This window comes from Cognatishimia activa (genome assembly GCF_001458335.1).
Lineage (GTDB): Bacteria > Pseudomonadota > Alphaproteobacteria > Rhodobacterales > Rhodobacteraceae > Cognatishimia > Cognatishimia activa.
Genome location: NZ_CYTO01000007.1, coordinates 1 through 104,818 on the forward strand (window position 1 = coordinate 1; position 104,818 = coordinate 104,818).

97 protein-coding genes, 3 pseudogenes and 1 riboswitch are annotated in these 104,818 nt (G+C 54.3%); of the genes and pseudogenes, 44 read left to right on the forward strand and 56 right to left on the reverse strand.

Going from position 1 to position 104,818, the window contains the following annotated elements:
- The coding region (locus TA5113_RS17065) for a hypothetical protein (protein WP_058316603.1) at positions 1–182 on the forward strand (182 nt) is incomplete at its 5' end.
- Between the two features lie 32 nt (positions 183–214).
- Here TA5113_RS17065 and TA5113_RS02815 read toward each other — a convergent pair.
- Positions 215–805, reverse strand: a complete 591-nt coding sequence (locus TA5113_RS02815) for a hypothetical protein (protein WP_058316328.1) — start codon at positions 803–805, stop codon at positions 215–217.
- 154 nt (positions 806–959) lie between these two features.
- Here TA5113_RS02815 and TA5113_RS02820 point away from each other — a divergent pair, with 154 nt between their 5' ends.
- On the forward strand, positions 960–2,309 hold the full coding sequence (locus TA5113_RS02820) for a cytochrome P450 (RefSeq protein WP_058316349.1): 1,350 nt from the start codon (positions 960–962) through the stop codon (positions 2,307–2,309).
- Positions 2,310–2,315: 6 nt separating this feature from the next.
- Here the strand turns inward: TA5113_RS02820 and TA5113_RS02825 are convergent, their stop codons facing one another.
- From TA5113_RS02825 to TA5113_RS02835, 3 genes are all read right to left on the reverse strand, one after another.
- Complete coding sequence (locus tag TA5113_RS02825) at positions 2,316–3,455, reverse strand: M48 family metallopeptidase (RefSeq protein WP_058316327.1); 1,140 nt, start codon at positions 3,453–3,455, stop codon at positions 2,316–2,318.
- Positions 3,452–4,762 carry a DUF898 family protein gene (locus TA5113_RS02830; RefSeq protein ID WP_245627197.1) on the reverse strand — a complete coding sequence of 437 codons (1,311 nt, stop codon included), beginning with the start codon at positions 4,760–4,762 and terminating at the stop codon, positions 3,452–3,454. The genes TA5113_RS02825 and TA5113_RS02830 overlap by 4 nt, the downstream gene beginning before the upstream one ends.
- A gap of 80 nt (positions 4,763–4,842) precedes the next feature.
- Positions 4,843–7,152: a DNA topoisomerase IV subunit A gene (locus TA5113_RS02835; protein WP_058316347.1), complete on the reverse strand. Its 2,310-nt coding sequence runs from the start codon at positions 7,150–7,152 to the stop codon at positions 4,843–4,845.
- 152 nt (positions 7,153–7,304) lie between these two features.
- On the opposite strand from TA5113_RS02835, the gene TA5113_RS02840 reads away from it, so the two are divergent.
- The 6 genes from TA5113_RS02840 (at position 7,305) to TA5113_RS02865 (ending at position 11,549) form a co-directional block, all read left to right on the forward strand.
- Complete coding sequence (locus tag TA5113_RS02840) at positions 7,305–7,907, forward strand: SH3 domain-containing protein (RefSeq protein ID WP_058316326.1); 603 nt, start codon at positions 7,305–7,307, stop codon at positions 7,905–7,907.
- 86 nt (positions 7,908–7,993) lie between these two features.
- A complete protein-coding gene (locus TA5113_RS02845) occupies positions 7,994–8,821 on the forward strand; it encodes an SDR family NAD(P)-dependent oxidoreductase (RefSeq protein WP_058316325.1) in 828 nt (275 codons plus the stop codon).
- 91 nt (positions 8,822–8,912) lie between these two features.
- Entirely contained in the window at positions 8,913–9,113 is a 201-nt protein-coding gene (locus TA5113_RS02850; RefSeq protein WP_058316346.1) for a twin transmembrane helix small protein, read from the forward strand.
- Between the two features lie 4 nt (positions 9,114–9,117).
- Complete coding sequence (locus TA5113_RS02855) at positions 9,118–9,690, forward strand: cob(I)yrinic acid a,c-diamide adenosyltransferase (RefSeq protein ID WP_058316345.1); 573 nt, start codon at positions 9,118–9,120, stop codon at positions 9,688–9,690.
- Positions 9,691–9,861: 171 nt separating this feature from the next.
- Positions 9,862–10,620, forward strand: a complete 759-nt coding sequence (locus TA5113_RS02860) for an electron transfer flavoprotein subunit beta/FixA family protein (protein ID WP_058316324.1) — start codon at positions 9,862–9,864, stop codon at positions 10,618–10,620.
- Positions 10,620–11,549 carry an electron transfer flavoprotein subunit alpha/FixB family protein gene (locus TA5113_RS02865; RefSeq protein ID WP_058316323.1) on the forward strand — a complete coding sequence of 310 codons (930 nt, stop codon included), beginning with the start codon at positions 10,620–10,622 and terminating at the stop codon, positions 11,547–11,549. The genes TA5113_RS02860 and TA5113_RS02865 overlap by 1 nt, the downstream gene beginning before the upstream one ends.
- 30 nt (positions 11,550–11,579) lie before the next feature.
- Here TA5113_RS02865 and TA5113_RS02870 read toward each other — a convergent pair whose 3' ends face one another.
- On the reverse strand, positions 11,580–12,434 hold the full coding sequence (locus TA5113_RS02870; RefSeq protein ID WP_058316322.1) for a DUF6473 family protein: 855 nt from the start codon (positions 12,432–12,434) through the stop codon (positions 11,580–11,582).
- A 157-nt stretch (positions 12,435–12,591) separates the two neighbouring features.
- Here TA5113_RS02870 and TA5113_RS02875 point away from each other — a divergent pair, with 157 nt between their 5' ends.
- A complete protein-coding gene (locus TA5113_RS02875) occupies positions 12,592–13,467 on the forward strand; it encodes a 3-hydroxybutyryl-CoA dehydrogenase (protein WP_058316321.1) in 876 nt (291 codons plus the stop codon).
- Positions 13,468–13,477: 10 nt separating this feature from the next.
- On the opposite strand, the gene TA5113_RS02880 is transcribed toward TA5113_RS02875, so the two are convergent.
- Genes TA5113_RS02880 through TA5113_RS02910 form a run of 7 tightly spaced genes read right to left on the reverse strand, consistent with a single transcriptional unit; the run spans position 13,478 to position 18,870 of the window.
- A complete protein-coding gene (locus tag TA5113_RS02880) occupies positions 13,478–14,374 on the reverse strand; it encodes a lysophospholipid acyltransferase family protein (protein ID WP_058316320.1) in 897 nt (298 codons plus the stop codon).
- Between the two features lie 50 nt (positions 14,375–14,424).
- On the reverse strand, positions 14,425–14,703 hold the full coding sequence (locus TA5113_RS02885) for an HPr family phosphocarrier protein (protein ID WP_058316319.1): 279 nt from the start codon (positions 14,701–14,703) through the stop codon (positions 14,425–14,427).
- Positions 14,704–14,710: 7 nt separating this feature from the next.
- Complete coding sequence (locus tag TA5113_RS02890; RefSeq protein ID WP_058316318.1) at positions 14,711–15,103, reverse strand: PTS sugar transporter subunit IIA; 393 nt, start codon at positions 15,101–15,103, stop codon at positions 14,711–14,713.
- A complete protein-coding gene (gene rapZ / locus TA5113_RS02895; RefSeq protein WP_058316317.1) occupies positions 15,100–16,011 on the reverse strand; it encodes an RNase adapter RapZ in 912 nt (303 codons plus the stop codon). The genes TA5113_RS02890 and rapZ overlap by 4 nt, the downstream gene beginning before the upstream one ends.
- Positions 16,012–16,416 (reverse strand): HPr kinase/phosphorylase, encoded by a 405-nt coding sequence (locus TA5113_RS02900; protein ID WP_245627196.1) that lies wholly within the window; start codon positions 16,414–16,416, stop codon positions 16,012–16,014. It lies immediately after the preceding gene.
- Between the two features lie 55 nt (positions 16,417–16,471).
- A complete protein-coding gene (locus tag TA5113_RS02905; RefSeq protein ID WP_058316344.1) occupies positions 16,472–18,133 on the reverse strand; it encodes a sensor histidine kinase in 1,662 nt (553 codons plus the stop codon).
- A 32-nt stretch (positions 18,134–18,165) separates the two neighbouring features.
- Positions 18,166–18,870: a response regulator transcription factor gene (locus TA5113_RS02910; RefSeq protein WP_058316315.1), complete on the reverse strand. Its 705-nt coding sequence runs from the start codon at positions 18,868–18,870 to the stop codon at positions 18,166–18,168.
- A 348-nt stretch (positions 18,871–19,218) separates the two neighbouring features.
- On the opposite strand from TA5113_RS02910, the gene TA5113_RS02915 reads away from it, so the two are divergent.
- Positions 19,219–20,817, forward strand: coding sequence for a phosphoenolpyruvate carboxykinase (locus tag TA5113_RS02915; protein WP_058316314.1), 1,599 nt, complete (start codon positions 19,219–19,221; stop codon positions 20,815–20,817).
- 78 nt (positions 20,818–20,895) lie between these two features.
- On the opposite strand, the gene TA5113_RS02920 is transcribed toward TA5113_RS02915, so the two are convergent.
- The 11 genes and pseudogenes from TA5113_RS02920 to thiD all read right to left on the reverse strand — a co-directional run bounded on the left by TA5113_RS02920 (position 20,896) and on the right by thiD (position 28,964).
- A complete protein-coding gene (locus TA5113_RS02920) occupies positions 20,896–21,636 on the reverse strand; it encodes an ABC transporter permease (RefSeq protein ID WP_058316313.1) in 741 nt (246 codons plus the stop codon).
- Positions 21,633–22,301 (reverse strand): TenA family protein, encoded by a 669-nt coding sequence (locus TA5113_RS02925; RefSeq protein ID WP_058316312.1) that lies wholly within the window; start codon positions 22,299–22,301, stop codon positions 21,633–21,635. The genes TA5113_RS02920 and TA5113_RS02925 overlap by 4 nt, the downstream gene beginning before the upstream one ends.
- Complete coding sequence (locus TA5113_RS02930; protein WP_058316311.1) at positions 22,301–23,023, reverse strand: ABC transporter ATP-binding protein; 723 nt, start codon at positions 23,021–23,023, stop codon at positions 22,301–22,303. The genes TA5113_RS02925 and TA5113_RS02930 overlap by 1 nt, the downstream gene beginning before the upstream one ends.
- Positions 23,020–23,688: a thiaminase II gene (tenA, locus tag TA5113_RS02935; protein WP_058316310.1), complete on the reverse strand. Its 669-nt coding sequence runs from the start codon at positions 23,686–23,688 to the stop codon at positions 23,020–23,022. The genes TA5113_RS02930 and tenA overlap by 4 nt, the downstream gene beginning before the upstream one ends.
- 2 nt (positions 23,689–23,690) lie before the next feature.
- On the reverse strand, positions 23,691–24,626 hold the full coding sequence (locus tag TA5113_RS02940) for an ABC transporter substrate-binding protein (RefSeq protein WP_058316309.1): 936 nt from the start codon (positions 24,624–24,626) through the stop codon (positions 23,691–23,693).
- Positions 24,627–24,648: 22 nt separating this feature from the next.
- Positions 24,649–25,620 carry a HesA/MoeB/ThiF family protein gene (locus tag TA5113_RS02945; RefSeq protein WP_058316308.1) on the reverse strand — a complete coding sequence of 324 codons (972 nt, stop codon included), beginning with the start codon at positions 25,618–25,620 and terminating at the stop codon, positions 24,649–24,651.
- Positions 25,617–26,213, reverse strand: a complete 597-nt coding sequence (locus TA5113_RS02950; RefSeq protein ID WP_058316307.1) for a thiamine phosphate synthase — start codon at positions 26,211–26,213, stop codon at positions 25,617–25,619. The genes TA5113_RS02945 and TA5113_RS02950 overlap by 4 nt, the downstream gene beginning before the upstream one ends.
- An 83-nt stretch (positions 26,214–26,296) precedes the next feature.
- A pseudogene (locus tag TA5113_RS02955) lies at positions 26,297–26,982 on the reverse strand (thiazole synthase); the annotation flags it as partial.
- Between the two features lie 2 nt (positions 26,983–26,984).
- A complete protein-coding gene (thiS, locus tag TA5113_RS02960) occupies positions 26,985–27,182 on the reverse strand; it encodes a sulfur carrier protein ThiS (RefSeq protein ID WP_058316305.1) in 198 nt (65 codons plus the stop codon).
- Position 27,183: 1 nt separating this feature from the next.
- A complete protein-coding gene (locus TA5113_RS02965) occupies positions 27,184–28,158 on the reverse strand; it encodes an FAD-dependent oxidoreductase (RefSeq protein WP_058316304.1) in 975 nt (324 codons plus the stop codon).
- Entirely contained in the window at positions 28,155–28,964 is an 810-nt protein-coding gene (thiD, locus tag TA5113_RS02970; RefSeq protein ID WP_058316303.1) for a bifunctional hydroxymethylpyrimidine kinase/phosphomethylpyrimidine kinase, read from the reverse strand. Before thiD ends, TA5113_RS02965 begins: the two co-directional genes overlap by 4 nt.
- Positions 28,965–29,021: 57 nt before the next feature.
- A riboswitch (TPP riboswitch) is annotated at positions 29,022–29,125 on the reverse strand.
- A 185-nt stretch (positions 29,126–29,310) separates the two neighbouring features.
- Between thiD and TA5113_RS02980 the strand changes: the two genes are divergently transcribed.
- Positions 29,311–30,003: a DUF1045 domain-containing protein gene (locus TA5113_RS02980; RefSeq protein ID WP_058316301.1), complete on the forward strand. Its 693-nt coding sequence runs from the start codon at positions 29,311–29,313 to the stop codon at positions 30,001–30,003.
- A 107-nt stretch (positions 30,004–30,110) separates the two neighbouring features.
- Positions 30,111–31,292 carry an alpha-D-ribose 1-methylphosphonate 5-triphosphate diphosphatase gene (locus TA5113_RS02985; protein ID WP_058316300.1) on the forward strand — a complete coding sequence of 394 codons (1,182 nt, stop codon included), beginning with the start codon at positions 30,111–30,113 and terminating at the stop codon, positions 31,290–31,292.
- 3 nt (positions 31,293–31,295) lie between these two features.
- Here the strand turns inward: TA5113_RS02985 and TA5113_RS02990 are convergent, their stop codons facing one another.
- From TA5113_RS02990 to TA5113_RS03005, 4 genes are all read right to left on the reverse strand, one after another.
- Positions 31,296–32,405 carry a THUMP domain-containing class I SAM-dependent RNA methyltransferase gene (locus TA5113_RS02990; RefSeq protein ID WP_058316299.1) on the reverse strand — a complete coding sequence of 370 codons (1,110 nt, stop codon included), beginning with the start codon at positions 32,403–32,405 and terminating at the stop codon, positions 31,296–31,298.
- Between the two features lie 127 nt (positions 32,406–32,532).
- A complete protein-coding gene (locus TA5113_RS02995; RefSeq protein ID WP_058316298.1) occupies positions 32,533–33,156 on the reverse strand; it encodes a GntR family transcriptional regulator in 624 nt (207 codons plus the stop codon).
- A 42-nt stretch (positions 33,157–33,198) separates the two neighbouring features.
- Positions 33,199–33,945 (reverse strand): polysaccharide deacetylase family protein, encoded by a 747-nt coding sequence (locus TA5113_RS03000; RefSeq protein WP_058316297.1) that lies wholly within the window; start codon positions 33,943–33,945, stop codon positions 33,199–33,201.
- A 97-nt stretch (positions 33,946–34,042) separates the two neighbouring features.
- Entirely contained in the window at positions 34,043–34,984 is a 942-nt protein-coding gene (locus TA5113_RS03005) for a glucokinase (protein ID WP_058316296.1), read from the reverse strand.
- Between the two features lie 272 nt (positions 34,985–35,256).
- On the opposite strand from TA5113_RS03005, the gene hemP reads away from it, so the two are divergent.
- On the forward strand, positions 35,257–35,415 hold the full coding sequence (hemP, locus tag TA5113_RS16600) for a hemin uptake protein HemP (RefSeq protein WP_106387499.1): 159 nt from the start codon (positions 35,257–35,259) through the stop codon (positions 35,413–35,415).
- Between the two features lie 77 nt (positions 35,416–35,492).
- Here hemP and TA5113_RS03010 read toward each other — a convergent pair whose 3' ends face one another.
- Genes TA5113_RS03010 through TA5113_RS03020 form a run of 3 tightly spaced genes read right to left on the reverse strand, consistent with a single transcriptional unit; the run spans position 35,493 to position 38,686 of the window.
- Positions 35,493–36,803, reverse strand: coding sequence for an ABC transporter permease (locus TA5113_RS03010; protein WP_058316294.1), 1,311 nt, complete (start codon positions 36,801–36,803; stop codon positions 35,493–35,495).
- Complete coding sequence (locus TA5113_RS03015; RefSeq protein ID WP_370736428.1) at positions 36,800–37,642, reverse strand: ATP-binding cassette domain-containing protein; 843 nt, start codon at positions 37,640–37,642, stop codon at positions 36,800–36,802. The genes TA5113_RS03010 and TA5113_RS03015 overlap by 4 nt, the downstream gene beginning before the upstream one ends.
- A 51-nt stretch (positions 37,643–37,693) precedes the next feature.
- A complete protein-coding gene (locus TA5113_RS03020) occupies positions 37,694–38,686 on the reverse strand; it encodes a taurine ABC transporter substrate-binding protein (RefSeq protein WP_058316342.1) in 993 nt (330 codons plus the stop codon).
- 416 nt (positions 38,687–39,102) lie between these two features.
- On the opposite strand from TA5113_RS03020, the gene TA5113_RS03025 reads away from it, so the two are divergent.
- From TA5113_RS03025 to TA5113_RS03075, 10 genes are all read left to right on the forward strand, one after another.
- A complete protein-coding gene (locus tag TA5113_RS03025; protein WP_058316293.1) occupies positions 39,103–40,500 on the forward strand; it encodes an aminotransferase family protein in 1,398 nt (465 codons plus the stop codon).
- A 72-nt stretch (positions 40,501–40,572) separates the two neighbouring features.
- Positions 40,573–41,121, forward strand: a complete 549-nt coding sequence (locus tag TA5113_RS03030; protein ID WP_165589374.1) for a GNAT family N-acetyltransferase — start codon at positions 40,573–40,575, stop codon at positions 41,119–41,121.
- A 113-nt stretch (positions 41,122–41,234) separates the two neighbouring features.
- A complete protein-coding gene (gene pdxR, locus TA5113_RS03035; RefSeq protein WP_058316291.1) occupies positions 41,235–42,692 on the forward strand; it encodes a MocR-like pyridoxine biosynthesis transcription factor PdxR in 1,458 nt (485 codons plus the stop codon).
- Between the two features lie 258 nt (positions 42,693–42,950).
- Positions 42,951–44,720, forward strand: coding sequence for a sulfoacetaldehyde acetyltransferase (gene xsc, locus TA5113_RS03040; protein WP_058316290.1), 1,770 nt, complete (start codon positions 42,951–42,953; stop codon positions 44,718–44,720).
- Positions 44,721–44,745: 25 nt separating this feature from the next.
- Positions 44,746–45,753 (forward strand): phosphate acetyltransferase, encoded by a 1,008-nt coding sequence (gene pta / locus TA5113_RS03045; RefSeq protein WP_058316289.1) that lies wholly within the window; start codon positions 44,746–44,748, stop codon positions 45,751–45,753.
- A 323-nt stretch (positions 45,754–46,076) separates the two neighbouring features.
- Positions 46,077–47,108 (forward strand): YeiH family protein, encoded by a 1,032-nt coding sequence (locus TA5113_RS03055; RefSeq protein ID WP_058316287.1) that lies wholly within the window; start codon positions 46,077–46,079, stop codon positions 47,106–47,108.
- Positions 47,109–47,132: 24 nt separating this feature from the next.
- Complete coding sequence (locus TA5113_RS03060) at positions 47,133–49,949, forward strand: molybdopterin oxidoreductase family protein (RefSeq protein WP_058316286.1); 2,817 nt, start codon at positions 47,133–47,135, stop codon at positions 49,947–49,949.
- Between the two features lie 94 nt (positions 49,950–50,043).
- A complete protein-coding gene (locus TA5113_RS03065; protein ID WP_058316285.1) occupies positions 50,044–50,823 on the forward strand; it encodes a 4Fe-4S dicluster domain-containing protein in 780 nt (259 codons plus the stop codon).
- Positions 50,823–51,698 carry a dimethyl sulfoxide reductase anchor subunit family protein gene (locus tag TA5113_RS03070; protein WP_058316284.1) on the forward strand — a complete coding sequence of 292 codons (876 nt, stop codon included), beginning with the start codon at positions 50,823–50,825 and terminating at the stop codon, positions 51,696–51,698. Before TA5113_RS03065 ends, TA5113_RS03070 begins: the two co-directional genes overlap by 1 nt.
- A gap of 76 nt (positions 51,699–51,774) precedes the next feature.
- Positions 51,775–52,080 (forward strand): hypothetical protein, encoded by a 306-nt coding sequence (locus tag TA5113_RS03075; RefSeq protein WP_058316283.1) that lies wholly within the window; start codon positions 51,775–51,777, stop codon positions 52,078–52,080.
- Here the strand turns inward: TA5113_RS03075 and TA5113_RS03080 are convergent, their stop codons facing one another.
- On the reverse strand, positions 52,081–52,725 hold the full coding sequence (locus TA5113_RS03080) for a DUF1523 family protein (RefSeq protein WP_058316341.1): 645 nt from the start codon (positions 52,723–52,725) through the stop codon (positions 52,081–52,083). It abuts the gene before it with no gap.
- Positions 52,726–52,908: 183 nt separating this feature from the next.
- Here TA5113_RS03080 and TA5113_RS03085 point away from each other — a divergent pair, with 183 nt between their 5' ends.
- From TA5113_RS03085 to TA5113_RS03095, 3 genes are all read left to right on the forward strand, one after another.
- On the forward strand, positions 52,909–53,706 hold the full coding sequence (locus tag TA5113_RS03085) for an ion transporter (RefSeq protein WP_058316282.1): 798 nt from the start codon (positions 52,909–52,911) through the stop codon (positions 53,704–53,706).
- Between the two features lie 29 nt (positions 53,707–53,735).
- Entirely contained in the window at positions 53,736–54,728 is a 993-nt protein-coding gene (locus TA5113_RS03090) for a P1 family peptidase (RefSeq protein WP_058316340.1), read from the forward strand.
- Positions 54,729–54,821: 93 nt separating this feature from the next.
- Entirely contained in the window at positions 54,822–57,008 is a 2,187-nt protein-coding gene (locus TA5113_RS03095; RefSeq protein ID WP_058316281.1) for an esterase-like activity of phytase family protein, read from the forward strand.
- 62 nt (positions 57,009–57,070) lie between these two features.
- On the opposite strand, the gene TA5113_RS03100 is transcribed toward TA5113_RS03095, so the two are convergent.
- On the reverse strand, positions 57,071–57,610 hold the full coding sequence (locus tag TA5113_RS03100) for an NUDIX hydrolase (protein WP_058316604.1): 540 nt from the start codon (positions 57,608–57,610) through the stop codon (positions 57,071–57,073).
- 137 nt (positions 57,611–57,747) lie between these two features.
- On the opposite strand from TA5113_RS03100, the gene TA5113_RS03105 reads away from it, so the two are divergent.
- Complete coding sequence (locus TA5113_RS03105) at positions 57,748–58,989, forward strand: Hsp70 family protein (protein WP_058316278.1); 1,242 nt, start codon at positions 57,748–57,750, stop codon at positions 58,987–58,989.
- Between the two features lie 6 nt (positions 58,990–58,995).
- Here TA5113_RS03105 and TA5113_RS03110 read toward each other — a convergent pair whose 3' ends face one another.
- The 3 genes from TA5113_RS03110 to TA5113_RS03120 form a co-directional block, all read right to left on the reverse strand.
- Positions 58,996–59,466 carry an Hsp20 family protein gene (locus TA5113_RS03110; RefSeq protein WP_058316277.1) on the reverse strand — a complete coding sequence of 157 codons (471 nt, stop codon included), beginning with the start codon at positions 59,464–59,466 and terminating at the stop codon, positions 58,996–58,998.
- A 147-nt stretch (positions 59,467–59,613) separates the two neighbouring features.
- The gene (locus tag TA5113_RS03115; RefSeq protein ID WP_245627195.1) at positions 59,614–60,435 is read right to left on the reverse strand and encodes a trypsin-like serine peptidase; all 822 of its coding nucleotides are present in this window, start codon (positions 60,433–60,435) and stop codon (positions 59,614–59,616) included.
- Positions 60,432–61,058, reverse strand: a complete 627-nt coding sequence (locus TA5113_RS03120; protein ID WP_165589375.1) for a trypsin-like serine peptidase — start codon at positions 61,056–61,058, stop codon at positions 60,432–60,434. The genes TA5113_RS03115 and TA5113_RS03120 overlap by 4 nt, the downstream gene beginning before the upstream one ends.
- Positions 61,059–61,310: 252 nt before the next feature.
- Here TA5113_RS03120 and TA5113_RS03125 point away from each other — a divergent pair, with 252 nt between their 5' ends.
- Complete coding sequence (locus TA5113_RS03125; protein WP_058316274.1) at positions 61,311–62,009, forward strand: DUF599 domain-containing protein; 699 nt, start codon at positions 61,311–61,313, stop codon at positions 62,007–62,009.
- Between the two features lie 8 nt (positions 62,010–62,017).
- On the forward strand, positions 62,018–62,386 hold the full coding sequence (locus tag TA5113_RS03130) for a hypothetical protein (protein WP_058316273.1): 369 nt from the start codon (positions 62,018–62,020) through the stop codon (positions 62,384–62,386).
- Here the strand turns inward: TA5113_RS03130 and rlmH are convergent.
- From rlmH to TA5113_RS03145, 3 genes are all read right to left on the reverse strand, one after another.
- Positions 62,374–62,844: a 23S rRNA (pseudouridine(1915)-N(3))-methyltransferase RlmH gene (rlmH, locus tag TA5113_RS03135; RefSeq protein ID WP_058316339.1), complete on the reverse strand. Its 471-nt coding sequence runs from the start codon at positions 62,842–62,844 to the stop codon at positions 62,374–62,376. The genes TA5113_RS03130 and rlmH overlap by 13 nt on opposite strands.
- 49 nt (positions 62,845–62,893) lie before the next feature.
- Positions 62,894–63,247 carry a ribosome silencing factor gene (gene rsfS, locus TA5113_RS03140; RefSeq protein WP_058316338.1) on the reverse strand — a complete coding sequence of 118 codons (354 nt, stop codon included), beginning with the start codon at positions 63,245–63,247 and terminating at the stop codon, positions 62,894–62,896.
- A gap of 189 nt (positions 63,248–63,436) precedes the next feature.
- On the reverse strand, positions 63,437–64,834 hold the full coding sequence (locus tag TA5113_RS03145) for a mechanosensitive ion channel family protein (RefSeq protein WP_082625958.1): 1,398 nt from the start codon (positions 64,832–64,834) through the stop codon (positions 63,437–63,439).
- A gap of 252 nt (positions 64,835–65,086) precedes the next feature.
- Between TA5113_RS03145 and leuC the strand changes: the two genes are divergently transcribed.
- The 7 genes from leuC (at position 65,087) to TA5113_RS03180 (ending at position 73,041) form a co-directional block, all read left to right on the forward strand.
- Positions 65,087–66,490, forward strand: coding sequence for a 3-isopropylmalate dehydratase large subunit (leuC, locus tag TA5113_RS03150; protein WP_058316272.1), 1,404 nt, complete (start codon positions 65,087–65,089; stop codon positions 66,488–66,490).
- 19 nt (positions 66,491–66,509) lie between these two features.
- Complete coding sequence (locus TA5113_RS03155; RefSeq protein ID WP_082625957.1) at positions 66,510–67,886, forward strand: glycosyltransferase family 4 protein; 1,377 nt, start codon at positions 66,510–66,512, stop codon at positions 67,884–67,886.
- Between the two features lie 9 nt (positions 67,887–67,895).
- Entirely contained in the window at positions 67,896–68,501 is a 606-nt protein-coding gene (gene leuD / locus TA5113_RS03160) for a 3-isopropylmalate dehydratase small subunit (protein ID WP_058316271.1), read from the forward strand.
- A gap of 425 nt (positions 68,502–68,926) precedes the next feature.
- Positions 68,927–69,760 carry a hypothetical protein gene (locus TA5113_RS03165; RefSeq protein ID WP_058316270.1) on the forward strand — a complete coding sequence of 278 codons (834 nt, stop codon included), beginning with the start codon at positions 68,927–68,929 and terminating at the stop codon, positions 69,758–69,760.
- A complete protein-coding gene (locus TA5113_RS17130; protein WP_245627200.1) occupies positions 69,646–70,740 on the forward strand; it encodes an endonuclease/exonuclease/phosphatase family protein in 1,095 nt (364 codons plus the stop codon). The genes TA5113_RS03165 and TA5113_RS17130 overlap by 115 nt, the downstream gene beginning before the upstream one ends.
- Positions 70,741–70,840: 100 nt before the next feature.
- Positions 70,841–71,950: a 3-isopropylmalate dehydrogenase gene (leuB, locus tag TA5113_RS03175; RefSeq protein WP_058316335.1), complete on the forward strand. Its 1,110-nt coding sequence runs from the start codon at positions 70,841–70,843 to the stop codon at positions 71,948–71,950.
- Positions 71,951–72,090: 140 nt separating this feature from the next.
- A complete protein-coding gene (locus TA5113_RS03180) occupies positions 72,091–73,041 on the forward strand; it encodes a DMT family transporter (protein ID WP_058316269.1) in 951 nt (316 codons plus the stop codon).
- 80 nt (positions 73,042–73,121) lie between these two features.
- On the opposite strand, the gene TA5113_RS03185 is transcribed toward TA5113_RS03180, so the two are convergent.
- From TA5113_RS03185 to TA5113_RS03200, 4 genes are read right to left on the reverse strand one after another with little or no spacing between them, the layout of a single operon-like run.
- Positions 73,122–74,075: a sugar ABC transporter substrate-binding protein gene (locus tag TA5113_RS03185; RefSeq protein WP_058316268.1), complete on the reverse strand. Its 954-nt coding sequence runs from the start codon at positions 74,073–74,075 to the stop codon at positions 73,122–73,124.
- Between the two features lie 24 nt (positions 74,076–74,099).
- Positions 74,100–75,089 (reverse strand): ABC transporter permease, encoded by a 990-nt coding sequence (locus tag TA5113_RS03190; protein ID WP_082625954.1) that lies wholly within the window; start codon positions 75,087–75,089, stop codon positions 74,100–74,102.
- Positions 75,086–76,600 carry a sugar ABC transporter ATP-binding protein gene (locus TA5113_RS03195; protein ID WP_058316267.1) on the reverse strand — a complete coding sequence of 505 codons (1,515 nt, stop codon included), beginning with the start codon at positions 76,598–76,600 and terminating at the stop codon, positions 75,086–75,088. Before TA5113_RS03195 ends, TA5113_RS03190 begins: the two co-directional genes overlap by 4 nt.
- Entirely contained in the window at positions 76,600–78,063 is a 1,464-nt protein-coding gene (locus TA5113_RS03200; RefSeq protein WP_058316266.1) for an aldehyde dehydrogenase family protein, read from the reverse strand. Before TA5113_RS03200 ends, TA5113_RS03195 begins: the two co-directional genes overlap by 1 nt.
- Positions 78,064–78,281: 218 nt before the next feature.
- On the opposite strand from TA5113_RS03200, the gene TA5113_RS03205 reads away from it, so the two are divergent.
- Positions 78,282–79,049 (forward strand): IclR family transcriptional regulator, encoded by a 768-nt coding sequence (locus TA5113_RS03205; RefSeq protein WP_058316606.1) that lies wholly within the window; start codon positions 78,282–78,284, stop codon positions 79,047–79,049.
- Between the two features lie 15 nt (positions 79,050–79,064).
- On the opposite strand, the gene betI is transcribed toward TA5113_RS03205, so the two are convergent.
- Positions 79,065–79,649, reverse strand: coding sequence for a choline-binding transcriptional repressor BetI (gene betI, locus TA5113_RS03210; protein WP_058316264.1), 585 nt, complete (start codon positions 79,647–79,649; stop codon positions 79,065–79,067).
- 188 nt (positions 79,650–79,837) lie between these two features.
- Here betI and TA5113_RS03215 point away from each other — a divergent pair, with 188 nt between their 5' ends.
- The 4 genes from TA5113_RS03215 (at position 79,838) to betA (ending at position 85,821) form a co-directional block, all read left to right on the forward strand.
- A complete protein-coding gene (locus TA5113_RS03215) occupies positions 79,838–81,046 on the forward strand; it encodes a BCCT family transporter (RefSeq protein WP_058316263.1) in 1,209 nt (402 codons plus the stop codon).
- Between the two features lie 69 nt (positions 81,047–81,115).
- Complete coding sequence (betC, locus tag TA5113_RS03220) at positions 81,116–82,624, forward strand: choline-sulfatase (RefSeq protein ID WP_058316262.1); 1,509 nt, start codon at positions 81,116–81,118, stop codon at positions 82,622–82,624.
- A gap of 50 nt (positions 82,625–82,674) precedes the next feature.
- Positions 82,675–84,132, forward strand: a complete 1,458-nt coding sequence (gene betB, locus TA5113_RS03225; RefSeq protein WP_058316261.1) for a betaine-aldehyde dehydrogenase — start codon at positions 82,675–82,677, stop codon at positions 84,130–84,132.
- A gap of 33 nt (positions 84,133–84,165) precedes the next feature.
- Positions 84,166–85,821 carry a choline dehydrogenase gene (betA, locus tag TA5113_RS03230; protein WP_058316260.1) on the forward strand — a complete coding sequence of 552 codons (1,656 nt, stop codon included), beginning with the start codon at positions 84,166–84,168 and terminating at the stop codon, positions 85,819–85,821.
- Here the strand turns inward: betA and TA5113_RS03235 are convergent.
- From TA5113_RS03235 to cyoA, 5 genes are read right to left on the reverse strand one after another with little or no spacing between them, the layout of a single operon-like run.
- Positions 85,818–86,540 carry an SURF1 family protein gene (locus tag TA5113_RS03235; protein WP_058316259.1) on the reverse strand — a complete coding sequence of 241 codons (723 nt, stop codon included), beginning with the start codon at positions 86,538–86,540 and terminating at the stop codon, positions 85,818–85,820. The genes betA and TA5113_RS03235 overlap by 4 nt on opposite strands.
- Before the next feature lie 19 nt (positions 86,541–86,559).
- The gene (cyoD, locus tag TA5113_RS03240) at positions 86,560–86,916 is read right to left on the reverse strand and encodes a cytochrome o ubiquinol oxidase subunit IV (protein WP_058316258.1); all 357 of its coding nucleotides are present in this window, start codon (positions 86,914–86,916) and stop codon (positions 86,560–86,562) included.
- A complete protein-coding gene (gene cyoC, locus TA5113_RS03245) occupies positions 86,913–87,581 on the reverse strand; it encodes a cytochrome o ubiquinol oxidase subunit III (protein ID WP_058316257.1) in 669 nt (222 codons plus the stop codon). Before cyoC ends, cyoD begins: the two co-directional genes overlap by 4 nt.
- Positions 87,582–87,586: 5 nt before the next feature.
- Entirely contained in the window at positions 87,587–89,626 is a 2,040-nt protein-coding gene (gene cyoB, locus TA5113_RS03250; protein ID WP_058316256.1) for a cytochrome o ubiquinol oxidase subunit I, read from the reverse strand.
- A 2-nt stretch (positions 89,627–89,628) separates the two neighbouring features.
- The gene (cyoA, locus tag TA5113_RS03255) at positions 89,629–90,711 is read right to left on the reverse strand and encodes a ubiquinol oxidase subunit II (RefSeq protein WP_058316255.1); all 1,083 of its coding nucleotides are present in this window, start codon (positions 90,709–90,711) and stop codon (positions 89,629–89,631) included.
- A 211-nt stretch (positions 90,712–90,922) separates the two neighbouring features.
- Here cyoA and TA5113_RS03260 point away from each other — a divergent pair, with 211 nt between their 5' ends.
- Positions 90,923–92,200, forward strand: coding sequence for an MFS transporter (locus tag TA5113_RS03260; protein WP_058316254.1), 1,278 nt, complete (start codon positions 90,923–90,925; stop codon positions 92,198–92,200).
- Between the two features lie 133 nt (positions 92,201–92,333).
- Here TA5113_RS03260 and TA5113_RS03265 read toward each other — a convergent pair whose 3' ends face one another.
- The 4 genes and pseudogenes from TA5113_RS03265 to TA5113_RS03280 all read right to left on the reverse strand — a co-directional run.
- Positions 92,334–94,466: a S8 family serine peptidase gene (locus tag TA5113_RS03265; protein ID WP_058316253.1), complete on the reverse strand. Its 2,133-nt coding sequence runs from the start codon at positions 94,464–94,466 to the stop codon at positions 92,334–92,336.
- Between the two features lie 147 nt (positions 94,467–94,613).
- Complete coding sequence (locus TA5113_RS03270; protein WP_058316252.1) at positions 94,614–95,876, reverse strand: 3-deoxy-D-manno-octulosonic acid transferase; 1,263 nt, start codon at positions 95,874–95,876, stop codon at positions 94,614–94,616.
- 102 nt (positions 95,877–95,978) lie between these two features.
- Positions 95,979–96,881 carry a lysophospholipid acyltransferase family protein gene (locus tag TA5113_RS03275; RefSeq protein ID WP_058316251.1) on the reverse strand — a complete coding sequence of 301 codons (903 nt, stop codon included), beginning with the start codon at positions 96,879–96,881 and terminating at the stop codon, positions 95,979–95,981.
- 130 nt (positions 96,882–97,011) lie between these two features.
- A pseudogene (locus TA5113_RS03280) lies at positions 97,012–97,647 on the reverse strand (UTP--glucose-1-phosphate uridylyltransferase); the annotation flags it as partial.
- A 59-nt stretch (positions 97,648–97,706) separates the two neighbouring features.
- Between TA5113_RS03280 and TA5113_RS03290 the strand changes: the two are divergent.
- Positions 97,707–98,851 (forward strand): IS3 family transposase gene (locus tag TA5113_RS03290; protein WP_106387453.1). Its coding sequence is split into 2 segments (ribosomal slippage): positions 97,707–97,947 and positions 97,947–98,851, totalling 1,146 coding nucleotides; the frame shifts between segments, so codons are not numbered across the junction.
- 18 nt (positions 98,852–98,869) lie between these two features.
- Here TA5113_RS03290 and TA5113_RS03295 read toward each other — a convergent pair.
- The 4 genes and pseudogenes from TA5113_RS03295 to TA5113_RS03310 form a co-directional block, all read right to left on the reverse strand.
- A pseudogene (locus tag TA5113_RS03295) lies at positions 98,870–99,130 on the reverse strand (sugar phosphate nucleotidyltransferase); the annotation flags it as partial.
- 196 nt (positions 99,131–99,326) lie between these two features.
- Positions 99,327–100,232 (reverse strand): glycosyltransferase family 2 protein, encoded by a 906-nt coding sequence (locus TA5113_RS03300; protein WP_058316609.1) that lies wholly within the window; start codon positions 100,230–100,232, stop codon positions 99,327–99,329.
- Positions 100,233–100,257: 25 nt separating this feature from the next.
- Positions 100,258–100,935, reverse strand: coding sequence for a sugar transferase (locus tag TA5113_RS03305; RefSeq protein ID WP_058316333.1), 678 nt, complete (start codon positions 100,933–100,935; stop codon positions 100,258–100,260).
- A 203-nt stretch (positions 100,936–101,138) separates the two neighbouring features.
- Positions 101,139–103,259 carry a GumC family protein gene (locus tag TA5113_RS03310; RefSeq protein WP_058316248.1) on the reverse strand — a complete coding sequence of 707 codons (2,121 nt, stop codon included), beginning with the start codon at positions 103,257–103,259 and terminating at the stop codon, positions 101,139–101,141.
- Between the two features lie 136 nt (positions 103,260–103,395).
- On the opposite strand from TA5113_RS03310, the gene TA5113_RS03315 reads away from it, so the two are divergent.
- The coding region (locus TA5113_RS03315; protein ID WP_058316610.1) for an oligosaccharide flippase family protein at positions 103,396–104,818 on the forward strand (1,423 nt) is incomplete at its 3' end.

The window sequence follows — 104,818 nt, forward strand, 5'->3', positions numbered from 1 at the left end:
CAGTGCGGTTTGGAACGTTCAAACTTTTCCTTAGCCATTACGAGGCGCCTTCTATGTTTAGGGGCCTCACAATGGCCCAATTTGTCTTCCGGGCGGCAAATATTGCTTTGCGGACAAAAAATCAAGCGGGAGTTTTATCACGTATCCCTACAAAACATGAATTTTTAGCAACGTTGCGCTGATGCAAATAAAGGGTGGCCGTAGCGGTAGAAATCTATTCTTCGATCTGCTCCGGTTTTTTGTCTTTCCAGCACTCGCTGAGCGCCTCCTCGGACGGGTTATCCGTCATACATTCAGCATTCTCTGCCAACCATTTCTCGATATTGCGTGCGGCATTGGCCGAGAGCGCTGCGATCTGTTCTTCACGGGTCTTGGTATGACCCGACCCCAGAATCGGAGTGCCGCCAAAGTTTTCAAACGCCAGAATTTGTGCGGGCTTTTCATGGAACTTTCCGCCCGCCCGATCATCCCAAGCTGTCACAGTCACAATCAGCACTGATTTTGGCGTATAAACCAGTGGAACGCCTGGCCGCGCAAGAACATAGGCTCCAATGTTAACGCCCAAATGCACCATGCGCTCACCGTCATAGCGCCCCAGTCGTTTATCAAGTTGCGCTTTGAGCGCTTCTGTCAGCTCTTCTGGCGTCGCATTGCGTGACGTCGGACCTTTTTGCAAATCCGGCGCAATGACGATGTTATGACCGAGTGTGAAATCGCCGAGATCGAGCTTGGTTGGATTTTCGCTGTCTTCGGCGCAAGCCGTCAGGGTTAGAACCAAAGCAAGAAGCGCGAAAATTCTGGTCATAGAGACGTCCTTAAATCGTAAGCCCTCATGGGATAGCCTAAGCGATGGCTTGTGGCAATTCTTGCTTGGATCACGATCAGTTTGTCGCCAGTTTGCAGCCAGAGACTCGATTTTGGCAGAAGGCTTGCTACTGTTTAACAGCGAAGGAGACCTGATGACGCAATTACCCGTTCGAGCGAGCCTAGCGACCAAGCCGCTTGGGCTTTGGGCAAGCCTTAAGGCCGCCCGTCGAAACCTGCTCGAAATTTTGCCGGTTCTTGCGGTCAAACAACCAATGGTGTCCGGCAAAGTCGGTGTGCGCTGGCACATGGTAATGGACCCGGTCGCAATCCGGCACATGTTGCTGGATCGCCTTGACGATTACCCAAAATCAAAAGCCACTAAGAACGTTTTGAAACCTGCAATTGGAAACAGCCTTTTTATTGCTGAGGGCGCTGAATGGCGCTGGCAACGACGGGCGGCGGCGCCCGTCTTCTCTCACCGCAATGTAACGGCCCTTGCGCCAATCATGACCGCCGCAGCCGAGGAATGTTGTCGGCGAATTAATGACCAATCCCCGAAAGCAGTGAACCTTTTAGATGAAATGGTAGGTACCACCTTTGACGTGATCGCAGATGTCACCTTTTCAAGTGAGGGCGGTTTCGACGTGCAAGCGGTCCACAAAGCGATCGATGCTTATATTGATGACGCGGGGAAGGTCTCCATCCTCGACATGATTGGAGCGCCGGATTGGATTCCGCGCCCCGGGAGACTGTTTTATGGATCTGCGATCGGCGACATGAAAGCGGTCGCGGATCGGGCAATTGTGTCACGGCAGAATGCCGGAGCTCGGGCGATTCCGGACCTTTTGGATCTGCTCTTGGCAGGCGAAGACCCAGAGACCAAACGCAGCATGAACATCGCAGAGCTGCGTGATAACCTATTGACCTTCATTGTTGCAGGTCACGAAACCACTGCCTTGAGCCTTGCTTGGGCGTTTTACCTATGCGCGTTCGATCAGGACGTCCAAGATAAGGCGCGCGAAGAAATAAAGTCTGTATGCGGCGAAAACGCGGTAACCGGAGATGATGTTTCAAAGCTGCCATATGTGCGCATGATCATCGATGAAGCGCTTAGACTTTACCCACCTGCCGGCATCGTATCACGCACAGCTCAATCTGATGACATGCTTTGTGGCCGCGAAATCCGTCCCGGCGATACGGTGATGATCCCTATCTATGCATTGCACCGCAATGAAGCGCTGTGGGACGAACCTGATGCCTTCCGTCCTGAACGCTTTGCCGATCGAAAAGCCATTGACCGTTATGCTTATTTGCCCTTTGGCGACGGCCCCCGCATTTGTATAGGTGCCAGCTTTGCAATCCAGGAGGCCGTGATCATCCTCGCGACCTTGCTTGGGACATTCAGGTTCACGCCCATCGAAGGTCGAAAGCCGCAACCTGTCATGATACTCACAACCCGGCCCGAAGGCGGTGTGTGGCTGAACGCAGAACCAGTTACGTGATCGCCCCTACTGACAAATCGCGCGCAGTTGCACCCATTCCTGATTGCTCATAATCGGTTGCGCCGCAAAGCCACGCGCTTCCGCATCCATCTGCCATGCCCGAGAGAGCGCGATGCGTTCCGTCAGTGTTGGGTGGGTCTGGAAATGAGAGTGTACGCCTTCGGATTCCCCATATTGGTCAGCGAGACGGTGGAACATATCCCCCAAAGCGCCAGGCGCGATGGAGGCGGCCTCCATTGTTACCATGGCGAAATTGTCCGCTTCGTGTTCGGCGGCTTGAGAATACTGAGCCTCGATGAGCCGTTCCGTCAGGAACAGAACCAAAGCGCCGCCTGCGAAATCACCAAGCAAAAGGCCCAGAACACCGATTGAGCCTGCAGATCGCATTGCATGGCGCGTAGGGTCGCGACTTTCCACATGACCCATTTCATGGGCAAAGACCGCTGCGACTTCCTCTGGCGTTTCTGCCGCCTTGATCAAACCGTCAAACAAGATGATATGGCCACCGGGCAGCGCAAACGCGTTGACCATCGGATGGTCGAGCACATGCACGGTCATTTCGATCGGTAACTCAGCATGCGCTTCAAGTCGGCCCCGCATCATGTCGAGCGCCGCGAGCCCATCTTGGTTTTCGCAGATCGGGAGTTCGCCAATACCCGTTTCATCCAACACAGTTCGGATTTGGCTCAAGGTCGCCTCACCCAGAGCCTTTTCGCCTTCTGGCGGGATAAATTCTGCTAGCTGATCCGCCAGAATTGGCACCAAGACAAATATAATAAGAGCGACGGACGCAACGGCTCCAAACGCCCAAGCCAACACCTTGGAGCGACGCACATGAGTGTTTCGGCGCGTTAGGTTTGGGCACCGTTTCGCCAAACGCATCTCATCCGTGATCAACCGCGCGACTGGATCATGCGCATTGGCGAGCACCAGTTCTGATCTATCCGCTTGATCGGGCAACCACCGCACATCCTCTAGTGACCACAGCACGTGCCGACCCGCAAATTCGATCACCAAGGCCTGCTGGCCTTCTTCTATACGAATGCGTGCAGGGTGCGCGACTGCGCTTTCGCCATCAAAATATGTGCCCAACGCGCCCAGCGCCGCGGGTCGCTCGCCGACGCGGATCGTGGTTTGATCACTCATATCGCAGCCCCCACATCCAACGCTTCTGCGAACCCTTCTGCCTCGCCAAATTCATCGCGGGGCCTTTGGGATACATTGGCGAGTTCACCCAAATTGATGATCGTTAAGCTCGACGCAAAGTGGCGCATCATCGGGAAGCGAATGAAGGTGTGCATCAGGACAGACCACATCAAAAACAGCAAGAAATAAGACGCGATGGCGATGGCCGTGAGAACCGGTTGCGGCAGAGTTTCGACGGTCCCCGACTCCAATCCCATGGCTGCCATTCCATCAGACTCAAACACCAGAACCATAATCACGATGATCGGCGTCAAAATGAGTGCTCCTACGAGACCTGCAAATGAGTATCCCCAGAAATAAATACCGGTGACTTTCCAGAAGCGTGGCTTGATGTCGAGCGACGCATCGCCCGCTGATTTATGAGACGTGAGGTAGCGCACCCGTTTCACATTATAGTTTACCAAAGCCAAAAGCAGCCAGATCGGAGCAATGAAAGCAACGATTGGTGCTGCTAGAACGAGGGCCTGCCACAAGGCAGATGTCTCAGGCGGCGTCGGGTTATCTTCCAGAACCCAATCAAAGTTTTGCATGGCTTGGTATCCCTCGTATCCCAAAACACCGAAGGCAAATCCCGACGCGAGAACTGGAAGCCACACGCCAACCCACGGGCGCAACAAACCAAACCAACTGCCATTTTGGGTGAGCTTTTGCGCCCCAAAATAGGTGCGGTCGGTGATGTATTTTTCCAAATAAAACGCCTTGCGCGGCCAGAGAACGCCTAGCGTGATAATCGTCAAAAACCAGTGCCACAAGGCGCGCACCGCAAATCCCCATGCACCCGGCTCCAAACCAAAACGCACGCCCCGCCAACGCGTTCGTGCCAAGACGTATCGCCGCGCACGGTAGCGGGCATAGAACCATAAAGGGATGACCCCGAGAAAGCTCAACAAATAGGCCGCGAAATTGCCATTAAACAAAGAGAAGCTCAGGAACATGAGAAGCAGATTCACGATGCCAATGTAGAACGCTAAGAAGACCACGGCGATTAAGAACCCAAGAAGTTTCTCCCAGGGGTCACCGACGTACTCCAAGGGATGGCCGCTCGGCCGCCACGCAGACCAATACCAACGACGCAGACGAGTCTTCATCCAGAACCGATAAAATCCAAGCGTGAGTACGGTCAGCAAACCCATGCGCAGCGCCAACCAAAACAATCGAGCGCGCCGTCCGGCAAACTCGGTCTGCGTTGGCACTTCTGTTTCTGGCTCACCTGAACGTGCTGCCTCCCAAGGAGATATCACCTGCACTCTTCACTCCATCCGATCGCCGGCGGCCGATCGACCCTTAAAGAAAAAAGCCGGCCCAATTCTCTCGGGCCGGCTTGTCATCAATTAAACTTGTTGTCGCGTGGGAAGCCCCGTGGCGCCATACGCCCAGTCCCAGCCCGTTTCCCTGTCCATTCAGCGAGCTCGGTTTCCGAACGCGTGCGCCCTGCTGGATCTTTCCAGCTTAGGCCTTCTTCTTTGTTGAAGGTGGTTGCGTCGCTTAGGCCGCCGTCTTTGTACTTCTGCAGCCGAACGCCTTTGCCGCGCCCCATGACCGGAAGTTCATCGATATCAAAAACCAGCACTTTGCGGTTTTCACCGACACAAGCGACGCTGTCACCTGCAATTGGCTTACAAACCAAAGCTTTCACGTCGCCTTTCACGTTCAGCACCTGCTTCCCTGTCCGGGTTTGCGCAAGCACGTCATTCTCATCAACAACAAAACCGTCGCCCGCGGTCGATGCGACAAGCAGTTTTCGATCCGATTGATGTATGAAAATGTCCACAATTTCTGCTTCATTCGGCAGGTCGACCATAAGACGCAGAGGTTCCCCCATACCACGTCCGCCAGGTAGGTTGCTTGCCGACATAGTATAGAACCGTCCATTCGTGCCAAAGACCAACAAACGATCCGTGGTTTCAGCGTGGAAAATAAACCGCGGACCGTCACCATCCTTGAACTTCAACTCGCGGGTCAGGTCGATATGGCCAGACATCGCTCTGATCCAGCCCATCTGAGAGCAAACGACGGTTATTGGTTCACGGTCGATCATCGCTTCGATCGGCACTTCTTCGAACTCACCGGCCTCGGCAAATTGCGTACGGCGCGCGCCGCCGTCATAGTCTTTACCGAACTTTTTCTTGGTGTCTTTCAACTGGTCGCTAATGCGGGTCCATTGCAGACTTTCGCTTGCAAGCAGGTCCTCAAGATCCGCACGCTCGGCCATCAACTCGTCACGTTCTTTGACCAGTTCCATCTCTTCCAAACGGCGCAAGCTGCGCAGGCGCATGTTGAGGATGGCTTCGGCTTGGACCTCTGATAGTTCGCCTTCACCCTTTGCAGGCAGCGGCGATTTATAGTCGTCCTCGGAAGTGGCACGGACAAACTCACCACCCCACTCTTCTGCCATCAAAGCTTGTTTCGGCGCATCGTCATAGCGAATGATGTCGATCACACGATCAAGGTTGAGGAAGGCGATGATAAAGCCTTCCAAAACCTCTAACCGGTGGTCGATCTTGTCCATACGGTGTTTGGAACGGCGTTTGAGAACATCACGACGGTGATCCAGGAAGGCCTGCAGCACTTCCTTCATCGAACAGACCTTTGGCGTCACGCCGTCGATCAAAACGTTCATGTTCAGGCTGAAGCGTGTTTCCAGATCACTGGATTTGAACATCATGTTCATCAGAATGTCTGGTTCAACATTCTTGGAGCGCGGCTCAAGGATGATACGAATATCATCGGCGGATTCGTCGCGAATATCGCCGAGGATCGGCACCTTTTTGGTCTGGATCAGCTCCGCGACTTTTTCGATCAGCTTAGACTTCTGAACCTGATACGGGATTTCAGTGACAACAATCTGCCATTGACCGCGCCCAAGGTCTTCGACCTCCCATTTCGACCGCAAGCGGAAAGACCCGCGACCTGTCTTGTAGGCGTTCGCGATGTTTTCTTTCGGCTCAACGATAACGCCACCAGTCGGGAAATCAGGCCCAGGCACATAGTTCAGCAGCGTGTCATCGCGCGCATCTGGTGTTTTGATCAGGTGCAGACAGGCGTCGATGAGTTCAACGATATTGTGCGGCGGAATATTGGTCGCCATACCCACGGCGATCCCGGCAGCGCCATTGGCCAACAGTGTTGGAAATTCTGTCGGAAGAACGACAGGTTCCGTCAGGCGCCCATCATAGTTGTCCCGGAAATCAACCGCGTTTTCTTCAAGACCCTGCAGCATGGCCTCTGCCACAAAGGTCATCCGCGCTTCTGTGTAACGCGAGGCCGCTGGGTTATCGCCGTCGATATTGCCGAAATTACCTTGGCCATCGACCAATGGGTACCGGACGTTAAAGTCCTGCGCCAAACGCGCCATGGCATCGTAAATCGCTGCGTCACCGTGAGGGTGGAAGTCCCCCATCGTATCGCCGGAAATCTTCGCAGACTTTAGAAACTTGCCACCTGACGCCAACTTCAGGCGGTTCATTGCATAGAGGATTCGGCGGTGCACCGGCTTCAGACCGTCCCGTGCATCGGGCAGCGCCCGGTGCATAATCGTACTCAGTGCATAGGTCAGATAGCGTTCGCCAATCGCTCGGCGCAGTGGCTCCGCCACTTCCAAGGATGGGCTGTCTTCGTCGTCAATAATATCCGTCATAATGAAGTGATACAGGGACGCTTGAATCGCGACAAGCAAGGTTACGGGGAAATCGTCGCCTTTTTTCCGCCAGAGGCACACCTGCACACCATGCTAGAGTGATTCCCAAGTTGCATAGCGCTGCTGCTAGCGTGCAATGGGGGATATGGTAAATGGTACGTTATATTGCGATTAGTTTTGGTGTGCTCGGTTTAGGCTTTTACGAACTGAGCGGTGGGTCTGACTTTGAACCGGCTCAATGGCGGGAGGTTAAAGCACCTGCAGTCGAGGAAAGTGTTCTGGAAACGCCTGCTGAAGATGTGGCTGCGGTCCAAACTCTAAAGGTCGAAACGAAAATAGATGACAATAAAGGTGCGCTGCTTACGGCATCCGCGAAAGATGAAAATCCACTATTGATCCTCGCGTCTGTGCCGACAACACGGCGTCTTGTCGGAGCCGCTGCGCCGACACCGACTGCGGAACGCGCGATACTCGGCCCTGAAGAGCAGAAGGCGGTCGCGCTCACCTCAAACGAAGATCGCTTTGCGCAAGCAACGGTGATTGAAGAAGCACCCGACTTCCGCCGCGTCAGCGGCAGCCGCGTGAATATGCGCAACGGTCCCGGCACTGAATATTCCGTCATCGGTAAGTTGGTGCGCGGCAATGATGTTCAGGTCCTGCAAGATCCGGGATTTGGCTGGGTTAAACTTCAGGTGGTTGAAACAGGTCGCGTTGGCTGGATGTCCGCATCTCTTCTGAAAAAAGTCGAGTTCTGAGAACCTGATAGCGGGAAATTCCAAACGCCCAATTGTCTTCGCCTAATAGCGACCGTAACCTGCCGCAAATCGCGCGGCAGGAACAAATGCAACAGAAATCAGTGCTTATCACAGGATGCTCTTCAGGCATCGGATTGGACGCAGCTCAGGGCCTGCAGAAACAAGGCTGGCGCGTATTTGCGTCTTGCAGAAAACAAGAAGACTGTGATCGCTTAATCGGCATGGGTTTTGAAAGCCCGCGCATCGATTACCAAGAACAGACCACGATCCGGGCGGGCCTCAAAGAGGTCTTAGATGCCACCGGCGGCACGCTTGATGCCTTGTTCAACAATGGTGCATTCGCCGTTCCCGGAGCGGTGGAGGACCTGCCCACGGATGGCCTGCGGGACATCTTTGAGGCTAATTTCTTTGGCTGGCACGAACTGACGAAACACGTCATCCCGGTCATGCGCTCCCAAGGCTATGGACGTATTGTTCAAAACTCATCCGTTCTGGGCTTTGTACCTGCCCGCTGGCGCGGTGCTTACGTCGCCACCAAATACGCGCTTGAAGGTCTAACGGATGTCCTACGGATTGAGATGCGCGACACGCCAATTAAGATCATCATGATCGAACCGGGGCCTGTGACCTCAAAGATCCGTCAAAACGCGATCCCACATTTCGAACGCTGGATTGATTGGGAAAACTCCGCGCGCGCTGAACAGTATGAAAGGCTCAAACACCGCCTGTATTTCAAAGAAGGCAACGATGCGTTTGAGCTGCCTCCTTCTGCTGTGACGCGGAAACTGATCCACGCTTTGGAAGCCAATCGTCCCAAACCGAGATACTACGTCACAACGCCTACATATTTGATGGGTGCGTTTCGCCGCTTCTTGCCCACACGTGGTCTCGACTGGCTCACCGCCAAAAGCTAATTTCTATACCCTGCGGCAAGCTTTCTTATCGCTTTCCTATCGATTTCAAGGCAAACGCAACTAACTTAAGACGCGAAAGGATCGAGCTATGTTGCTAGAAGACCCGCTGTTTATTGTCGTTGCGATTGCCACACTTTTGGTTCTGGTCATCCTGACCATTGGTATTGGAGGATTTGCCCGAGGCGGCGAATTCAACAAAAAGCATGCCAACAGGCTGATGCGATATCGGATCATTGCGCAAGCCGTCGCGATCATCTTGATCCTCGTCTTCATTGCCCTTCGTGGAGGATAACAACGTGGTCACGCTGAACAAAATTTACACCCGCACCGGCGACAAAGGCACGACAGCTCTGGGCAATGGAAACCGTGTCGCAAAGCACGATGCCCGTGTGAACGCGTATGGGACCAGCGATGAGCTGAACTCTTTTGTGGGTGTCGCCCGTCTGGCTGCGAAGGATGAAATGGATCAACGGCTTTCCTTGATCCAAAATGACCTCTTTGATCTAGGCGCAGATCTCTGCCGACCAGAAATGGCAAAAGACGCAGAGGCCGAGTACCCACCGTTGCGCATGGTTGAATCCCAAGTCAAACGATTGGAAGCGGAAATAGACGAGATGAACAGCGCTTTGGCACCGCTGCGAAGCTTTATCCTTCCCGGCGGCTCCGCGCTCTCCGCTCATCTGCATGTGTGCCGAACTGTGGCGCGTCGCGCGGAACGGCTCGCGACAGAACTCGCCGACCATGAAGATGTGAACCAACATGTGGTCACATACCTCAACCGGCTGTCAGATTGGTTTTTCGTTGCCGCCCGCATTGCAAATGATGACGGCAAAAGCGACGTGCTCTGGGTTCCTGGCGCCAACCGCTGACGCGGCGTCGCTTCGGCCTGCCGTGAGGTAAAACCACAAAAACGCGACGTCCATCGGGGGTTTTGTGACGGTTTTTGTCTATTTTCTGCGTCCGCGAAACGGTATTTACTTTCTCTGAGAGCGTAACGTGCGAGTCGTTTTGACTGGCACATATTAAGGAGAGTGACGCCCATGAAGGTACTCGTACCTGTCAAGCGCGTGATCGACTATAACGTGAAGGTTCGTGTGAAAGCGGATGGCAGCGGTGTTGATCTTGCAAACGTAAAAATGTCCATGAACCCATTCGACGAAATCGCTGTCGAAGAGGCGATCCGTTTGAAAGAAGCGGGCAAAGCCGATGAGGTTGTGGCGGTTTCGATCGGCGTTAAGCAATCTCAGGAAACTCTGCGCACCGCTTTGGCGATGGGCGCGGACCGTGCGATCCTGATCAATGCAGCTGACGACGTACACACCGACATCGAGCCTCTGGCAGTTGCAAAACTGCTGGCGAAAGTTGTGGAAGAAGAGCAGCCAGGTCTGGTGATCACCGGTAAGCAGGCGATCGACAACGACATGAACGCGACAGGCCAAATGCTGTCTGCGATCCTGGGTTGGTCTCAGGCGGCGTTTGCCTCTGAAATCGACATTGAAGGCGACAGCGCCAAGGTCACTCGTGAAGTTGACGGCGGTCTGCAAACCATCTCTGTAAAGATGCCAGCAATCGTCACAGCAGACTTGCGCCTGAACGAACCTCGCTATGCATCCCTGCCAAACATCATGAAGGCCAAGAAAAAGCCTTTGGATGAGAAGACTCCAGCGGATTACGGCGTTGACGTAACGCCTCGTTTGGAAGTCGTGAAGACAGAAGAGCCCGCGGAACGTTCCGCGGGTATCAAAGTAGGCTCTGTAGATGAGCTGATCGAGAAACTTAAAGAAGCGGGAGCTGTATAATGTCTGTACTTCTTCTTGCAGAAATCACCGCCGGTGAATTGTCTCTGGACGCAACTGCAAAAGCTGTGTCTGCGGCGCAATCCTTGGGTGACGTGACTATCCTAGCGGCGGGTGAAACCGCGGCGGCAGCGGGTGACGCGGCGGCTAAAATCGACGGCGTGTCCAAAGTCCTCGTGGCAGAAGACGCATCCCTAGGTCACCGCTTGGCGGAACCAACCGCTGCTCTGATCGCATCCCTTGCGAGCGACTATGAGCACATCGTTGCGCCTGCGACCACAGATGCAAAGAACATCTTGCCGCGCGTTGCTGCGCTTCTGGATGTGATGATCATCTCTGACGCAACAGCGGTTGTAGATGGCGCGACATTTGAGCGTCCGATCTATGCCGGCAACGCGATCCAGACCGTTAAGTCGTCTGACGCGAAAAAGGTTGTCACCTTCCGGACTGCAAACTTTGACGCAGCGGGCGAAGGCGGCACTGCAGCAGTGGAAACGATTTCTGCAGCAGATAACCCAGGTCTTTCTGAATGGGTCGAGGACAAGGTTGCTGAAAGCGACCGTCCAGAGCTGACCTCCGCAGGCATCGTCGTGTCCGGTGGTCGTGGCGTTGGCTCCGAGGAAGACTTCGCGTTGATCGAAAAGCTTGCTGACAAGCTGGGTGCTGCCGTTGGTGCGTCCCGTGCGGCGGTAGACTCTGGCTATGCAGCCAACGACCTGCAGGTTGGTCAAACTGGTAAAGTTGTTGCGCCTGACCTCTATGTTGCGGTTGGTATCTCCGGTGCGATCCAGCACTTGGCGGGTATGAAAGACTCCAAAGTTATTGTTGCAATCAACAAAGACGAAGAAGCACCAATCTTCCAAGTTGCAGACTATGGCTTGGTTGCAGACCTCTTCCAAGCGGTTCCAGAGCTGACTGACAAACTCGGTTAATCTGACCTGGTATTGCATTTAAAGGCCCGCCTAACGGCGGGCCTTTTTCTTTGACCGCATCAATAGCGGGCGCAGTTCATCGTAGAGAGCGTTCGCCGCTTCTTCATGAGCCAACGGTCCCAGCATCTTCGCCGCCGCAGCTTGGTCCAACGACCTAAAACGCATTCCCTCTGTGCCAGAGAGACGTGCTTGCTCGGAGAGCCTCACTTGTACGACCCCGTCCACCAACGGTCGCAGCGTTTCTATCATTGGTCTATCGATAAATAGTGGATCTCTCCCCAAGCGGGTTTGCGGCAGCTTCTTAGGTGGTGGATGATCAGCAAACCAAAGCAACAGCTTTCGACCAGCAATTCGTTCCAACAAAATCTGCATGCGTGCACACCAAGCAGCGCGCAGCTCTTCTCGCACAAATGAAAACCGTTCGGACGCCTGCCTGGACACATCACTCAGCATATGTCGCGTGAAGTTGAATTCAGAAAAGTCCACGTCGTGAAATACGGATCGCATCAATTGTGAGGCCGCTACAAATCGGTCATTGCGGCGAGGGTGCACGCGGTAGAACCGATTAGACATGTTCTGTGCACCGAGTATTTGAATGACCGTCACTTCTGAGCGGGCCGCAAATCCAAGCACCTCTGGTTCGTTTAGGAACACATCAACCCCGGCATTTGTAAGACCAAAATTCACACAGGGAAGGCCAAGTCGTTCCTCCAAAATGTCCGGGAAGGGCCGTGAAATGAACTTGCCGTAAGTTTCAGTTCCACCCAAAAACGCCACATATCGCCCGTTCAACCGTTTTTTTGGTCCACGAAAATCCACACGCGTCGTTCCGTACCTGCATGGACGGTAATTCAGCACACGCCGTTGCGCGCTTTGTACGGTCATTTCAACCACCTCTTCTCTCACCCGGCATAGAGAGTCGGCGATTCCATTTGCGATTTGCTTAAATGAACAAAACGAGACGTATTCTTTGTAAATGCAGCCCTTGTGGACCCACCTGACCCCGCGTAGTGTTTGCGCAACTGCGAAAAGGTTGGGTTCTATGGAAATCAAATCAGTCGGTGTCATTGGCGCGGGTCAAATGGGCAACGGGATTGCACATGTGATGGCGCTGGCAGGCTATGATGTTGTGCTTAATGACATTTCCGAGGACAGCCTGAAAGCCGCGGTCGCGCGGATCGACAAAAACATGGAACGGCAGGTGTCGCGTGAGTTGATCACTCTGGAAGCGAAATCCGATGCGATGGGACGGATCAAGACGACTCTGGCCCAACCCGAAGTCGGGCAAACGGATTTGATCGTTGAAGCGGCGACGGAAAACGAAGAGGTCAAATATAAGATCTTTGAAGGGCTTATCCCTCATATCCAGCCTCACACGATTCTGACGTCAAACACCTCGTCAATTTCCATTACCCGGCTTGCCAGCCGCACGGATCGACCCGAAAAGTTCATGGGTTTTCACTTTATGAACCCAGTTCCGTTGATGAAACTGGTCGAACTGATCCGGGGCATCGCGACCGATGATGAGACCTATCAAGCCTGCCTTGCGATCGTAAATCGCCTGGACAAGACCGCGGCGTCTGCGGAAGACTTCCCAGCCTTCATCGTGAACCGCATTCTCATCCCGATGATCAATGAAGCCTGCTACACCCTTTACGAAGGCGTGGGTAACGTTGCTTCTATTGATGCTGCAATGAAACTTGGCGCGAACCATCCGATGGGTCCGTTGGAACTTGCTGATTTCATCGGCCTAGATACGTGCCTCGCCATCATGAATGTTCTGCACGATGGGTTGGCAGACACAAAATATCGCCCCTGCCCGCTTTTGACCAAATACGTTGAAGCCGGTTGGCTTGGACGAAAATCTAAGCGCGGCTTCTATGATTACCGTGGTGAAAAACCCGTTCCGACCCGCTAGGCGTCAATAATCAAACCGCGTCGGAGTTTTTGCCGAGGTTCAAGGTATATTCCCGCAGCCACGCCATGAACCCGCGCGGATTTTTCTGCAGTTCTTCCATCTGTTCATCTGACAATGGTTTGCCAATGACTGGCTTCTGCGGCTTGTTGCAGGATTTCACAATCTCATGCAGCAGAAGCCCCTGGCGCATGATTGCTGAAATGCGGTTGGCAATTTGGTACCAGCGGGAATTCTGCCCTGGGAAGTAAATCGGCACCACACGCGCACCGGAGCGACGGATCATTTGGGCAGTGAAAACGTTCCATTCACGTTCGATCACCGGACCAAACATCGTGTCAGATGAAGACACCACGCCCGATGGGAAAACAGCAACGACGCCGCCTTTCTTGAGGAAATCCATCGCGTTCGCACGCATCTCAACCATTTTGCGCTGCGCTTCAGGGTCGTGCGGGAAAGGCACTGGGATCATAAAAGAGGTCGCGGCTTCATCCAGACCTGTCAAAACCGACCGCGTCAGGATGCGATAATCTTCGCGGCGGCGACCAATGAGTTCCGCAAAAATCATACCATCCACCATGCCATGAGGATGGTTTGCAACCACCACAACCGGGCCTTCAGATGGGATATTGTCGATTTGTTCTTGCGGTGTCTGAAGGTCGATGCCCATGACGCCCAACGCACCGGCCCAGAATTTCTGGCCCCGGTGGTCTGCATTCATGCGCTCAAACTTATTGACCATTCGCAGGATGGTGATCTTGCCGGTAAACCATTCGATGGTTTTGATCGCCGTTGACGTCCAGCTATCATCAAACGAGTTGGCATAGGTCAGCTGGCGACGGTCGTAGGTTTCCCCACCTTCTAAAGCCGCCGCTGGCGATCCCTGAATTTGCGATGACTTGTCTGACACGTTCTACTTCCTGTTCGGTTCGTTCCAGCTCTGACGGCCCTCAGGACCGCCTAGACGCCTTCTCCGAACTTATTAGCGACCAGCGCTTCTATTGCATCTGCCAGCGCCGCAGCGTCAGGGCCCGAAGTTTGGACATCGATACTTGTACCACGAGACGCGGCCAACATCAGCAAACCCATAATGCTGTCTCCGCCCGCGCTCAGCCCGTCTTTGGAGACTTCCGCATTGGCATTGAAGCCTTCTACGACTTCGACCAACTTGGCGGATGCCCGGGCGTGAAGGCCCTTTTCGTTGACGATCTCAAGGGTCCGGTTGGTCGTTTCGCTCATGAATGGCTCAATTGGTGTTGATGTTCTGACTGTCGATATACTTGCGCCCAGCATCCAATGATACACGGACAGCATCCGGTACCGGAAGATGACGGCTTTTGGCAAGTTTTATCAACATTGGAAGGTTCGCACCATAGACGATCCGGCGGTTTTCTGGCGCACAGGCCCGCAAAGAAAGGTTGCTCGGTGAACCACCGAACATATCAGTCACAACCACAACGCCTTCACCAGTGTCGACTTCGTCAGCTGCCTTGCAGATTTCGTCCTGTTTTAAAGAACGGTCACATTCTGCTTTTATACTGATCGCACGGATTCCTGCCTGTGATCCAACCACATGCTCAACCGCTGCCATATATTCCAACGCCAGGCCCCCATGGGCCACAATGACGATTCCGATCACGCTTTCGCCTTTCCGCTACCAGCAGAACCGGACACGCTCCTCCCTTCGCGCCGGTCTAATTCGCGATGCCTAATTGACACCTGCCAGCCGTCCTGCGCAAGGGCCTCAGACAGTTTTTCCGTTACGAAAACAGACCTGTGTTGCCCACCGGTACAACCAAAACCGATACTAAGGTGTGATTTGCCCTCGTCCCGATATGCCGGAAGGAGAAACCGAATCATGTCTTTCAACTTATCGAAGAAAGGTGCGAATCTTTCGTCATCCTCGATGTAGTCCGCCACCTCGGGGTCGCGCCCATCGAAAGGGCGAAGAATCGGCTCCCAATAAGGGTTTGTTAAGAAACGACAGTCGTAGACCGTATCCAATCCACTCGGCAGCCCGCGTTTGTAACTAAAGCTCACCAGCGTCACAGCCAGAAGGTTCTGATTTTTTCCGGCAAATTGTCTTTGCAGCGCGTCCTTGAGAGTATGGACTGTCAGGTCAGTCGTATCGATCAATGTATCGGCGCGGTCTCGCAGCGGAACCAACAGTTCTTTTTCACGGTCGATCCCTACAATTGCACTTTCTTCAGGTGCCATAGGATGGCGTCGCCGTGTCTCGCTATAGCGGCGTTGAAGTACTTCTCGCTCACAATCTAGATACAGGAGCTCTGGGTCATGCGCTTCCAGCTGAGTCAGCAGATCAATTAATGCATCAGGTGTGAAGTCGCGCCCTCGCGTGTCGAGCCCAAGCGCCAATGGTCGGCTCAGGCGCGGCCCCGAGAAGAGCCGCTCGACCAAACCAATCGGCAAGTTGTCGATTGCTTCAAACCCGATGTCTTCCAAAACATTGATCGCTGTCGATCGACCAGCACCAGATGGACCAGTTACAAGAACCAAACGAGGCTGTGCAGCTATTTCAGAAGCCATTTACGCGTATCGACCATGTTTCAGATATTGCAGGATTGCAGAAGCGAAATGTGGGGAGGATACCGCAAATAGCAAGGGCAGTTTGACCCCAAGGCACTTAATTGTGTGCTGTTGTGGCAAACGATCTCTTTCCGCATGATCTAAATCCACCCAAAGCTGGACCACGACATCTGAAACAGACTCAGCTCTTAGAAGGCCAACAAACCGCGCCTCAATCTTATCGCGCAACGCTTCGGGAGCGCGGGCAAACAATTGATCGTCTTGATCCCTTAGAATGACTTGATCATCCGCCACCAGTTCCGCGCCGCGCGACATCAATTCAAGTGCCAATGCCGACTTGCCACTCCCTGATCGGCCGGCGATGACCACAGCCTTACCCTCGATTGCCACACAGGAGCCATGCAAAAGGCCGCCTCCTTCAGGAGACGGCCTAAGAGCTACCGTTTGGGTGGCTCCCATCTTAGACCGGAAGACCGACGACGAAACGTGCGCCCAGTGGGTCAGACGTAATATCTGCCTCGGTCGGGCGAATGTTCTCGGCCCAGATCACACCGCCATGGGCTTCGACAATCTGCTTCGAAATGGCCAGACCAAGGCCGGAGTTATTGCCAAAGTCTTCGTGTGGACGCTCGGAATAGAACCGGTTGAAGATCTTATTCAATGCCTGATCGGGGATTCCTGGCCCGGTATCTTCGACAACGACCAAGACTCGATTTTGACGTTTACGCACCCAAACCCGGATCGCATCGCCGTCTTCACAGAAGCTGATCGCATTGGTGATGAGGTTGACAAAAACCTGTGCGAGGCGCGCCTCAAGGCCCATGATATCGATCGGCTTACTCGGCAGGTCAGAAATGAAGTCGATGCCCTTACCTTTTGCATCTTCACCCAGATACTGCGTCAGATTGCCAATCATGGACACGAGGTTGAACTGTTCTTCCTCTTCCTTGACCAGCTCTGCATCCAAGCGGGAGGCGTTTGAGATATCGCTCACCAAGCGGTCCAAACGGCGCACATCATGCTCGATCACATTCAGCAGTTTCTCGCGATGGTCATCGCGTTTCACCATACGCAGAGAGCCAACCGCTGAGCGCAGGCTTGCCAGTGGGTTTTTGATCTCATGCGCAACGTCCGCCGCGAACTGCTCGTTGCTGTCGATCCGCTCATAAAGCGCACCCACCATGCCACGAAGCGCGGTGCTCAGGCGGCCGATCTCGTCAGGACGCGCAGTAAGGTCAGGAATACGAACCCGTCCTGGGTTCACCTGACGGTCATCTCGGTCGCGACCAATTTCAGCGGCTGCAGCTAGATCGCTGAGCGGGTTGGAAATGGTAGACGCCAAAACCACTGACAGACCAACGGAAACGATGATAGCGACAAGGAACATCTGCAGCACGCGTTCGCGCTGTGCGAGCACAAGCTGGTCGACCTCGGCTGTCGCTTGCGACAGCACGATCACACCAACATCACGTCCTGCTTGGTCAAGCACCGTACCGCTGACAAAATAGCCGTCGCCGTTTGATGCGGTAATCGTTTCGCTCGAAACTCCTCCCTCAAGGAGGCCGCGCGCAAATGCGTCCAACTGTTCTGAAATATCAGCGGTGCCGGTTACCTCATCAGCGCCTGCAATCAGCCCCCAAACCCAATTCATCGCATTGGTGAGTGGTGTACTACGTCCCTCAGTAGCACTGGTTGCGGCACCTGACGCTTCAGCAATCCGATTTCCGGCCACATCAACAACCAAAGCGCTCACTCCATTTCGGAGTGGAATTCGGTCAAGGGTACCCTGCACATCCACACCATCGCCGGTGATCAAATTCACAGGTGCGCCAGCTGGCATTTGCACTTCCATTGCTGCACCCAAAAGCTCGACCTCAGAGGTCAATGCCGCCTGGCGCTGTTCCACATAGTTTTCGCGGGTGGAGTTCAAATAGAGAATGCCCGCCACCATAAAGCAGAGAGCAATCAGGTTGAATGTGATGATCTTGCGCGTCAGTGGCGAGCGGCGCAGTGGTGTCAAACGGCGGCGCTCACGGCGCCCCCGCATTTCTTTTTCCACTGTGGATTCAGGTGCAACCCAATCGTCCCCGAGGACAACGTCACCTTCCCGTCCTTGCGCCATGCGACCTGCGCCTATGTTTTCGGCCAGAGCCATTACTCTTCGTTATACCTGTAGCCAATTCCATAGAGTGTCTCAATTGCGGAGAATTCTGTATCCGCAGTGCGCATCTTTTTGCGCAGACGTTTAATGTGACTGTCGATGGTCCGGTCATCAACATAGACCTGATCATCGTAGGCAACATCCATCAGCTGGTCGCGGGACTTCACGAAACCCGGACGCTGCGCAAGCGCTTGAAGCAAAAGAAATTCTGTCACGGTCAATGTGACGTCCTTGCCTTTCCAAGTCACTGCGTGACGCAATGGGTCCATGGAAAGCTCCCCGCGCTCCATGACCTTGGTATCTTCAGTGTCGCCAGCGACAATTGCACCGCTTTGCGCTTCTTGGCGGCGCAGTAGCGCACGAATACGCTCGACCAAAAGGCGCTGACTGAATGGTTTCTTGACGTAATCGTCTGCCCCCATGCGTAGGCCCAGAACTTCGTCAATTTCATCATCTTTAGAGGTCAGGAAGATCACTGGCATCGACGTCTTCTGACGTAGGCGCTGCAACAGATCCATTCCATCCATGCGTGGCATCTTGATATCCAGCACGGCCATATCGGGGAGTTTGCGGTTAAACGCGTCCAGTGCCTGCTGGCCATCGTTATAGGTTTCCACCTCGAAACCTTCCGCCTCAAGAGTCATGGATACGGACGTCAGGATATTCCTGTCGTCGTCCACCAAAGCAATCTTGGACATAGGATTATTCCTTTTACTGCTCTTTATATTTGTTTTTTGAGGCCACTATGCGCTGTTTTTCGCCCATCAATCAATCCCCAACCGCGAATCACCTTGTTTGCATGGGTATTTTTTTCGAATTTCTTTAACTGCGTGCTAATACTGCCACCTTAAGAAACATTGTTTCGCGGAGTTTGCGATAACATGACATTGATTGCGCTAACGCAGCGCTATCAGTCTGTTCAAGCCAAAATTCCTCATGTTAAGAGCCAGCATCAACCTACTGAATGGGTTGACTCGTTGCGGGTGAAAGCCCCGCACACGACCTTAAGGACTGCCGCACCCATCGCGGCTACAGGAGTTAAAATAATGACATTTGGACGGGTAAACCCGCAATTCCGCCTCGAAGATCAAGGGATCGAAGGACTGGGAAATGTCTATTATAACTACATGGAGCCAGCGCTGGTTGAGACTGCGCTGAAAAACAGCGAAGGCACCCTAGGCAACGGCGGAGCTTTCCTGACCTCCACTGGCAAATACACAGGCCGGTCCCCAAACGACAAATTCGTGGTCAAATCTGAAAGCGTGAAAGACACCATCTGGTGGGAAAACAACGCGCCGATGGAGTCTGCGGGCTTTGATGCATTGTACGAAGACATGCTGGCCCACATGAAGGGCAAGGATTACCACGTCCAAGATTTGGTTGGCGGCGCCGACCCGCGTCACTCGATCAATGTCCGCATGGTGACAGAGCTCGCGTGGCACGGTCTTTTCATCCGTACGATGCTACGTCGCCCAGATCGCGAAGATTTGGATGACTTCATTGCAGACTACACTGTGATCAACTGCCCAACGTTCCAAGCGGATCCAAAGAAACACGGCTGCCGTACGGAAACCGTGATTGCGCTGAACTTTGATCGTAAGCTGATCTTGATCGGCGGCACCGAATACGCGGGCGAGAACAAGAAATCCGTCTTCACTCTGCTGAACTATCTGCTGCCTGAAAAAGGCATCATGCCGATGCACTGTTCCGCAAACCACGCGAAAAACAACGCAATCGACACAGCCGTATTCTTCGGCCTGTCCGGCACTGGTAAAACCACCCTGTCCGCGGATCCAGATCGTATTCTGATTGGTGATGACGAGCATGGTTGGTCCGATCAAGGTACGTTCAACTTTGAAGGCGGTTGCTACGCAAAGACCATCAATCTGAATGCGGAAGCAGAGCCAGAAATCTACGCGACTACCACCAAGTTCGGTACGATCATTGAAAACATGGTTTTCGATGAAGAGACCAAAGAGCTGGATTTCGAAGATGACAGCCTGACCGCAAACATGCGCTGCGCGTACCCGCTGCATTACATTTCCAATGCGTCCCAGACTGCAATCGGTGGCCACCCAAAGAACATCATCATGCTGACCTGTGATGCATTCGGTGTTCTGCCTCCAATCGCACGCCTGACACCGGCGCAAGCGATGTACCACTTCTTGTCTGGCTTCACTGCTAAAGTGGCCGGAACTGAGCGTGGTGTCACTGAGCCTCAGCCAACTTTCTCCACCTGCTTTGGCGCGCCGTTTATGCCGCGTCGCCCAGAGGTGTACGGCAACCTGCTGCGCGAGAAAATCGCTAAGCACGGCGCGACTTGCTGGCTGGTCAATACCGGCTGGACCGGTGGCGCGTTTGGCACCGGCTCTCGCATGCCGATCCGCGCGACCCGCGCCCTGCTGACCGCGGCGCTGGAAGGCACACTGGCGAATGAGGAATTCCGCAAGGATCCGAATTTCGGCTTTGAAGTACCTGTGGCCGTACCTGGCGTTGCCGAGGTCCTGCTGGACCCACGCCGCACATGGGACGACAAAGCAGCATATGACGCACAAGCTGCGAAACTAGTTCAGATGTTTGCTGACAATTTTGAGCAGTACGTGCCTCACATCGACAACGATGTGAAAGCGGTTGCGATTGGCTAAACTCTGATCAAGCTACCAATTAGAAATCCCCGGCCTGCGAAGGACCGGGGATTTTTCTTTGCCAGATCTGAGTGAAGATTAAGCGTCGGTGCGATCTAGGAAACGTTTGCAAAACTGATCCGTCGCCGCATGCAGGCAAATGGTCATCACAGCGAGAACAATCAGAGCGGCAAACATCAAATCGATCTTTGCACGGCCGTTGGCCAAGAGCATGAGGTACCCCAACCCTTTTGACGCCCCAACCCATTCGCCAATGATTGCGCCAATCGGTGCATAGACCGCAGCCAATCTGAGGCCAGACGCAAACCCCGGCAAGGCTGCTGGAATACGGATGTGCCACATAACGCGCCATTTCCCTGCCCCCATGACACGGCCAAGCCCTAACCAATCCGGGTTCACTCGAATAAGGGCATCAAAGAAGGCGGAGGTCACCGGGAAATAGACAATGATCAACGCCATCACGACTTTCGACGTCAGCCCAAAGCCCAACCAAAGGTTCAAGATCGGCGCGAGGGCAAAGACCGGGATCGCCTGCGTAAACACCAACATGGGACGCACAAGCGCACGTGTCATGGGTGATGACGCGAGCATTATCGCGCTGATCCCGCCGATCAGCGCCCCTAGAACAAGACCAAGCAGGACTTCAGACAGGGTCACCCACGCGTTTTCAATGATGATGACGCGGCTTTTCCAGAGGGTCTCAGCAACCAAAACTGGTCCTGGCAGGATGAACTTCTGCAAGTCCCCAAGCGTGACAATTGTTTGCCAGATGGCAAGACCCAAAAGGGTCGACGCTATGCCCGCCTGCCAGCTTTTCATGATGACGACGCGGCTTTCGCGATTGGGAAGCCCGCCCAGGCGGCGTCAAAGAATGCACGCTCGCGTTTGACGGCTTCTGCAAAATACTCTTCGACCATCGCTTGGCGATGCGGCTCAAGCCCATCCCATGTCTTGTCCAATTGACTGCGCAGATATTCGACGACGCCTTCAAAGCCTTCACCGCAATGAAGCGTGATCCACTCGCCTAACCAGAACGGAAGGTCATCAGCGCGGTCTGCAAAAGGGGTTGCCCATTCCAAGTAGACCCATTCAGCCACCACGAGCACCGACAGCATAATCTCGTAGCGCCCGGACAGGCGCGCTTCTTCCATAAGGTTTTGGAAAGCGACGGTTTCAGGCGTGGGTTCGGCATGAGGTTCGGTTTCAAGCGCTTCAAAGCTGCGCAAAAAATAGGTGTTTTCGGGCCCCGTTATCACGGCCAAAAACTGCGCGGCTGGAACGCTGTCCGCCAGTGTTGGCGCATGGGCGATCGTGGTGGCCAAAAGACGGACGAACTGATCCACAAACAAATAGTCTTGCTGCAGATACCCTCGCATTAAATCCGGATCCAGCGACCCATCGGCGAGTGCGTCCGTGAAAGGGTGTTTGGTGGCAACGTTCCAATCATCGCGCGCCTGTTCTCTTAGAAATTCGGTCACCCGCATCAGGCGTCCTCCCTCAATCTGGCAAGCAATGCTGCCTGCACCTTCAATACATTTTCGTTATCAATTGCTCTCGGCACGGCACCCTGCGGCGGCGTGACCGTTTGCGCACCGCTTTCGGTCATTACCACAATCGCGTGACCAAGCCGTGCGGCTTCTGCTGGGTCGTGCGTCACCAATAAAACGGTGCGCCCTTCAAGAACTTCCGCAGACAGCTCCTGCATCCGCGCGCGGTTCTTGGCATCCAACGCGGAAAACGGCTCATCAAGCAGAACCACTGGGCGGTCTTCCATCAAAGTCCGCGCCAAGGCGACCCGCTGACGTTGGCCACCCGATAGCTCCGAAGGCTTACTCTTGGATTTGTCAGCTAACCCAACGCGATCTAGAACACTTGCGACCTTGCCTGCATCCGATGCCTCGCCACGCAAACGCGCACCGAGCGCCACGTTCTGGGCGACGGTCAACCAAGGAAGCAGAAGATCACTCTGCGCCATCAACGCGATTTTCCCATCGAGGGGGCCGCTTTCCGCACCGAAGGTGCCGGAAAAATCCACATGTTCCGCAAGCCCAGCAAAGAGTTTCAACACGGTGGATTTGCCTACGCCGCTTGAACCCAGCAAGCAGGTCCATTGCCCCGCCGCCACGGTCAAGTCCAGCGCGTCAAAGATCAGCGTATCGCCAATCTTCGCGCTGCCTTTCATATGGAGCGTCGGGGCCTGTGTCATGGGCGCAGACCCATATCCCAGAAACTGACTTCCAGTTTCGTTGCCATATCAAAACGCTTGCACAAATGTGCCCAGCGCGGGCTTTCGGTTGGGTTTGCACCCAAACGGCGTTCAACCGCTGCATCAATAAGGGCCGCAACTTCCGTACACACTTCTTGATACTCAGAGCCACCATAGGCGCCGATCCACTCTGCGTATTCCGGTGCATGGTCTTTGATCAACGTTGCGCCGATCTCGCCATAGCCAAGCACGCAAGGTGCCAGCGCGGCGAGTAGGTCTAGGAAATCCCCAGAGTGTCCCGCATCCAAAACATACCGTGTATACGCAAGGTTTTCTGGGCGTTCTTCAGCCTCAAAAAGCTCTGTCTCAGAAATCCCGGCTTCAGCGCAGGTCTTGATATGAAGAGAAAGCTCTTCATTGATCAAGCCATTCACGGTGCCCGCACACAGACGCATTTCTTCTGGCGTTTCGGCTTTGGTGATCGCCAATGCCCAAGCGCGCGAGAAATGGATCAGAAACACGTAATCCTGCGTCAGGTAATGCAAAAAGGCTTCGCGCGGCAGCGTGCCATCTTTGAGACCCCGCACAAATGCGTGGTCCACGTAAGCGGGCCAATTCTGGCCCGCCGCGTCCCGCCAAAGCGGGAATGTTTTACCGTAAGCCATGCTTACTGAGCACCGAGGTCAACGGCCAGCTCGGACACCGGCCGGGTGCCTTCAACCAGCTTCGCATCCGCTAGGAACTGCTCAAAGCGAACATAGCGGCCTTCGTCCAGCGCTTCCGGGCGCAGCGCGAAACGTGGCAGTGTATCAACCCAAGCTTTTTCGTTCAGCTCGTCTTGCAGTTCTGCAGACGTGCCTGCGAAGATTTCCCAGCTCTCTTGTGGGTGGTTCACGATATACTGCGTCGCCAGTTCCGTCGCGCGAAGGAAGCGGCGCGTTTTGTCGGCATCCATAGTTTCTTTGTGCGCCACATAGATCAGCTCGTCGTAAGTCGGCACGCCTTCTTCTTCGATGTAGAAGCACTTGCCTTCAACGCCTTCGATTTCCATCTGGTTCAGCTCAAAATTGCGATATGCACCCAGAACCGCGTCCACCTGACCGGACATCAGGGATGGGGACAGGGACCAGTTCACATTGACCAGTTCGATGTCATCCATAGACAGACCGTGGGTTTTCAGGATGGTGCCCAGCAGCGCTTCTTCTACGCCCGCAACCGAGTAGCCCACTTTGCCGCCTTTCAGGTCAGCGACTTCTTTGACTGGGCCGTCCGCCAGAACAAGCAGGCAGTTCAGAGGTGTCGCCACGAGGGTACCAACGCGCACCAGCGGCAGACCTTCAGCAACTTGCAAGTGAAGCTGTGGCTGGTAGGAAACCGCCAGATCAGCCTGACCCGCGGCTACCAATTTTGGAGGCGCAGATGGATCCGCTGGTGGGACAATCTCTACTTCCAAACCTTGGTCGGCAAAGAAGCCTTTTTCTTGCGCGACAATGATCGGGCCGTGGTCTGGGTTGATGAACCAGTCCAGAAGGACGGTCATCTTGTCGGCTGCGAATGCCGGGGTTGCGGTCAGCATTGCTGCCGCCATCAGTAGTTTTTTCATGGGGCGTCTCCTAAGTAATCCCTCACCCATCGCCCATCGCGATGAGTGCTATGTCTCCATTCCAATTCTGTGAAAGCCGTTCAGCGGCTTGCCACGCGCGCAGACCCGAACGACACACCATCACGGCGCGTTGGCCTTCCAGAGGGCGCGGCGCTTGGTCAGTCTCGAAATCTGTCACCTCTGCGCGGACTGTGTGTAGAAGTTTTGCGCCGGGTTCATCTTCGGCGCGAAGCTCCACCACAAAATCTGTCTCGCGCAGCGAACCATCTGAAATGAACCGGTGTTGCGCGCGCGGCTCGCGGGCGCTGTCGAACCGGAACCCACCAAAGCGCATCGCTTGCGCGTCGTATGTCACAAGTTGACCCAGCGGGTTTGGCGCTGATCCGGTAATCACAGCCATTGCCATTTGCGCCTGCAAGCTACCAACGACGCCGACGGAGGGTCCAAGAACGCCATCCGCATCGCAACTGCCCAAGCGGTCGGGCAATTCCGGGAAAACAGCGCGCAGGCTCGGAGCAGAGCCACAGAATCCACCGCAATAGCCTTCGGTGCCAACCACCGATGCACTGATCAGTGGCAAGTTCGCCCCTCGACAATGGTCACTCGCGATGTAGCTTGCTGCAAAGCTATCCGCGCAGTCGATCACCAGATCAACACCTGCGCAAAGCTTCGCAGCATTATCAGGATTAAAGCGCACGGACCATTGCTCGATATGGCATTCGGGATTGAGTTGATCCATGTGAAGCGCAGCAGCTTCAGCCTTAGATCGCCCAATATCGCTTTCCCGGAACAGCGTCTGACGATGCAGGTTGCTTTCCTCTACCGTATCCGGATCAACCAACCGAATATAACTGACCCCGGCCCCTACCAGATACTGAAGCACTGGCGCGGCCAGCCCCCCGGCCCCGATCACCAGCACCCGCGCCGTGCGGATGCGCGCCTGACCTTCTGGCCCAACCGATGGCAATTGGATTTGGCGGGCGTAGCGGCTCATGCGCAGACCCCCAACCAAGCGCGCACCCGCGCTTCCGGGTCTTCATTCAATGTAATGTCAGTGACCGCAGCGACGATATCCGCACCCGCCTCAAAGGCACCGGGCGCACGTTCAACGGACATCCCACCGATGGCACAAAGCGGCGTATCGCCCAGCAGGTTTTTCCACTCGGTGACTTTGCCCAAGCCTTGCTGATGCCATTTCATCTTCTTCAGAATGGTCGGGTAGACCGGACCCAAAGCAACATAGTCTGGATTGAACGCCAAAACGCGATCCAGTTCGTCATTGTCATGGGTTGAGACACCCAGTTTCAGCCCTGCCGCGCGGATGGCATCGAGGTCAGCTTCGTCTAGGTCCTCTTGACCTAGGTGCAACCAGTCGCACCCCAACTCAATGGCCAGCTCCCAATAGTCATTCACCACCATGATTGCGCCATGCTCAGCGCAGAGGTCCTTGCCGGCTTGCAACTGTGCTTTGATCTCATCACGCGGCGTATCTTTGATGCGCAGCTGCACGAGCTTCACACCCAAGGGCACCATACGCTCAAGCCAGCGCACATCATCAAAGACCGGATAGAAACGGGGCAAGCTCATCACAAGAACGCCTTTCCGATAACGGGCGTTGAAGGCGCCGCCATATCGCGTGGCTCCATCGGATCTGCTTCTTTGGCCAAGGCACCCGCCTCCACTGCCAAGGCAAAGCCTTCCGCCATGCCGCAGGATCACCGGCTTTGGCAACTGCGGTGTTCAATAGCACCGCGTCATAGCCCATCTCAATCGCCTGAGCGGCTTGGCTTGGCACGCCAAGACCAGCATCCACCACCAAAGGCACATCTGGGAAATGGCCGCGTAGGGTGCGCAGACCATAAATGTTATTGAGCCCCAATCCGGTGCCGATTGGTGCACCCCAAGGCATAAGAACCTCACAGCCCACATCCAGCAGTTTCTCACAGAGCACCAAATCCTCGGTGCAATAGGGGAACACTTGGAACCCATCCTCAGTTAGAATGCGCGCCGCTTCTGCCAGGCCAAAGATATCTGGCTGCAACGTATCAGCGTGTCCAATCACCTCGAGTTTGATCCATTTCGTATCAAACAGCTCCCGCGCCATGTGAGCGGTGGTAACTGCCTCGCGGACCGAATGGCACCCAGCTGTATTTGGCAACAAAGCCACATCGAGTTCTTTGATCAGATCCCAAAACGCCTGCCCGGCCTGCTCGCTGCCTGACTCGCGGCGCACAGACACGGTGGCAATCCCAGCTTTTGAGCGCCGAAATGCATCCGCCAAGATCGCAGGAGAAGGGTATTGCGCGGTGCCCAGCATCAAACGCGATTGGATTTCTGTTCCGTAGAAAACTGGCATACTCAGCCCCCCTGCCGCGGCGCGACGATTTCAAGACGATCGCCCGCTTCAAGCGCTGTATCCGCGCGCATTGTGGCAGGCACAAATTCTTCATTGAGAGCAGTGGCGACTTTCGCCTCGCCGTGGCCCAACTCAATAAGAATTGCGTCCAGTTGTGTTGCGGTCACTTCGACCTTTTCGCCATTCACAACGATCTTCATCTCAGACCTCATGCCAAACTTCTGGGGATTTTCCGTCAACGACCAGCTCGCCAACCATCCGTGCCATGGCGGGGGCAAGCAAATAGCCGTGCCGGAACAATCCGTTAACGTAAATAATGCCGTCTTTGCCGCTAATGCGCGGCAGATTGTCAGGGAAAGCGGGACGTGCATCGACGCCGATTTCCAAAAGCTCTGCTTCACCGAATGCCGGGTGCAGAGCGTAGGCCGCATTGAGCAACTCAACCACCGAGCGCACCGTAGCGCGGTCGCGTTCTTCGCTTTCGATCTGGGTGGCCCCAAGCATGAAGACGCCATCACCACGCGGCACGATATAAAGAGGGAAACGAGGGTGCAGCAGACGTACCGGACGTGCGATTTCCACGTCGGGTGCCCGCAGAATAACCATCTCACCCTTAACGCCGCGCAGTTCAGGCAAGGCGTCCTTTGCGGCAAGCCCTCGGCAGTCAACAACCTGACCAGCTGCCGTGCCTTCGCTTAGGAATGTCACGCCCTCGGCGCTCAGACGATCTCGCAGCCCTGAGATCGTCTTGCGTGGGTTTAGATGCGCTTCCGCATCCATAAAAAGCGCACGATTGAACCGCTCGCTTAGGTGCGGTTCGACACCCGCCAGACCCGCTTGATCCAAAAGCTTGTGATTTTCAGTCCGGCGCGCAAACCGGTCAAGTTCCTGACGATCCCGCCCCAAGGCAACGACCAGTGACCCTTGGTAGGTGAGCTCTGCGCCCATGGACTGCCACCACTCAGCAGCTTCGCGGCCCAGACGCACGATTAGTTCCTCGGCAACCTCACCCTCGCAATCCGGTGCAAGCATACCGCCCGCCCACCATGAACAACCGTGGGGTCCCGGCGCTCCATTTGGGTCGATCACTGTCACATCGCATCTGCGCTGGTGCAGCTCCGCCGCAACGGTCAATCCGACCACGCCGGAGCCAAGTATGGTCACAGATTGGCTCACGTCCAAACCTCGTGGAAATGGTGCACTGGACCGTGACCATGGCCGATATCGATTTGATCAGCGGCTTGGATTGCCCCATGCAGCCAGCCATGGGCGCGGGTTAATGCTGCTTCAAGATCTGCGCCTTTGGCCAGCTCAGCCGCAATTGCCGAAGACAAAGTACAGCCAGTCCCGTGTGTGTTGCGTGTTTCGATACGCGGTGCGTCTAGATGCGTCGCTCCCTCTGGAGTCACCAGCCAATCACGGCAGGTTTCACCTTCCGCGTGACCGCCTTTCATCACAACAGCTTTTGCCCCAAGGTCCAAAATTTTGTGACCTTGCGCCAAGACCGCGTCATCTCCACGCGCTTCGTCTTCACCGAGAATCTTTGCGGCTTCTGGCAGGTTGGGCGTCAGCACAGTCGCACGCGGCACGAGGATCGAAACCAAGGCCTCAACTGCATCGTTTGGCAAAAGCGCCACGCCGGATTTAGACAGCATGACTGGATCCAGCACAACTGGACCGTCAAAGTCTTTGAGGGATTGCGCAACCGTTTCGATCAGAGCAGGCGAGCCCAACATGCCGATCTTCACCGCATGAATTCGAATATCATCCAATACGGCTTTGATCTGCGCGGCGACAACTTCGTTGGAGATCGGTTCGACCGCCGTCACATCCTGAGTGTTCTGCGCTGTGATGGCCGTGATCGCACTCGTGCCAAACACTCCCAAAGCAGAAAAGGTTTTCAGATCAGCCTGAATCCCGGCGCCACCGCCGCTATCAGATCCCGCAATTGTTAAGGCTGCATGAGCCTTGCCTTTTGACATGCCGTTCCCTCCGCCATTTGGTCACAGGGGCGAGGGAAATCCTTTTGCGGGCACGGGCCTTGCTTTGGATCCGTTTCCTCCGCCGGTGTTGACCGGATCAGGTTCGATGGGTTGGTCATTGACCTCTCAGCCTGGCAAAGCAAGCACCCCAACGGATGAGGACGACCTAGCAATTATTATCGCTGGGCACAAGCTAAGGGCGCAACTGGACTCGGGATCAATTCTGACTGGATCGATCAACGGCACGATTTCGCTGTTGCCCTTAACACCTGATTTGTCATTCCTATGTCATGGGTAACGAATAGATGCGTTCAAATCAGCAGACCAAGGCGGAAGCAGGCAGGACATGGAATTTCAGCGATACGCAATTTACTACACCGCACCGAATGGCGCTTTGGCCGACTTTGGTGCGGCTTGGCTGGGCTGGGACATCGCGACCGGCCTTCCCGTGCAGCACCCGATTGTCCACGGCCTTCAAGATGACGTATCAGAGATCACCCAAACACCACGCAAATACGGTTTTCATGGCACCATCAAACCACCCTTTCGCTTGGCGTCAGGAACCACCGCAGCCGCTTTGGCGGAACGGGTCAAGACGTTGTGTAGCGTGGAACAGCCCTTCGCTTTGGACGGGCTCAAGCTCAGCAGACTGGGCCGTTTTCTTGCACTGACGATTGAAGGGGATGCGACCCCTTTGGCAAACCTCGCCAGCACAATGGTCAAGGAACTCGACGTGTTTCGTGCTCCGCCAACTGAAATGGAGCTGGAGAAACGGCGCAAGGCAAACCTCTCTGAACAGCAAGAACAATATCTGATGCAATGGGGATACCCATATGTCATGGATGAGTTCCGCTTTCACCTTACCTTGACCGGCCGTCTCGAAACAAACCGTGCTGCAGCGCTACAAGAAATCCTCGAACCGGTCCTAGAAGGCACGCTTCCAACACCCTTTAAAGTTGATGACCTCACGCTCGCCGGCGAGGACATGTCGGGTCGATTTCACGAGATTCAGCGCTTCAAACTCGCTGGCGAAGGGTGATTTTCCGCAATAATCCCAAAAATAAGGGTTTTCTGTCACTCTGGCTTCACACTACGGGCTTAGGTTGAGCGGAAACGATACCGAGCAGCGCCAGAACAGAGAAACCAATGTCTGTCCAACTCCCCCCTCTCCGCCTGACCGGAGCGACAACCTTGCGCGATGGCGAAATGCAGCAGCGTTCCGTAGCGATTGCGAATGGTCGGATTTCTAAAGGCCCGCTACCCGAGGTGGACCTCTCAGGCTATTACATTATGCCGGGGATCATTGACCTGCACGGGGACGCATTTGAACGCCACATCGCGCCGCGCCCATCTGCGCCATTCCCGATAGAGACTGGTCTACGTGCAACGGACCGGGACGCCGCGTCCAACGGCGTAACCACCGCATGGATGGCTCAAAGCTGGAGCTGGGAGGGCGGCCACCGGAGCCCTGATTTTGCAGAGCTGTTCCTAAAGGCAGTCCAAGAATTTCGCCCACAGATGTGCACGGACCTGCGCGTCCAAATTCGCTGTGAAACCCACACGGTCAACACGCGCGAGCGTTTGCTGCGCGCCGTAGAACGCTATGGCGTCGACTATGTCATCTTCAATGACCACCTTGAAGAAGCGCTGCAGATGGCCAACGCCAAACCTCATGCGCTGGCGATGTGGGCAAACAAAAGTGGCCGCAGCGTCGAAGAACACCTGGCGCTTGTGCATCAAGCAAGAGACCAAAGGCGCGATGTACCCCGCTATCTATGCAAGCTTGCCGAAGCCTTTGACCGGCTCGGCGTGACCTATGGCAGCCATGATGACCCGGACGGAGACACCCGCGAGACCTATTCTCTGATTGGCGCAAAGGTTTGCGAATTCCCAACTGCGCGTGCGCCAGCTGCTTTGGCAAAAGCGGTGAATGACCCCGTTTTGATGGGCGCGCCGAACATCGTGCGTGGCGGCAGCCAATCAGGAAATATTGCCGCGATTGAACTGATTGAAGCGCGCATGTGCGATGCCTTGGTTTCGGATTACTACTACCCAGCCCTGGCGCAGTCTGCGTTCTACATCGCCGACCAAGGCATTCTGCCACTCGAAAAAGCGTGGAACTTGATTTCAGGAAACCCCGCCCAGATCCTGCGACTACCGGATCGTGGCGTGATCGACTTTGGTAAGCGTGCGGATCTGACCATCATCAACGCAGAAACGCGTGCCGTGGAAGCGACGATTGTTGCGGGTCGGATCACACACCTCGCGGGCGGTGCTGCGCATCGGTTTATGGTCGGCCAAGAAACCCTGCCAATGGCCGCAGAATAGCCTCTAAAGCGGGCCCGCTTGGAACAGCCGCACCTTGAGACCGCCATGCGGGATCGGGGGGCCGTTTTCCAGCCCCGGCAGTCCAGTCGCGCGAGCAAGGTCTGAATCAGATGTGATGATACCGACACGCCAGCCACGGAATTCTTCCTTCAGTCGTCGCCCCATCGCTCCATACAGACCAAAAAGCTGTTTCTTGTCCCCAATCCGAGCACCATATGGCGGGTTCACGATGACAAGACCCGGCGACCCATCGGGCCGCTGAATGTCACTCACTGCGGCTTGATGAAACGCTGTGACTGCGCCGACGCCTGCACGTTCCGCATTGGCCGTCGCGCTTTCAATTGCGCCAGCGTTGCGGTCTGAACCGTGGAACATTATGTCGATGGCATTCGAGCCATCGCGCGTCTCGTTTGCAAACAATTGCGGATCAAATGTGGCAAGCTTTTCAAAGGCAAAAGACCGGGCACGACCGGCCTGCAAACCCAAGGCCATTTCCGCCGCCTCGATCACAAAGGTTCCTGAACCACACATGGGATCGTAGATCGGTTGGGTGCCATCATAACCACAAGACCTAAGAAACAACGCCGCTAGCGTCTCTCGCATCGGCGCTTTGCCCACTGCGGATTTGTGGCCACGTTTGTGCAATGTCTCGCCAGAGCTATCGATACTTAACGTAACGCGATTGTCTTCAATCCGAACATAGACGGTAACTTCCGCATCCGCGGCAATCGGCGCGCCCAGCTCTTCAGAGATCGCCCGCTCAATGCGCTGCTTGGCTGCCCCTGCGTGGTAGATCTTCGATTTCTTCGAGACCGAATTTACACGCACCGGTACATCAGGGCGCAAAAATTCACCCCATGGAAACTTCCGCGCGCGCTTGTCCAACTGCGCCGGATGGAAAGCCATAAAAGACCCGATCCGCACCAAGACCCGCGTTGCTCCGCGCAGGTTCAAATTTGCACGCCAAACGTCGGACCAATCCCCTTCGATCTCGACACCGCCAGGCACAGCATTGGCGTCCGACCAGCCGCATTCCCGCGCTTCGACACAAAGGACGTCTTCTAGACCGGGCGGGCAAACAAAAAAGATCGGTAGTTTGGATAGAGAGCTCATGTGCCGTGCCTAGGACGAAATGCCGGTCTTGCCAACCCATTGCGACAAAGCACAAACAGCCGTCCTTCACCTTTGCAAAAATACTCTGGGGTGAAAGCGCAACTGCGCTGAGGGGCAAAGCCCCTTTTTAGCTCAACCGAGAAAGATGCCTGCGCAATACAGAAACGGCTGTTTCAATGTTTTGACTGCGGATCGCTTGCATTATCGCGCTATGGTCACGGTCGATGCGCCGCGCCCATTTTTTCGAGTAGGTCGCCAACAAATGCCGCGCACTCAGCAATTGCAGGTCATTAATCTCTGACAGCAAACGTGGCATTTTGCAGCCCGCCAAGATGGCCATATGAAATTTGCGGTTCTCTATTTCCCAACTGATCAAATCAGTCGCGCTGTCACAGGAAATACGAGCCTCTTCCGCGGCATGTTTTTGCGACTTGCTAAGTCTTGGTATCGAGTGGCGTAAAGCGACGGGCTCTAGCGCCAGACGCATCTCGCGAATTTCGAGGTTGTCCGCTGGATTGAACCGCGCAACGCGAACGCCACGGCGCGGCTCGCTTACTGCAAGACCCCGGGCTTCAAGCCGCAGCAACGCTTCGCGCACAGGCACATGGCTGGTGTCAAAAGACTTCGCGATATGATCCTGACGCAGCTTCTCTCCCGCAACAAGTTCGCCGCGGACGATCTGTTCAGCCAATGCCATTGTGATCTGGTCAGAGATCTTTGACTTAGGTGCGTTTGCTTTGCCAGTTTTCATGGCCAAACTGTTAAGAAGACATCACGCTTGGCGCAAGTCGGATCACGCGCTTCGAAATACTTCGAACGGACCTTCCAAGAGCTCTGACCAAAATTGACGGCAGAATTCCCACACCCGATCATCATGCGCCAAGTGGTGGGTCAAAAGCCCAAAAGGTTCGGTGTTATCGAGCTTGCCCTGCCGGCGCTTCTTCAAAAGACGTGCGGTCTTTTCGACAATGAGTTCCGGATGAGAAAGCTTCTTTGACGGTCGCCAATAGAGTGGGTCAATATGGGTGTTGATTTGGGCTAGCCCCGGGACCAGCTCCTGGCTCGCACGAGGATTGCACGTTGAAACGGAATGGAAACCTATCTTGCTAAGTTCTGGAAAGAAATCCGCGGGCACCCGGTTCCATGGCGGCACAAACATGGCTGAAACCCTTTCGCCCAAAAGAGTCTGCAAACGGCGCAGACCTTCCGCGGCCTGCTCAGACCGTATCTCAAGCGGGCGGGCGTTTCCGAACTCACATTTCGTTTCAGTTTTTGGTTGGTAATTCGTATGCGACCAGCCGTGCACAACCGGCACGACATTCGCATCGCCGATGATCCGTTCAGCGAGCGCCTTTGTGGCTTCCCTTGGTATTATTGCCAAATGAACCGGCACACCGGTTTCCGCTGACAGCTCCAACAGTTTTTCAAGTTGTTGAGTCGGCTCAATCGCATCATCGTCGCGCCACCAAACCGGCAGGGTCAGCTCTTCGTTATGCCAACGCGCCAACTCTTGGCGCACTGGAGTCCAATCAAGCTGCATTTACGGCCTCATCCACAGCACTTATCTTTCCCGCTCAACGTGTGCGGAGTGTGCGATGGGCGGTTTGCGAAAGCAAATGTTACATCTTATGCGGGAATTACGCCCTGCTGCTAACGAGCTGCCGCAGGTGACGCGCACAACCTTTCAGCGCTGCGAAGTCGTCATCAATCAGGTTAATCTGGAAGGAGCCAACCAGGTCTGAAAAGCGGCCCTTCTCCGTCAGGTGCTCAGAAAAATTCAACTCATCTAAAATCGGGGCAACAGAACGAGAGACGCCCCCCGTCAAATAAATTCCCCCGAAGGGCAATTGCACCAAAGAATGGTCCCCCACAACGCGGGCCAGAATAGCAACGTAGTCTTTCATTGTCGCGTGACAGGCTTCGTTGCCAGCGTGATAACCAGCCACAACATCTGCTGCGGGCCTGGACTGCCCAGCATGAAATTCGAAAATGTTTTCGATCCCTTGCCCGGCAAGCGCCATCTCTACAGATGGATAGTCCCGGTGCTCGCGCAGCCACTCACAAAGCTCAGTCTGTTCCTGCCGATATGGCAGGGTTTCATGGCCAGCCTCACAAGAAGGTGCCAACAAGACATCACCGACACGATGTACAGGTACGATATTAAAGCCGGTGCCCAGCCCAACCACAAGGCGCGGCCCAGCCTCGACTTTGCCAGGCCTGATGATCTTGGTTGTTTCATCCGTCAGATCATCAAGCGACAGTCCTTGTGCCGGGAGATCATTGATGACGTCTACCACGTCGGCGCCTGTCAGCGCCTTCATCGAGTCGCGATTTATCTCCCAGTCCAAGTTTGTGAGTTCGGCACAACCGTCTTTGACCGGCCCAGCTGCGCCAGCACAAGCGCCGCGCAGCGGCCCTGGCTGCAATTCATCCAGATAGGCTTCGAGTACGGCCATAAAGCTTTGGTTGTCGCGGTTTTTGAAACGTCGTGTGGTGTCCGCCCGCAGTCCATTTGCGTCCGCTAGTCCGACACGCGTGTTTGTTCCACCAATATCTGCGACAAGAAAAGTATCAGACATAAAAGTTCCGCGACTCCGAAGTGTTAGCGCTATCTATCGCGTTGTAAGACAAAATCGGTATACGTACCAGAGCTTCAAAGTCCATCCTTTGAAATTCAGTATCCGAAGCGTGGAAATAATTACGCCCGAAGATTTAGTCCAACAAGCCGCAAACACCGTTTTCGGCATTCTTTTGCTCCTGTGTCCACATATTTTCCGACTCTTTAAATCAGGAATTGACTCACCTGACTAATTTAGTCAGAAATATGTCATCCCAGATTAAGGATTCGAACATGAACATTCAGACACCAATTTCCGAACTGATGAACAATACGCCTGTTCTAGACGCGCAAAATATCACTGGTGAGAACGGACTGGCACGGATCGTTCTTAACGAACAGGTTTACACCCTGCGGATCACACGTGCAGGCAAACTTATACTTACAAAGTAATTCTAAAATAAATTTGAAAAGGGCGACCCGCTCCCGCTGGGCCGCCCTTTTGGTTTTCTCGATCAAATCTGATCAGATCAGACTTTACCCTTCCAAGGGATCAGCCAGTTTTCCAGTGCGCGCATTCCGACTTCGATCGCGAAGCCGATCACGCCGATCACGATGATGCCGACGATAATGATGTCAGTCAGCTGGAACTTAGAAGCCGTCACAATCATCTTGCCGAGACCCACGTTCGCCGCAACCAGTTCGGCCGCAACCACGGTCCCCCAACAAACACCCATGGCGACACGAGCACCGGTGAAGATGTCAGGGAGTGAGTTTGGAACAATGACCTTCGACAGGATTTGCCATTTCGATGCGCCCAGTGAATAGGCAGCATGCACTTTGGAAATCGCAACGCCAGAGACACCCGATCGCGCCGCAATAATCATGATCCACAAGGCGGCTAGGAAGAGCAAGACGACCTTGCCGACTTCACCAATACCGAACCAGATAATGATCAGCGGGATCAGCGCCAATGGTGGAATAGGACGCATGAATTCGACAATTGGGTCGAACCAACCGCGTGCCCATCCGGTCAAGCCCATGGCATAACCAATTGGAACCCCGACCAACGCGCCTAGCAGGAAGCCCAACAGAACACGCTGAAGCGAATACCGGGTGTGCTCGATCAGCGTGAAGCCCTGGTACCCTTCTTTGTTCAGCCAAATAAAGCGCTGAAACACGACTTCGGGGGCAGGCAGATACAAACGCGCCATGCGGAAGCCCGTTGCTGGCGCAAAGGTTGGCGTGCCTTTGTCAGTTAGCCCGAGCGTTCCTTCGTCCACGGAGATTTTCTCACCCGGCTTGATAGGCTGCCCATTAATCGCGACGATGGTGGACCCATCTTTTTTCGAGACTTCGTCGTTTTTCCAAACATTCACAACCTTGAAGCCATAGCGCGCTACGGTCAGCGAGTCGTTCTTTGCAAATCCGTCACCCAGCTCAACCTCAGCCGGAGATGGCTCACGTCCAGGGTTCCCCTCTTCGTCAACTGTTTGCTGAATGTCTTCGCGGTAAACCCGCATCGTGACGGTGGCATCATCTTGAGTTCCGTCTTCAAGCTGAGCCGTATAGGTAAACGTCATATCACCGGAAAATGGGCCCGGAAATTTTGGCAATGGAATTGTCGAGTTGGTGAAAGCAACCCATAGCCAGAAGACGGTTACGACAGAAACCACAGATGCGACGCGGTTCGCCGTAATCGCGCTCTCATCACCGAACGTCACGGTTTTCAGTTTATTGAAGCCCTTCTTTTCAAAAGCGCTTTTGAAAATCTGCTTTGCAATGACAAATGAGCCGAAAAACGCGGCAACATATAGGGCAAGTACGAGTAAACCGGTCATGCGCTTTCCTCCGTCCGGCCCATGATTTCTTCTTCCATGTTCCAGATCATTTCCAGGATTTCCTCACGCGTTCCGGCGTAATCCTTGTGTTTCTTTACTTCGCGCAGATCGTTGCCAACACCGAGATCCGCGAAAGGCAGGCGGTATTCTTTGTGGACCCGTCCTGGACGTGGTGCCATGACCAATAGGCGTTCACCAAGCAGCAAGGCTTCTTCCACAGAGTGGGTGATCAGAATGATGGTTTTGCCTGTGTCTTTCCATAGATCCAACACGAGGCTCTGCATCTTTTCACGCGTCAAAGCGTCAAGCGCGCCTAACGGTTCGTCCATTAGGATAACGTCAGGGTCATTGGCCAAGCAGCGTGCCAGTGCAACACGTTGCTGCATACCGCCAGAAAGTTCGTAAATCGCTTTTTCTTTGAAATCCTGCAGGCCGACAACTTCGAGCAGATGCTCGACCTTTTCTTTGCTTTCCGCGCGGCTCACGCCCTTCATATCAGGGCCAAAGGAAACGTTGTCACGGACATTCATCCATTCAAACAATGCGCCCTGCTGAAAGACCATCCCACGCTGCGGGCTCGGGCCAGTAACGACCTCGTTATTCAGCTTAATTTGGCCTTCGGTTGGAGCCAGAAACCCTGCTACAATATTGAGCAGCGTTGTTTTACCACAGCCCGATGGGCCAAGTACGCTCATGAGTTCGCCGGATTTGATATCCAGCGTCACATTCTTAAGCGCTTGAACGTGACCGCCGTCTGGCAGATCAAAGCGCATAGAGATGTTATCGATTAATAATTCAGACACCTGAATTCCCTTCTCAGAGAGGTGAGACACCCGCATCCGCAGGTAATATTGAATTGGGGCGCACCAAGGCGCCCCATCAATGGAGGATTATTGAGCTTCGGACAGCGGATCCGCGTTCACGTTGTCAGCGTAAGACGCCTTTGCCGCATCGATCGAACCGGAAGCAACGAATACGTCCGCAACACCTTTCATGAAGGTCTGAACGTTTCCGCCGAACCAAGACTGGCTCAACTGCGCTTCAACTGTTGGGAAAACGAAAGTCGCCAGCGTCGCCGCTGCGTCATCTTCGCTCATACCTGCGTCTTTCGCGATAACCGGCAGCATTTTTGCGTGATTCGCTTCATCAGCCCACATTGCGTTAGCATCTGCAGTCACTTTCAGGAACGCAGCAGCTTGATCGCTGTTCTCAGCAACATAAGACGTTGGAGCTGTTGTTCCGTCAAATACCAGGATACCCAGTTCAGTCTTTTCTGCACCGGTCAGCAGAACGTTGCCGGAGTCAAACATGCGACGCAGCGCACCGCCCCAGCCGCAAGCCATATCGACAGAACCTTGGCTCAGCGCCGCTTCGCCTTCCGCCGGTGCCATGTCAACGATTTCGAGGCTATCAAGCGCTACGCCGAAATGTTCCATTTGCTTCAGGAAGCCATAGTGTGCAGCAGTACCCAGCGGGACAGCCACTTTCTTGCCAGCCAGCTCGCCTGCGCTGTCTTTGTCGATTTCCAGATCAGCACGTACAACGCAGTTGTCGTTGTCTGCATAAGAAACAGCAACATCGAGAACCTGCAAATCCTGACCTGCAGATGTCGCGACAACGAATGGCGGAATACCTTGGCTAACAGACAGCTGAACGTCACCGGCAGCCATTGCTGCGCTCATTGCTGTACCTGTGTCGAAAGACACCCAGTTCACTTTTACGCCAAGCGCTTCGTCATACATGCCTGTCGCTTTGGCATATTGGAAAGGCATCGGCCACTCCAAGAAATACGCCACGGTGATTTCCTCTGCCATTGCCGCTTGAGCACCGGTCATAAGTGCTGCAGCCGCTGTCATGGCAGCGAATTTTTTCTTGAAAGTCATCTTCATTTTTCTCCCGTGTGAATAACTACCGCTACTGCGGCGGACTTAGAATCTAGGGCGCCTTTTTGTTTGGCGTTTTCTCTAGAATTGAGCTCATTCAGTCCCAATTCCTTAATCGGAGCGGAAAACGCCTATTCAATCAACGTTTTTTTGCGCCCAAATTAGGCAATTACAGAAAGTTAACCAGCAGGAGATTTTGAGAAAACAAAAACTTTATTGTTATTTTTCAAAATATTAACGTGTTTTTGACGGCAAAAATTCAAATAGCAAACCCCATTCTGGACCTAAATAGAGTACCCACTGGCCCTATCGCCTTTGTTTAATTTCCAAGCAAAATGCTCAAATCAAAGATCAGAGTCTCTGGTCTCATTTTTTATGCATCGCGCTTAAAGCGCCTAAACAAGTAGGGTGTTAAAATGGACGGCACATTTAATGACAACGACCTGTCCAAGGTCGTCGCAGCCGACAAAGCGAATGTCTGGCATCACCTCAGTCAACACAAGCCTTATGAAACGAGCGATCCTCGCATCATCGTTGAAGGCAAGGGTATGCGCGTATGGGATCAAAACGGCAAAGAGTGGCTGGACGCGGTATCCGGCGGCGTTTGGACCGTTAACGTTGGCTACGGCCGCGAAAGCATCTGTGACGCGGTTCGCGATCAACTGATGAAATTGTGCTACTTCGCACAGGTCGCCGGCTCCGTGCCTGGCGCGCTGTTTGCGGAAAAGCTGATCAGCAAGATGCCTGGCATGAGCCGGGTCTACTACACGAACTCCGGCTCTGAAGCGAACGAGAAGGTGTTCAAGTTGGTCCGCCAGATCGCACATAAGAAATACGGCGGTAAGAAAACTAAGATTCTGTACCGCGATCGCGATTACCACGGCTCCACCTTGGCAACCATGTCCGCGGGTGGCCAGCAAGAACGTAACGCCCAGTATGGTCCATTCGCGCCAGACTTCGTACGCGTTCCGCACTGCATGGAGTACCGCAAGCACGAACTCGGCCTCGAGCACCTTTCCGGTGAAGAGTTCGGCCGTGCGGCAGCCGATCTGATCGAAGAAGTGATTCTGCGCGAAGGTCCTGAAACCGTAGGCCTCCTGTGCCTTGAGCCAATCACCGCAGGCGGCGGCGTTATCGAAGCGCCAGAAGGCTACTGGCCACGGGTTCGCGAGATCTGTGACAAGTACGACATCCTGCTGCACATCGACGAAGTGGTTTGTGGCGTTGGTCGTACCGGCAAATGGTTTGGTTATCAGCACTTTGGCATCGAGCCTGACTTCGTCACAATGGCAAAAGGCGTGGCGTCTGGTTACGCAGCGATTGCTTGCATGGTCACCACCGAGAAAGTCTTTGATATGTTCAAAGACGATGCTTCAGATCCACTGAACTACTTCCGTGACATCTCTACTTTCGGTGGCTGCACAGCCGGTCCGGCTGCGGCGCTGGTCAATATGCAGATCATTGAAGACGAGGAGCTTTTGGATAACACCACCGCGATGGGCGAGCACATGAAAGCGCGCTTCTTGGAGATGCAAGAAAAGCACGCCGTCATTGGTGACGTTCGTGGCCTCGGCCTTTTCCAAGGTTTGGAATTGGTGCAAGACCGCGAATCCAAGGAACCTGTGCCAGAAGCGATGGCGCAAAAGGTTGTCGCTGAGTGTGGCGCACAAGGGGTGATCATCGGTGTTACCAACCGTTCGATCCCTGGCCGCAACAACACACTTTGCTTCAGCCCGGCTCTGATCGCGACCAAAGCTGACATCGACGCAATCTGCGATGCGGTGGATAATGCACTGACGACCGTTTTCGGTTAAACTCTTAAGGCCCGCGTCAGGCGGGCCTTTTTAACTCCAGCGAGGCGCGCCATGTGGCCTAGCCCAAAAAAATTGCCTGGTTCCCGCGTAAGTCTTTGGCCGCTCACTCACGGCCATGCGAAAGCGCTTGCCCAAGCAACGGTGGCTGGTCCCTTCTCGCCTGAAGGCTGCAAGACGCCTGTTCGCCACGACATGACGGGTGAAATCTCCTATCGCTTGGAGCGCCAAGCGGATGGTCTTTCTCTCACATACGCTGTTCAATCTCGCTCCACCCGCTGGATCGGCTGGGCAAGTTACTCACGTATTGATCGCGCCCACAAGAAACTAGAAATTGGGGATGTCTGGCTCGCGTGCCTCGACCCAAAGTCCTACAATCAAACCATGATTTCGCTCCTAGACCATGCGTTTGAGAATGCGCGCGCCAACACGGTGCAAATCAAAGCGGTGACTTCAAACACCGCTCTTCGTGCGCGGATTGAGAACTTAGGTGCTTCCTTGGACGGCGTCCTACGCAACGAAATAATTGCGAAAAACGGCGAGCCTCAGGACGTGGCCCTTTACTCCATTATCAAAACGGAGTGGCCGGAAATTTCAAAATCGATTTGCGCCAAACTGCTTTGAATTCCGGCGCTTAAATTCTGTGCACGGTATCCATAAATCTAAGCAGGTAAATTGAATTCACCGGCCAATAGTGCCAGTATCACCCCGAAATCAGTCCAGATAGGCGGACAGTCATGTCGATCTCTGTTGATACTTTCTTTCTGAATCCACAGTTTCAGGGGACTCTACAGTCGCAGATTCAGCAGATGATTGCGGAAGGCATTCTGTCTGGTCGTTTCCGACAGGGTGAGAAGCTCCCGTCCTCCAGAAAACTGGCTTCGCACCTAGGTGTCAGCCGTATCACTGTGACGCTGGCCTATACCGAACTGCTTGCAAACGACTACCTAACCTCTCGTGGTCGTTCAGGATATTTCGTCTCTGAAAATGCGCCCGAGCCACCACCATTCACCAATATTCGTCAAAGCGGAGACACTGTGGATTGGAGCCGAGCGATCGGTCGAAAATACACAGGTGGCGACACGCCGCGAAAACCATTGGATTGGTCCAGCTATCGCTATCCGTTCATTTACGGACAGACTGACAGCGGTCTATTTGACCACGCCAACTGGCGGCTTTGTGCCATCCAAGCCCTTGGGCAAAAGGACTTTTCCGCGCTCACGACAGATTACTGCGACCTAGAGGATGAGCGGCTTGTAGAATTCATCGTGCGCCATACGTTGCCCCGCCGTGGGATCGTTGCACGCCCCGACGAAGTGCTGATTACGGTTGGCGCGCAGAACGCCCTTTGGCTGACCGCGCAGGTTTTGCTAACGCAGCGTCGTACGGCGGCAATAGAAGACCCCTGCTACCACGCGCTACGGGATATTCTTACGCAATCTCGCTGTCATCTCGCCCCACTGCCTGTGGATAGAGATGGGCTACCGCCTGAAGCAATTCCGCCAGAAACCGATGTCATTTTCACCACGCCAAGCCACCAGTGCCCGACCACCGCAACCATGCCCATGGGTCGGCGCGAAGCGCTATTGAAACGCGCGCGCGAACTCGACGCGCTCATCGTGGAAGACGACTACGAGTTCGAAATGTCTTTCCTCAACGCCCCATCTCCGGCGCTTAAGTCGTTGGATAAGGATGGGCGAGTGATCTATGTAGGCAGCTTTTCAAAGTCGATTTTTCCGGGGCTAAGGCTCGGTTATTTGGTTGGCGCTGAAAGCTTCATCCGAGAAGCCCGCGCATTGCGTGCATCTGTACTGCGCCACCCACCTGGTCACACGATGCGCACAGCCGCGTATTTTCTCTCGCTCGGGCATTACGACGCTTCGATTCGTCGGTTGAGAATCGCTTTGAAAGAGCGAAGCGAAGCGATGCATGAAGCCATTCAAGAACATGGACTCAACATCTGGGGCCAAGGTGCGCATGGTGGAAGCTCCTTCTGGATGCGCGCGCCAAACGGCACCGATACAAACAAGCTTGCGGAAAAATTAAAGCAAGACGGGGTTCTGATCGAACCGGGTAAACCCTACTTTTTTGGCCAAAATAGGCCCCGTGAGTTTTACAGACTGGCTTACTCCTCTATTCCGGCGGATCGGATTTCCAAAGGAATCCAGCTAATTGCCAACGTTTTAAACGTCTAGCATCCTCAGAAAAATAGCCGGCAGAAAACGTCCAACTGCAACAGCGTTTAGAATCAAACGCACACGTCTCGAATGAGCCGGCCGGGGCTACGCCGCCACGCCCATTCGCTTGCATTCCCAAATTGATTCAAATTCGGAAAATTTTCCATCTGGACTTACCCCGGACGAAAATTTGGGGCTACTGGCACTATTCACGAGAGCCTAGTCTTAGTCAGCCCGAGCACTGCTCGTACTTTTTCGTTCTCAGGAGACGACCCCATGAAGATGACAACCGAAGAAGCATTCGTAAAAGTGCTTCAGATGCATGGTATCGACAATGCTTTTGGCATTATCGGTTCCGCTATGATGCCAATTTCCGACCTGTTCCCAGCAGCAGGTATCAAATTCTTTGACTGCGCGCACGAATGCAACGCAGGCATGATGGCTGACGGCTACACGCGCGCAACTGGCAAGATGTCCATGATGGTTGCACAAAACGGCCCTGGCATCACATCCCTCGTCACTCCGATCAAGACAGCTTACTGGAACCACACTCCACTGCTGATCGTGACACCTCAGGCTGCAAACAAAACCATCGGCCAAGGCGGCTTCCAGGAAGTAGAGCAAATGGCTCTGCTGGAAGATATGGTTGCTTATCAGGAAGAAGTGCGTGACCCGACCCGTATGGCGGAAGTGCTGAACCGCGTGATCCTGCAAGCCAAGCGCGCATCCGCGCCGGCACAAATCAACGTGCCACGCGACTTCTGGACACAAGTCATCGACATCGAGCTGCCAGCGGTTGTTGAATTCGAGCGCCCACAAGGCGGCGAAGACGCGGTTAAGAAAGCGGCTGAGCTGCTGTCTAACGCTAAATTCCCTGTAATCCTGAACGGCGCTGGCGTTGTTCTGGGTGACGCGATTGGCGACTCCGCAGAACTGGCCGAGCGTCTGACCGCACCAGTCTGCGTTGGCTACCAGCATAACGACGCCTTCCCAGGTTCACACCCGCTGTTTGCTGGCCCTCTGGGCTACAACGGCTCCAAAGCCGGCATGGAACTGATCGCGAAAGCGGACGTTGTTCTGGCTCTGGGTACTCGCTTGAACCCATTCTCCACGCTGCCAGGTTACGGAATCGACTACTGGCCAAAAGACGCGAAGATCATTCAGGTTGATATCAACCCAGATCGCATTGGTCTGACCAAGCCAGTGACCGTTGGCATCGTTGGCGACGCGAAGAAAGTGGCACAAGGTATCCTGTCACAGCTCTCCGGCACTGCAGGTGACGAAGGCCGCGAAGCGCGCAAAAACACCATCGCAGATGCGAAATCCTCTTGGGCGCAGCAGCTGACTTCCATGGACCACGAAGACGACGATCCAGGCACAACTTGGAACGAACGTGCACGTGGTCGTGAGCCAGAAAAGATGTCCCCACGTATGGCATGGCGCGCGATCCAAGCGTCTCTGCCAAAAGACGCGATCATCTCTTCTGACATCGGCAACAACTGCGCGATCGGTAACGCATATCCATCCTTTGAGGATGGCCGCAAATACCTCGCGCCTGGTCTGTTCGGCCCATGTGGCTACGGCTTCCCAGCGATCTGTGGCGCGAAAGTTGGCTGCCCAGACACTCCAGTTGTTGGCTTCGCAGGCGACGGCGCCTTCGGCATCTCTATGAACGAAATGGTGTCTGTGAACCGTGATGATTGGCCACCAATCACCATGATCATCTTCCGCAACTACCAGTGGGGCGCAGAGAAGCGTAACACCACGCTTTGGTTTGACGACAACTTTGTTGGCACCGAGCTGTCGCAGGAAGTGTCCTATGCTGGCATCGCGAAAGCATGTGGCGTGCACGGTGTCGCGGTTTCCACAATGGAAGACCTGACAGGCGAACTGGCCAAAGCGGTAAAGCGCCAGATGGAAGATAAAGAAACCACCTTTATCGAAATCCTGCTGAACCAAGAGCTGGGTGAGCCTTTCCGTCGCGACGCGATGAAAAAGCCGGTCTCTGTTGCGGGCATCAGCCGCGAAGACATGCGCGCTCAATAACTCGGTACAGGCAAGGACGGCATCTATGACACTTCTCCCTCAGGAGCTGCTGAAATCTAAAGCGCCGTCCAGCCGCCCAGTTATTTCCCTATGCGAAGGCAGTGATCCCCGCATCGTTGCGGGGGCGCTGGCCGCCCATCAGGCCGATTTGGCCAACGTTATTCTCGTCGGTGACGCTGACGCTGTCCGCGCAGAGCTTTCCAGCCAAGGTGCGTCTGAAAGCGAAGGTGTTCAGGTCCATGATCCACTGACGTCTCCCCTCACCTCTAAATTTGCCGCCGAGTACCACGACCTGCGCAAGCACAAAGGCGTTGACGAAGCCAAGGCTTTGACCGCCGTGCAAACACCCGTGGTTTATGCTGCAATGCTGGTCCGGCTAGGCCATGCAACGGGCACTGTTGGTGGCGCAGTATTGACCACCGGGGACATCGTGCGCAGTGCGATCCAAGTCATCGGCATGCACAAAGACGCCGCGATGGTGTCGAGCTTCTTCTTAATGTACCCACCCAAGAACGCCACGAATGGTGCGCGGGCCATGCTTTATTCCGACTGTGGTTTGGTGATCGATCCATCTGCTCAGGAGCTCTCAGAGATCGCCAAGGCGTCTTCCAAATCCTGTCGAGCGCTTCTGGAAACCGAACCCAAAATCGGCTTCCTGAGCTTCTCAACCAAGGGCAGCGCGAAACATACTGCTGTCAGCAAAGTCGCTGAAGGCCTGGCGCTTTTTAAAGAAACCGCTCCTGACATTGAAGCTGATGGTGAGTTCCAATTTGACGCCGCGTTCGTGCCTTCCGTAGGCGAACGCAAAGCGCCCGGATCAAGCGTCGCGGGACATGCCAATGTCATGATCTTCCCCAACCTTGATGCGGGCAACATTGGCTACAAAATCACCCAGCGTTTGGGTGGCTATATGGCCATTGGCCCTGTCATGCAGGGGCTCGCCAAACCCGCCAACGACCTCTCACGAGGCTGCATCGCAGAAGATGTCACTGAAATGATTGCGGTGACCGCCCTGCAATCTCTCAATCAATAGCGACAGTTTTTACTTGCTCAACAGGCCAAACTCCCGCCATCTGAACCAATCTCAGGAAGAAAGTTCTAAATGAACGCGCAAAAGGACAAAATTGATCTACACAGCCCGCCTGAACGCGGAAATGTAGACTTGCACCTGAATGCGCGTTTAACGGCAAATATTCAACGCCAATCATATGACATCTCAGCTCCAGAACCAGTTTACCGGACCGAGCAAAGATACAGGATTGATACACACGCGACCCTCGCGAATGCGATTCGCACATTTGCAAAGAGCATTTACTCCATCACAGGTCAGCACCTTCAAAGGATTTTATCCCCGCAATGAACGCTTCAATTTCGCTAAAATCCCAGCGTTTTGCCAGGACCAAAGATCAAATCAGACTCCTGTTCCCGGGCGTGATCCTATCGATCATGGTTGCCGTCGCAGCAAAGTTCCTATCAGAGCATTATGCGACCCCTGCGATGCTGCTCGCGCTCTTGCTTGGCATCGCTGTGAGCTTCCTTTCTGAAGAAGGCAAGGCCGTCGAAGGTATCGGCTTCTCTGCGCGCACTTTGCTGCGCTTAGGGGTCGCGTTTCTGGGTGTGCGTATTTCCGTCGACCTCATCGCCGGTCTTGGCGCAGAGCTGATTTTCCTAGTGGTGTTCGGCGTGATCGCCACCATCGGCTTTGGTTTTATTTTCGGCCCGATGTTCAATAGCAAATGGCGGTTTTCCTTCCTGACGGCTGGATCGGTAGCGATCTGCGGGGCATCCGCCGCAATGGCGATCAGTGCGATCCTGCCGAAAGACGAGCGCTCTGAGGAGCGCCTCATCTTCACAGTGATGGGCGTCACCGTACTCTCCACCATCGCGATGATCGTTTACCCAATTCTTGTCAACTGGCTCGAACTTACAGAGCTGCAAGGCGGCGTTTTCCTTGGCGGCACTATCCACGACGTCGCGCAAGTGGTTGGCGCGGGCTTCTCAATCTCTGAGGCAACAGGTGACACAGCAACCTTGGTCAAACTGATCCGCGTCGCGATGTTAGCACCCGTCGTCTTGATCGCCTCAATCTTGATCCGCAACTACAGCGAAGAGCCTGTGGACGGCAAACGCCCACCGATCCTGCCAGCTTTTGTAGTCGGTTTCCTAGTTCTGGCAGGCCTCAACTCGTTTCACGTCATCCCAGAGTTTGTTGCTGAATTCCTCAGCAACACATCACGTTGGCTCCTGCTGGTCGCCATCGCAGCTGTGGGCATGAAAACAAACCTAAAACAAGTTCTCTCAGTCGGTGGATATGCCATCGCACTGATCTGCCTCGAAACAATCTTCATTGCAGCCCTCATTCTCGCGGGGATCAAACTGCTCACGTAGACGCCAACAAAAAACGGAAGCCAGATGACCTTCAAGCAACCGACCATCGACACATCCCCAAAGGTCTCGGACGAGATAAAAAAAACCACGTGTTATATGTGCGCCTGCCGCTGCGGCATCAACGTGCACATGAAAGATGGCAAAGTTGCGTATATCGAAGGCAACCGCGATCATCCGGTGAACCAGGGCGTGCTCTGCGCCAAAGGCTCTGCCGGGATTATGCAGGTCAACGCACCGTCCCGCCTGCGTGCGCCACTCAAACGCGTCGGTCCGCGCGGCTCTGGTGAGTTTGAAGAGATCAGCTGGGACGAAGCGCTGGATATGGCGGTCGGCCTTTTGCAGCCCCTGCGCGAGAACAACCCCGAGAAGTTGGCGTTCTTTACGGGGCGCGATCAATCGCAATCCTTCACAGGTTTCTGGGCGCAAAACTTCGGCACACCTAACTTCGCGGCCCATGGCGGGTTCTGTTCCGTCAACATGGCTGCGGGCGGCATTTACACTATGGGCGGAGCCTTCTGGGAGTTCGGCCAGCCCGACTGGGACCGCGCCAAGCTCTTCATGATTTTCGGCGTCGCAGAAGACCACGACAGCAACCCGATCAAAATGGGCATCGGCAAGATCAAAGGGCGCGGCGGCAAAGTCATTGGCGTGAACCCCGTGCGCTCTGGCTACAATGCGGTCGCTGACGAGTGGGTGGGCATTACACCCGGTACCGATGGGCTGTTTATCCTTTCGATGGTGCATGAGTTGATGAAAGCCGGCAAAATCGACCTTGATTATCTTGCTCAATTCACCAACGCGCCGGTTCTCATCGACCCTGACACAGGCCTTTTCCTGCGGGATGACGATGACAAACCACTAGTGATGGACCAGGTCACCGGAAAACTCACTGCATTTGACAAGAAAGGGGTCCGCCCCAACCTCGCAGCCACATATCGCAATGCAGGCAAGACCCACAGGACCGTTATGGCCTTGATGGCCGAGAAGTATCTGGATCCGCAATATGCACCGGAAGCGGTGGCGGAAGCCTGTGGCGTGCCTGCAAAGAAAATCAAAGCAATTGCCGCCGAACTCGCACGCGTCGCCTTTGAAGAAAGCTTTGAGCTGGACCAATCATGGACGGATTTCCGTGGCGAGACGCATGACAAAATGGTCGGCCGCCCCGTCGCCATGCATGCCATGCGCGGGATCTCGGCCCACTCCAACGGGTTCCAAACCTGCCGTGCGCTGCACGTTCTGCAGATCCTTCTTGGCACCGTCGAAGTCCCCGGCGGCTTCCGCTTTAAGCCGCCTTACCCAAAGCCAGTCGAAGAGCACCCGCGTCCTCACGGCAAGGTCACCTGTGGTTCGCCACTAGACGGCCCCCATCTCGGCTTCACCCGAGGCCCAGAAGACCTCATGCTGAAGGAAGACGGCAGCCCGATCCGCATCGACAAAGCCTTTACATGGGACAACCCCATGTCGAGCCACGGGTTGATGCATATGGTGATCTCTAATGCCCACGCGGGTGACCCGTACAAGATCGATACCCTTTTCATGTACATGGCGAATATGTCGTGGAACTCATCGATGAACACCCGCGGCGTGATCGAAATGCTCACGGACAAAGATGAGGACGGGAATTACGTGATCCCTAATATCATCTACTCCGATGCTTACAGTTCTGAGATGGTTGCCTATGCGGACCTGATCCTGCCCGACACGACATATCTTGAGCGTCACGACTGTATCTCTTTGCTGGATCGCCCGATCTGCGAGGCGGATGGCGCGGCCGATGCAATCCGCTGGCCGGTGATTGAGCCAGACCGCGAAGTTCGTGGTTTCCAAACCACGCTGGTCCATTTGGCAAACCGGTTGGGCATGCAAGGCTTCGTCCATGAAGACGGCTCTCCTAAGTGGGAAGACTACGCCGACTATATCGTCAACCACGAACGCAAGCCCGGCATTGGCCCGCTGGCAGGTTTCCGAGGCGAAAACGGCGACAAAGTTGGCCGCGGCGAGGTGAACCCTAACCAACTTGAAAAGTATATCGAGAATGGCGGTTTCTTTGTGGAGCACATCCCAGAAGAGGCCAAATACTACAAACCGTGGAACATGGCCTATCAAAACTGGGCCGTGGGCATGGGGATCTACGATGCCCCGGCTCCGTACCTATTTCAGCTCTACTCAGAGCCCATGCGCAAATTCCAACGGGCTGCCGAAGGTCATGGCGATCGCCAACCGCCAGAGAATATGCGAGAGCGCGTCAAACGCGTCATGGATCCGCTGCCGATTTGGTACGAGCCGTTTGAGGATCGCGAAATTGATCTCGAGGAATACCCGATCCACGCCCTCACACAGCGCCCAATGGCGATGTATCACTCCTGGGGCACGCAAAACGCATGGCTCCGTCAGTTGCATGGCACCAACCCGCTTTATCTCCCAACCAAACTTTGGGAACAGCATGGGTTCAAAGAGGGTGACTGGGCAAAGGTCACATCAACCCACGGAACCATCACAGTGCCTGTTGCGCTGCAAGAAGCGCTCAATGACAACACCGTTTGGACTTGGAACGCGATTGGCAAACGCAAAGGCGCCTGGGCGCTTGACGAAAACGCACCAGAAGCAAAACAGGGCTTCCTGCTCAATCACCTCATCCACGAGCTTCTGCCCGGCAAAGATGACGGAATGCGCATTTCCAATTCGGACCCAATTACCGGTCAAGCCGCTTGGTTCGACCTGCGCGTGAAGATCGAAAAAGTCGACGCGCCGCAGAATGAACAAACCAGCCCGGACTTACCCCCAATCAAGTCCCCTGTCGGCAAAGGTCCAGAAAAACTGAAATGGAAGGTTGGCCAATGACAACTGCATCCTTCATTCACCTTTGTAAAAATACTCTGGGGTCTGGGGTGAAACCCCAGCTCAGCCATCTCCTCAAAAATGGAGTCAGCCAGCCATGACAGACCTCCCAACAACCACCGATAAGAAACTCGGCCTTGTCATCGACTTAGACACCTGTGTGGGCTGCCACGCCTGCGTGATCTCCTGCAAAGGCTGGAACACAGAAAACTATGGTGCACCACTCTCAGATCAGCGCCCCTATGGCGAAGAGCCGATGGGCACGTTCTTAAACCGCGTTCACAGCTACGAGGTGAAGGCGGAAGGACAAGCCGCACAAACCGTGCATTTCCCCAAATCCTGCCTGCATTGCGAGAACGCGCCCTGCGTGACCGTCTGCCCGACCGGCGCGAGCTATAAGCGTAAGGAAGACGGCATTGTCTTGGTCAATGAGCAAAGCTGCATCGGTTGTGGCCTATGCGCGTGGGCGTGCCCTTATGGTGCGCGCGAACTCGACCAAGAAGAAGGGGTCATGAAGAAATGCACCCTTTGCGTTGATCGGATCTACAACGAAAATCTCCCCGAAGAAGATCGTCAACCGGCCTGTGTGCGCACCTGCCCAGCGGGCGCACGCCATTTTGGAGACTTTGCAGATCCAGAAAGCAACGTTTCCATTCTTACAGCGGAACGCGGCGGCATGGATCTAATGCCTGAACTCGACACAGCGCCAGTTAACAAATACCTGCCGCCACGTTTGAAAGACAGTTTCGACGACGAAAGCATCCTCGCGCCTTTCCTCGACCCAGTCGCAGAAGAAACTCAGGGCTTCATGGGCTGGCTGGACAAACAACTGTCGCGCCTACCGGGTGACACAAAAACACAGAGTGAGGACGTCTAATGCATCCAGCAGCATCCGTCATTATCTTTACAACGCTCTCTGGCATTGGCCTGGGTATGCTTGCTTGGCTTGGGATCGACCCAACACCTCCGACCGGCTGGGCTGCGTTTTGGAATTTCCTTCTCGCCTTTGCCTTGACCGTTGGCGGTCTGATTTCGTCGACTTTTCACCTCGGGCATCCTGAACGCGCCCTCAAAGCATTCACGCAATGGCGCACAAGTTGGCTTAGCCGCGAAGGGGTTTGCTCTGTTGCTGCCCTTTCCGTCATGGGGCTCTATGCAGCTGGTCTTGTTTTCTTTGCAAAACCAATCGCACCGCTCGGATACATTGGTGCTGGTCTAAGCCTTTTGACCGTCTACACGACGTCGATGATCTACGCACAATTGGCCACCATCCCCAGATGGAACACGCCGCTCACTTCTGTGCTCTACTTAAGCTTGGCCATCGCAGGTGGTGCGCTTTTGGCAGGCAGAACTGGCGCAGCCATGGCGCTTTTGCTGGTTGCAGCAGGCGCGCAGCTTATCTGGTGGATGAAAGGCGATACAGCATTTGCCGACCGCGGATCAGACCTAGGGACTGCGACTGGGCTGGGTGACCGTGGCGAAGTACGGTCTTTGGCCCACCCGCACACCTCGCCCAACTACCTGATGCGTGAGTTTGTCTATGTGGTGGCACGCAAACACGTTCAAAAGCTGCGCATCATTGCGATGCTCTTGATGGTGGCGCTTCCGCTGCTCATTCTCGTGGCTCTTCCTGCCAACCTTTTCGTCATTGCCCTTGCGGCAGCAAGCCATTTGGCTGGTGTTGCAACCTCCCGCTGGCTTTTCTTTGCAGAGGCAGAGCATACCGTCGGAATTTACTACGGCATGCGTTAAGCGAAACTTTCGATCCTTTCACGTTTTTGAAAACGCCACGGTCTAGGCTCTGGCTAACAAAACGTGAAAGGACATCATGAAAGCGTTTGTCTCGGCACTGTTTCTCACAACAGCACTTGCCCTCCCCGCTGCGGCTTCCAACAAAGACACCTGCGCGGAACCGGCGATCAAAAATTCGCCCCGCATCAGCACGGATCAATGTACGTGTCGCTTAAAAGGTGCGGACAAATACCTGTCGCGCGGCGACAAGGCCTATCTCATTCAATACTGGAGCGGGCAACGAAACGACCAACCCCATATCTATTTGGGTACGGCCTATCCGTCGGGCAAAAACAAACCGTTGATCAAATACAACGCCTATATCGCGAAGAAATGCGGGTGATTATTTCCGACGCAGCCCGCTGAACCAACGGCTCATGCGACCGCGTTGCTCTGAAAGACTGTCACCTGCATCGGCAAAGCTATCGCCTACATCTTCTATGACCGGATCAATGCGTGCTTCCCGGAACCGCACCCAGCGCACGCGGATGCTCCAGAAGATCGCGAAGAGCACAGTTAGAATGAAGATGTTCCACCATGGAATGAAGGTGGCATCTGGTCCATCGACCGGCTTGATGGAGATTGCATTTGGGAAGATCGAAAGAAACTCATTGCGCCAGCCATAATGGCGCACTGCAACCCATTCTGGCGCGTCTTTGTCTGAGATCGCGTCATTGGCCTCGGTGAACAAGCTCGCTGTGTCGAACTTGAAATAAGGCGGCCAACCCCAACCGGTGTCCTCGTTACGGTACTCCATCGTGTCGCCGTTTGGGCGCACCGCGTAGATGAATTGAATATCACGATTGGTCAGGTCTGTGGATTGCGCATCCGGTGTCGACCAAAACATGCGTGTCCAGTCGTTGAGCTCTGTGCGCTCAACATTCGTACTTACGATCCGCACAACATCATGCTGCGCCAGCGTGTAATGGAAGAACCCAAACACCAGCAGAGCCAGCAATCCTCTGAAGAGCCATTTAAAGTACGACATGCGCATTCCCTTTTTTCGTCCTCCCAGACATAGGCGATGTGTGGGGCCATCTCAACGGGCACGCGACGCTTCGCGCATGAAAAGAGTGGGGCAAAGCGCCCCTCTTGCGTCATGACCAAAGCCGCGCCATATCACGGGAAATCTTATTCCCAGACCACACACGCCTTTTGCTAGGAGATCACGATGAGCGACGTCCAGTCAGACCAACCGACCCCGGAACGCAACCGGATTGAGAAACTGGTCAGCAGCGCGCGCTTTGAAAATGCAATCTTCGTGGTCATCGTCTTCAACGCGATCATTTTGGGGCTAGAGACCTCTGCCTTCGTGATGTCGCATGTGGGCGGCTTGATCCACTTCCTTGATAGCGCCTGCCTCAGCATTTTTGTCTTTGAAATCGCCCTGAAGCTTTATGCCCGACGCTGGCAGTTTTTCCGGAGAGGATGGTCGGTATTTGACTTAATCATCGTCGGGGTTGCTTTGCTGCCGGGCTCATCAGGTCTCAGCGTTCTTCGCGCCCTTCGGATCCTACGTGTTCTGCGCGTGATCTCGGTCGCGCCACGCCTTCGTCGCGTGGTCGAAGGATTCATCACCGCCCTACCCGGCATGGCCTCGGTCTTTTTGCTGATGACACTGATCTTCTACATCGGCTCAGTGATGGCCACGAAGCTATTCGCATCGGAGTTTCCACATTGGTTTGGCAATCTGGGCCTATCTGCTTACAGCCTCTTCCAGATCATGACATTGGAAAGCTGGTCTATGGGCATCGTGCGCCCCGTGATGGAGGTCTATCCACTCGCTTGGGCCTTCTTTGTGCCGTTTATCATGGTCACGACCTTCGCCGTGGTGAACTTGCTGGTTGGTTTGATCGTGAACTCGATGCAGGATGCGCATCATGAAGAGGACGTGGCCAAGACCGATACATATCGTGACGAGGTCCTGAAACGCCTCGAAGCGATTGAGGCGAAGCTCAATAGTAAGTGACCGAGACGACCGATCAGGGAGGACAAAACATGCAGACTGGTCCAAAGAACCTGATCACCGATGTCCCTGGCCTGATGGTTGGCAATGCACAGGATGATGCGCTCAAGTCAGGCACCACTGTGCTGACCTCAGACAAACCGTTCACCGCAGCTGTCCATGTCATGGGCGGCGCGCCGGGGACACGCGAGACGGATCTATTGGCCCCGGATAAAACCGTTCAACAGGTGGATGCATTGGTTCTTTCTGGTGGCTCGGCCTTTGGTCTGGATGCTGCGTCCGGTGTTGCTGACACACTCCGAAAAATGGGACGTGGGTTTCAGGTGGTTGATCAAACCGTTCCAATCGTGCCCGCTGCAATTCTTTTCGACCTCATCAATGGTGGCGACAAGAACTGGACTGAAAACCCGTATCGCGCACTCGGCGAACAAGCCTTGCTCGCCGCTTCTGACATATTCGAACTTGGCAGCCATGGCGCGGGCACGGGAGCAACGACCGCGTCGTTCAAGGGCGGCTTGGGGTCCGCTTCTATCTTACTACCGTCGGGCCACACCGTTGGCGCACTTGTCGCCGTTAACGCATTGGGAGATGCGGTTGTGCCGGACACGCCACATTTCTGGGCGGCTCCTTGGGAATTGGATGACGAATTCGGCGGCCACGGCATAGTATCAAAACCAACCACCGATTGGCCAAAGACCAAGCTTAGCGCAAAAAACACGACAATCGCCATTGTTGCGACAGACGCGGACCTCTCCCAAGCTCAATGCACCCGAATGGCCACCGCAGCCCATGACGGCATGGCGCGCGCTTTGGTGCCAAGCCATACACCTATGGACGGCGACCTTGTATTTGCCGCCTCAACCAATGCCAAACCCATTTTAGACGATATCCAAGACCCCATATTCTTAGGCCATGCCGCCGCGACCTGCTTGGCTCGAGCAATTGCACGCGGCGTGTACTCAGCCACGGCAATATCCGGCGATCTGCTTCCCGCCTACACAGATATCCACAGGAAACCGCGCTAGCGGCGCAACCGTCACAAAACCGATACCTTCCTGTCACATCTACGTAATGTGCAGGCCGCAGTTCGCTAGCACCTATTCAAAAAGGAGCTTAGGATGTCTGCGCGCTTTCTCTGCCTGACATCGGCATTTGCCTTGACCGCAGGTCTGGCCAACGCCGAGATGAACTTCAATCGTATCGCATCATTCGCAACACCGCTGAACATGGCGGCTGGCGAAGATACATCCCGTGAAACGTCCCCAGAAATCATCGACGTCACCTCTGACGGCATGACACTGGTTTACACTGACAGCCCGCTTGAAGCGCTGGGTCGTGTGGACATCACGGATCCGGCAAACCCTCAGCCTCTGGGCAATATCGCTCTGCCGGGCGAACCAACCTCTGTCGCCGTTATCGGCGCAACAGCTTACGTTGGCGTGAACACATCCGAGAGCTACACAGCGCCATCTGGCATGCTGAAAGCCATCGACGTCGCGACCGGCAACGAACTGGCATCTTGCGATCTGGGCGGTCAGCCAGACTCCATCGCGAAATCCAAAGACGGTGCATTCATCTCTGTTGCGATCGAAAACGAGCGCGACGAAGATCTGAACGACGGCATCATCCCTCAGTTGCCAGCGGGCAACCTGGTGATGATCAACACAACAGACGCGGGTCTGGACTGTGGCTCCCTGAAAATGGTTGACCTGACCGGTCTGGCTGACATCGCACCAACTGATCCAGAGCCTGAATATGTGTCTATCAACGCTCTGGGCGAAACTGTGATCTCTTTGCAGGAAAACAACCACATGGTTGTTGTGTCCAAAGACGGCGAAGTTGTCAGCCACTTCTCCGCAGGCGCGGTTGATTTGACAAACATCGACGCTACTGACGAGCGCGCGATCCTGTCCTTCACCGAAACTCAAGAAGGCCGCCTGCGCGAGCCGGATGCGGTCACTTGGATCGACGACAACCACTTCGCAACTGCGAACGAAGGTGACTACAACGGCGGCTCCCGCGGTTGGACGATCTTCAACAAGGACGGCACTGTTGTCTATGAAAGCGGTACTGACTTTGAGCACGCGATCATCCAGATCGGCCACTATCCAGACAAACGCTCTGACTCCAAAGGTGTCGAGCCAGAATCCGTCACCTTCGACGTTTTCAACGGCACACCTTATGTGTTCGTTGGCGCAGAACGCGCATCTGTAGTGGGTGTTTACAACGTCTCTAACCCTGCCGCACCAGTTCTAGAGCAGCTGTTGCCATCCGGTGTTGGCCCAGAGGGTTATGTGACTATTCCGTCCCGCAACCTGCTGGTATCTGCGAACGAAAAAGACCTGATCGAAGATGGCGGCGCACGTGCGCACGTTATGATCTTTGAACAGCAAGAAGCACCTGCGGTTTACCCACACCTGACTTCTGCAGGTATGGACGAGCTGACTGGCTGGGGCGCGATCTCTGGCATGGTGGCTGACAAAGACGGTATCGTTTGGGCGGTCAACGACAGCTTCTACCTGTTCCAGCCAACCATCTTCAAAATCGACACCAACCAATCTCCAGCGAAGATCATTGATGCGATCCGCGTTGTGCGCCAAGACGGCAACCCAGCGCAGCAGATCGATATGGAAGGTATCACTCTGGACGGCAAAGGTGGCTTCTACGTTGCATCTGAAGGCCGCACAGGTCGTGTGATTCCACATGCGATTTATCACGTCTCTGCAGACGGCGTGATCAAGAACCGCAAAGGCGAAATCGGCCTGCCAGCGGAACTGATGGCAGTTGAAAAGCGGTTCGGTTTCGAAGGCATCACCAAAGTTGGCGACACCCTGTGGATGCCGGTTCAGCGTGAGTGGAAAGACGATCCGAAGAACCACGTGAAACTGGTGGCTTACAACCTGGAAACCAAAGAATGGGGCGCGGTGCTTTACGAAAAAGCCGAGCCTGCAAAAGGTTGGGTTGGCCTGTCCGAAATCGCGGTACACGGCGACTATGTGTACATCGTTGAACGTGACAACCAGCACGACAGCCGCGCGGTGACAAAGAAAATCTACCGTGTCGCTCTGTCTGAAATGGTTCCTGCGAAACTGGGTGGCGAGCTGCCAGTGGTTTCCAAAGAGCTGGTCCGTGACCTGCTGCCTGACCTAAAATCCACAGGTGGCTACGTTCTGGACAAAGTTGAAGGCCTCGCGATCTTTGAAGATGGTACAGCGTTTGTGTCTACTGACAATGACGGTGTAGATGATCACTCTGGTGAGACCATGTTCTTCAACATTGGCAACATCGCTCAGCAAGGCTCATAAGCCGCACTCTGAGAAAATTAAGGCGCGCGGGGCGAATGCTCCGCGCGTTTTTCTTTGGTACTTCAGTAACCGATTTTGGAGATTTTCGAGACAAACCTTTCTAGGTTTGGATCTATTCGATGCAAAGGGAGCTGATCCGTTCGAAACCACTGAACATCGCGAAACTCTCCACGGTCAAAATCGTAAGGATAGTCGCGCTTGCCTTTCAAAAGGAACCAAAGCGAAACGTCCGTGTGAACATTCATAGCCCCATTGGTGTCACACCTAGTCAAGAAAACCGGGTCTTCGACAATAAACTGGGCGTCCACCTTTAGTTCTTCTCGACACTCGCGTTTTACAGTTTGAAGGGGATGTTCGTTCGGGTCGACATGACCGCCGGACGGGAGCCAAAGGTTCGCCTTAATGTGATCAACGAGCAAGACCCAGTCCCGATCAACGAGCAGAAAATAAGAAACCAAATGCTGAGGAGGAATGTCGGGACCGTGTTGCCGAAAGAGTTCAGCGCCGCTTTTTATCCAATCCAAAGTATCCTTAATGTGCTGACTTTCCAATGAATCATAGGGCTCAATCCCCGAAATAAGATCTTGTATTTTTTCACGCACACACCGTTCCTTCCGTATTTGTTTCGGGCGTCGCTAATTTATTGTTGTGAAGATCTGATGACGTAAGGAAGTTAGGCTTGACGTCTCTGCCTCACCAGCTTAGCCAACACGCTTTCCATTTAAGGTTTGAGTCCCAAATGCCGATTAATGCGCATCACCTTGGCATAGATTTTGGCACCTCCAACTCCGCGGCAGCCTACATCCAAAATGCTAAAGTGCGTTTTGTTGAAATGGCACCGGGGTCAAACACGCTGCCGACTAGCTTTTTCTTTGACTTTGAAAGCCGGGAAACGCTGATAGGCCACCCGGCGGATCGCGCTTTGCTGAATGGCGACGAAGGCCGGTACATGCGCGCGCTCAAGCGGGTGTTGGGGACCAGCTTGATGCACGAGAAACGCCAACTTCTGAACCAGAGACTGACCTTTGTGGACATCATCGGCGGGTTTTTAAAGCGTTTAAAAGACCAAGCCGAAAAGCAAACAGGCCATACTTTCGACAAAGCGGTATCCGGGCGTCCGGTTGTCTTTCATGGCGTAGGTGATCCGCGAGAGCAGAAAGCCGAGGACGATTTGCGCCTGTGCTATGAGGTTGCGGGTTTCAAAGATGTCACCTTCCTCGCCGAGCCTGAAGCAGCAGCCCTAGCAAGTGGCGCAACACCGGGTGTTGGGCTGATCGTAGACATCGGCGGTGGCACGTCTGATTTCACGGTTTTCCGGCTGAGTGAGAACGGCCAAAATGACGTACTCGCCAATCACGGTGTACGCATTGGTGGCACGGATTTTGACAAGCTCATCAGCATCGCTCAGGTCATGCCATTGCTGGGCAAAGGCTCTGAGCTCAAGCGCGAGTTTGGGCCGGGAACCACTCCGGTTCCCTCCCATATTTTCCAGGACCTTGCGACATGGGAGAAAATTCCGTTTCTCTACACAGCGCAGACTCGGCGCATGGTCAAAGACATGGCCCAACTCGCCGTGGAGCCTCAACGGATAGATCGTTTGGAAACGGTTCTTGTGGACGAGCTGGGCCACGATTTAGCCTTTGCTGTCGAGGCCGGGAAAGTCACCGCCAATTCAAACGCCGATGGCGGCTTGATTGACCTAATGATGATTGAAAAGGGTCTGGATACGCGCCTCTTGCCAATGGCACTGACCTATATCCTTGGAGGATCAGCGTCGCAGCTGAAAGAAGGCGCACAAGCAACGCTCGATCAAGCGGGCGCCACGGCTGATCAAATCGATCAGGTGATCTATGTGGGCGGTTCCAGCCTGATGGAGTTCGTCTCTGCCGCCATGAAAGAAACCTTTCCAGCGGCAGAGCATATCTATTCGGAAGTCTTTACGGCAGTGGTGAAGGGGCTCGCCCTTTCAAGCCGAATTTAGATCCGGTTAGTTCACAGCTTTCGCGTCAACCACATCTGCTTCAATCGCCTGACCACCGCGCGCAATCTCAATGCGGCGTGGTTTTAGGGCTTCCGGAACTTCGCGGACAAGGTCGATATGTAGCATACCATCTTCGTGGCTTGCCCCATTCACACGGACGTGGTCGGCCAACTGGAAGCGCCGTTCAAATGCGCGGGTGGCAATGCCACGATGGAGATAAGATTTCTCGTCCTTGGCATCTGGCTTGCGTGCGGTCACAACAAGGGCGTTTTCTTTGACTTCAATGCCAAGATCATCGGCAGAAAAACCGGCGACGGCAATCGAGATGCGATACGCATCTTCGGCTGTCTTTTCGATATTGTAGGGCGGGTAGCTGGAAGTTGGGATGTTATCAGACAGGACACGATCCATCATGTCTGCGATCTGATCAAAACCAACGGAAGCACGGTAAAGCGGTGCAAAATCATATGTGCGCATAGGTTATCCTCTTTCTTGAGCAACAACGATGTAAATGCCTTCCCCTAAGGGACAGGCGGATGATCCGGACCCGCTTTGCGGCGTCCGGTGAAAATGAGATGGGCATGCAGAATTTGGGTTTCAAGACCCGCCTAATTAGGAAGTCGCTTACTTCACTTTTATGAACTTCGCGCCGCCAGAAGACTTCGCGCCGCCGACCTGTATCCGGCGCGCGCCTGTCGTTACTTTCGCGACAGGAGCATCGCCATAACGCAATTGGGCCCGTAGCTCGGACACCACCTTCGGGAGCGCCATGCCGACCCCAATTTCACGGCCATCATTCAGAGTTGCGGTTCCGGATACCAAAGACAAAATTCGCACGCGGGTGCCATTTTTGACAAAAACCGGTGCGCCCGAGGAACCAAACGTGATGTCGCAATCGAAGAATTTGAGGTCACGCGCTTCGTGCTGGAGATTGCATTGGCGTTGCCAGCTCATTGCCTCGGCGCGCCCCCGACCATAAGACATAACCTGAAGCTGGTCATTTCCACCGATTTCGGCGATGCGAAATGGATCGGCCTCGGCTCCGAATATCGGCGAGCGTAAGCGCAGAATGGCCACATCGCGTGTGACGTTTTGTATGTCTTGTGCATTGCCCCCGGGTACGTACCCCTCAGCGACTACAAATTTCGCCCCCTGCCTCTCAAACAACGCCTCGCCGTTCAAATAGCCGCTCCGAAAGACGATTTCGTTCGCATCCACTGGTTGGCCAGACCGCTTATCAAAAAGGCAATGCGCTGCAGTAAGAACCTGATCAGAAGCGATCAAAACACCGGTGCAGAATGCAGAATTCCCAATATCAAGCCGACCGACTGCCTCCCAGCCCAGCATGTCGCCACGGGAGTCCATGACCTCTAGGAGGGACCCACTTTGTGCTTGCGTCGCAAGTCCCAAGCCTAAGATCAGCGATATGATGAACCGGTTTTTCAACGGCCAAACCGGGCAGGTTGCGGCTGCACGTCCAACGACTGAAACAGCACCTCAAACGCATTCGCAACGGGTACGACCAGTGCAACTCGTTCGCCGTTAGCTTTGGCCATGGCAGAAACGATAGAGACGATGACGGCGCGGCCATCACGTTGCTGCACAACCGGTGCGCCACTGGTCCCAAAATTTGCCTCACACAGAGTCAGCAAAACGCCGTCGGAATGTGGCATCAATGCACAGTTTTGCTGTACACGCGCAGCCTGAGAGCGCCCTTTTGCAAAAGAAACAACCGTCGCTTTTGCGCCAACCGTATCTGGCTGCGCCAATGCGACGGTGTCCGCTGCCACAGTTCCATCCAGCTTCAGAAGCGCGATATCTGAGGACAGGTTTGACAATTCACCTAGCAAATGCGGTCTATAATCTGGGTGCACCAAAGTGTTTTTGACGCCAATCGCCGAAGCGTTTGCTGGATCAAGTCTGAACCTAAGTTCGGACAGCGCAAAACGGTCACCACTCGATTTATCAAACAAACAGTGGGCGGCGGTCAGAACCACATCGTGATGCACCAGAGTTGCAGTGCAAAACCCGTTAGACCCCATATCCAATCGGCCCACGGCGTTCTTCATATTGAATTCCATCGCCATAGCGCTTTGCACTGAGCAAAACGTGACAAGCAATCCAAAGGCAGCGAATATTGAACGAAGCATAATGTTTCCGATTGGTCTTTTTGCCAATCTCGGCGACGCGCAAGGAGATTGTTGGCCCTGACTATGACAATTTGGGGTTCAAAGCTCCGCCGCGCCTGAATTCTGCCGCATTGTTCGTAAGGCAATGAAATTCCCGATGACATTTGGCACGCCAAAGGCCTAATGTGCGCCATGCAATGGATTGATCGCCTTTCACTTTTTACCCCGTCAGATTTCGTAGGCTGTGTTTTCTTGTTCGGAAGTTGGCTTATCATCGGGTGGATCATCGAAAACCCTCCACAGAAACACAAAAGCGTTTCGGTTCTGATGATCACTTACCGACGTGAATGGATGCGCCAATTCATCTTGAGAAACCCAAGGATTTATGACGCTCAAATTCTAAGTAACTTACGCCAAGGTACTGCGTTTTTTGCTTCAGCCTCGATGATTGCGATCGGGGGTGGTTTGGCGCTGATAGGCAATGCGGAGCAACTAACCAGCGTTGCGTCAGAGCTCACCTTAGTCAGCGCACCGACCATTGTTTGGGAAATCAAACTGATCGTCATGATCTTTTTCGTCGCGAACTCTTTTTTGAAGTTCGTGTGGTCGCATCGGCTCTTCGGCTATGCTGCGGTCATCATGTCGGCTGTGCCGGTGGACCCGAAAGACCCCGCCTGTATACCCCGTGCGGACAAAGCCGCAGATATCGGCATCTTTGCTGCAAAAGCCTATAATCGGGGGCTGCGTTCGGTTTATTTTGGTCTTGCCGCAGCGGCTTGGCTTGGCGGAGGCTATGCCTTGATCGTGGCGTGTTTGCTGACAAACTTCATCATTTTCCGTCGCGAATTCGCGAGCCTCTCACGGGTCGCGCTTTTGAAAGAGACAAGCTAGGAGGCCTCATGCGTATTCTACCGCTCGTTTTTCTGATGGCAGCCAATACCTCAGTCGCAGATCCTGCTGTTATCGAAGCTGTAAAGGGCACAAAATCTGGCGCTAGCTGGCGCTTTGATGTGACCCTAAGCCACCCAGACACAGGTTGGGATGACTATGCGGACGGCTGGCGCGTGTTGGATATGGACGGCAATGTTCTAGGCACTCGTGTGTTGCACCACCCACATGTGAACGAGCAACCCTTCACGCGATCATTGTCTGGTGTTGAGATCCCAGCCAGTCTGGATCAGGTGCAAATTGAGTCCAAAGAGTCCGTTGGCGGTTGGGGCGGCAAGCGGGTCACATTGGATCTAGACAACCCAATTTACGCCCGGTGATAGGGTGATCCGCTCAGGATTGATGCTGCACGATAGAGCTGCTCAGACAGCATTACACGCACCAACATATGCGGCCAGACCATCTGTCCAAAACTAATCGAGAAATCAGCCTGCCCACGCAAGCTTGGATCAATGCCATCAGCGCCACCGATCACAAAGGCCAAATCCGACGCCCCGTTGTCACGACGTCGCGCCAGCGTTTGAGCAAATTCAGGCGAACTCATCACCTTGCCGCGCTCATCCATCGTGCAAATCACAGCACCCTTGGGCAGCACGCCTTCAAGCAACTTGGCTTCAGCGCCCATGCCACCGCCTTTGCGGTCCTCAACCTCATGAACTTTCACCGGTCCAAGCCCCAGAGCCCGACCGGTTTTGTCAAAACGAGAAAGGTAGTCGTCAAGTAAATCCCGCTCTGGGCCCGACCTAAGTCGGCCCACCGCGCAGATATGCACGCGCATTGCCATGCTTAGTCCTCCGAGCGCCGTAACCGGCACTCAAGTCACATGGTTAGGCGTTGCCGCCTTGCATCCACATCTTCTCAAGCTGGTAAAACTCACGCACTTCCGGACGGAACACGTGAACCACCACATCGCCAGTATCGATCAGCACCCAATCGCCGGTATCCTTACCTTCGATTTTGCTGGTGCGACCGGTTTCAGCCTTGATGCGTTCTACCAGTTTTTCAGACATTGCCGCCACTTGGCGAGAGCTGCGACCAGAGCATATCACCATGAAATCGCCAATCGAAGAACGCCCGCGCAGGTCTACATGCACGATGTCTTCGGCTTTGTCATTTTCTAGGGAATTAAGAATGAGCTCAAGAAGCTCGGAGCCTTTTCCGGCGGGAGCCGTGTTAGGCATTTGGTCACCATTTGTGGTTTCAACCACATCTACGTTCAAAGACAGAAGTCTGCCCTCCTTGCAACGCGCCGCATTGCCCCGACGCCGGGCCTATAATCAAGATAGCATCGCTTCTATGAAATTCCAATGAAACGCAAGGGGAATGCAAAAAACCGCGGTAAAATTGCCAAACGTTTGTGCAATTTTGGCTTAATCCAGTAGTTTGCTCGCTGATGGCGTATCATCTTCAAGCATCCGGATTTCCCTTTGCGGGAACGGGAAGTGGATGCCTTCACTTTGGAAGGCATCCCAAAGCGCAAGGTAAACGTTGCCGCGAATATTGGTCAGGCCCCCTGTGGGGTCTTTGATCCAAAACCGCAGAATGTAGTCGACCGAACTGTCGCCAAACCCAACGATATGACAAACCGGTGTCTTAGGTTGTTTTAGCACCCGATCCACCGACATCGCCGCCTCAATCGCGACCTTGCGAACAATATGCGGGTCATCGCCGTAGGCGGTGCCGAAGAAGATATCGAGCCGTACAAAATCATCAGAATGGGACCAGTTGACCACTTGGCCGGTGATCAGGTCTTCGTTCGGAATGAGGTATTCGCGCCCATCTCGCGTAACGACCGACACATAACGCGCGCCCAGAGAGTTGATCCAACCAAAGGTTTCGCCCAACGAAATCACGTCGCCCGGCTTGATCGATTTGTCGAGCAAAATGATGACGCCCGAGACAAGGTTAGAGACCACCTTTTGCAGGCCAAAACCAAGACCCACACCGATGGCACCAGACAAGACGGCAAGACCGGTGAGGTCGACGCCAACGATGCGCATTCCCACAAAAAAGGCCGCGCCATACAGCAAGACCTGCAGGAACTTGATCACTAAGACCTGCATAGAGGGGCTGATGTCCTCATTGCGCCTGATCCGCGCGGATGTGGTGCCCGAAACAAACCGCGCCACGGCAAAGGTCGCACCCAGCATCACCAACGCCTGCAAAATGGTCCAAACCGAAAGCCGTAAAGTACCCAGATTGAGCGCCGCGGAATCCAACAATTGTCGGAACTCTTCATTCAGCCCGATCAAGACCAAAGTGACCCAAATCCAAGCCCCGTAGCGCAAGAGCCCTCGCAAGAAGCTGTTATGCACAAGTCGGGTAATCAGGGCGATCACCAGCCAAGCAGTGGCGAGATTGGCAAAAATACCAAGCAAGTACGACCGGCTGGGCCAAGTGATCTCTCGCATTATGAGGACCGCAATCCACACGAGCACCACAAAGAAAATCAGCGCCATACGCCGCTGCAAAAGCAGCATGTAGCGATAGCGCCATTTCGGCCAACCTTCGCGCGTGCGCATCCAATCATGCAACTTGGGGCTTAAAACGCGTGAGATACCAAAGGACAACAGTAAGATAGCGACTGCAATAAGCACCTGATAAGCATTCCAGGGACGCATCAATCCTTCGGCAAAGCCAAAGACCTGATCCCACAAACTTAACGCAATCTCTTGGGTGTCTTGCTCCGGCTGCGCCGGCGCTGTGGTGTCCTCAAATGTGGTCGTTTCGCTATCGACCGTTTGCTCGGTGCTCTCTTCGTCTGCCATGTGCCCCCTTTTCAAGGTTTACCGTGACATGGGCAAAGGCCAAAAAACAAGGCATTTCCCTTGCAGCAACCACCGACTCCCGCTATCTGATCTCCCATGAAACGCATCTATGACATTGCTGACCGCGCCTTTTTGCCTTGGCGCTTCTTTGGTCAGAACAAATCCGTCATCGCCGCCCTATAAGGGCGTGGCGTGCTTTCGCACGCCCGTATTGCAGCCATAAAGCCACTTTCATCAATACGGAGAGGACCCATGTCCCCCAAAACACTCTATGACAAAATCTGGGATGCGCATGTTGCGCATGAAGCGGAAGACGGCACCTGCCTGCTGTATATCGACCGCCACCTTGTACACGAGGTGACCAGCCCACAGGCCTTCGAAGGCCTGCGTATGGCCGGTCGCAAGGTACACGCGCCAGAAAAAACCATTGCCGTGCCGGATCACAACGTTCCGACCACTGCGGGTCGCGAAGACCCAGCTCAGATGACCGAAGAAAGCCGCATCCAAGTGGACGCGCTGGACAAGAACGCCAAAGAATTTGGCGTGCATTACTATCCAGTGTCTGACGTGCGTCAGGGCATCGTGCACATCGTTGGCCCAGAGCAAGGTTGGACCCTGCCGGGCATGACCGTTGTTTGCGGCGACAGCCACACTGCGACCCACGGCGCTTTTGGTGCGCTGGCACATGGTATCGGCACATCTGAAGTTGAACATGTTCTTGCGACACAGACTCTGATCCAGAAGAAGTCCAAGAACATGAAGGTCGAAATCACTGGCAAACTGAAGCCGGGTGTGACCGCGAAGGACATTACGCTGGCCGTGATCGGCGAAACTGGCACCGCAGGCGGTACAGGTTACGTGATCGAATATTGCGGTGAAGCGATCCGTGATCTGTCCATGGAAGGCCGTATGACTGTCTGTAACATGGCAATCGAAGGCGGCGCACGCGCAGGTCTGATCGCGCCGGATGAAACCACTTTTGAATATTGCAAAGGCCGCCCACACGCTCCGAAAGGCGCAGCTTGGGAACAGGCGTTGGAATACTGGAAGACACTCTTCACTGACGAAGGCGCGCATTTTGATAAAGTCGTGACCTTGAAAGGCGAAGACATCCAGCCGGTTGTGACCTGGGGCACATCCCCTGAAGACGTACTGCCGATCACTGGTGTGGTTCCAAACCCAGAAGATTTCGAGGGCGGCAAAGTCGACGCGGCCCGTCGCTCCATCGAATACATGGGTCTGACACCGGGCCAAAAACTGGACAGCATCGAGATCGACACGGTCTTTATCGGTTCCTGCACAAACGGCCGGATCGAAGATCTGCGCGCTGTTGCAGACATCGTGAAAGGCAAAAAGATCGCTGTGAACCGGGCGATGATCGTACCGGGCTCTGGCCTCGTTCGTGCGCAAGCCGAAGAAGAAGGTCTTGCAGAGATCTTCACCGAGGCTGGCTTTGAATGGCGTCTTGCGGGCTGCTCTATGTGTCTGGCGATGAACCCAGATCAGCTGTCTGAGCACGAGCGTTGTGCCGCAACATCCAACCGGAACTTCGAGGGTCGCCAGGGCTACAAAGGCCGCACGCACCTCGTGTCCCCAGCGATGGCTGCTGCAGCTGCTCTGACCGGGAAGCTGACCGACGTTCGCGAGCTGAGCTAAGTCAGGCGGAGCGAAGCAAATGTCTGCCAACCCAACCCCAAAACGCCCGCGCGTTCTGGTCATTGCCGAAGCCGCGAACCCTGAATGGGTGAGCGTGCCTTTGGTTGGTTGGTCTTTGGCACATGCGCTTCGCGACGTTGCTAACGTGCATCTGGTTACTCAGATCCGCAACCAAGAGGCCATCGAACGGGCAGGCTTTGTTGAGGGCGAGGATTTCACCGCAATTGATACAGAGTATCTGGCGGCCCGCGCCCACAAGATTGCCGAAAAAGTTCGTATGGGATCAAACCGCGGTTGGACAACCGTGCGTTTGATTGAAAACCTGATCTACCCTGCGTTTGAACGCAAAGTTTGGGCGCAGTTCAAAGATCAGATTACCTCTGGCGGATTTGACATCGTGCATCGCGTCACCCCGCTCACGCCCACCGTGAACAGCCTGCTTGCACGAAAGTGCAAACGGGCTGGCGTGCCCTTTGTCATGGGACCGCTCAATGGTGGTGTCCCTTGGCCGCGCGAATTCCGCGAAGCACAGGTGCGGGAACGCGAATGGCTGTCTTTTGTACGCTCTGTCTACCAACTCAACCCAGCCCGGACACGCAGTCTGGGCAATGCCTCCGCGATCATCGTGGGGTCCCGCCATACTCAGTCGGAAATCCCGAAGCGCTTTCAGGACAAGGTGGTTTACATCCCTGAAAACGCGATCAGTCGGGATCGGTTTGCGATCAGCACGCCCCCGAAAGCGGGCGATGTGATGCGGGGCTGCTTTATCGGTCGTTTGGTGCCCTACAAGGGTGCTGACATGGCGATCAAAGCAGCGGCGCCGTTGATGAAAGAAAAGCGTTTCGCGCTGGATGTCATCGGCGATGGGCCGGAGTTGGAGCCGCTCAAAGCCTTGGCCGCAGAGCTTGGCGTCACTGAACAAGTGACCTTCCACGGCTGGGTTGCCCATGAAGATGTGCAATCCGTCGCGCGCCAGTCACAGCTGTTTATATTCCCCTCTGTGCGGGAATTCGGCGGCGGGGTGGTGCTGGAAGCCATGGCACTGGGTCTTGTTCCAGTGATCTGTGACTATGCTGGCCCCGGCGAGCTTGTTGGCGGTGACACCGGCTATAAGATCGAGATGGGTACGCGCGAACAGGTCATCGAACGGCTTCAAACGCAGCTGAGTGAGATCTGCGATGCACCAGAGCAATTGGCCGAAAAATCCGCCGCTGCTTTAGACAAGGTGGAGCAATTCTTTACTTGGCCAGCAAAAGCCAACCAAGTGCGCGACGTCTATGATTGGGTTCTGACAAATGCAGCAAAGCCAAACCCACTGAAACACCATGTGTCGACGCTGACCGGCGGCGACCACACACAAATTGAAACACACGTTCCATACACCGTTAGTTCCTAAGGAGGCACTATGGACAAGTTTACAACACTGACAGGTATCGCCGCGCCTATGCCGCTGGTGAATATCGACACCGACATGATCATCCCAAAGGTGTTCTTGAAATCCATCCAGCGTTCTGGCTTTGGCAAGAACCTGTTTGACGAGATGCGTTACAACCGCGACGGCACTGAAATCGAAGATTTCGTACTGAACAAACCGCAATACCGCAGTACAGAAATCCTGATTGCCGGTGATAACTTTGGCTGTGGCTCCTCTCGTGAACACGCACCATGGGCGATTGCGGATTTCGGCATCAAATGTGTGGTCTCCACATCTTTCGCCGACATCTTTTTCAACAACTGCTTCAAGAACGGCATCTTGCCTGTGGTTCTGCCACAAGAGCAGGTCGACATTCTAATGGCGGATGCGGAAAAAGGCGAAAACGCACGCATGACCGTTGACCTGGCGGCACAAGAGATCACGACGTCCGATGGCGAAGTGATCAAATTCGACGTCGACCCGCACCGCAAACATTGCCTGCTGGAAGGTCTCGATGACATTGGCCAAACAATGCAGAAAAAAGCATCCATCGACGCGTTTGAAGCGCAAGCCTCCGCCGCACGTCCTTGGGTTTAAATCTGAACTCATCTTGTTTTGAGGACCTCAAAAGAGCCGCCCCGAATGGGGCGGCTCTTAACGTTTGTGGCGCAAATAAGGCGCTCTCAGATGCGCATAACTCGCTCAAATCCGACGCTTCAAAACAGAGATCGTGCTTAAATTTTGGAATATGCGATCTCTTTTGCGAAATAATAATGCATGAGCAGATGCCCCTAGAGGCATGGATTCTTGCACTTTTTTCCAAAAATTGGTGCAAACGCGCACCACTTTGGCGGCTCAACCCCAGATATTGGGAGCAATTCCAAACTAACAGTTGAGCGCAAGACCAAAACACGGCACGATTAGGGCAAGAATGAGGCAGATCTGTCAAAACTGACAGAATCTCAAGTTGGAAACAGCACGCGGCATTGAATCGTGGCGGTCCAGTTTGAAGGGAAAGAGCAGTGCTCACACAATTTATAAGCGCGATCACACGCGCGGTCTTGGTCGCATTTTTAGTAGCCCTTCCGGCGCTACTCTTGCCCAATGTCAGCTCGGATTCCTCTCAAGTCGTTATTTTGGTTGCGCTCTTCGCCGCAGTTTTGGTGTTCATTGAGTATTACGCCACCTATCCTAGCATCGTAGAGTTCCGCTACGCGCCACCCTTTAACCGTTTGCGCTATGCGGCCGTCCTTATCACCGTTTTCACGATCACCTCGGTCTACCGCCATGCAGCCGACCCCAATGCTTTGAACGGTCTGCTCCGCGCGATCTCGGCTCTGGCCGGCAATATGCTAGACTTTCCCTACTCACCTGTTCGCTTGGTCATCCTGACACTTCCTGCGGATGCCTCCATCAGTGACGTGACCTTTGTGCGGCTAGCTGCAGGTACGGCCTATCTCTTTTCCCTGATTGGGCTGGGGGTCTTTTATTTTATCGTTCGCGTCCTGGATTGGCCTGCACGCAATGGTGCTTTCAACGTCTGGATCAACCTGCCCCTATTTGATCCAACCGTAGGCGGCGACGTCTTGACCCGCCTGACTCGCGACGGACGCCTTAACATCGCGTTAGGGGTTCTCATGCCATTTTTGTTCCCGGCATTTGTGAAAGCGATTTCTGACATTGCGAACCCGCTGCAATTGACGAACCCGCAAACACTGATTTGGACGGTGGCAATTTGGGCATTCTTCCCAGCTGGCTTGGTCATGCGCGGTATTGCGATGACCCGGATCGCCACGATGATCGGCGAAAACCGCAAGCGCGCTTACGCCGTTGCGCAGGGTTTGCAGCCGGTCTGATCCTTTCCGCGACTGTAACAGTCGCCGACCCCATCCGCATCGCGATCTTTAACACTGAACTGAAGCAACGCGGCCCCGGTCTTCTTTTGCGCGACATTCAACGACTGACACCACAAGTCCGTGCCGTCGTGGAACTCATCAAATCCTATGATGCAGATATCTTGGTATTGCAGAGCATCGATTACGATTACAAAAACCAAGCGGCGAAGGTTCTCGCCCAGCTGATCTCAGATCCAACCACCCCTTACGCATACATCTACGCTCCCTTCCCAAACAGCGGCATACCGTCGGGATTGGACATCGATGGTGACGGCCGCAACGATGGCCCCCGCGATGCTCAAGGCTATGGACGGTTTCCTGGACAAGGCGGTATTGCGGTTTTCTCGCGGTTTGAGATCGACAGCCAAAACGTCCGAGATTTTGGGACACTCCTTTGGCGCGACGTCTCAGCATCCAAGTCACTTGAACAGCTCCTTCCGAAAGACGCGATCCCAATCCAGCGGCTTGCCTCAGTCGGCGCGGCGGCGGTCCCCATCAGGATAGACGGTCGCACTCTCTGGATCCTGACCCATCATGCGACCCCTCCGCTTTTTGACGGCCCCGAAGATCGAAACGGCTACCGAAACGCTGCGGAAAACCAGTTCTGGCAATTCTACCTTGATGAGGTGTTCGGCGACGTACCGTCTGATCCTTTCATTTTAGCGGCACAGCTCAATGTCGATCCCTCGCGTGGCCAAGGCCAGAAGGCATCATTGAATAGTTTCCTCCGGGACGATCGATGGTCAGACCCATTCTCAGAATTAGCGGCTGAAAACCGACATACAGCAATTTTTAAAACCGCCGGAAAACTGCGCCTAAGCTATTTGCTACCCTCAACGGGCTTGCAGATTCTGGACTTCGGCACTTCAAAAACCATCCCCCAAAACGATGATGTGAGACATAGTCGCCACCGGCTTCTCTGGATCGACGTTGATTTCTAGGAAATTGATGTTGCAAACCCCACAATCGCCCTTCATTTCTTGATCTTTCCACGCGCAGAAGCTAGGCAGCGGCAAGCATATTTTTGAAGGATGAATGAACATGAGCAACCCATCTCTGTTGATCTTGCCTGGTGATGGCATCGGCCAGGAAGTCATGGCTCAGGTCCGTCGCATCGTAGAGTGGTACGGCGACAAACGCGGTCTGAAATTTGACGTCGAAGAAGACCTGGTGGGCGGTGCAGCTTATGACGCCCACGGCACACCTTTGCATGACGACACAATGGCGAAAGCTCAAGAAGCAGACGCCGTTCTTTTGGGTGCTGTTGGCGGCCCAGCCTATGACGATCTGGACTTCTCTGTGAAGCCAGAACGCGGTCTGCTTCGCCTGCGCAAAGAGATGGACCTGTTTGCGAACCTGCGCCCAGCGCAGTGCTTTGATGCGCTCGCAGATTTCTCTTCCCTGAAACGTGACATCGTGTCTGGTCTGGACATCATGATCGTACGCGAGCTGACCTCTGGCTCTTACTTTGGAGAGCCACGCGGCATCTTCGAAGAAAATGGCCAGCGCGTCGGCATCAACACACAACGCTATACCGAAGCTGAAATCGACCGGGTTGCGCGTTCTGCGTTTGAACTGGCACGCCGCCGCAACAACCGCGTTGTGTCCATGGAAAAAGCCAACGTTATGGAATCTGGCATTCTGTGGCGCGAAGTCGTGGAAGCGGTACACAAAGCAGACTACGCGGATGTAGAACTGTCCCACATGTACGCAGACAACGGCGCAATGCAGCTGGTCCGCGCGCCTAAGCAGTTCGACGTGATCCTGACCGACAACCTGTTCGGCGATATCTTGTCTGACTGTGCGGCGATGCTGACCGGTTCTCTGGGCATGCTGCCATCCGCGTCCTTGGGCGCACCGATGGAAAACGGCCGTCCAAAAGCGCTTTATGAACCGGTACACGGCTCTGCGCCTGATATCGCGGGTCAAGGCAAAGCAAACCCATGTGCATGTATCCTCAGCTTCGCAATGGCGCTGCGCTACAGCTTTGACCAAGGCGACGAGGCAACCCGTCTGGAAACTGCGGTGCAGCAAGTGCTGGCAGATGGCGTACGCACCGGTGACCTGATGCAAGCGGACGACGCGCAGCCAGTGAGCACTGCCCAAATGGGTGACGCGATCCTAGCGGCACTGGACGCGTCTCTGGCGTAAACGCCAAAATATTAAAGTAAAAGAAGCCGGCGCCGTTCAAGCGCCGGTTTTTTCATTCGGGGATCTCAATTTGAGCGCTTGTGAGGTCGCACTCTTGGGCGTAAGGAAATGTTAGCGATATCGCCAAGAATGGAGTCCCCATGACCCCGACCAACAACCTCAAAGGCGCCCTGCTATCTTTGGGTGCGTTCTCAATCTACGCCACACATGACGTGATCATCCGGTATTTGGGTGGCACCTACTCTCCCATGCAAATCCTGTTTTTTGCGGGGCTCTTGGCGTTTCCGCTGATCACACTCATGATCGTCACCGATGGTCGAAACAGCACGGTGCGCCCTGTGCATCCATGGTGGGTGGCGATGCGCAGCGCGACAATGGTGGGCGGTGGCGTCTTCGGCTTCTACGCATTCTCGGTCCTGCCGATGGCGCAAGTCTATGCAATGCTGTTCACCGTACCGCTGCTGATCACGCTGATGGCAATTCCGATATTGGGAGAGCGCGTCGGTATCCACCGTGCAGGCGCGGTGATCCTTGGATTGGCTGGCGTCTTGATCGTGGTTCGTCCCGGTGTCGACCCGCTTTCATTGGGGCATCTGTCAGGTTTTGCAGCCGCACTTTGTGTGGCGTTACAATCAGTTGTTGCCCGACGCATCGGCAATGACGAAAGCCAGATTGTGATGATGCTTTATCCATATGCTGCGATTTTTGTGTCGATGGGTGTCGCACTGGCGTTTGTTTATAAGCCGATGCCTTTGATTGATTTCACCGCCACAGGCGGCATCGCCGTATTGGGGTTCATCGCCGCAATGATGCTGGTCACGGCCTACCGCGCAGGTGAGGCGGCAATCGTCGCTCCTATGCAATATAGCCAAATCATCTGGGCGACGATTTTTGGCTATATCTTCTTCAATGAAAGTCCGGACTTTCAGACGTTGCTTGGAGCGAGTGTGATTATCGCAAGCGGGATCTATATTCTTGTTCGCGAGGCCGTGGCAGGCAACTCAGAGAATACGCCGGTCCTTAGAAACCGCTCGCGCGCCATCGCGCCTGGGGGATTCAGGATATCGCAGGCCCTTAAACGTAAGCCCTGACAATCCCGAAAAGAAAAAGGGCCACCGGTGGATGCATTGCCCGGTGGCCCAATCTGCTTCTGAACCAGAAGACTTTATTCTTAAAAGACTTTGTTCGGGTCGTAGCGCTTGAACGCTTCTTCTTTTGTGACCAGACCAGAGTAAAGCGGGGTGATATTTGGCAGCTCGGCGCCCGCCAGCATCGCCATCAGGTGATGGAACCCAACTCGACCGATCTCATCACTGTCATTTACTGCGGTTGCGATGAAGTTAGAGCCGTCACGCATCATCTCACGCAAGCTGTCTTTACCCGCATCAGAGGCACCGAACACCATCTCCGCGCCACGACCAGCGTCCGCTGCCGCTTTTTGCGCGCCTAGACACATAGAGTCGTTTTCGCAGAACACGCCGTCGATCTTGTCAAACTTCGCTAGCATATCGGACATAACTTTGTAGCCGCCATCAACGCCCCAGCCACCAAAACCAGGTGCGACGGTGATCTTCATATCAGGGCTAGAACCAAGTGCCGCTGTAAAGGCTTCGGTGCGCGCGATACCAATGGAGTTATCCGCAGGACCACCTTTGATCACCAAGATGTCGCCCTTGCCGCCCAGATGCTCCTCCATATGGTCGCCAATAACGGTGCCCATCACATCATTCTGCGCACCTACCCAGTTCCATGGGGTAGACAGGTTTGTGTTTTGCCATAGGCGGTCGACAAACACAGCTGGAATGCCTGCTTCTTCAATGGCGATCAGAGCGGATGGAATGGTCTCAGTCGGACCCGCGCTAATGATGATACCGTCCACGCCTTTGGCGATCAGGTCTTCGATGTCGCTGGCCATTTTCGCCGCGTCAAAGCCTGCATCGGTCGAGATAACCTCCACATTGTCAAACACGTCAGCTTCGCGATGTACCGCCACATCCATGCCCGCAAAGTAAGGTGCGCCGTAGAACAGGTTGGCCACACCGATGGTGATTTTGTCTTCCGCCCATGCACCGGTCGCAGTCAGCGCGAGCGCCGCACATGTCAGAGTTTTCCTGATGGTATTCATAGTTTCTCCTCCCATTTCAGGTATTCAATTTTCTGGTTTGCGTCGCACAAGCACGGCGACGAGAATGATCAAGCCTTTCAGAATTTGTTGGTAATAGGATTGGACGTTGAACAGGTTCAGCACGTTGTCGATCACGGCGAGCGCGATGACTCCTCCAAACATGCCGCCGACTGTTCCACCGCCGCCGCCAAGAATGCCGCCGCCGATCACGACCGCCGCGATAGCGTCCAGTTCATAGGCAACACCCACAGACGGTTGCGAGATGCCAAGCCGGGCTGCCAAAAGAACGCCTGCCAGAGCGGCAAAGAAGCCGCAGATCACATAGGCCAATGTCACTTTTGCGCGCACGTTGATGCCTGCAAGACGCACAGTTTCCGGGTTCATCCCTATGGTCATGATGGCCCGACCCGAGCGGGTGTGGTTCATGAAGACCCAGACGATGGGTATGACCAATAGGAAGATCGCAAACGGCACTGGAACGACGCCAAAGATCTTGCCTGCCCCCAGCACTTTCAAAAAGAAGGTGTCGCTCGCATAGGTGGGTGTCTCTGAATACACAAACACAGCACCGCGCACCGCGCCCATCATGGCTAGGGTCACAATGAATGGCTGCAAGCGTAGATAGGCGATCAAGATACCATTGATCAGACCGACCAAAACACCCACACCCAGCGCGGCGGCGATGGCGACTGGCAAAGGGACGACCCCCTGCAAACCAGAGACTAATACAGCGGCAAAAGCCACCGTTGACCCAACCGACAGGTCAATCCCGCCCGAGCGAACCACCACATACATACCAATCGCCAAGAACCCTGTGGTCACCATTTGACGAGCGACATTGGTTAAGTTGCGTTCGGTTAAGAAAGCGTCAGACGTAAAGGCCGCGATGACAATCAACGCCACCAGCGCCATACCAAAGAACAGGTTTGTTTTTGCGCTTTGGCTCATGGGTTGCCTTTTCTCCTGCGAGGTTCCGCTGGTCGCAATTTGCTTATCCACTGCTGCATCACTCATGCGGCTTGTTCCTTGTCGTCTTCATTGGCGTCTTCGGTCGCGAGGCGGAAAATCTCTTTCTCCGTCGCCTCATCGCCCGCAATTTCGCCGGTAATTTTGCCGTCTTTCATCACCAAGATACGGTGAGAGAGCCCAATGAGTTCGGGCATTTCTGAGCTCACCAAGACGACGGTCATACCGTCGGCGGCGAGTTCCGCGATCAAGCGATAGATCTGGATCTTGGTTGCAATATCCACGCCACGGGTCGGCTCATCTAACAAAAGCACTTGCAGCCCATCCATCAGCAACCATTTGCCAAGAATAACTTTTTGCTGGTTGCCGCCGCTCATCCGACGCAGGACTTGGCCCAACTTTGGCGGGCGAATATCCAGGTCTCGGATTTGTTCACGCACAAGCTGCTTTTGCTTCGGACCGTTCAAAAATGGCCCGGTCATGACCCGGCTCATAGAAGCAAGCCCGGTATTTTCTAAGACATCGGTGTCCAGAGCGAGACCATCACGTTTGCGCTCTTCTGTAACAAACCCAACACCCGCGTCCATTGCAGCCGCAGGCGTTTTGCCGGAGATGACATGGCCATTCACCAAAACCTCACCAGCCAGACGCGGAGCGGCACCAAAGATGGCGCGCAAAACTTCGCTGCGACCAGCACCAACGAGGCCGCCAATCCCCAGAATCTCACCACGATTAGCAGAGAAGGACACGCCATCGACGCCGGGTGCATGCAGATCGCGCACCGCCAACATCTCTTGATCTTCCGAGGCACCTCGCTGAGGGAAGATGGCCTCAAAAGATCGGCCCACCATGGAATGGATCAGCCGGTCTTTAGAGCAATCGCCACGGAAGAATTGGTCGACAGTTTCACCGTCTTTCAGGACGATCAAACGATCCGCCAGCTCAAGCACCTCTTCCAAGCGGTGTGAGATGTAAAAGATAATCGTGCCCTGATCGCGCAGCCGATCAATTTGTTTAAATAGCAAATCACTCTCAGTTTGGGTCAGAACGCCGGTGGGCTCATCCAAGATCAGCAACTTTGGTTCAAACTGGATTGCTCGGGCGATCTCAATCATCTGCTGAATCGCCACCGGATAACTTCCGGTCATCTTGCGCACATCGATCCCTGTCAGACCCAGGTCTTCGAGATGTTCAGAGGCTTCACGGTGCAACCGCACCCAGTCGATGGTTCCGAAACGGGTCGTCGGCAATTCACCCAAATAGAGATTTTCAGCAACCGATACATCCGGCAGCAAGCTGAGTTCCTGATAAACCGTGCGGATACCCAGATCGAAAGCCGTATGGGGCGAGTCGATGGCGACGGGTTTTCCATCGATCTTGATCTCACCCGCTGTTGGTTGGCGCGAGCCCGCAAGCAGCGACATCAACGTCGATTTCCCCGCACCGTTTTCACCGCAGATCGCCACAACCTCGCCGGCCTTTGCGGTCACGTCAGCGCGTTTCAGCGCTAACGTGTCGCCATAGCGTTTCTGCAGCGATATGAGCTCCAGTTTCTGCATTATGCGCTCGCGGTCTCGTAAACGTTAAAGGCGTCTTTCAGCACGATGGTCTTTGTTTCAGAAAAGTCCTTCAGGGTTTCCATCAACCCTTCACGCACGCCATTGCCACTCAGTTTGCGGCCACCAAACGGCAGGCATTCAATGCGCATTGCGGTCTGGTGGTTCACTATCACGGTGCCCACTTCCAGCTTCAGTCCCGCATTCATGATCGCTTTGAAATCATTTGTGAAAATGGACGCCTGCAAACCAAAAATGCTGTTGTTCACCTTCGCGATCGCATCCTCAATTCCATCAAACGGGATCAAAGGCAGCACTGGACCAAACACCTCTTCATGCAAAAGCGTGCTGTCGTCGGGCACGTCCACAAAAACCGCTGGATTGATGTGCTGGCCATGCTGCTCACCACCGATCAAAAGCGTAGCGCCCTCTTCGACCGATTGATCGATTTGCGCTTTCACACCATCAGCCGCGCGCTGTGTGATCATCGGACCCACATCCGTATCGGGTTGCGTGTGATCGCCGACTTTCAGATTGCGGGTCAATGCGACAACCCGATCGACCACCTCTTGATGAATGGATTGGTCCACAAACACCCGCTTCACCGCACAGCAGATCTGACCGTTGCCAGAGGTGAACCGTCCAGCAACCACCGCTTCGGCAGCAACCTGCGGATCCACATCGCCGCAAATGATTGTGGCGTCAGAGCCACCGAGTTCCAGGTGCACTTTTTTCAAGGTTTTAGACGCCGCAGCGCTTACCAAACGGCCCACCTCGGTGGAACCGGTCATGGAAACCATGTCCACGCCGTCGATCTCTGCCAAACGCGCACCAACCACCTCACCGCGCCCGGTGAGAATTTGGTGCGCGCCTGCAGGGAGACCTGCCTCTTCGTAGTAACGCGAGATTTCCAGCATCGCCAAAGGACATTCATCCGGCGCTTTGGTGATGACGCAATTGCCCGCCGCCAAGCCGCCAGCGATTTTATGCGACCAAAGTTCGACCGGGTAGTTGAAAGGGATAATTGCCGCGATCACGCCTTTGGGCTGATAGACGGTTAGCGCAAGAGAGTTCTCCAAATTGGGGATGCCGTTCAAGGGCATCGCATGGCCAAACAAGCGCTTTGCCTCTTCCGCATATCCTTTGATGATCCGTGCCGCAGCATCGATTTCCCAGCCATCAATTTCGCGGAACGTCTTGCCGTTTTCTGCATTCAGCAGTTTCACCAGATGGTCACGATTTTCGGTAATTCGTGCGGAGACGGTTTCGAGAATTTCCGCGCGTTTATGAGCAGGCATTGCCGCCATCGTGGACTTCGCGCTCAGGGCCGCAGCCACAGCATTGTCGACGTCTTCTTTCGTCGCAGAAGGGACGGAATCCAGCACCGTCTGGTCCGACGGATTCAGAATCTCCATGACTGAACCGTCCTGGGCGTTTACCCAGTCTCCCCCCAATAACATTTTCATTACGGCGTCTCCTTACGCGCTCTTTGTACAATAATCTTATGCTTGTTCGAAATGCGTACAACGTCAAGAATATTTCTGAAAAACTATCAGCCTATTGTTTTTTATGAATTTTATCTGCGTACAGACGAAAATCCGTAGGCTTATATGACCACGCGCAATTTCCATTTGACCAATATACTCACCATATCGTACACATATTGAAACAACCGGAGACCGTGATGAAACGCGATTCGAACAAGAGTTCTACCGTTCTAAAAGCCTTCCATGTTCTGGAAGCTGTCAGCGCACAACGCACGCCAGCATCCGCTGCGGAGCTCGCGCGGGAATTGGGCATGGATCGGGTCACGGTTTACCGGATGCTGCGCACAATTGCCGACGCCGGATACCTGGTCATGGACCCGGCGACGAAACGGTTTTCACTATCCGGACGCATCTTGACGCTCGCCGCGCCGCTACTTGAATCCGACGACCACGGCCGACAAGTGGACGCGCTTTTGGAGCGGGTCGCCCAGCGCACGGGAGAGACTTGTCACTACTCTGAGCTTTCAGGCAGCGAAACGCTTCTCACCCGTCGCGCGAAAGGTCAGCAACTTGTTGCGGTGGACTTTCAGATCGGCAAACGGTGTGAGCTGCATGCAACCTCTGTGGGTAAAGCAATCCTCGCCTTTCAAGAGGCCGACTTCATCGAAGATTACATGAAGTTGGATTTGGTGAGCTACACTCCCCACACCATCGCAGCCCCTGAGGGTCTGCGCAAAGAGCTGCAAACCGTACGTGAAAAACAGATCGGATTTGACTACGAGGAACTTTCAGAGGGCATGAATTGCGTGGCCGTGCCGGTTCCGTCAATGATGGGAAAAGTTGAAGCGGGAATTTCGATTTCCGGTCCCGCCTTCCGCCTGACAAAACGCCGCCTCCAAGAACTAGCAGACATCATGCTTAGCGAAGTCGAAGTCTTCAAACGCAACCGCGGCGCAGATCTTTAGGTCGCCTCCCGCGCGCTATGCGGCATGGCCCAATAACAGATCCGCAACGCGGCGTGCTTCGGCCCGAGCGGCGGCCGCATTCAGTGCCCCTTCGGACTGTGTCGCCTGCAACCAAACCCCATCCATGTAGCTTTGCAGCGCGCGCCGTACGACATCGACCTCTGCGTCTGGCACCAGATGCTTTAGCTCGGCTCGGAAATGGCTACGCACCCGCTGACGGTTGATCTCTTGGATACGCGCCAAACGTGGCTGATAAGGTGCGGACGCCCAGAACTGAACCCAAAGGCTGCATTGTTCGACTGTGAAAAGTGAGTCGTCAAAATTGGCATCCAGAATGGCGTAAAAGCGGTCGATGGGTGACTTGGCTTGATTATATCCAGCGACGACAGCGGCCGTAAGCTTTTGCAGAAGATACCGCATTGTTGCTTCCATGAGCCCGTCTTTAGACCCGAAATAGTAGCTAATGGATGCGGCCGTTGTTCCAGCTTCACGCGCAATTTCTGTCATCGTAACAGTCGCATAGCCATACTGATGCACGGCAACAATTGTCGCCTCAATCAGCTCTTCATTGCGAATATCCCGGATGCGTTTTCGGCCCATGGAACAAGTGTGCGCTACTCTGGCTTTGGTTTCAATATATGAAAACTCAACCAAAAACTTGAATGATCATTTAATTTTTGCTCTTGTGTCGACACCAACGGGATCGAGCAGCAATCGCGCCGCGTCCAATTGGCAAAAACTCATACGGACCGGAGACACCGGCCGATCTCTTTCACTGGGAGGTGAAAATGACCGTTTTAATTTCCGCAGGGATCTTACTGGCGTTTGCGCTCGTCGCTTTCTGCGTCATCAAATGGTGGAATGTCACCGTGGTTGGCGTGACACCAGTCCCGCTTCTGACTTTCATCGCAATTCTTTTCACGTCTGGCTTAGACGTGGGGCTGATCATGTTCCCGCTCGCTTGGGACTTCCCTCTTTATGCCGACACGGCCGCTGAACCTGCCTATGGGTTCACCAACCCGCTGGCGCTTGAATTCGGCTTTTGGGGCTTCCTGATCTGGGGTTTTTACTTCCTGACGACATTCTACTTCTGCGTCATCGAACCAAAGGTGAAGTTCTTCGAGATCGGCATTGTGAAGCTGATCAACAACATCGTGATCATCGGCACCTGCGCCTTCACTGGCGCGTTGTTCCTGATCTATCTGCCCTATTATGCGACCTTCGTTGGTGACGGCGAAAGCGTTATCACCCCGTTCTATGTGGTTGTGTTCTTGGTGATCCTGTTTGCGGCCTTCTCGTCCACAGACATCAAATACGTCCGCATCTTGTCGCTTGGCTCCTCGGTCCTGTTTGCCGTGCTGATCCTGGGCATGTGGATCTTCTCTGGAATGGGCATCGGCGCCTTCTTTGGCACAGCGTCAAACATTGGCGGCTACTTTTCGAATATTCACAAGTTCATCCTGCCATTGACGGACTATCACGAGTTCTACCTGTTCTGGTGGTTCGCATGGTCCATCATGATCGGTCAGTTCACCTCGCGTTTCGTGGGCGGCCTGAAGACTTGGCAGGTGCTTTCGGCGCTCTTGATCTTCCCGTCGATCCCGCTCGGGATTTGGTTCTCGGTGCTATACTACTACCACCTAAACAGCATCGAGCTGACGCTGATGATCAACATCTCCATGGCTGTTGTGGGCGTGATCTTCGTGATCAACTCCTTTGACTCACTGATCCGCCTCTACACCGACAACCTTGGTCTGACAGTGCAAAAACTTGGAAAGCTGCCTTATATTCTGGGCAATGCCGTGGTGCTCTTTGTGCTGACGCTGTTGTTCCAAAGCCAGTGGCTGCAAATCCAATGGATCGGCGCCGTGGTGATCGGGCTTTATGTGGCGTGTCTGGCCTACATCATCCTCTTCAAAGGCAAAGAGGTTATGGCGATCAACGCAAGCCCTGAAGAAAACGAATTGGATTTCAGCAAGATCGAAACCGTTCACTAACCATTTGAAAACCCCGGCCTCCGCCGTTTTGTTGGAGGCCGGACCAACCCAAGAGAAGTGTGATCTGCGATGGCGTCTCCGAATATTCTCATCCTGATGGTGGACCAGCTGACCGGCACGCTTTTTCCGGATGGGCCAGCAGATTGGCTACACACACCTAATTTGAAAAAACTCGCCGAACGCTCCACACGCTTTTCCAATGCATACTGCGCGTCGCCGCTCTGCGGACCATCCCGCGCGAGCTTTATGGCAGGCCAATTGCCATCAAAAACCGGCGTCTACGACAATGCCGCCGAGTTCCGCAGCGACATCCCCACCTACGCCCACCACCTGCGCAGAGCTGGCTATTACACTTGTCTCAGCGGCAAGATGCACTTTGTGGGCGCGGACCAGCTCCACGGTTTTGAAGAACGCCTGACCACAGACATCTACCCGGCCGATTTCGGCTGGACCCCGGACTATCGCAAGCCGGGCGAACGCATCGATTGGTGGTACCACAATATGGGCAGCGTCACCGGCGCTGGCGTGGCCGAAACCACCAACCAGATGGAATACGACGACGAGGTCACCCACCACGCCAAGTCAAAACTCTACGACTTATCCCGTGGTCAGGATGCCCGCCCTTGGTGCCTGACCGTCAGCTTCACCCATCCCCATGACCCGTATGTGGCACGGCGCAAATATTGGGACCTTTACGAGGATTGTGGCCATCTTCTCCCCGAAATCCCGGCGATGGATTACGAGGATCACGACCCCCATTCCAAACGCATTTTTGACGCCAATGACTGGCGCAATTTCGACATCACAGAAGACAATATCAAACGCGCGCGCCGAGGTTACTTCGCCAATATCTCATATCTCGATGACAAAATCGGCGAGATCCTGGAAGTGCTCGAAACCACCCGCCAAGAGGCCATCATCGTCTTCGTTTCTGATCACGGCGATATGTTGGGCGAGCGCGGCCTTTGGTTCAAAATGAGCTTCTTTGAAGGCTCTTCGCGTGTGCCGATGATGATCGCTGCGCCTAATATGACTGAGGGCCAGATCGACACGCCTGTATCCACGATAGATATCACGCCAACACTGGCGGCGTTGGCAGGCATCGACCCCGAAACCATTGCCCCATGGAGCGATGGCCAAAACCTTGTCCCGCTCGCCAACGGCGAAACCCGTACTGAACCCGTCGCGATTGAATACACAGCCGAGGCGTCTTACGCGCCGCTCGTATCCCTGCGCTACGGCAAGTGGAAATACAACCGCTGCGCCTTAGACCCAGACCAGCTCTTTGATCTGGACGCAGACCCGCACGAGCTAAACAATCTCGCTGACGAACCCGCCCACGCTGGAACCCTGGCAACACTTCGCGCCAAATCGGAAGCGCGCTGGGACCTTGACGCCTTTGATGCAGACATCCGTGCCAGCCAGGCCCGCCGCTGGGTCGTTTATGACGCGCTGCGTGAAGGCAAGCACACCGCTTGGGAGTTTCAACCGATGCAAGACGCCTCGCAAAGCTACATGCGCAATCACATGAATCTCGACACCCTAGAAGACAGCAAACGCTTCCCCCGCGGGGAATAACGCAAAGCGCTTTCTTTTTGGTCCAAATATCCTCGCCGAAGGCATTGAACATGACCCATCCTGCACAACCAACCGCCAGCCATTTTATCAATGGCGCTTATGTCGAAGACACATCCGGCACAGAGATCCCAGTGATCTACGCTGCCACCGGAGAACGCATCGCCACCGTGCATGCGGCGACGCCCGATATCGTGGAGCAAGCCCTTTCATCTGCGAAAGCCGCCCAAAAAGAATGGGCCAAGATGACGGGAACAGAGCGCGGCCGCATCTTGCGCCGCGCGGCCGATATCATCCGTGACCGCAACCACGAACTCTCGGTGCTTGAAACCTATGATACGGGCAAACCTCTGCAAGAAACGCTGGTGGCTGATGCCACGTCCGGTGCCGATGCGCTGGAATATTTCGGCGGCTTGGCGGGCAGCCTGACAGGCGAACACATCCCCATGGGCGAAGACTGGGTTTACACGGTGCGTGAACCGCTCGGCCTTTGCGTCGGGATCGGCGCATGGAACTACCCGACACAAATTGCGTGCTGGAAAGGCGCTCCGGCGCTGGCCTGTGGCAATGCCATGGTTTTCAAGCCATCCGAGACGACACCGCTCTGCGCGCTCAAAGTCGCCGAGATTTTGCATGAAGCAGGACTGCCTGCGGGGCTCTACAATGTCATCCAGGGCATGGGCGAAGTGGGCGGTGCACTGGTCACGGATCCGCGGGTCGACAAAGTCTCCCTCACCGGTTCTGTGCCAACTGGCAAAAAGGTCTACGCCGCTGCCGCTTCAGGCATGAAACACGTCACCATGGAGTTGGGCGGAAAGTCACCCCTGATCATCTTTGACGATGCAGATATTGACAACGCCGTCGGCGGTGCGATCAACGGAAACTTCTATTCCTCGGGCCAAGTCTGCTCAAACGGCACCCGGGTCTTTGTACACAAGAACATCAAAGAAGAGTTCCTCAAAAGCCTCGCGGAACGCACCAACAACGCAATCCTCGGGAATCCTTTGGACGAGGAAACAAACTTCGGGCCAATGGTGACTGAGAACCAGATGAACATCGTTCTTGGCTACATTGAAAAGGGCAAAGCCGAAGGCGCACGCCTGATTTGCGGCGGCGAACGTGCGGATATGGACGGTTACTATATCAAGCCAACCGTTTTCGCCGACGTGACTGATGACATGGTGATCGCTCAAGAAGAGATCTTTGGGCCTGTCATGGCCGTGCTCGATTTCGAAACTGAGGAAGAGGTCATCGCCCGCGCCAATGCCACCGAGTTTGGTCTTTCTGCAGGTGTTTTCACAAATGACCTGAGCCGCGCCCACAGGGTGATCGGTCAGATGGAAGCGGGCAGTTGCTTTATCAACTCCTACAATGACGCCCCGGTCGAAGCCCCCTTTGGTGGCGTAAAGGCCTCTGGGGTTGGACGTGAAAACTCCAAAGAAGCCATCAACCATTTCAGCCAAGTGAAGTCCGTCTACGTCCGCATGGGCGACGTAGAAGCAGCGTTCTGATCCTCACCAACCCAGCCAATCGAAAGTAAAGCCATGAATGCGGATTATGTGATTGTCGGAGCGGGCAGCGCGGGCTGTGCCATGGCCTATCGCCTGTCTGAAGCGGGTAAATCGGTCTTGGTGATTGAACACGGCGGCACCGATGCGGGACCTTTCATTCAGATGCCTGGTGCGCTGAGTTATCCCATGAATATGTCTCGCTATGATTGGGGCTATAAATCCGAACCCGAACCACAGCTCAACAACCGCGAGCTGGTCACCCCGCGCGGCAAAGTAATCGGTGGGTCTTCCTCGATCAACGGTATGGTCTATGTGCGCGGACATGCGGGCGACTACAAATACTGGTCTGAAAGCGGCGCCCATGGCTGGGACTTCGCGGATGTGTTGCCCTATTTCAAACGCATGGAAACCTGGAATGATCGCGGTCATGGCGGGGATCCTGACTGGCGCGGCAGCGATGGTCCGCTCCACGTAACCCGTGGCCCAAGGGATAACCCGTTACACGAAGCCTTTGTTTCCGCTGGTGAACAAGCGGGCTACCCGGTCACCCAAGACTACAACGGCGAACAGCAAGAGGGCTTCGGCCCTATGGAGATGACCGTCTACAAAGGGCAGCGCTGGTCCGCAGCCAACGCCTATCTGAAACCGGCTTTGGCGCGCGACAATTGCGATCTCATCCGCGCGTTTGCACGAAAAGTGGTCATTGAAAACGGACGCGCCGTTGGCGTCGAAGTTGAGCGTGGCGGCAAGATCGAGGTGATCAGTGCGAATGCGGAAGTCATCTTGGCCGCATCTTCTATCAATTCCCCGAAGCTGCTCATGCTGTCAGGCATTGGGCCTGCGGGGCACCTTGCGGAACACGGGATCGACGTGATCGTCGACCGCCCCGGCGTAGGCAAGAACTTACAAGACCACTTGGAGTTCTACTTCCAGTTCGCAGCAAAACAACCGATCACGCTTTTTAAATATTGGAACCTCCTCGGCAAAGCCTGGGTTGGGGCGCAATGGCTATTCACCAAAACCGGCCTTGGCGCGTCAAACCAATTTGAAAGCGCGGCGTTCATCCGCTCCGACAAAGGCGTGGACTACCCTGACATCCAATACCATTTCCTGCCGCTTGCGGTGCGCTATGACGGAAAGGTCGCGGCAGAGGGTCATGGCTTCCAAGCCCATGTGGGCCCAATGCGGTCTGATTCACGCGGTGAAATCACTTTGAAGTCCGCCGACCCGAAAGACGCACCAAGGATCTTCTTTAACTACATGTCCACGGAGAAAGATTGGACCGACTTCCGCAAATGTGTGCGCTTAACCCGCGAGATTTTCGCGCAGGACGCGATGCAATCCCATGTGAAACATGAAATCCAACCCGGCGATGCCTTACAATCTGATAATGAAATCGACGGCTTCTTACGCGAGCATCTTGAAAGCGCCTACCACCCTTGCGGCACATGCAAAATGGGTGCGGTGGATGATCCGATGTCCGTTGTCGACCCGGAATGTAGGGTGATTGGTATCGACGGTCTGCGTGTCGCCGACAGCTCGATCTTCCCGCGCATAACCAATGGCAACCTGAACGGTCCATCCATCATGACGGGAGAAAAAGCCGCTGACCATATCCTCGGACGACGCCTTGCCCCTTCAAATGCCGAGCCGTGGTACAATCCGAACTGGCAGACCTCCCAGCGTTAGGTTTGATCTGGGCTGGTGCGGTGGCTTTTGACACGATCCCAGATCACGAAAGCCATGGCGGCAAAGAACAGCAATGCCATGCCATACCATGTCAGCGCATAGCTTAGGTGGCTGTTGCGGAATTCGAGCTTCGTCAACCCACCGCGCGGCCATGTGGCTGGCTCACCAACGTGCTCCATCGCGATGAAGTAAGGCGCGCTTTCGACGTTAAACGCGGTATCCATCGCTTCGAGATCAACCGACACCCAACGATTGGCGCTTGGGTCGTTCTTCTCAAGCGCGGTGCCTTCGGGAACAGATGGCCTTGCAAGACCAATGATCTCAACGTCACCAACAGGATTGGTCCATTCATCCGGTGAAAGACCTGAAGGGACAAATCCACGATTGACCCAAAAAACCGCATCTTCGGTTTGCAATGGCGTGAGCACCCACGCACCCGCACCAAGATCGGTCAACGCTTTCACAGTAAGAGCTTTGTCGTGCTGAAAGGCCCCATCGGTCTTAACGCGAAGGTACTCAGGCATCGCCTCATCGGGCTTAGCGTCGACGGGATCACCATAGGCGCTCGCCTCAACACGCTCGATCAGATCCAGCTTCCAGGCCAAGCGTTTCACCTGCCAGTTGCCCAGCAAGATCATCGCCAAAAAAGCAGCGCCCGCCAGGATGAGGATGATTACATCCACCCAGAGCGGGCGCTTATTGTCTTTTTCAGTACTCATATTCAACACTTAAGCAGCATCAAGGCAGGTTGCGAACCCGCTCGATCTGTTCGTGCGCTGGCATCATGTTCTCATGCAGGTGTGAAATCACCCAGATGGAGCCTGCCAGAATGATCACAAGCAAGATGGCTGAGAACAGCAAGGACATCGCTTGCCAGCCATCCTCCGCGCTCACTGTCACGTGCAGGAAGTAATAGACGTGCACCAGCACCTGAATGGCACCCATTACCACAACAATCGCGATCACAGTGTTGGTGTCACTGATCGCCCCTGTCATCACGAAGTAAAACGGGATGACCGTCAGGATGACCGAGAAGATGAAGCCCATCAGGTAGTCGCGATAGGCCTTTGCGGAATCGTGAGTATCTGCGCTCATAGCAACACCCCAATCAAGTAGACATAAGAGAACACACCGATCCAAATCAGATCGAGGAAGTGCCAGAACAAGCTCAGGCAGGAAATCCGGCGTTTGTTTTCATGGGTCAGACCATGCATCTGGACTTGGATCAGCAAGATGACCAGCCACAGCGCGCCGCATGTGACGTGCAAACCGTGCGTGCCCACCAAGGTCCAGAAGGCCGACAGGAAGGCTGACTCACCCGGACCGGCACCGATGTGCCAAAGGTGCATGAATTCCTCGATCGACATGTAAAGGAAGGCCAGACCAAAGACGCCGGTCACAACAAGCCAGAACATCATCATGTTCTTCTTGTCTTCGTGCATCTTGATCATGGCGAACCCATAAGTGATCGAAGACAGCAGCAGCCATGCTGTGGCCCAAGCGATCTTGTCCAACTCGAACAGATCGATCGGCGCAGGTCCGGCTGCATATGACTGCCCAAGCACCGCATAGACCGCAAAGAGAATGCCAAAGATCAGGCAGTCACTCATCAGGTAGATCCAGAAACCGAGCATGGTGCCGGTTTCGTGGTGGTGCTCGTGGTCATCACCATCGTGATGACCATCATGCGCGTGCGGGTCCTCGGTTACGTAGAACTCGTAACCGCCTTCAGGAGCGGGGCTGGCGATTGAAGCGGCCATTGGCGTTACTCCGCAGGTGTAGCGACTGGGGCGGATTTCAGTTCGATGTCACGAACCTCGTCTGCCGGAATGTAATAGTCGCGGTTGTAGTTAAAGGTATGGGCGATGCCCCAGACCACGGAAGCAAAGAAGGTCAATGCTGCAAGCCACCAGACGTGCCAGATAAGCGCAAAGCCCATCACCGTCATGAAGCCCGAGATGATGATTCCGCTACCGGTGTAATGCGGCATATGGATCGGCGTGAAGCCTTCCGTTGGGCGGCCTTTATAGCCGTTATCCTTCATGTGCTGGAATGCGTCGATCGCATAGACCCGCGGCGTGAAAGCAAAGTTGTAATATGGTGGAGGAGAGGTGGTCGCCCATTCCAACGTACGGCCAGTGCCCCAAGGGTCATCGCCACATTTCAACTCATCGCGTTTGTAGATCGACCAGACGATTTGCATGATAAAGGCGAGAACACCCACCGCAATCATCAAGGCACCAATGAGAGCAACGAAGAAATACCCTGCATAGAAGGTGTCTTCGAACTGACTCAAACGGCGGGTCACACCCATCAGCCCCATGATGTAAAGCGGCATGAAGGCGAACCAGAAACCGATTGTCCAACCCCAGAAGCTGAGCATTCCCCAGCCGCGGTGTAGGTGGAAACCAAAGGCTTTTGGCCACCAATAGTTGATACCGGCGAAGATACCAAAGACCACACCACCGATGATCACATTATGGAAATGCGCGATCAGGAAGAGCGAGTTGTGCAACACGTAGTCCGCAGGCGGAACCGCCAATAGTACGCCCGTCATACCACCGACCACAAAGGTCAGCATGAAGGCCACAACCCAAAGCATCGGAAGCTCATAACGAATCCGACCTTTGTACATAGTGAAAAGCCAGTTAAAGAGCTTGGCTCCCGTTGGGATCGAGATAATCATTGTCGTGATCCCGAAGAACGAGTTCACGTCAGCGCCCGCACCCATTGTGAAGAAGTGGTGCAGCCAAACGATGTAGCTCAGGATCATGATCACGCAGGTCGCGTAAACCATGGATGTGTAGCCAAACAGACGCTTCTTGGTGAATGTTGGCACGATCTCGGAAAAGATACCAAAGACCGGGATCGTCAGGATGTACACCTCTGGGTGACCCCAGATCCAAATCAGGTTCACATACATCATTGGGTTCCCACCACCGTCATTGGTGAAGAAGTGGGTGCCCAGATACCGGTCTGCGGTCAGCAGCGCCAAAGTTGCAGACAGAATTGGGAAACTCGCGACAATCAAGACGTTGGTACACAAAGTGGTCCAGCAAAAGATTGGCATCTTCATCCAGGTCATGCCCGGCGCGCGCATTTTCACCAAGGTCACGATCAAGTTGATGCCTGACAGCGTCGTCCCGATACCGGCGATGTTCAAAGACCAAAGGTAATAGTCCATGCCCACGCCCGGACTAAAGGTCAGCCCCGATAGCGGCGGATAAGCGAGCCAACCAGTCGCCGCGAACTCACCCACAAACAGAGAGATCATAATAAGAACCGCGCCGGACACCGTTAACCAGAAGCTGAAGTTATTCAGGAACGGGAAGGCCACGTCGCGTGCACCGATCTGCAAAGGCATCACGTAGTTCATGAAGCCGGTCACAAATGGCATCGCGACAAAGAAGATCATGATCACGCCATGAACGGTGAAAACCTGATCGTAGTGATAAGACGGCAAGAAGCCGACATATCCAGCCGAGGCCAAGGCTTGGTGCAGACGCATCAACAGCGCATCGGCAAAGCCACGCACCAACATGATGACCGCCAGTATCATATACATGATACCGATTTTCTTATGGTCGATGGAGGTGAACCACTCTTTCCAGAGATAACCCCATAGGCGGAAATACGTTAGAGCCGCCACAACCACGGCACCCAGAATGCAAGTGCCGATGAATGTGCCGAAGATGACCGGGTCGTAGAATGGGAAGATGTCCCAGTCTAGCTTACCCCAGAACCAGTGGACCGAGCTGACAGCGTCGCTGCTGTGCTCAGAAACATGTGCGTTTGAGCTTGCCATTGTCAGTGTGCCTCAAGCTTTTGTTCAGTGACTTCAGAAGGCGGGATCAAGCTCATGGCGTGAATCACTTCACCTTTGGATTGTTCAAGATCCTTGCGCAGCAGAAGGAACAGCGCTTCTGGATCATCGGCAGAGCAGAGCCCGCGGAAGAGCTCGCGGTTGTAAAGGCCTTCAAGGCCACCACCGCCTAGGGCATCCACCATCATCATATCGTTCAGGCAAAGCTCTTCTTCACCCGCGCACATGTTCAGGATCTTGTCCCAGATACCGTCTTCAACCGCGCCGAAATATTCGACTGGGTGTTTCGTGGTCTGCTCTTGCAGACGATCAAAGTTCGAACGGTCCAACACGTCGGCTGAGGTTTTCACCTTTTCAACCCAAACATCAAAACCGGCCTCATCCACGGCGTGGAAATCAAAGTTCATGTGCGAAAAGCCGATACCGCTGTAGTTTGCGGAAATGCCTTTGAACGTGCCCGGTGCGTTGATCACGGCGTTCAGCTCGGTTTCCATGCCAGCCATCGCATAGATCATGCCCGCCATCTCGGGAATGTAGAAAGCGTTCATCACGGTGTTAGAGGTGATCTTCCACTCTACCGGACGGTCAACAATCGCTGCTGCCTCGTTTACAACGGCGATGCCTTGTTCCGGATAAATGAAAAGCCACTTCCAATCCAAAGCAACCACCTGAACCTCCAGCGGCTCGACGGTTGGATCGATCGGCTTTTCTGCCGAGATCCGCTTTAGATCATCATATGGTTCCAGACGGTGTGTCGCGACCCAAGTCAGACCTGCGAGACAGATGATAATTGCCAAAGGCACCGCCCATACGACGATCTCAAGGCTCACAGAGTGATCCCACTCCGGCTCGTAAGTCGCGTTTTCGTTGGATTGGCGATACTTGACCGCGAAGAAGATTGTGAGTGCAGTGACAGGGATGATGACGATCAACATCAAAACCGTTGCGTAGACGATCAAGTCGCCCTGTTGCTGCGCGATGTCACCGGACGGATTGAGCACTGTCAAATTGCATCCGGCGAACAGAAATGTCAGGCTCAATAGTAGAGCCAGCCTAGAAAACCGCATTGGAAACCAGTCTTTGTTATCGGAATTTAGCTGGACAGCACCACGGGGAGGAGCAGACTGCCTTGCGGGTGTGGCAATAACGGGTGTGGACATTGGGTGCAAGATGCTGCACTGCGACATTCGTCCACGCCTTCGGGTTTTAATGTCGCAGCAACGTCTGAAATGTGCGACCCCGTAGCGAGGTCACCGACTGTTCAGGAGAGATAAAGTAATGGCGAATACCGAGGCAGCTACGCTTCACCATGTAAACCTTGATGACGTTGTCACAACAGTGGTCATGGCGCGCGTAACCGATTTCTTCGGCTTCTTTGTTTACGCTATCGCATCAGCGATGGTGTTCCCTACTGTGTTCTTCCCACATCTAGACCCTTTGACAGGGACAATGTGGTCTTTCGCACTGTTTTCACTGGCATTTTTAGCTCGGCCCATCGCAAGCATGGCAAGCCGGACCCTGCAACACAAGATCGGTCGAGGCGGCAAAATCACCCTCGCTTTGATGGTTTTAGGTTGCTCAACGGTGACCATTGGCCTGCTGCCAAGCTATGAAAAAATCGGCTGGCTAGCCCCTCTCAGCCTAGGCGTTTTGCGCTTCTTGCAAGGCCTTGGACTTGGCGGCGCTTGGGACGGAATCACCCTGCAGCTCAAATCAGCAGCTCCCAAAAACCGCGAAGGCCTCTACGGCATGGTTCCACAGCTTGGTGGACCGATCGGTTTCTGCGTTGCAGCATCGCTGTTTTACGTGCTCGAAGGCTTTCTAACCCCCGAAGAATTTTATTCTTACGGATGGCGCTTTGCCTTCTTCGCAGTCATGGCGGTGAATGTTGTGGCACTTTTTGCACGCCTCCGCCTTCTCACAACCGATTTCGGTGCCGACGGCGAAACGTCGATGAAGTCAGCCCCGCTGTCAGAGCTGCTGCGTTCCGAGGGTCGTACGATTCTTTTGTCCGCCTTGCTGCCGCTTTGCAGCTATGCACTTTTCCACATGGTCACCGTCTTCCCACTGAGCTACGCGATCTTGTTCACGGATTTCTCGCTAACAGATATCCTGCTTTACGAGCTCATCGGCGGCACATTGGCGATCGGGACAGTCATTCTCTCCGGTGTCCTAGCAGACCGTTTCTCCCGCCGTGTTGTGCTTTGGATCAGCTGCGCGCTTGTACCACTGCTTTGCCTCAGCATCGGCACCCTGGCCACACAGCCAGCGATCTACATCATTCTTGGTTTTATGCTGCTGGGTCTGTCCTACGGACAATCAAGCACCATCGTTCCAAACCGCTTCGAGCCTAAGTTCCGCTATTCTGGTAGCGCGCTGGCAACGAACCTCTCCTGGATCTTAGGCGCAGCCTTCGCGCCGCTCGTGGGCCTGTTCTTGGCAGCACAGTTCGGACTAGCGGCTACGGCGATGTATATGCTGTCCGGCGCAATCGTCACCGCGGGCAGCCTGTATGTTTTGTCCAACGTGGTTGAAAAGAAAAAGGCGGCATCATAACGGATGCAAATGAGCGCTTGGTCCTAGCGCCAAGCGATCAGCTAAGACAAAGAGCGTTTCAAATTAAAAAGCCGGCCGAGAGGGGTTCTCTCGGCCGGCTTTTTTGTTCTTAGCCTTGGTATCTAAATTCAGCTTAGAACCGCGTGTTAATCCCAAACATCATGCCCGTTTCATCGCGGCCTGCGATATGACCGCGGTTTTGTGCATGAACAAAAGAAACACCCAAATTGGATCGATCCGAAATAGGGCGCTGATACGTTAATGACAAACGCACTTCACGTTTCTCAGGAGAGAGATCAATTGGAATGTGGCGCATAGAGGTTGTGCCGTCGGCGGCAAAGACCTCTAGGCCGATTGACGTGGAACCGTGACTGATCGCCGCCGGCAAAGCCAGAGAGGCGGTAATACTGTCTCCGCGCTTGAACAGGTCTTGCTGTGCGATCGACAAGGACGCGGCGTTCATAATCACGTTCGCCGATTGCCCAAGGGCAGAAGCCTCACGACCAGAAGCAAAGCCCGCCTCAAACTTAATCTGTGCCGCCTCGGATAGATCTGCCGCCAAAGCCATGCCTACAGAGACAAGAGAGCTGCTTGTCCCGCCGTTCCAATCGGACAAAAGCGCAGATGTATCATCGCCGAAAGCAGCGCTCACCTCAAATGTCGCCACATCCAAGTCGAAGCTGCGGCTTGCGCCGAAGCCCAAGGACTCTGATCCGATCTCGCTCTTATGGTAGAACGCAAAACTCATGTCGGAATCACCCCAGTCCATCGGTATATGGTGCCCGTCGCCAAAGAAGGCTGCGCCGCCAAAGCTTGTTTCCTGCACATCATCAAACCGTGCGACATCGTCGTTGGAAAAGAGGGGTGCAATCGAATTGTTGACGACCAGAGCGGAGCCCTGAACACCAAAACTCGCTGAAAGTGAGTCCTTTGTGGCAACCTCAACGTTCTGTAGGGCGCGCGAGACTGCATCACCGCTGGCCCCACCGGCAACGACCAATGGCTGTTTGAGGTCAATCTCAGTTCCGTTCGAGGTGGTTGTCACAGTCGTGCCAATCGGCAGAAGCGCCGCAGCCACGTCAAGGAAACCGTGCCCAAACTCATTGCTGTAGGCGTGGTTAAATCCGGGCGCTAAAGTAATTGTCCCCGCCTGAGTGAACTCAGCGAAATCGTTGTCTGCAGACGCCAAAAGACGGATCCGCAGTTCTTGATGTGTCATGGTCGGGAACGCTTCGGCTAGAAGTGCTAAAGCCCCTGCGACGGTCGGTGCAGCAAACGATGTACCCGTATTGTAAGCATAACTAGCAATAGATGCATCAACGGCACCGAGCCAAGTGCCATCGGCGGCAATACACCAAGCCGCTGCGGAATGACACGCACTTGAAAGGAGGGTCGCAGAAACGATATCGTCACCAACTTGCTCTGGCATCGCATTGACGACAGCAAGCCAGCTATCTTGCAAAGTGGGTTCAAAGAGCGGCAGACCAGCCAAAAGCCCGACAGACGGAACTGGCGGTTCTTCATTGGCAACCGCGAACAAAACAATCCCGTTTTGGGCATAGTTCTTCAGGGCGTTCAAATAGTCGCGCCCACCTGAAGAAGAGAAAAACCCATTGTAATTTGCCGTCGTCGCATCGACACCTGAAAGGCCCCAAGAATTGTTCAATGCAACCGCCCCGGCTGTTGCTGCTGCGTTCGCGGTGGCGGTCAGGCTACTCGTGGAAACAGTCAGCCCATCCAAGGAAATCATGCCCAAAACCAGGTCTGCACCGGGCGCTACCCCGATCATATTTGACGAAACTCCGGCGGCGACAGATGCAACAAAGGTTCCGTGGTCGTCTACGGTGACACCTGCTCCGGTCGTCAGAGTTTTGCCGCTCAGAGTTTCGTGGCTCGTGAGGAACCCGCTATCTGAAATCGCAATCGTTTCACCAGCACCGGTCAGCCCTGCTGCGTGGGCGTAATGAATCCCGGAATTCCGGATAGGACTATTCCCTAACGTTGGTTCTTCGTCTGGATCATATCGGCCATTTCCATTAATTTCTAAATGACCCGTAGTCTGCTGATTTGTATAACGCCGGTCATTATCAACCAACAAATTCGCTGCGGATCGAACGCTGTCCAGATTGTCTAAAAAAGAAGCAAGAAGCGTTGCGCTAGTGGCCGTTGGCATACCGGGGTCAGCAGTGTCCTCACCGCCGCCACAACCAGCTAGAACCAAAGGCGTTAAAATAGACGCTGCAAGAATTTTTACCTTTTGTTTCAATATACTAACCTTCCAAACACAGGCGCACCCACCGCAAAACATCACTCATAATAAATAGTTAACACACGCTAGAGACGAAAAAAGTAGGAATTTAATTTTCGATAATTTCAAGCAAAAAGCCGTATGTCAGCAATTCTTGAATTAATGCTATTCTGACAAACCCAGCCGCACCAAAATTGCATCACGAGCAACCGATGTCACTGCGCCGCCACCTTGAACACACCGCTTTGCACGATCCAACATCGCCTGACCAACCAATCGGTCCATTAAAGGAGCGACCTGTTCGGCTAGCTCGTTTGCGGATTGGGCAACCAAACGTCCCTGAACCGCATCCAACTGAGCAAAGATATCTGAAAAGTTGCCGGTGTGTGGCCCGGTCACGACGTTCGAACCAAGCAAGATTGGTTCAAACGGGTTATGCCCGCCAATCGGGGTCAAGCTGCCTCCCACAAAACTGATAGGGGCCGCTCGGTACCAAAGGCCGAGTTCCCCCAAAGTATCTGCAACATAGACATCTGCATCGTCCGTCAGCGTGTCACCCAATGACCGGCGCGCCACATTAAATCCCGCGTCGACAGCCAATTTCGCAACCTCGGAGCCGCGTTCAGGATGGCGCGGAACGAGGATGAGGAGTGTGTCCGACGCAAAAAGGCGATGAGCATCCAAAACAATTTGGTCTTCGCCCGGGTGCGTTGAAGCCGCCAACCAGAGTTTGCGTGTCTTCAGTATCTTGAGCAACTCGTCCGAATCCGAAACCGCTGGCAGCGCAGGGGCGAGTTCTGATTTCAGGGACCCTGTCAGCATACGCCGGTCTTTTTTGACCCCAATGCTTTGCAGAAGATCATCGGTCGCCTGATCCTGGACCAAGATTTGGTCGAACATTTCAAACAATCGCACCGCGGCTTTACGTGCCATGCGCCATCGGTTCAGAGTTTGTCCAGAAACCCTTGCGTTCAGAAGCATCATCGGGATGTTGCGTTTCTTGGTTTCCACCAGCATGCGCGGCCAGATCTCACTCTCGACCCAAATTGCCATGTCCGGTTGCCAATGGTCCAAAAAGCGTCGCGTTGACCGCACTGTATCGACCGGCGCGAACTGGTGAATCGCACCGGGTGGCAGGTCTCGATCCATCAACTCCGCGGAGGTGACGGTGCCGCTTGTCACCAGGATGGTGAGGTCCTCGCGCTCCGCAAGCAATGCAGGGATCAGGCCAAGCAAAGACTGGGTTTCGCCAACACTAGCAGCGTGCATCCAAATCAGTTTGCCTTCTGGTCGCTCTTGAGTGGCAATGCCAAATCGTTCGGGATAACGAGTCGCATGTTCCTTACCCGATTTGAGACGTCGCATGACTGCGAAACGGTAGACCGGCTGCAGTATTCGGGTCAGCCCCAAATAAGCTCGCAATATCATTGATCCGTCCGCCAATTGCCCGACCCATTCACTCCCAATCGCGCTTTCCGCTTACCTGCGATGTTGGCAGCTGTCGAGCCATGTGAGACGTCAAATCGCGTGTTAAGGCGTTTTGGCATTATGGATTGGCTTCCAGCGGCGGTGAAACCAGAACCACTGATCCATATTCTCGCGCACATGACGCTCCAGAATATCGTTATAGGCCTGAGTCATCGCTTCGGGCGTTCCAGACGGGATCGGCTCTTCAATAATCGCCTCAAAGGAAATACCATCTTCTTGACGCACGGCGAAACACGGCACCAACAAAGCATCATATTTCTCAGCCATCTCCGCCATAGACACTGCAGTCCACGCCGGATGTCCAAAGAACCTCAGCTCTTCGCCAGAGCCAGCGCGTACGTCGATCAAAGCCGCCAAAGAGCCGCCCTTTTTGAGGTGGCGCAGCATCTGGCCCAACCCTTTGCGTCCTCGTTCAAAAAGTGGTGTGCCGATGGTGGAAATGTTGTTCACGTAATAGTCGTGGAACAATGGATTGTTCATACGGCGGTAGAGACCGCCAACATCCAAGCCTCGCGCAATCAAAGCCGCCCGGATGACATCGTAGTTCCCAAAATGGCCAGAGACAAAAATGATTGATTTGCCCGACACGCGCGCTTCATCAATCGCAGCGACTCCGGGTCCGCTAAGTTCAATTTGACGCGCTCTCGGAGCAAAGTCATTTGGTGAGAATAATTCAGCCAAGGTCCGGCCAATATTGTTTGACGTGCGTCCGACCAGTGCCTTGCGCTGCGCTTCAGGGATTTCTGGAACGACCAGTTCAAGGTTTTCCTGCACACGGCGACTATACCCAGCAAGCGGCGCGATCACATGCTGCATCACCCGCCCCATAGCAGCAATGCGTACACGATAAGGCATCGCATGGATCACCGACAGAATGATGCGAATGATGCCATATTCGATGCGTTCAAGCACTGTTGGAGCTTTGGATTTCTTTGCCTTTGCCATGGGCTGGACTTATCCCTCAACAAGACAAATTTTAAAAGGGGGTCACATTCATTATAGCATGTCCCGTCGCGTCCGAGGACGCGAACGGGCTTTTGATGGTTCGCAAACTGCAATCAACAGGAGCTGCCCGTTATTCGGCAGCCTGTTGTGTCAAAGCGATCTCTTGCAAGTACTGAGAAAGCTCATCCCGCAGATCGTCACGCGCAAGCCCAAACGATACAGTTGCCTGTAGGAATCCAGCCTTTGACCCACAATCAAAACGCTGACCACGGAAACGGTAGCCATAGACGCCTTCGCTAGAGTTAATTTGCTTCGCGATTGCGTCGGTCAATTGAATTTCGCCACCCGCCCCAGCTTGTGTTGTGTCTAAATTGTCCAAAACATTTGGGGAAAGAATATACCGACCAATAACCGCCAAATTTGACGGTGCGGTACCTTCGGCTGGTTTTTCAACCATACCTTTCACAGACACCATTGAACCGTGATCTTCTTTTACGTCCAGAATACCATAGGAGGACGCTTTAGCAACAGGCACTTCCATTGCAGCTACCATGTTACCGCCGGTTTCCTCATAGGCTTCGACCATCTGTTGAAGGCATGGAGTTTCCGCTGCAATCACATCGTCAGGCAAAAGGACAGCAACAGGCTCGTCACCAATCAAGCGACGTGCGCACCAGACAGCGTGCCCCAAACCTTTAGCTTTGTGCTGACGCACATAGGCGACCGCTCCCGACTCCATGTTGGTGTCCTTAAGAGTTTTAAGAAGTGAATAGCCCCTAGAATTGTAGACGCCTTCTGCCCTAATTTTGAGGACAGGAGGTCACTATGGGGAAGCCAAATTTTAGCGATGAGTTTAAGCGCGATGCGGTGCATCAAATTACCGTTCGGGGATATGCTGTTCGGGAAGTTTCTGAGCGTTTAGGTGTTAGTACACACTCGCTGTATCAATGGATGAAGAAGTTTCCGGCGAAGATTAATCCGTCATCGGATTCTGATGCCGAAGTTCGCAGGCTTAAGAGAGAACTGGCGCGTGTGACGGAGGAACGTGACATCCTAAAAAAGGCCGCCACGTACTTCGCGAAGAATGCAAAGTGAAGTACGGTTTTATCTTGGAGCATAGGGCGCAATTCACAATTCGGACGATGTGCCGTGTTTTGGGCGTTCATTTCAGCGGGTTTTACGCATGGATTAAAAATCCGTTAAGCCTGCGTGCGATGGAAGATCGGCGCCAAACCAAGCTGATCGAGAAGGCCTGGCAGGACAGCGGTAAAATTTATGGCTATCGCAAAATCCACGACGATCTCATCGATATGGGTGAAAGCGTGTCTGAGAACCGCGTGGCCAGACTTGCAAGATTGGCGGGCATTCGCGCCCAAATCGGATACAAAGCCAAGCCAAGCAATCACGGTGGCAAACCATCTGTTGTTGTCGACAACACGCTGGATCGCCAGTTCGATGTCGATGCGCCTAATCGCGTCTGGGTAGCTGATATTACATACATCAGAACCCGTGAGGGCTGGCTTTATCTGGCCGTCGTCATTGATTTGTTTTCGCGACGCGTCGTCGGCTGGGCGACACAGTCAAGACAACCAACTGATTTAGTCATCAAGGCCCTAATAACGGCGCTATGGCGGCGCAAGCCCTCTGCTGGATTACTTGTCCACACCGATCAAGGATCACAATTCACAAGCAGGGATTGGGCGTCATTTTTACGCGACCATCACATCGTTCATTCCATGAGCCGGCGCGGAAATTGTCACGACAATGCGGTTGCCGAAAGCTTCTTCAATTTGTTGAAACGTGAACGTATTCGAAGAAAAACCTACAAAACCCGCGAAATCGCGCGACAAGACATCTTCGACTACATCGAAATGTTCTACAACCCGAAAAGAAAACATGCCAGAAACGGGATGCTGTCGCCCGTCGATTTTGAAAACAGACAGTTAAACGACAAACAAGAAGGCGTCTAGGAAACTAGGGGCTATTCAAAGAGCTGTTTTGCCTTTGGCTTCAAGGCTCGCCTCCAGTTGCGGTGCGTGATCAAAATAATCCTCAAGAGCCCCTTTGCCGCGTGACGTCACGAAGATGAATTCCGTAATACCTGCCGCGCGCGCCTCATCAATCGCGTATTGGATCAGTGGCCGATCCACCAAAGTCATAATTTCCTTCGGAACCGATTTTGTTGCAGGCAGGAACCGAGTTCCCATTCCGGCAACTGGGAAAATCGCTTTTGTGACTTTTCTATTCATAAAACCTTACCTTTTGAGCAGACTTCTAACATTTTTTTCAAAAACTTTGTACGCTTTAGACCGTAACACCTAGTTGACGCGATTTCGTTTCTGTCTCTATCTCGAGTTTTGCCTAAATTTTCAACGCTTCCTCTGATCATCCGGTCATACTCAAGTACATTTGGTTGGGATATATCCCTTTCGGATTAGCCAAAGCTTAAAATTTAGGCGATTTTACGGCAAATCGTTGCACGCGCGTCGGGTGTGCCCTTCCGAAACCAATATCTGCAAACCCACGCCAATTCCCATAAGCCCGCGCCTTTCGATCAATCCATGGTTCTGAACCAAAGGACTTGATCAAGTTAGCCAGAACATTTTTCGCCACCAGCCGCAGCCCATAACTCGTGCGCAGCGATCCTTTCTTCCAAAGGTACCAAACATTCACAACTTGACTGTAACCCAGCCGAACACCTGACGTCTCTCTGCCCAAAGGCGTCCCCAAATGAACGCCGACGAGCCTGTCGCTTTGAAGCTTCTTGCCAGGCAACCGCATGGAGAAATCCACATCTTCCTGCCATCCATAAAGCGGCAGATTTTCATCAAACCGAGTATCACCAATCGCCGCGCACCGAAGCGCCATATTACAACCGTAGAGACTGGCGACGGCCACTCCATGCGAAGGTGCTGACCCAAGAATTTCAGAGCGTTCATGGGCCAATAGCATTTCTTCTGCCACCGGCCGATCGATCCCGCCGTGTGTTATACCATCCGCCAGCAGCTTACCGGTGATCCCTACGACGTCTGGATTGGTCCGAAACACGTTTTGAATTGCATCAAGCGCGGTCTTTGAGGGCAAGTAGTCATCATCCATGAAAAAAATAAAATCACTTCTTTCCTTCAACGCGTCGAGCGCGGCGTTCCGTTGCCGGGTCAGCCCCTTGGCACTGTAGCGAACAGAGATTTTGAGCGAGCACCCCTCAAAATCAAAATCTGGCAGATCGCTTTCGTTGCACACCACCAACAACACATCACTTGGACACGTCGTCTGACGCTCAAGGACCCTTAATGTATGTCGCAAGATTTCAGGGCGGCCCACAGAACAAATCGCGATGGCTATGCGCATAGACGTTTCTCCATTTCCAAAAGACTCAAATGCCATTCGGCTGAACAACCAGCCGCAAAGTGCGCCACAAGATCATCACATCGACCTTCAACGAACGGATTTCTAAATACCGCGCATCCAATTGAATGCGCTCTTGATAGCTCACTGAATTCCGCCCAGAGATTTGCCAAAGTCCGGTAATACCTGGACGCATCGCCTCATAGATTTGCCGGCTCGACGCGTAGTTTGCGAGCTCGTCAAGTGGCACCGGGCGCGGTCCAACAAGGCTCATTTCCCCGCGAAGAACATTCCAAAGCTGTGGCAGCTCATCCAAACTGGTTTGCCGCAAGAACCGACCAATCCGAGTGATCCTTGGGTCGTTCTCAAGTTTTCTTTTCGTGCGCCATTGCGACTGCAGCGCTGGATCATTTGATAGGATAGCCCCCAATTGTTCTGGCGCGCCCGGGTTCATGGATCGGATTTTCAGACATTGAAACGGACGCCCCTTCAGCCCAATTCGCTGATGTAGAAAAAAACCCGGCCCTCCATCCAATCGGACGACGGTCCAGAGCACGAAAACCACAGGCACGATCACCGGCAGTGTCAACAGAACAAGAGTGACATCAAAGAAACGCTTAAAACGGGTTATGTACTGCCCCTCATACAGACAAGGATCCGAACGCTCAGTCTCAACAGTCTCTGCCGCCAAATAGAGATCAGTCATCTTTTTTTCTCCTTGAAAATTACACCGCTTCAAAAAGGCAAAATGAACCAAACAAAACGCCTCGCTCTGCACGCCGGAAAAGGCGCACAAAGCGTTGCGCGGACAGATCCGCAGAACGTTTGATTTCTTTAGTATTTTGCTAAAATTGATCTGACTTTAGGGCCGTTAAATTTCGATTAAGCCGGTCAAAATTTCGCAAATTTTTAGTACCCGGGATCGAACCTTTCAGGCACCGCAGAAAATAGAAAACTGATCGGCATGGGCCCGATTTCCGCAAGCGTATCCAGAACGTGAATCAGAGCTCTGCGATGGGTTCGGCGATACTGAACAGTCAAGACCACCTCGTCGATCTCGTCGATCCAAGCAGCGATCACCTTCGTCAGATCTGAGGCAACAACCAACAAGACATCATGCTCTTCTTTCAAAGCTCTGATCCGCTGGTCAATGGGAGGCGCAGTCTTGTCTTCGCCTGCTAAGTCCAAGCGGTCATGGGTTGCGAATTCTGCCGTGTCGTTCAGCCAAACCCTCTCCGGGCGTAATGGTGCCTCTTCAATTCCGTCGATCTCCAGAATGCAAACGCGCAGGTTCTCTGATTGCAGCAAATCCGAGATCGCAAGGTTCACTTCATTGCGAACAGACCCTGCATGAAAGCCGCATAAAAGTACGGTATGACATCCGCCATCCGAGCTGGCACCCAACCTGATGCAAAGGCGTCGCAACCTGTCCTTGAGCAGACGATTTCGACCGTCTCGGTCCCAAAAAACATCTCCGAGCATTGCCCTTGTCGGCAACGCCGGTAAATGCGCCAACACCGGAGCACCGGTCACCCGCTCTAACTCGCGTGACGCATTAAAACCTGAGCCCATCGCCTCGAACGCCAGAACCAATATAAAACCCAAGCTGGTGCCGATACAAAGCCCAAAGAACCCAATCAGTTTGGGCCTCGGGGCAGACGGGCCCGTTGGCATCTGCGCAGCGGTCAAGACGCGCGCTTTAGCCCGTTGGATGTCTGCCTGTGCCTGCACCGTGTTTAGACGCGAGGACAACTCCACATAGTTTGCTTTCACAATGTCTCGCTCAGCTTCCAACTGACTGAGTTCTAACCTCGACTGCGCTGCATCAACACGCAGCACTTCAAGCGCATCGATATCCCGTGCCAAACTTGCTTCCCGCTCAACCAGCACAGCCACTTCTGCCCGATGCGACTCGATCAAATGCCCGACCTCAGCCGACATATCTTGCGCAACTAGTTTGAGATCGGTCAGTAGTTTCAGGCGGTCCGGGTGGTTCTCTCCCGCGCTGATTGCTAAACGCTCCGCATCGTTTTTTAAGGCCTGAGAGCGTGCGCGTAGATCTAAGAAAAGAGCCGAATTTTGGGTCTCCGCCACCGCAATTGCACCGCCTTCCAGAAGCGTTTCTTCTAAACGCTTTAGACGTGCCGCTTCGGCAACTGTCTCGGCACGCACAATAGCCTGCTCTCGGTTCAGTTCGGCAACCTGTTGCTCAAGCACAGCGTCGGTCCGGCCATCCGCCGCGAGCCAAGCGCGCTGAAATCTCTGAATCTCTGCTTCTTGTGCCAACAGCTCGGCACGACGCTGCTCTACCTGAGTTATCAACCACCCTGCCGCCGCCTCGGCAACCTGCCGTCGCTGCCTCACGTCACGATCAATATACTCTGCCAAAAGTTGGTTCGCGACGTGTGCTGAGATCACCGGATCCGCCGTCGTGACAGATAGCCGGATCACATAGGATTTCCCCAAACGCTCGACATGCGTGCCTTGCAGCAATGAGACGACCACGTGACGTTGTCGTAGCGTATCTGATGTGACCACTGTCACATCGTCGAGCCGCCTGTCCGAGGATATCAGCGCTTTCCCACGATCTAGCAGCGCACCCGCTACGCCGTAGGAACGACCTTCAAACCAAGTATTTTCAAACGCATCGAGCCCAATCACGTCAACAACAGACTGCATCGTTTGCTTGGCCCGCAGCACCGCGACTGCACTTTCAACCACCGCATTCGAAAGCTCTAAATCCTCCACAACGCGCGATTGCGCCGCCACGAAATGATGGGTACGCGGATCAAGGATCATCGTGGCTTCAGCGGTATACAGTTCGGTCTGACGCGCCGAAATCGAGAACATGGCGAGCCCCAGGAAGAACCCGCAAGCCAAGATATGCCACTTGCGTCGCCAAAGAGACAAAAACACATCCCGCGCTTCGCCCCCCTCAATGTCCGCATAGGAACGCCACTCATCCCGTTCGGCGACCTCTGATCGCGAACGTACGTTCCCTTGGTTTCCTGCGCTTCCAATAACAGTCAAATCAAATGCCTAAGATCACCCAGCGACCAAGCCATCGAACGCCATTTGCGACAGCCGGAGTGAAGGTTTTGTTTACAATTTGATGGGATATCTCAGGAAGTTTTAACAATCTCTTTACGAAAAAGGATTTCTCCGCGTGCGCGAGGATAGCCAAGCCCATAGCCGGCAGCGACCGCTTTCAATCGCCATGCTCGCCATGCTTGGTGCTGGGTCGCAACAAGTCGCATCCTTTGTGATCATGTTGCTCGCAGCGCGCTTCTTGCCGCTTTCAGATTATGGAACCTTCATGCTTGCGATGGTTTTCGTCGAGCTGGCGACAACCATGATGCATTCCGGTTTCTATCACTATGTGGTGCGCTCTGAACGCGATGATGTAGCGGTGCAGTCGAGTATGTTTTGGGTCATCTTGGGAATAGGCGCTTTGTCAGGAGGGACAATGGTTATCGCCGCGCCTTGGCTGGCAATGGTATTCCAGTCTCCTGACCTCGCCGCACCAATGATCGGGCTTGGCCTGCTACAACCCGGCGCGGCCGTGATCGCCTGGGCTTCCGCTTGCCTAACGCGCCAAGAACGGATGCGGGCCTATTTCAATTGCCTCACATTCAGCAACCTTGGGGGTTTAGCGGCAGGCATTACCTTACTTCTTTTGTGGCCGAGCATCTACGCATTGCTGGCCTATCGCGCCTGTCGTGTCGGGCTTGGGCTTATTACGTTCTGTGGCGCCAATCGATACATCCCAAACTGGAGGATGGATTGGCTGATCCTGCGTGAAGCTGCCAAATTTTCGCGAGGCCTTTACGGAACCCGGCTGCTTGAATTCTTCGCAAATTTTGGCACCGATCTCTTACTTGCCTTCTTCTTTTCCACATCAGAGTCAGGTCTCTACCGCATCGCCAATCGGCTTGCGAATGCTGCCATTGATGTGGTCGCTTTGCCCTTGCGCAATATGGCACTGAAGAGTTTCGCACGTCAGGTCCGAAACCATCAGCCGACGGGCAGCTTGGCAACGGACTTCCTCAGCGCAAATTTTGTCGCTGCAGGGATCATGGCTGTGTTGTCGATAGTCTTTGGACCCACCCATATTCGCGCGCTTTTCGATCCGTCATACGGCTTGGCCATCCCAGCATTTTACGCCCTCTGCCTAAGGGGCTTGGCCCTATCTGGGCAGCGCGTTTTAGAACCCCTATTTGCAGCGCACGACCTGAACCTCAGCGCCTTGCGGCACAACACGATTTGGACGGTCGCGCTTATCGTTGTAACCGCAACTCTCGCGCCGTTTGGGCTTTTTACTCTCTCAGTTGGTCAAGCGTTGGTTGGATTAGCCACCACCATAGCGGCCATCCGTTTGATGCGGTCAAATAGCGTTGTGTTCCCCATTGAACTGCGGCGCCCATTTCAAAAATCAGTTACCATTCTGATGTTAGCAACCTGCGCTGCAGCTCTAAGTTTCGGGATGATCGACCAGACGCAAATCAACGACGGCATAAAGATCCTCACCTACGCGCCCATCTCCATGTTACTTGCGGCGGTTGCTTGCCTCGGCGCAATACGCTGGCAGG

Excerpts from the sequence above, each read along its gene's own strand:
- TA5113_RS03020 (WP_058316342.1), bottom strand. The coding sequence starts at position 38,686 with ATGACTTTCAAGAAAAAATTCGCTGCCATGACAGCGGCTGCAGCACTT.
- TA5113_RS02950 (WP_058316307.1), bottom strand. The coding sequence starts at position 26,213 with ATGAGCTTGCCCCGTTTCTATCCGGTCTTTGATGATGTGCGCTGGCTT.
- cyoC (WP_058316257.1), bottom strand. The coding sequence starts at position 87,581 with ATGGCCGCTTCAATCGCCAGCCCCGCTCCTGAAGGCGGTTACGAGTTC.
- pdxR (WP_058316291.1), top strand. The coding sequence starts at position 41,235 with ATGTCGATCTCTGTTGATACTTTCTTTCTGAATCCACAGTTTCAGGGG.
- rapZ (WP_058316317.1), bottom strand. The coding sequence starts at position 16,011 with ATGGCTTCTGAAATAGCTGCACAGCCTCGTTTGGTTCTTGTAACTGGT.
- rsfS (WP_058316338.1), bottom strand. The coding sequence starts at position 63,247 with ATGCCTAACACGGCTCCCGCCGGAAAAGGCTCCGAGCTTCTTGAGCTC.
- TA5113_RS03015 (WP_370736428.1), bottom strand. The coding sequence starts at position 37,642 with ATGCGGGTGTCTCACCTCTCTGAGAAGGGAATTCAGGTGTCTGAATTA.
- TA5113_RS03095 (WP_058316281.1), top strand. The coding sequence starts at position 54,822 with ATGTCTGCGCGCTTTCTCTGCCTGACATCGGCATTTGCCTTGACCGCA.
- TA5113_RS03120 (WP_165589375.1), bottom strand. The coding sequence starts at position 61,058 with ATGAAGAACGCCGTGGGCCGATTGGATATGGGGTCTAACGGGTTTTGC.
- TA5113_RS03070 (WP_058316284.1), top strand. The coding sequence starts at position 50,823 with ATGCATCCAGCAGCATCCGTCATTATCTTTACAACGCTCTCTGGCATT.
- TA5113_RS03075 (WP_058316283.1), top strand. The coding sequence starts at position 51,775 with ATGAAAGCGTTTGTCTCGGCACTGTTTCTCACAACAGCACTTGCCCTC.
- TA5113_RS02915 (WP_058316314.1), top strand. The coding sequence starts at position 19,219 with ATGACATTTGGACGGGTAAACCCGCAATTCCGCCTCGAAGATCAAGGG.
- TA5113_RS02870 (WP_058316322.1), bottom strand. The coding sequence starts at position 12,434 with ATGACCGTACAAAGCGCGCAACGGCGTGTGCTGAATTACCGTCCATGC.
- TA5113_RS02815 (WP_058316328.1), bottom strand. The coding sequence starts at position 805 with ATGACCAGAATTTTCGCGCTTCTTGCTTTGGTTCTAACCCTGACGGCT.
- TA5113_RS02930 (WP_058316311.1), bottom strand. The coding sequence starts at position 23,023 with ATGACACAGGCCCCGACGCTCCATATGAAAGGCAGCGCGAAGATTGGC.
- thiS (WP_058316305.1), bottom strand. The coding sequence starts at position 27,182 with ATGAAGATCGTTGTGAATGGCGAAAAGGTCGAAGTGACCGCAACACAA.
- thiD (WP_058316303.1), bottom strand. The coding sequence starts at position 28,964 with ATGTCAAAAGGCAAGGCTCATGCAGCCTTAACAATTGCGGGATCTGAT.
- tenA (WP_058316310.1), bottom strand. The coding sequence starts at position 23,688 with ATGGCTTACGGTAAAACATTCCCGCTTTGGCGGGACGCGGCGGGCCAG.
- betB (WP_058316261.1), top strand. The coding sequence starts at position 82,675 with ATGACCCATCCTGCACAACCAACCGCCAGCCATTTTATCAATGGCGCT.
- TA5113_RS03010 (WP_058316294.1), bottom strand. The coding sequence starts at position 36,803 with ATGACCGGTTTACTCGTACTTGCCCTATATGTTGCCGCGTTTTTCGGC.
- TA5113_RS03300 (WP_058316609.1), bottom strand. The coding sequence starts at position 100,232 with ATGCGCATAGCCATCGCGATTTGTTCTGTGGGCCGCCCTGAAATCTTG.
- TA5113_RS02925 (WP_058316312.1), bottom strand. The coding sequence starts at position 22,301 with ATGCGGGTGACCGAATTTCTAAGAGAACAGGCGCGCGATGATTGGAAC.
- TA5113_RS03065 (WP_058316285.1), top strand. The coding sequence starts at position 50,044 with ATGACAGACCTCCCAACAACCACCGATAAGAAACTCGGCCTTGTCATC.
- TA5113_RS02945 (WP_058316308.1), bottom strand. The coding sequence starts at position 25,620 with ATGAGCCGCTACGCCCGCCAAATCCAATTGCCATCGGTTGGGCCAGAA.
- leuD (WP_058316271.1), top strand. The coding sequence starts at position 67,896 with ATGGACAAGTTTACAACACTGACAGGTATCGCCGCGCCTATGCCGCTG.
- TA5113_RS02995 (WP_058316298.1), bottom strand. The coding sequence starts at position 33,156 with ATGAAAACTGGCAAAGCAAACGCACCTAAGTCAAAGATCTCTGACCAG.
- TA5113_RS02910 (WP_058316315.1), bottom strand. The coding sequence starts at position 18,870 with ATGTCCAAGATTGCTTTGGTGGACGACGACAGGAATATCCTGACGTCC.
- cyoD (WP_058316258.1), bottom strand. The coding sequence starts at position 86,916 with ATGAGCGCAGATACTCACGATTCCGCAAAGGCCTATCGCGACTACCTG.
- TA5113_RS03000 (WP_058316297.1), bottom strand. The coding sequence starts at position 33,945 with ATGCAGCTTGATTGGACTCCAGTGCGCCAAGAGTTGGCGCGTTGGCAT.
- leuC (WP_058316272.1), top strand. The coding sequence starts at position 65,087 with ATGTCCCCCAAAACACTCTATGACAAAATCTGGGATGCGCATGTTGCG.
- TA5113_RS03145 (WP_082625958.1), bottom strand. The coding sequence starts at position 64,834 with ATGGCAGACGAAGAGAGCACCGAGCAAACGGTCGATAGCGAAACGACC.
- TA5113_RS03005 (WP_058316296.1), bottom strand. The coding sequence starts at position 34,984 with ATGTCTGATACTTTTCTTGTCGCAGATATTGGTGGAACAAACACGCGT.
- TA5113_RS03110 (WP_058316277.1), bottom strand. The coding sequence starts at position 59,466 with ATGCGCACATATGATTTTGCACCGCTTTACCGTGCTTCCGTTGGTTTT.
- TA5113_RS02820 (WP_058316349.1), top strand. The coding sequence starts at position 960 with ATGACGCAATTACCCGTTCGAGCGAGCCTAGCGACCAAGCCGCTTGGG.
- TA5113_RS02940 (WP_058316309.1), bottom strand. The coding sequence starts at position 24,626 with ATGAAAAAACTACTGATGGCGGCAGCAATGCTGACCGCAACCCCGGCA.
- cyoA (WP_058316255.1), bottom strand. The coding sequence starts at position 90,711 with ATGCGGTTTTCTAGGCTGGCTCTACTATTGAGCCTGACATTTCTGTTC.
- TA5113_RS03080 (WP_058316341.1), bottom strand. The coding sequence starts at position 52,725 with ATGTCGTACTTTAAATGGCTCTTCAGAGGATTGCTGGCTCTGCTGGTG.
- TA5113_RS03155 (WP_082625957.1), top strand. The coding sequence starts at position 66,510 with ATGTCTGCCAACCCAACCCCAAAACGCCCGCGCGTTCTGGTCATTGCC.
- hemP (WP_106387499.1), top strand. The coding sequence starts at position 35,257 with ATGAACATTCAGACACCAATTTCCGAACTGATGAACAATACGCCTGTT.
- rlmH (WP_058316339.1), bottom strand. The coding sequence starts at position 62,844 with ATGCGCGTGCATATCTGCGCGGTGGGCCGACTTAGGTCGGGCCCAGAG.
- cyoB (WP_058316256.1), bottom strand. The coding sequence starts at position 89,626 with ATGGCAAGCTCAAACGCACATGTTTCTGAGCACAGCAGCGACGCTGTC.
- xsc (WP_058316290.1), top strand. The coding sequence starts at position 42,951 with ATGAAGATGACAACCGAAGAAGCATTCGTAAAAGTGCTTCAGATGCAT.
- TA5113_RS02920 (WP_058316313.1), bottom strand. The coding sequence starts at position 21,636 with ATGAAAAGCTGGCAGGCGGGCATAGCGTCGACCCTTTTGGGTCTTGCC.
- TA5113_RS02845 (WP_058316325.1), top strand. The coding sequence starts at position 7,994 with ATGCAACAGAAATCAGTGCTTATCACAGGATGCTCTTCAGGCATCGGA.
- TA5113_RS03090 (WP_058316340.1), top strand. The coding sequence starts at position 53,736 with ATGCAGACTGGTCCAAAGAACCTGATCACCGATGTCCCTGGCCTGATG.
- TA5113_RS03200 (WP_058316266.1), bottom strand. The coding sequence starts at position 78,063 with ATGAAAATGTTATTGGGGGGAGACTGGGTAAACGCCCAGGACGGTTCA.
- TA5113_RS02825 (WP_058316327.1), bottom strand. The coding sequence starts at position 3,455 with ATGAGTGATCAAACCACGATCCGCGTCGGCGAGCGACCCGCGGCGCTG.
- TA5113_RS03260 (WP_058316254.1), top strand. The coding sequence starts at position 90,923 with ATGGCGAATACCGAGGCAGCTACGCTTCACCATGTAAACCTTGATGAC.
- TA5113_RS02840 (WP_058316326.1), top strand. The coding sequence starts at position 7,305 with ATGGTACGTTATATTGCGATTAGTTTTGGTGTGCTCGGTTTAGGCTTT.
- TA5113_RS03205 (WP_058316606.1), top strand. The coding sequence starts at position 78,282 with ATGAAACGCGATTCGAACAAGAGTTCTACCGTTCTAAAAGCCTTCCAT.
- leuB (WP_058316335.1), top strand. The coding sequence starts at position 70,841 with ATGAGCAACCCATCTCTGTTGATCTTGCCTGGTGATGGCATCGGCCAG.
- TA5113_RS03130 (WP_058316273.1), top strand. The coding sequence starts at position 62,018 with ATGCGTATTCTACCGCTCGTTTTTCTGATGGCAGCCAATACCTCAGTC.
- TA5113_RS02865 (WP_058316323.1), top strand. The coding sequence starts at position 10,620 with ATGTCTGTACTTCTTCTTGCAGAAATCACCGCCGGTGAATTGTCTCTG.
- TA5113_RS03185 (WP_058316268.1), bottom strand. The coding sequence starts at position 74,075 with ATGAATACCATCAGGAAAACTCTGACATGTGCGGCGCTCGCGCTGACT.
- TA5113_RS03305 (WP_058316333.1), bottom strand. The coding sequence starts at position 100,935 with ATGACTGATCTCTATTTGGCGGCAGAGACTGTTGAGACTGAGCGTTCG.
- TA5113_RS03195 (WP_058316267.1), bottom strand. The coding sequence starts at position 76,600 with ATGCAGAAACTGGAGCTCATATCGCTGCAGAAACGCTATGGCGACACG.
- betC (WP_058316262.1), top strand. The coding sequence starts at position 81,116 with ATGGCGTCTCCGAATATTCTCATCCTGATGGTGGACCAGCTGACCGGC.
- TA5113_RS03055 (WP_058316287.1), top strand. The coding sequence starts at position 46,077 with ATGAACGCTTCAATTTCGCTAAAATCCCAGCGTTTTGCCAGGACCAAA.
- betA (WP_058316260.1), top strand. The coding sequence starts at position 84,166 with ATGAATGCGGATTATGTGATTGTCGGAGCGGGCAGCGCGGGCTGTGCC.
- TA5113_RS02985 (WP_058316300.1), top strand. The coding sequence starts at position 30,111 with ATGTCTGTCCAACTCCCCCCTCTCCGCCTGACCGGAGCGACAACCTTG.
- TA5113_RS03105 (WP_058316278.1), top strand. The coding sequence starts at position 57,748 with ATGCCGATTAATGCGCATCACCTTGGCATAGATTTTGGCACCTCCAAC.
- TA5113_RS03270 (WP_058316252.1), bottom strand. The coding sequence starts at position 95,876 with ATGATATTGCGAGCTTATTTGGGGCTGACCCGAATACTGCAGCCGGTC.
- TA5113_RS03085 (WP_058316282.1), top strand. The coding sequence starts at position 52,909 with ATGAGCGACGTCCAGTCAGACCAACCGACCCCGGAACGCAACCGGATT.
- TA5113_RS02885 (WP_058316319.1), bottom strand. The coding sequence starts at position 14,703 with ATGAGCGAAACGACCAACCGGACCCTTGAGATCGTCAACGAAAAGGGC.
- TA5113_RS02875 (WP_058316321.1), top strand. The coding sequence starts at position 12,592 with ATGGAAATCAAATCAGTCGGTGTCATTGGCGCGGGTCAAATGGGCAAC.
- TA5113_RS02980 (WP_058316301.1), top strand. The coding sequence starts at position 29,311 with ATGGAATTTCAGCGATACGCAATTTACTACACCGCACCGAATGGCGCT.
- TA5113_RS03215 (WP_058316263.1), top strand. The coding sequence starts at position 79,838 with ATGACCGTTTTAATTTCCGCAGGGATCTTACTGGCGTTTGCGCTCGTC.
- TA5113_RS03180 (WP_058316269.1), top strand. The coding sequence starts at position 72,091 with ATGACCCCGACCAACAACCTCAAAGGCGCCCTGCTATCTTTGGGTGCG.
- TA5113_RS02860 (WP_058316324.1), top strand. The coding sequence starts at position 9,862 with ATGAAGGTACTCGTACCTGTCAAGCGCGTGATCGACTATAACGTGAAG.
- TA5113_RS03060 (WP_058316286.1), top strand. The coding sequence starts at position 47,133 with ATGACCTTCAAGCAACCGACCATCGACACATCCCCAAAGGTCTCGGAC.
- betI (WP_058316264.1), bottom strand. The coding sequence starts at position 79,649 with ATGGGCCGAAAACGCATCCGGGATATTCGCAATGAAGAGCTGATTGAG.
- TA5113_RS03025 (WP_058316293.1), top strand. The coding sequence starts at position 39,103 with ATGGACGGCACATTTAATGACAACGACCTGTCCAAGGTCGTCGCAGCC.
- TA5113_RS03125 (WP_058316274.1), top strand. The coding sequence starts at position 61,311 with ATGCAATGGATTGATCGCCTTTCACTTTTTACCCCGTCAGATTTCGTA.
- pta (WP_058316289.1), top strand. The coding sequence starts at position 44,746 with ATGACACTTCTCCCTCAGGAGCTGCTGAAATCTAAAGCGCCGTCCAGC.
- TA5113_RS03190 (WP_082625954.1), bottom strand. The coding sequence starts at position 75,089 with ATGAGTGATGCAGCAGTGGATAAGCAAATTGCGACCAGCGGAACCTCG.
- TA5113_RS02905 (WP_058316344.1), bottom strand. The coding sequence starts at position 18,133 with ATGGCGCAAGGACGGGAAGGTGACGTTGTCCTCGGGGACGATTGGGTT.
- TA5113_RS03235 (WP_058316259.1), bottom strand. The coding sequence starts at position 86,540 with ATGAGTACTGAAAAAGACAATAAGCGCCCGCTCTGGGTGGATGTAATC.
- TA5113_RS02990 (WP_058316299.1), bottom strand. The coding sequence starts at position 32,405 with ATGAGCTCTCTATCCAAACTACCGATCTTTTTTGTTTGCCCGCCCGGT.
- TA5113_RS03275 (WP_058316251.1), bottom strand. The coding sequence starts at position 96,881 with ATGGCAAAGGCAAAGAAATCCAAAGCTCCAACAGTGCTTGAACGCATC.
- TA5113_RS02835 (WP_058316347.1), bottom strand. The coding sequence starts at position 7,152 with ATGACGGATATTATTGACGACGAAGACAGCCCATCCTTGGAAGTGGCG.